Annotated in this window: 105 protein-coding genes and 2 tRNA genes (2 of these 107 running past the window's edge); 56 read left to right on the forward strand and 51 right to left on the reverse strand. The window is 72.2% G+C overall.

All coding sequences use genetic code 11. The features are described 5' to 3' along the window. The 7 genes from mctP to DFQ13_RS17945 form a co-directional block, all read right to left on the reverse strand. A protein-coding gene (gene mctP / locus DFQ13_RS17915) for a monocarboxylate uptake permease MctP (protein ID WP_110080640.1) crosses the window boundary here: on the reverse strand, positions 1-331 show its 5' portion. 1304 nt of this gene lie to the left of the window's left edge; the window shows 331 of its 1635 coding nt (coding positions 1-331); the start codon lies at positions 329-331; the stop codon falls past the left edge of the window. Then, complete coding sequence (locus DFQ13_RS17920) at positions 328-600, reverse strand: DUF3311 domain-containing protein (RefSeq protein ID WP_035289983.1); 273 nt, start codon at positions 598-600, stop codon at positions 328-330. Before DFQ13_RS17920 ends, mctP begins: the two co-directional genes overlap by 4 nt. Positions 601-1032: 432 nt before the next feature. After that, positions 1033-2856, reverse strand: coding sequence for a phosphoenolpyruvate carboxykinase (GTP) (locus DFQ13_RS17925; RefSeq protein WP_110080641.1), 1824 nt, complete (start codon positions 2854-2856; stop codon positions 1033-1035). A 365-nt stretch (positions 2857-3221) separates the two neighbouring features. Continuing rightward, entirely contained in the window at positions 3222-3992 is a 771-nt protein-coding gene (locus DFQ13_RS17930) for a putative sodium/potassium/calcium exchanger (RefSeq protein ID WP_110080642.1), read from the reverse strand. Positions 3993-4104: 112 nt separating this feature from the next. After that, positions 4105-5943 carry a dynamin family protein gene (locus DFQ13_RS17935; protein ID WP_110080643.1) on the reverse strand — a complete coding sequence of 613 codons (1839 nt, stop codon included), beginning with the start codon at positions 5941-5943 and terminating at the stop codon, positions 4105-4107. Then, entirely contained in the window at positions 5940-6521 is a 582-nt protein-coding gene (gene grpE / locus DFQ13_RS35080) for a nucleotide exchange factor GrpE (RefSeq protein WP_233438468.1), read from the reverse strand. The genes DFQ13_RS17935 and grpE overlap by 4 nt, the downstream gene beginning before the upstream one ends. A gap of 1 nt (position 6522) precedes the next feature. Then, positions 6523-8100, reverse strand: a complete 1578-nt coding sequence (locus DFQ13_RS17945; protein ID WP_035289974.1) for a dynamin family protein — start codon at positions 8098-8100, stop codon at positions 6523-6525. Positions 8101-8256: 156 nt separating this feature from the next. On the opposite strand from DFQ13_RS17945, the gene DFQ13_RS17950 reads away from it, so the two are divergent. Both DFQ13_RS17950 and DFQ13_RS17955 read left to right on the forward strand, forming a co-directional pair. Continuing rightward, the gene (locus tag DFQ13_RS17950; protein WP_233427910.1) at positions 8257-9450 is read left to right on the forward strand and encodes a sensor histidine kinase; all 1194 of its coding nucleotides are present in this window, start codon (positions 8257-8259) and stop codon (positions 9448-9450) included. 4 nt (positions 9451-9454) lie between these two features. After that, positions 9455-10111 carry a response regulator gene (locus DFQ13_RS17955; RefSeq protein ID WP_110080644.1) on the forward strand — a complete coding sequence of 219 codons (657 nt, stop codon included), beginning with the start codon at positions 9455-9457 and terminating at the stop codon, positions 10109-10111. A 36-nt stretch (positions 10112-10147) separates the two neighbouring features. Here the strand turns inward: DFQ13_RS17955 and DFQ13_RS17960 are convergent, their stop codons facing one another. Both DFQ13_RS17960 and DFQ13_RS17965 read right to left on the reverse strand, forming a co-directional pair. Beyond that, a complete protein-coding gene (locus DFQ13_RS17960) occupies positions 10148-11068 on the reverse strand; it encodes an SDR family oxidoreductase (protein WP_035289969.1) in 921 nt (306 codons plus the stop codon). A gap of 1 nt (position 11069) precedes the next feature. Then, entirely contained in the window at positions 11070-11663 is a 594-nt protein-coding gene (locus DFQ13_RS17965; RefSeq protein WP_035289966.1) for a TetR/AcrR family transcriptional regulator, read from the reverse strand. Between the two features lie 215 nt (positions 11664-11878). Between DFQ13_RS17965 and DFQ13_RS17970 the strand changes: the two genes are divergently transcribed. From DFQ13_RS17970 to DFQ13_RS18000, 7 genes are all read left to right on the forward strand, one after another. Then, complete coding sequence (locus DFQ13_RS17970; protein ID WP_035289964.1) at positions 11879-12826, forward strand: ATP-binding cassette domain-containing protein; 948 nt, start codon at positions 11879-11881, stop codon at positions 12824-12826. Next, entirely contained in the window at positions 12823-13587 is a 765-nt protein-coding gene (locus DFQ13_RS17975) for a hypothetical protein (RefSeq protein WP_110080645.1), read from the forward strand. Before DFQ13_RS17970 ends, DFQ13_RS17975 begins: the two co-directional genes overlap by 4 nt. Further along, entirely contained in the window at positions 13587-14312 is a 726-nt protein-coding gene (locus DFQ13_RS17980; protein WP_110080646.1) for a hypothetical protein, read from the forward strand. Before DFQ13_RS17975 ends, DFQ13_RS17980 begins: the two co-directional genes overlap by 1 nt. Positions 14313-14706: 394 nt before the next feature. Beyond that, positions 14707-15222 (forward strand): hypothetical protein, encoded by a 516-nt coding sequence (locus tag DFQ13_RS17985; RefSeq protein WP_110080821.1) that lies wholly within the window; start codon positions 14707-14709, stop codon positions 15220-15222. A gap of 93 nt (positions 15223-15315) precedes the next feature. After that, the gene (trmB, locus tag DFQ13_RS17990; protein WP_219994508.1) at positions 15316-15948 is read left to right on the forward strand and encodes a tRNA (guanosine(46)-N7)-methyltransferase TrmB; all 633 of its coding nucleotides are present in this window, start codon (positions 15316-15318) and stop codon (positions 15946-15948) included. A gap of 95 nt (positions 15949-16043) precedes the next feature. Continuing rightward, complete coding sequence (locus DFQ13_RS17995; RefSeq protein ID WP_052022052.1) at positions 16044-17066, forward strand: nitric oxide synthase oxygenase; 1023 nt, start codon at positions 16044-16046, stop codon at positions 17064-17066. Between the two features lie 19 nt (positions 17067-17085). Next, the gene (locus tag DFQ13_RS18000) at positions 17086-18396 is read left to right on the forward strand and encodes an amidohydrolase family protein (RefSeq protein ID WP_110080648.1); all 1311 of its coding nucleotides are present in this window, start codon (positions 17086-17088) and stop codon (positions 18394-18396) included. Between the two features lie 19 nt (positions 18397-18415). On the opposite strand, the gene DFQ13_RS18005 is transcribed toward DFQ13_RS18000, so the two are convergent. The 4 genes from DFQ13_RS18005 to DFQ13_RS18020 form a co-directional block, all read right to left on the reverse strand. Then, positions 18416-19099: an SDR family oxidoreductase gene (locus DFQ13_RS18005; protein ID WP_110080649.1), complete on the reverse strand. Its 684-nt coding sequence runs from the start codon at positions 19097-19099 to the stop codon at positions 18416-18418. Between the two features lie 158 nt (positions 19100-19257). Then, positions 19258-21321 carry a PhoX family protein gene (locus DFQ13_RS18010; RefSeq protein WP_110080650.1) on the reverse strand — a complete coding sequence of 688 codons (2064 nt, stop codon included), beginning with the start codon at positions 21319-21321 and terminating at the stop codon, positions 19258-19260. Between the two features lie 201 nt (positions 21322-21522). After that, positions 21523-22614: an inositol-3-phosphate synthase gene (locus tag DFQ13_RS18015; protein WP_035289947.1), complete on the reverse strand. Its 1092-nt coding sequence runs from the start codon at positions 22612-22614 to the stop codon at positions 21523-21525. Positions 22615-22688: 74 nt separating this feature from the next. Beyond that, entirely contained in the window at positions 22689-23240 is a 552-nt protein-coding gene (locus DFQ13_RS18020; protein WP_035290111.1) for a PadR family transcriptional regulator, read from the reverse strand. A gap of 257 nt (positions 23241-23497) precedes the next feature. Between DFQ13_RS18020 and DFQ13_RS18025 the strand changes: the two genes are divergently transcribed. The 4 genes from DFQ13_RS18025 (at position 23498) to rarD (ending at position 30056) form a co-directional block, all read left to right on the forward strand. Continuing rightward, the gene (locus DFQ13_RS18025) at positions 23498-23902 is read left to right on the forward strand and encodes a DUF5318 domain-containing protein (RefSeq protein ID WP_035289944.1); all 405 of its coding nucleotides are present in this window, start codon (positions 23498-23500) and stop codon (positions 23900-23902) included. An 889-nt stretch (positions 23903-24791) separates the two neighbouring features. Then, positions 24792-27416, forward strand: coding sequence for a transglycosylase domain-containing protein (locus tag DFQ13_RS18040; protein ID WP_146241267.1), 2625 nt, complete (start codon positions 24792-24794; stop codon positions 27414-27416). Between the two features lie 93 nt (positions 27417-27509). Further along, positions 27510-29063 (forward strand): glycosyltransferase family 87 protein, encoded by a 1554-nt coding sequence (locus DFQ13_RS18045; RefSeq protein WP_110080653.1) that lies wholly within the window; start codon positions 27510-27512, stop codon positions 29061-29063. Positions 29064-29138: 75 nt separating this feature from the next. Continuing rightward, positions 29139-30056 carry an EamA family transporter RarD gene (gene rarD / locus DFQ13_RS18050; protein WP_035289940.1) on the forward strand — a complete coding sequence of 306 codons (918 nt, stop codon included), beginning with the start codon at positions 29139-29141 and terminating at the stop codon, positions 30054-30056. Here the strand turns inward: rarD and DFQ13_RS18055 are convergent. After that, positions 29980-31488: a glycosyltransferase family 87 protein gene (locus tag DFQ13_RS18055; RefSeq protein WP_407643178.1), complete on the reverse strand. Its 1509-nt coding sequence runs from the start codon at positions 31486-31488 to the stop codon at positions 29980-29982. The two genes, rarD and DFQ13_RS18055, sit on opposite strands and share 77 nt — an antisense overlap. Then, positions 31485-32255 (reverse strand): deoxyribonuclease IV, encoded by a 771-nt coding sequence (locus DFQ13_RS18060; RefSeq protein WP_110080654.1) that lies wholly within the window; start codon positions 32253-32255, stop codon positions 31485-31487. Before DFQ13_RS18060 ends, DFQ13_RS18055 begins: the two co-directional genes overlap by 4 nt. A 193-nt stretch (positions 32256-32448) precedes the next feature. Between DFQ13_RS18060 and DFQ13_RS33915 the strand changes: the two genes are divergently transcribed. From DFQ13_RS33915 to dnaB, 7 genes are all read left to right on the forward strand, one after another. After that, the gene (locus tag DFQ13_RS33915) at positions 32449-33462 is read left to right on the forward strand and encodes a hypothetical protein (RefSeq protein ID WP_110080655.1); all 1014 of its coding nucleotides are present in this window, start codon (positions 32449-32451) and stop codon (positions 33460-33462) included. A gap of 75 nt (positions 33463-33537) precedes the next feature. Next, the gene (locus DFQ13_RS18070; RefSeq protein ID WP_110080656.1) at positions 33538-34419 is read left to right on the forward strand and encodes a hypothetical protein; all 882 of its coding nucleotides are present in this window, start codon (positions 33538-33540) and stop codon (positions 34417-34419) included. 87 nt (positions 34420-34506) lie between these two features. After that, the gene (gene rpsF, locus DFQ13_RS18075; protein WP_084176427.1) at positions 34507-34797 is read left to right on the forward strand and encodes a 30S ribosomal protein S6; all 291 of its coding nucleotides are present in this window, start codon (positions 34507-34509) and stop codon (positions 34795-34797) included. 19 nt (positions 34798-34816) lie between these two features. Further along, on the forward strand, positions 34817-35332 hold the full coding sequence (locus tag DFQ13_RS18080) for a single-stranded DNA-binding protein (protein WP_035289930.1): 516 nt from the start codon (positions 34817-34819) through the stop codon (positions 35330-35332). A 59-nt stretch (positions 35333-35391) separates the two neighbouring features. After that, the gene (gene rpsR, locus DFQ13_RS18085; protein WP_035289928.1) at positions 35392-35640 is read left to right on the forward strand and encodes a 30S ribosomal protein S18; all 249 of its coding nucleotides are present in this window, start codon (positions 35392-35394) and stop codon (positions 35638-35640) included. A gap of 15 nt (positions 35641-35655) precedes the next feature. Beyond that, positions 35656-36114: a 50S ribosomal protein L9 gene (gene rplI / locus DFQ13_RS18090; protein WP_035289926.1), complete on the forward strand. Its 459-nt coding sequence runs from the start codon at positions 35656-35658 to the stop codon at positions 36112-36114. A gap of 415 nt (positions 36115-36529) precedes the next feature. Next, positions 36530-37906, forward strand: a complete 1377-nt coding sequence (gene dnaB, locus DFQ13_RS18095) for a replicative DNA helicase (protein WP_110080657.1) — start codon at positions 36530-36532, stop codon at positions 37904-37906. A 12-nt stretch (positions 37907-37918) separates the two neighbouring features. On the opposite strand, the gene DFQ13_RS18100 is transcribed toward dnaB, so the two are convergent. Next, the gene (locus tag DFQ13_RS18100) at positions 37919-39028 is read right to left on the reverse strand and encodes an FAD-dependent oxidoreductase (protein WP_110080658.1); all 1110 of its coding nucleotides are present in this window, start codon (positions 39026-39028) and stop codon (positions 37919-37921) included. Between the two features lie 65 nt (positions 39029-39093). Here DFQ13_RS18100 and DFQ13_RS18105 point away from each other — a divergent pair, with 65 nt between their 5' ends. Beyond that, complete coding sequence (locus tag DFQ13_RS18105) at positions 39094-39774, forward strand: TetR/AcrR family transcriptional regulator (RefSeq protein WP_035289920.1); 681 nt, start codon at positions 39094-39096, stop codon at positions 39772-39774. A 54-nt stretch (positions 39775-39828) separates the two neighbouring features. Here DFQ13_RS18105 and map read toward each other — a convergent pair whose 3' ends face one another. Continuing rightward, positions 39829-40623, reverse strand: coding sequence for a type I methionyl aminopeptidase (gene map, locus DFQ13_RS18110; protein WP_110080659.1), 795 nt, complete (start codon positions 40621-40623; stop codon positions 39829-39831). 81 nt (positions 40624-40704) lie between these two features. Here map and DFQ13_RS18115 point away from each other — a divergent pair, with 81 nt between their 5' ends. Next, positions 40705-40971: a helix-turn-helix transcriptional regulator gene (locus DFQ13_RS18115; protein WP_035289914.1), complete on the forward strand. Its 267-nt coding sequence runs from the start codon at positions 40705-40707 to the stop codon at positions 40969-40971. Between the two features lie 22 nt (positions 40972-40993). Here the strand turns inward: DFQ13_RS18115 and DFQ13_RS18120 are convergent, their stop codons facing one another. After that, positions 40994-41737: an SDR family oxidoreductase gene (locus DFQ13_RS18120; RefSeq protein WP_110080660.1), complete on the reverse strand. Its 744-nt coding sequence runs from the start codon at positions 41735-41737 to the stop codon at positions 40994-40996. A gap of 92 nt (positions 41738-41829) precedes the next feature. Here DFQ13_RS18120 and DFQ13_RS18125 point away from each other — a divergent pair, with 92 nt between their 5' ends. Then, the gene (locus DFQ13_RS18125) at positions 41830-42438 is read left to right on the forward strand and encodes a TetR/AcrR family transcriptional regulator (RefSeq protein ID WP_233438469.1); all 609 of its coding nucleotides are present in this window, start codon (positions 41830-41832) and stop codon (positions 42436-42438) included. A 25-nt stretch (positions 42439-42463) separates the two neighbouring features. Here the strand turns inward: DFQ13_RS18125 and DFQ13_RS18130 are convergent, their stop codons facing one another. The 4 genes from DFQ13_RS18130 to DFQ13_RS18145 all read right to left on the reverse strand — a co-directional run bounded on the left by DFQ13_RS18130 (position 42464) and on the right by DFQ13_RS18145 (position 51582). After that, positions 42464-43930 carry an alpha/beta hydrolase gene (locus DFQ13_RS18130; RefSeq protein ID WP_110080661.1) on the reverse strand — a complete coding sequence of 489 codons (1467 nt, stop codon included), beginning with the start codon at positions 43928-43930 and terminating at the stop codon, positions 42464-42466. Between the two features lie 136 nt (positions 43931-44066). Then, positions 44067-48125 (reverse strand): beta strand repeat-containing protein, encoded by a 4059-nt coding sequence (locus DFQ13_RS18135; protein WP_110080662.1) that lies wholly within the window; start codon positions 48123-48125, stop codon positions 44067-44069. 234 nt (positions 48126-48359) lie between these two features. Next, positions 48360-49139 (reverse strand): hypothetical protein, encoded by a 780-nt coding sequence (locus DFQ13_RS18140; protein WP_146241268.1) that lies wholly within the window; start codon positions 49137-49139, stop codon positions 48360-48362. 229 nt (positions 49140-49368) lie between these two features. Then, entirely contained in the window at positions 49369-51582 is a 2214-nt protein-coding gene (locus DFQ13_RS18145) for a hypothetical protein (protein WP_233438470.1), read from the reverse strand. A 62-nt stretch (positions 51583-51644) separates the two neighbouring features. On the opposite strand from DFQ13_RS18145, the gene DFQ13_RS18150 reads away from it, so the two are divergent. The 4 genes from DFQ13_RS18150 (at position 51645) to DFQ13_RS18165 (ending at position 55289) form a co-directional block, all read left to right on the forward strand. Then, on the forward strand, positions 51645-52817 hold the full coding sequence (locus DFQ13_RS18150; protein WP_233438471.1) for an AI-2E family transporter: 1173 nt from the start codon (positions 51645-51647) through the stop codon (positions 52815-52817). After that, positions 52814-53935 (forward strand): MacS family sensor histidine kinase, encoded by a 1122-nt coding sequence (macS, locus tag DFQ13_RS18155; RefSeq protein ID WP_110080666.1) that lies wholly within the window; start codon positions 52814-52816, stop codon positions 53933-53935. Before DFQ13_RS18150 ends, macS begins: the two co-directional genes overlap by 4 nt. Positions 53936-54011: 76 nt before the next feature. Then, entirely contained in the window at positions 54012-54635 is a 624-nt protein-coding gene (locus tag DFQ13_RS18160) for a response regulator (protein ID WP_035289895.1), read from the forward strand. Positions 54636-54644: 9 nt separating this feature from the next. Then, positions 54645-55289, forward strand: coding sequence for a DUF1707 SHOCT-like domain-containing protein (locus DFQ13_RS18165; protein WP_110080667.1), 645 nt, complete (start codon positions 54645-54647; stop codon positions 55287-55289). A gap of 10 nt (positions 55290-55299) precedes the next feature. Here DFQ13_RS18165 and DFQ13_RS33920 read toward each other — a convergent pair whose 3' ends face one another. The 5 genes from DFQ13_RS33920 to DFQ13_RS18185 all read right to left on the reverse strand — a co-directional run bounded on the left by DFQ13_RS33920 (position 55300) and on the right by DFQ13_RS18185 (position 60260). Next, positions 55300-55452 (reverse strand): hypothetical protein, encoded by a 153-nt coding sequence (locus DFQ13_RS33920; RefSeq protein WP_161784546.1) that lies wholly within the window; start codon positions 55450-55452, stop codon positions 55300-55302. Positions 55453-55612: 160 nt separating this feature from the next. Beyond that, a complete protein-coding gene (locus DFQ13_RS18170) occupies positions 55613-56203 on the reverse strand; it encodes a TetR/AcrR family transcriptional regulator (protein ID WP_110080668.1) in 591 nt (196 codons plus the stop codon). A gap of 51 nt (positions 56204-56254) precedes the next feature. Beyond that, the gene (locus DFQ13_RS18175; protein ID WP_219994504.1) at positions 56255-56944 is read right to left on the reverse strand and encodes a methyltransferase domain-containing protein; all 690 of its coding nucleotides are present in this window, start codon (positions 56942-56944) and stop codon (positions 56255-56257) included. Between the two features lie 59 nt (positions 56945-57003). Next, positions 57004-57861: a ribokinase gene (locus tag DFQ13_RS18180; protein ID WP_035289887.1), complete on the reverse strand. Its 858-nt coding sequence runs from the start codon at positions 57859-57861 to the stop codon at positions 57004-57006. Positions 57862-58139: 278 nt separating this feature from the next. Next, on the reverse strand, positions 58140-60260 hold the full coding sequence (locus DFQ13_RS18185) for an MMPL family transporter (RefSeq protein WP_181400037.1): 2121 nt from the start codon (positions 60258-60260) through the stop codon (positions 58140-58142). A gap of 135 nt (positions 60261-60395) precedes the next feature. Between DFQ13_RS18185 and DFQ13_RS18190 the strand changes: the two genes are divergently transcribed. After that, positions 60396-61118, forward strand: a complete 723-nt coding sequence (locus DFQ13_RS18190; RefSeq protein WP_035289885.1) for a TetR/AcrR family transcriptional regulator — start codon at positions 60396-60398, stop codon at positions 61116-61118. Between the two features lie 6 nt (positions 61119-61124). On the opposite strand, the gene DFQ13_RS18195 is transcribed toward DFQ13_RS18190, so the two are convergent. From DFQ13_RS18195 to leuS, 8 genes are all read right to left on the reverse strand, one after another. Then, a complete protein-coding gene (locus DFQ13_RS18195; RefSeq protein WP_146241269.1) occupies positions 61125-61775 on the reverse strand; it encodes a hypothetical protein in 651 nt (216 codons plus the stop codon). Further along, positions 61772-62128, reverse strand: coding sequence for a PadR family transcriptional regulator (locus DFQ13_RS18200; protein WP_052022044.1), 357 nt, complete (start codon positions 62126-62128; stop codon positions 61772-61774). The genes DFQ13_RS18195 and DFQ13_RS18200 overlap by 4 nt, the downstream gene beginning before the upstream one ends. A 13-nt stretch (positions 62129-62141) precedes the next feature. Then, the gene (locus tag DFQ13_RS18205) at positions 62142-62333 is read right to left on the reverse strand and encodes a DUF397 domain-containing protein (protein WP_110080671.1); all 192 of its coding nucleotides are present in this window, start codon (positions 62331-62333) and stop codon (positions 62142-62144) included. After that, positions 62299-63192: a helix-turn-helix domain-containing protein gene (locus tag DFQ13_RS18210; RefSeq protein WP_035289881.1), complete on the reverse strand. Its 894-nt coding sequence runs from the start codon at positions 63190-63192 to the stop codon at positions 62299-62301. The genes DFQ13_RS18205 and DFQ13_RS18210 overlap by 35 nt, the downstream gene beginning before the upstream one ends. A 65-nt stretch (positions 63193-63257) precedes the next feature. Beyond that, entirely contained in the window at positions 63258-64442 is a 1185-nt protein-coding gene (locus tag DFQ13_RS18215) for a glycine C-acetyltransferase (protein WP_110080672.1), read from the reverse strand. Then, positions 64443-65471, reverse strand: coding sequence for an L-threonine 3-dehydrogenase (tdh, locus tag DFQ13_RS18220; protein WP_110080673.1), 1029 nt, complete (start codon positions 65469-65471; stop codon positions 64443-64445). It lies immediately after the preceding gene. A gap of 108 nt (positions 65472-65579) precedes the next feature. Next, complete coding sequence (locus tag DFQ13_RS18225; RefSeq protein WP_110080674.1) at positions 65580-66434, reverse strand: LysR family transcriptional regulator; 855 nt, start codon at positions 66432-66434, stop codon at positions 65580-65582. Positions 66435-66447: 13 nt separating this feature from the next. Beyond that, positions 66448-69273 carry a leucine--tRNA ligase gene (gene leuS / locus DFQ13_RS18230; protein WP_110080675.1) on the reverse strand — a complete coding sequence of 942 codons (2826 nt, stop codon included), beginning with the start codon at positions 69271-69273 and terminating at the stop codon, positions 66448-66450. Between the two features lie 239 nt (positions 69274-69512). Here leuS and DFQ13_RS18235 point away from each other — a divergent pair, with 239 nt between their 5' ends. Beyond that, the gene (locus DFQ13_RS18235) at positions 69513-69929 is read left to right on the forward strand and encodes an SdpI family protein (RefSeq protein ID WP_035289871.1); all 417 of its coding nucleotides are present in this window, start codon (positions 69513-69515) and stop codon (positions 69927-69929) included. Here DFQ13_RS18235 and DFQ13_RS18240 read toward each other — a convergent pair. Further along, on the reverse strand, positions 69926-70498 hold the full coding sequence (locus tag DFQ13_RS18240) for a YqgE/AlgH family protein (RefSeq protein ID WP_035289869.1): 573 nt from the start codon (positions 70496-70498) through the stop codon (positions 69926-69928). The genes DFQ13_RS18235 and DFQ13_RS18240 overlap by 4 nt on opposite strands. A gap of 251 nt (positions 70499-70749) precedes the next feature. On the opposite strand from DFQ13_RS18240, the gene DFQ13_RS18245 reads away from it, so the two are divergent. After that, a complete protein-coding gene (locus DFQ13_RS18245) occupies positions 70750-72003 on the forward strand; it encodes an MFS transporter (RefSeq protein WP_110080676.1) in 1254 nt (417 codons plus the stop codon). Positions 72004-72401: 398 nt separating this feature from the next. On the opposite strand, the gene DFQ13_RS18250 is transcribed toward DFQ13_RS18245, so the two are convergent. The 3 genes from DFQ13_RS18250 to DFQ13_RS18260 are packed head-to-tail and all read right to left on the reverse strand — an operon-like array spanning position 72402 to position 74337. Beyond that, complete coding sequence (locus DFQ13_RS18250) at positions 72402-72605, reverse strand: hypothetical protein (RefSeq protein ID WP_035289865.1); 204 nt, start codon at positions 72603-72605, stop codon at positions 72402-72404. A gap of 30 nt (positions 72606-72635) precedes the next feature. Further along, positions 72636-72878 (reverse strand): hypothetical protein, encoded by a 243-nt coding sequence (locus tag DFQ13_RS18255; RefSeq protein WP_035289863.1) that lies wholly within the window; start codon positions 72876-72878, stop codon positions 72636-72638. Positions 72879-72900: 22 nt separating this feature from the next. Continuing rightward, the gene (locus DFQ13_RS18260) at positions 72901-74337 is read right to left on the reverse strand and encodes a CCA tRNA nucleotidyltransferase (protein ID WP_110080677.1); all 1437 of its coding nucleotides are present in this window, start codon (positions 74335-74337) and stop codon (positions 72901-72903) included. An 80-nt stretch (positions 74338-74417) separates the two neighbouring features. Between DFQ13_RS18260 and DFQ13_RS18265 the strand changes: the two genes are divergently transcribed. The 9 genes from DFQ13_RS18265 (at position 74418) to DFQ13_RS18305 (ending at position 84900) form a co-directional block, all read left to right on the forward strand. Next, positions 74418-74966, forward strand: a complete 549-nt coding sequence (locus DFQ13_RS18265; RefSeq protein ID WP_035289861.1) for an NUDIX hydrolase — start codon at positions 74418-74420, stop codon at positions 74964-74966. Between the two features lie 22 nt (positions 74967-74988). Continuing rightward, complete coding sequence (locus DFQ13_RS18270; RefSeq protein WP_110080678.1) at positions 74989-77157, forward strand: DUF6049 family protein; 2169 nt, start codon at positions 74989-74991, stop codon at positions 77155-77157. 51 nt (positions 77158-77208) lie between these two features. Continuing rightward, positions 77209-78891, forward strand: a complete 1683-nt coding sequence (murJ, locus tag DFQ13_RS18275; protein WP_084176416.1) for a murein biosynthesis integral membrane protein MurJ — start codon at positions 77209-77211, stop codon at positions 78889-78891. A gap of 81 nt (positions 78892-78972) precedes the next feature. Beyond that, positions 78973-80529 carry a protein kinase family protein gene (locus DFQ13_RS18280; RefSeq protein ID WP_233438472.1) on the forward strand — a complete coding sequence of 519 codons (1557 nt, stop codon included), beginning with the start codon at positions 78973-78975 and terminating at the stop codon, positions 80527-80529. Positions 80530-80614: 85 nt separating this feature from the next. Continuing rightward, complete coding sequence (gene sigM, locus DFQ13_RS18285; RefSeq protein ID WP_110080680.1) at positions 80615-81241, forward strand: RNA polymerase sigma factor SigM; 627 nt, start codon at positions 80615-80617, stop codon at positions 81239-81241. Then, a complete protein-coding gene (locus tag DFQ13_RS18290; protein ID WP_110080681.1) occupies positions 81238-82026 on the forward strand; it encodes a hypothetical protein in 789 nt (262 codons plus the stop codon). The genes sigM and DFQ13_RS18290 overlap by 4 nt, the downstream gene beginning before the upstream one ends. 151 nt (positions 82027-82177) lie before the next feature. Then, positions 82178-83176 carry a thioredoxin-disulfide reductase gene (gene trxB / locus DFQ13_RS18295; protein ID WP_035289849.1) on the forward strand — a complete coding sequence of 333 codons (999 nt, stop codon included), beginning with the start codon at positions 82178-82180 and terminating at the stop codon, positions 83174-83176. A gap of 31 nt (positions 83177-83207) precedes the next feature. Continuing rightward, positions 83208-83537 carry a thioredoxin gene (gene trxA / locus DFQ13_RS18300; protein ID WP_035289847.1) on the forward strand — a complete coding sequence of 110 codons (330 nt, stop codon included), beginning with the start codon at positions 83208-83210 and terminating at the stop codon, positions 83535-83537. 217 nt (positions 83538-83754) lie between these two features. Then, positions 83755-84900, forward strand: a complete 1146-nt coding sequence (locus DFQ13_RS18305) for an N-acetylmuramoyl-L-alanine amidase (protein ID WP_035289844.1) — start codon at positions 83755-83757, stop codon at positions 84898-84900. A gap of 42 nt (positions 84901-84942) precedes the next feature. Here the strand turns inward: DFQ13_RS18305 and DFQ13_RS18310 are convergent, their stop codons facing one another. After that, the gene (locus DFQ13_RS18310; RefSeq protein WP_110080682.1) at positions 84943-85572 is read right to left on the reverse strand and encodes a GNAT family N-acetyltransferase; all 630 of its coding nucleotides are present in this window, start codon (positions 85570-85572) and stop codon (positions 84943-84945) included. A gap of 204 nt (positions 85573-85776) precedes the next feature. On the opposite strand from DFQ13_RS18310, the gene DFQ13_RS18315 reads away from it, so the two are divergent. Together DFQ13_RS18315 and DFQ13_RS18320 are read left to right on the forward strand one after the other, a co-directional pair. After that, a complete protein-coding gene (locus DFQ13_RS18315) occupies positions 85777-87096 on the forward strand; it encodes an aminotransferase-like domain-containing protein (protein ID WP_110080683.1) in 1320 nt (439 codons plus the stop codon). 125 nt (positions 87097-87221) lie between these two features. Then, positions 87222-88172, forward strand: a complete 951-nt coding sequence (locus tag DFQ13_RS18320; RefSeq protein ID WP_035289835.1) for a D-alanine--D-alanine ligase family protein — start codon at positions 87222-87224, stop codon at positions 88170-88172. A 70-nt stretch (positions 88173-88242) separates the two neighbouring features. Here the strand turns inward: DFQ13_RS18320 and DFQ13_RS18325 are convergent, their stop codons facing one another. The 8 genes from DFQ13_RS18325 to rpmH form a co-directional block, all read right to left on the reverse strand. Further along, a complete protein-coding gene (locus DFQ13_RS18325; RefSeq protein ID WP_110080684.1) occupies positions 88243-89241 on the reverse strand; it encodes a ParB/RepB/Spo0J family partition protein in 999 nt (332 codons plus the stop codon). Then, on the reverse strand, positions 89238-90134 hold the full coding sequence (locus tag DFQ13_RS18330; RefSeq protein WP_035289830.1) for a ParA family protein: 897 nt from the start codon (positions 90132-90134) through the stop codon (positions 89238-89240). The genes DFQ13_RS18325 and DFQ13_RS18330 overlap by 4 nt, the downstream gene beginning before the upstream one ends. A 67-nt stretch (positions 90135-90201) precedes the next feature. Continuing rightward, positions 90202-90906 (reverse strand): 16S rRNA (guanine(527)-N(7))-methyltransferase RsmG, encoded by a 705-nt coding sequence (gene rsmG / locus DFQ13_RS18335; RefSeq protein ID WP_110080685.1) that lies wholly within the window; start codon positions 90904-90906, stop codon positions 90202-90204. A gap of 238 nt (positions 90907-91144) precedes the next feature. Then, positions 91145-91657, reverse strand: a complete 513-nt coding sequence (locus DFQ13_RS18340; protein WP_233427916.1) for a Jag family protein — start codon at positions 91655-91657, stop codon at positions 91145-91147. A gap of 72 nt (positions 91658-91729) precedes the next feature. Then, positions 91730-92809 (reverse strand): membrane protein insertase YidC, encoded by a 1080-nt coding sequence (yidC, locus tag DFQ13_RS18345; RefSeq protein ID WP_035289822.1) that lies wholly within the window; start codon positions 92807-92809, stop codon positions 91730-91732. Between the two features lie 3 nt (positions 92810-92812). After that, positions 92813-93136 carry a membrane protein insertion efficiency factor YidD gene (yidD, locus tag DFQ13_RS18350; RefSeq protein WP_110080686.1) on the reverse strand — a complete coding sequence of 108 codons (324 nt, stop codon included), beginning with the start codon at positions 93134-93136 and terminating at the stop codon, positions 92813-92815. Further along, positions 93133-93573, reverse strand: coding sequence for a ribonuclease P protein component (rnpA, locus tag DFQ13_RS18355; RefSeq protein WP_035289817.1), 441 nt, complete (start codon positions 93571-93573; stop codon positions 93133-93135). The genes yidD and rnpA overlap by 4 nt, the downstream gene beginning before the upstream one ends. A gap of 15 nt (positions 93574-93588) precedes the next feature. Further along, positions 93589-93726 carry a 50S ribosomal protein L34 gene (rpmH, locus tag DFQ13_RS18360; protein WP_035289814.1) on the reverse strand — a complete coding sequence of 46 codons (138 nt, stop codon included), beginning with the start codon at positions 93724-93726 and terminating at the stop codon, positions 93589-93591. A 431-nt stretch (positions 93727-94157) separates the two neighbouring features. Here rpmH and dnaA point away from each other — a divergent pair, with 431 nt between their 5' ends. From dnaA to DFQ13_RS18425, 12 genes are all read left to right on the forward strand, one after another. Continuing rightward, entirely contained in the window at positions 94158-95771 is a 1614-nt protein-coding gene (gene dnaA / locus DFQ13_RS18365; protein WP_035289811.1) for a chromosomal replication initiator protein DnaA, read from the forward strand. A 2333-nt stretch (positions 95772-98104) separates the two neighbouring features. Next, positions 98105-99238, forward strand: a complete 1134-nt coding sequence (dnaN, locus tag DFQ13_RS18375; protein ID WP_035289807.1) for a DNA polymerase III subunit beta — start codon at positions 98105-98107, stop codon at positions 99236-99238. Positions 99239-99269: 31 nt separating this feature from the next. Beyond that, complete coding sequence (gnd, locus tag DFQ13_RS18380; protein ID WP_035289804.1) at positions 99270-100184, forward strand: phosphogluconate dehydrogenase (NAD(+)-dependent, decarboxylating); 915 nt, start codon at positions 99270-99272, stop codon at positions 100182-100184. Next, complete coding sequence (gene recF / locus DFQ13_RS18385; protein ID WP_110080687.1) at positions 100184-101341, forward strand: DNA replication/repair protein RecF; 1158 nt, start codon at positions 100184-100186, stop codon at positions 101339-101341. The genes gnd and recF overlap by 1 nt, the downstream gene beginning before the upstream one ends. A 265-nt stretch (positions 101342-101606) precedes the next feature. Next, entirely contained in the window at positions 101607-102110 is a 504-nt protein-coding gene (locus DFQ13_RS18390) for a DciA family protein (RefSeq protein ID WP_035289799.1), read from the forward strand. A gap of 208 nt (positions 102111-102318) precedes the next feature. Next, positions 102319-104295, forward strand: coding sequence for a DNA topoisomerase (ATP-hydrolyzing) subunit B (gyrB, locus tag DFQ13_RS18395; protein WP_110080688.1), 1977 nt, complete (start codon positions 102319-102321; stop codon positions 104293-104295). Positions 104296-104356: 61 nt separating this feature from the next. Then, on the forward strand, positions 104357-107887 hold the full coding sequence (gene gyrA / locus DFQ13_RS18400; RefSeq protein WP_110080689.1) for a DNA gyrase subunit A: 3531 nt from the start codon (positions 104357-104359) through the stop codon (positions 107885-107887). Positions 107888-108064: 177 nt separating this feature from the next. Next, a complete protein-coding gene (locus tag DFQ13_RS18405) occupies positions 108065-108856 on the forward strand; it encodes a DUF3566 domain-containing protein (protein ID WP_325050940.1) in 792 nt (263 codons plus the stop codon). 57 nt (positions 108857-108913) lie between these two features. Beyond that, a tRNA-Ile gene (locus DFQ13_RS18410) sits at positions 108914-108987 on the forward strand. A gap of 435 nt (positions 108988-109422) precedes the next feature. Further along, a complete protein-coding gene (locus DFQ13_RS18415) occupies positions 109423-109563 on the forward strand; it encodes a DLW-39 family protein (protein ID WP_110080690.1) in 141 nt (46 codons plus the stop codon). 39 nt (positions 109564-109602) lie between these two features. After that, positions 109603-109675: transfer RNA gene (locus tag DFQ13_RS18420), tRNA-Ala, on the forward strand. A 61-nt stretch (positions 109676-109736) separates the two neighbouring features. Beyond that, positions 109737-110903: a pyridoxal phosphate-dependent aminotransferase gene (locus DFQ13_RS18425; RefSeq protein WP_181400038.1), complete on the forward strand. Its 1167-nt coding sequence runs from the start codon at positions 109737-109739 to the stop codon at positions 110901-110903. A 95-nt stretch (positions 110904-110998) separates the two neighbouring features. On the opposite strand, the gene DFQ13_RS18430 is transcribed toward DFQ13_RS18425, so the two are convergent. Further along, positions 110999-111421, reverse strand: coding sequence for a DoxX family protein (locus DFQ13_RS18430; RefSeq protein ID WP_110080692.1), 423 nt, complete (start codon positions 111419-111421; stop codon positions 110999-111001). 151 nt (positions 111422-111572) lie between these two features. On the opposite strand from DFQ13_RS18430, the gene DFQ13_RS18435 reads away from it, so the two are divergent. Next, entirely contained in the window at positions 111573-112121 is a 549-nt protein-coding gene (locus tag DFQ13_RS18435) for a DUF2020 domain-containing protein (protein ID WP_110080693.1), read from the forward strand. A gap of 71 nt (positions 112122-112192) precedes the next feature. Here the strand turns inward: DFQ13_RS18435 and DFQ13_RS33175 are convergent, their stop codons facing one another. Beyond that, positions 112193-112972 carry a hypothetical protein gene (locus DFQ13_RS33175; RefSeq protein ID WP_146241270.1) on the reverse strand — a complete coding sequence of 260 codons (780 nt, stop codon included), beginning with the start codon at positions 112970-112972 and terminating at the stop codon, positions 112193-112195. 112 nt (positions 112973-113084) lie between these two features. Between DFQ13_RS33175 and DFQ13_RS18445 the strand changes: the two genes are divergently transcribed. Continuing rightward, on the forward strand, positions 113085-113639 hold the full coding sequence (locus DFQ13_RS18445; protein WP_035289784.1) for a peptidylprolyl isomerase: 555 nt from the start codon (positions 113085-113087) through the stop codon (positions 113637-113639). After that, entirely contained in the window at positions 113640-114569 is a 930-nt protein-coding gene (locus tag DFQ13_RS18450; protein ID WP_110080695.1) for a rhomboid family intramembrane serine protease, read from the forward strand. A gap of 7 nt (positions 114570-114576) precedes the next feature. On the opposite strand, the gene DFQ13_RS18455 is transcribed toward DFQ13_RS18450, so the two are convergent. Beyond that, positions 114577-114918, reverse strand: the 3' portion of a protein-coding gene (locus DFQ13_RS18455) for a PH domain-containing protein (protein ID WP_233438474.1). The gene runs 69 nt beyond the window's last position; the window shows 342 of its 411 coding nt (coding positions 70-411); the start codon falls outside the window, past its right edge; its stop codon occupies positions 114577-114579.

Raw genomic sequence — 114918 nt, forward strand, 5'->3', positions numbered from 1 at the left:
GGGTGACGTAGCCGTGCGCCCGCGACACCGACCACATGCGCAGCAGCGGCAGGAAGATGATCGGGTACAGCACCACCGTGTAGGGCAGCGCGTAGAAGCCCAGGGCGCCGGAGCTGAACATCAGCGCCGGGACGGCGACGAAGGTGTAGGCGGTGTAGATGTCGCCGCCGATGAGGAACCAGGTGACCCAGGAGCCGAACTTGCGGCCGCCGAGGCCCCACTCGTCCAGGTGGTCGAGGGTGCCGCCCGCCTTCCACTTCGCGGCGACGAAGCCCAGCACGGTGACCACGCCGAACAGCAGCACGAAGATGACCAGCTCGGTCCACTTCATCGGGTGGCCCCCTCATCCAGCTCGTCCACGTCGCGGCCGGGGCCGGGCGGGGTGGTCGGCTTGTCCTTGGTCATGGCGAACACGGTCGAGGTGGCGGCCACCCCGACCACGACGCCGAGCAGTTGGAACCAGTAGAAGAACGGCATCCCGATGAACTCGGGGCCGGACCGGTTGAAGAACGGTGTGATCAGCAGGAGGAGGGGAACCAGCAGCAGCAGGTTCCAGGGGCTCCAGCGGATGCCGGATGCCGACTTCTTCGGCGGTGCCATCGGCGGACCTCGATCGTGTCGCGAAGTGGTGCCGGGAAACAGTAGGACGTCCGACCCGTCCCGTCACTGGTCAACGCCGATTCGAGATGAACGGGCGATCACCGACGGCTGTCCGGCCGTTGTTTCCACAGGCTGTGCACAACCTTGTCCACAACCTGTGGACAACTTCGGAACACCTGGGGTCCGTGGGGCTGCGGAGGAGCGAGAGGAAGCCCTGGACCAGCCAAATGGCCTAGGGCGTCCGCGTGCCGCAGTTGTGCACAGGTGAACCCGCATCAATCCACAGGCAGGCGCAGATGCGCTCCGCGACCGGTCCCCGATGACCAACGGGCGGGTCGAGTACGAGTGCCGCCCGGCTCGACGTCCCGCAAACGGCGGAAGGCCACCACGCCGGAGCGTGGTGGCCTTCCGCTGGACCCAGGACCGCGTGGACTAGCCCAGGCGCTGCTTGAGCGCTTCCAGCTCGTCGCGCAGCGGCGTCGGCAGCTTGTCGCCGATCTTGTCGAACCACTCGTCGATCAGCGGCAGCTCGGCGCGCCACTCGTCGGCGTCGAACCGCAGCGCCGCCTCGATGGCCGCCCGGTCGTCGTCGAGGCCGGACAGGTCCAGCTCGTCGGCGCTCGGGATGAAGCCGATCGGGGTCTCGGTCGCGGCGGCCTTGCCCTCGATGCGCTCGATCGCCCACTTGAGGATGCGGGAGTTCTCGCCGAACCCGGGCCACAGGAAGGACTTGTCCTCGGCGCGGCGGAACCAGTTGACGTAGAAGATCTTCGGCAGCTTGGTCGCGTCGGCGCGCTTGCCGGTCTCGATCCAGTGGTTGAAGTAGTCACCGGCGTTGTAGCCGATGAACGGCAGCATCGCCATCGGGTCGCGGCGCACCACGCCGGTCTTGCCCACGGCCGCGGCGGTGGTCTCGCTGGACAGGGTGGCGCCCATGAAGGTGCCGTGCTGCCAGTCGCGGGACTCGGTCACCAGCGGGATGGTGGTGGCCCGGCGGCCGCCGAAGAAGATCGCCGAGATCGGCACGCCCTTCGGGTCGTTCCACTCCGCGGCCTTGGTGTCGCACTGGTCGATCGGGGTGCAGTAGCGCGAGTTCGGGTGCGCCGCCTTCTCCTCCGACCCCGGCGTCCAGTCCGCCTTCTTCCACGAGGTCAGGTGGGCGGGCGGCTCGCTCATGCCCTCCCACCAGATGTCGCCGTCGTCGGTCAGCGCGACGTTGGTGAACAGCGAGTTGCCCTTGGCGATGGTGCGCATCGCGTTCGGGTTGGTGTGGTAGTCGGTGCCCGGCGCCACGCCGAAGAAGCCGTTCTCCGGGTTGACCGCGTAGATGCGGCCGTCCTCGCCGAAGCGCATCCAGGCGATGTCGTCGCCGATGGTCTCGACCTTCCACCCGGGGATGGTCGGCTCCAGCATGGCCAGGTTGGTCTTGCCGCAGGCGCTGGGGAACGCGGCCGCGACGAAGTAGACCTTGTCCTCGGGGGAGGTCAGCTTGAGGATCAGCATGTGCTCGGCGAGCCAGCCCTCGTCGCGGCCGATCACCGAGGCGATGCGCAGCGAGTAGCACTTCTTGCCCAGCAGCGCGTTGCCGCCGTAGCCGGAGCCGAAGCTCCAGATGAGACGCTCCTCCGGGAAGTGCACGATGTACTTGGTGTCGCTGCACGGCCACGCGACGTCGGCCTGGCCCGGCTCGAGCGGGGCGCCGATGGAGTGCAGCGCCGGGACGAAGTCGCGCTCGGTGCCGTCGGCGTCGATGAAGCGGTCGAGGGCCTGCGCGCCCATCCGGGTCATGATCCGCATCGAGGCCACGACGTACTCGGAGTCGCTGATCTCCACGCCCAGCATCGGCGAGTCGGCGTCCAGCGGGCCCATGCAGAACGGGATCACGTACATCGTGCGACCGCGCATGCACCCCCGGTACAGCTCGGTCATGATGGCCTTCATCTCGGCCGGGTCCATCCAGTTGTTGGTGGGACCGGCGTCGGCCTCGTCGGCCGAGCAGATGTAGGTGCGCTCCTCGACGCGAGCCACGTCGTTGGGGTCGGAGGCGGCGTAGAACGAGTTCGGCTTCTTCTCCAGGCGGGTGAAGGTGCCCGCGGCCACCAGCTTGTCGGTGACCCTGGTCCACTCCTCCTCGGACCCGTCGACCCAGACCACGGCGTCCGGAGTAGTCAGCTCGGCCACCTCACGCACCCAGGCCAGGAGCCGTTTGTGCGTGGTCGGTGCCTGGTCAACGCCAGGGATAGTCACTGCCGTCATCTCGCCTCGTCTCCTGACTGAACGCCGAAATGCCGATCAGGACGCCCTTGTCCCGACCGGACGTCGGTGTCCTCATCGAATGGGCTCGGTACCCGCCCCAGGACGGAGCGGGTGCTGGCCGTGAAGGAATACATCGAGGTTAGCGAAGTGACGCGCAGGTAACCGATGTCTGTCCTGTCGGCTCCCTCACAAGACCGATCAGGGAATCGATTCAGAACTCGAACGCTGCGGTGATTGCGGCTGGTGGGTGTTCGTTTCCGGAACAACCATCACCGGCAGTGAAATCCCCCACGTCCACCGGGGGAGACGGACAGGACCCCCGGTGCGAGCGGCACCGGGGGTCCTGGGGTCCTGCCGTGCGGGGATCAGGCCTGCCAGGCGGCGTCGGAGCCGGTGCTGGCGCCCGCGCCCTGCTCGCCGCCCGCGGAGTCGCCGCCGGTGGAGCCGGTGCCGTCGGCCTCGTAGCCGCCGTCCGCGCCGAGGTGGCCGGTCTCCACCGTGGTCCACTCGTCGTCGCCGGTGTGCTGGGCCACGGTGACGTCGCCGTCGGCCTCGATCACCACGGCCTGGTCGGCGGAGCCGTCACCGTCGGTGTCGGTGAAGGCGTAGGTGCTGCCCGACTCGTCGGTCACCACGGCGGTGTCGTTGACGCCGTCGCCGTCGGAGTCGTACTCGGCGGTGCCCGCGGTCATGTCGCCCTCGGGGGTGTCGACGAGGATCTCGCCGCCGCCCGCGGAGGAGGTGCCGCTGTCGGTGGCGCTGTCGTCGTCGGTGGCGGTGGGGGCGGACGAGCCGGAGTCGTCGGCGCCGTCGCCGGAGGGGTTGGCCACCGAGCCGGGCTCGGCCTCGGTCCACTCGCCGGAGCTCTCGTCGTACTCGGCCGCGGCGGTCACGTTGCCCTCGCTGTCGAGCTCGACCACGGTGTCGGCGTTGCCGTCGCCGTCGGAGTCCGAGAAGGCCATGTAGCCGTCCTCGGTCTGCACGACCGCCGCGTCGTTGTCGCCGTCGCCGTCGTAGTCGTAGTTCTCGCTGACCTCGTACTCCTCGCCACCGACCTCGACGGTGAGGACGTCGTGGCCCTGCTCGTCGGCGGTGGTGTCGGTGGTGTCGTCCGCGCCGGTCTCGTCCACGTACATGACGTACCCCTTACTCGTCCCTCACGGGCTTCAGCTGCTTGTTGCGGGTATGACTGACGATTCGTCGGCCCGGTTCCCGCCGTTACGGGGGTTCTTGTGCCCGGCGTGCGGGTCATCTCTTGTCCCGGACCGCGCGGATGTCGGCGAGGAGCTTCTCCGCGCGTTCCCGCCCGGCCGTCACCTCGGCGAGGCGCTTGTTCACCGAGGTGGTCCGCTTCTGCCGTTCGGCCACGTCCAGCCGCAGCGCCTTGTCCACCTCGCGCAACTGCTCCTCGATCCCGGTGATGCGCTTGCCCAGCGCCTCGTCGAGGGCCAGCGACAACTGCGACTCCGCGTCGATGAGCTGCTCGGTGACCAGTTGGTCCAGGGTGGACCGGGAGTCGGCGATGGACTCGTTGAGCCAGGTCTTCATGTGCGCCTTGTCCGCGGTGTGCTTGCGGGTGCGCGCGATCCACCAGCCCGCGCCGAGGCCGATGATGATCGTGGGCACCAGCAGGATCGGCGCGGCGACCGCGCCCGCCAGCGGCAGCACCGCCATCTTCCCGGCGCCGATGCCGCTGACCCCGCCCATGAACACCAGCAGCTTGTCCTCGGCGGTGGGCGCGCGCTTCTCGGCGCCGCGCAGGATCACCTGCGAGTGCCCGGACCGCGCGAACTGGGAGCGGATCACCTCCAGTTCGTCCGCGGAGAACAACTCCGCGAGCACCGTGTCGGCCACCTGGTTGAGCCGGGCGCCGACGCGTTCGCTGACCCGGCCGGACACCATCTGCATGGCGGTGTCGACGTGGGCGGGCAGCAGCTTGAGCTGGTCGCGGTCGGCGTTGTCGATGGCCTGGCGGAACCAGGACTGCAGATCCCGCATCTCCCGGCTGACCTCGTGGGCGTTCTCCAGCCGGGCGCGCTGGACCTCGCTGCGCAGCTTCACCTGCCAGCCGCGGGTGGAGGAGCGGCGTTCGGCGGTCAGCTCGTCCTTGCGCGCGCGCAGCGCCTCCGCCTCCGCCTCTCCGGTGGTCAGCGCGCGGCGCTCGTTGTCCAGCAGCACCTTCAGCTCGCCCAGGGCCGACGACAGCGCGCGCAGGGTGTTGGCCTCGCCCAGCATGGCGGAGCGGCCGACCAGCAGCGACTCCAGCGCGGCCAGCAGCTCCGGCACGCCGGAGCGCTCCCGGAGCATGCCCGCGGCCTCGGGGGTGGGTGCCTTGGCGGCCATGTCGTGCACCCGCGAGGACACCGGGTGGAAGGTGGCGTCGGCGAACCGGGGCGCGTGCTCGGCCAGCAGCGCCCGGTTCGCCTCCAGCACCTGCCGCCACCCGCGGTAGGCATCCACCTTGGACAGTGCGAAGACGACGGTCTCGACCCGGTCGCCGATGCCCGCCAGGAAGTCCAGCTCGCCGGAGGTGAACGGCGCCGAGGCGTCGACCACGAACAGCAGCGCGGTGGCGGTGGCGGCGGCCTCCACGGCCAGTTCGCCGTGCACCGAGTCCAGCCCGCCGACGCCGGGGGTGTCGACGATGACCAGCTTCTCCAGCAGCGGCGCCGGGCCGTCGACCTCGACGTGGCGCGGCGGCAGCTCGCCGTCGGGCAGCTCGTGCGCGGCGGAGACCCAGTTGACCAGCCGGTCGAGCGGCACCGGCACCGGGTCGAGCTGCCCGGGGTAGCAGGCGCGCGCCTGCCACTGCTCGGCGTGCCCGAACACCAGGTAGGTCGCCGTGGCCACGTCGGCGTCCACAGGGGACAGGCCCGGCGCTTCGATCATCGCGTTGACCAGGGAGCTCTTGCCCCGGTTGGTCTCGCCGACGACCACCACCGAGGGCAGCTTGCGGCGCTTTCCGCGGAGCTCCTCCACCCACGCCGCCGACTCCGGGGCCGACTCGCGCAGCAGCTTGAGCAGCGCCTCGCGGGCCTGGGCGACCTGCTTGGGCAGCGACAGCGGCTGCGCCTTGGCCTGGGTCACGCGGTGCTCGCCCCCGCCCGGTAGACGGTGACGATCGGCGCCCGCAGCACCAGGCCGCGGTCGCTGAACCCGACCACCTCGGTCTCGGCGACCGTGCCGTCGAGCGCGGTGTCCCCGGTGTCCAGGGTGCCCCCGGCCTCGTGCACGGCCGGGTCGAAGGCGTCGCCGTCGGGGCGCAGCGCGGTGACCCCGACCTCGGCGAGCCCCGCCTCGATCCGCTCGGCCACCCCGGAGCTGCGCGCCCGGTCGTGCGCGTAGAGCGCCAGCGCCACCAGCGCCCGGCGCTCGTCGAGGACCTGGTCGTAGACCTCGGGGGCGATGCTGACCAGCGCGGGTTCGACGCGGAAGTCGTTCTCCAACTCGACCTCCTCCTGCGGGGGCGACTGCGGTGCCTGCTGCTGCGGGGGCTGCTGCTGCGGTGCCTCGGCGGCGGGCGGGTACTGCACCGGCAGCATCCCCGACGGGGCCTGCTCGACGTAGGAGCCCGCGTGCACGGCGTCGGCGATGACCCGGGCCCGGACCTCGACGGTGTTGTCCTCACCGGAGTCCTTGCGCTTGCCCTTGAACCAGGAAGCCATCTCACCCAGCCTGTTCGCGGAGTTGCTGCCAGATCAGGAAGTACGAGCGGTGCACCACGTGCGCGACCCGGCTCTGCGCGGGCGTGGCACCGAAGGACGCGAACGACCGCCACCAGCCCGCGCGCTCCAGCGCGTACGCCGACAGCTCCTTGTGCGGGCGCCCCTTCATGCCGAGCTGCTCGCCGACGACGGCGCTGCTGCCCACCCGCAGCACCTCCTCGGCCAGGTCGTCGGGCATCGACACCGCGCCGGAGGTGACCAGGGTCAGCGCCTCCAGCAGGCGGAGCTGGTGGGCCTCCGGCTTGGCCAGCAGCACCTCGATCGCGTCGTGCACCCGCTGCCGCTCGCCGGGGTCGCCGGAGGCGTGCGCGAGCGCGGTGACGCTGGCCAGCGCGGCGGCGGCCTTGATGCCGTCGGCGCGGGCGCGGAAGACCGCGTCCAGCCGGTTGCGCACGCCCGCGAGCCCGGAGGCGTCGAGCAGCCTGCGCCGCAGCGCGCCCGCGGTCAGCTCCGGCTCGGCGCGCAGCGCGTCGACGGCGGTGCGGATGCCGTACAGGTCGAGCGTTTCCAGCAGCCGCACCCGGGTTCCGGTGGGCACCTCGCAGTCCCAGGTGGTGAAGATGTCGGCGGAGATCAGCATCGTCTCCCAGGTGGCGTCGTCGAGGTCGGCCAGCCTGCGCAGGGCGTCGGCGTCGGCGGAGGTGAACCCGCCGGACTCGGCGGACTCGGCCAGCAGCCCGATGACCGGGATGACGTCGGCGACCCGGGGCTTGAGGGTGGCGGCCTGCTTCTCCGCCAGCATGGTCGCGGCCTTCCACACGTCGCCGTCGCTGCCCGCGACCGACTCCGGGGTGATCGTGTCGGCCTTGTTGAGCACGGCGATCGCGTTGACCGGTCCGGCCTCGCGGCTGGCGGTGGCGGCGGTGAACGCGGCGAGCGCCTGCTGGTCGTCGGCCCGCACGCCCTGGGTGACCACGTAGAGGACGGCCTCGGCGCCCGCCACGGCGTTGCGCGAGGTGTCGTCCAGCTCGTCGCCGCCCGCCCCGGCTTCGTCCTCGCTGTCGGGCTTGGCGTGCTTGGCCGCGCCCAGGAGCTGCTCGGTGCGCTTGACCGACGCCGCGTCGAGGGAACCGAGGCCGGGGGTGTCGATGACGGTCAGGTCGCGCAGCACGGCGTTGGTCAGGTACGCCTCCAGGTGCGAGACCTGGTCGAAGTCCACCTCCAGGTCGTTCGGGATCATCCCGCCGACGTCGAAGGGGAGCACCTGCTTGCGCCCGTCGAAGAACACCAGCTCCACCCGGTCGACCGTCCCGTACTGGAACCGGGTGACCAGCCGGGTGCACTCCCCGACGTCGGTCGGCGCCACCCGCCGCCCGATCAGCGCGTTGACCAGGGTGGACTTGCCCGACTTGATCCGCCCGGCCACCGCGACCTGCAACGGGGCGGAGAGCCTGCGCAGGACCTCCCGGAACCCGGCCGCGGTCCGCGCCGAGACCTGCGGCTGCAAGCGCTGGCACAGGTTCGCCACCGCCGCGGACAGCGGTCCGGCGAGGTGCTGCTGCTCGGTCGCGGTCGTCACGGCCGTCCCTCCCCTCGGTATGGGGGAATCGTGCCATGGTCGATTCCGCCGCGTCCCCCGCTTGCCGCTACGCGGCGGCCGGTCAGCCTCGGGGAGGACACGGGGTGCGACGGCGGGCTGACGCGCGGGAACGGCCGCGGAACCTACGCTGGGCGGGTGCGGCGGCTGAGCCTGTGGTTGAAAGCGCACCCGACGGCGGGTGACACCGTGCTGGCCCTGGCGCTGGCCGGGCTGGAGCTGCTGGTCACCAGCGGCCTGCCCGACGGCGCGCTGTCGGTCTGGTTCTGGGTGGTCGGGGTGGGGTTGCTCGCGCCCCTGCTGGTCCGCAGGCACCGGCCGGTGCTCGCCGCGTACCTCGTCCTCGCCGCCGGGTTCCTGCAACTGTTCACCCACGGCGCGGAGCCCGGCAGCGGCGACATGCGGGTCCGGATGGCGGACCTGGCGCTGGGCATCTGCCTCTACACGCTGGTGGCCTACGTCGGGCGCAGGCAGGCGACGCTGTACGCGGCCTGGCTGACCGTGGGGACGGTGGCCTGGGCGGTGTGGCGGATGGGGTTGCCGGAGGGGGTGGTCCCGGCCGCGGTGTTCTCGGTGGTGTTCGCGCTGTGCTGGACGCTGGGGGAGTTCTCCGGGGCCCGGCGGGCCTACCACGTGGAGGTCGAGCGGCGGCTGGACCTGTTGGAGACCGAGCGCGACCAGCAGGCCCGGATCGCCGTCGCCGACGAGCGGACCCGCATCGCCCGCGAGCTGCACGACGTGGTGGCGCACGCGGTGAGCGTGATCGTGGTGCAGGCCGACGGCGCCGCCTACGCGGTGCGCACCCAGCCGGAGGCGGCCGAGCAGGCGTTGGCGGTGATCTCCACGACCGGCCGCGAGGCGCTGACCGAGCTGCGCAGGCTGCTGGGCGTGCTGCGCAGCGACGGCACCGGGTCCGGGCGGGCACCGCAACCGGGCACCCGGTCCATCTCGGAGCTGGCCGAGCGGGTCCGGGCGACCGGTGTCCCGGTGCGGCTGGACCTGGCCGGGGAGCTGGACTCGCTGCCCGCGGGCGTCGGCCTGGGCGTCTACCGGATCGTGCAGGAGGCGCTGACCAACACGATCAAGCACGCCGGTCCGGGGGCGCGGGCGGACGTGCTGGTCTCCCGGGTCGGCGACCGGGTGGAGCTGGACATCACCGACCGCGGCCCCGGGCTGGGCACCGCGCCCGGCCTGACCACCGGCGGCGGCAACGGGTTGATCGGGATGCGGGAGCGGGCGAACGTCTTCGGCGGCACCCTCCAGGCCGGACCGCGCCCGGAGGGCGGCTGGCGGGTGCGGGCCGTGCTGCCGGTGGCGGAGAGGTTAGGTTGAGGCCGTGATCAGGATCGTGCTGGTGGACGACCAGGAGTTGATGCGGGTCGGCTTCCGCATGGTGCTCGGCGCGCAGGAGGACATGGAGGTCGTCGGCGAGGCGAGCGACGGGCGGGCGGCGATCGAGCTGGCCGCGTCGCTGCGGCCGGACGTGGTGCTGATGGACGTGCGGATGCCGGTCCTCGACGGCGTCGAGGCCACCAGGGCGATCACCGAGGCGGGCACGGCGAAGGTGCTGGTGATGACCACCTTCGACCTGGACGAGTACGCCCTGTCGGCGCTGCGCAACGGCGCCAGCGGGTTCCTGCTCAAGGACACCCCGCCGAGCCACCTGGTCTCCGCCCTGCGCTCGGTCGCCTCGGGCGACGCGGTGGTCTCCCCGAGCGTGACCCGGCGGCTGCTGGACCGGTTCCTCGGCCCCGGCGGCGGGGAACCCCGGGACCCGTCGGCGCTGGAGGTGCTGACCGAGCGGGAGCGGGAGGTGCTGGTGCTCATCGCCCAGGGCCTGTCGAACGCGGAGATCGCCCGCAAGCTGTTCCTGTCCGAGGCGACGGTGAAGACCCACGTCGGCCGGGTGCTGTCCAAGCTGGACCTGCGCGACCGGGTGCAGGCGGTGGTCCTGGCCTACGAGACCGGGCTGGTCCGCCCGGGCGACCTCTGAGGACCCCGCGGGCCGACCACCCGGCGGCGCAGGCTGTCAGCGGTACCGGGAGGCGTCGACCGCGGTGGGGTCGAGGCCCGGCTTGACCACCTCGTCGAACCAGCGGCCCCAGTCGGGGCGGGAGCCGTCGAGGTCGGTGAAGCCGTACTCGCGCATCAGGGTCCAGCTCGCCATGGTGCGCCCGGCGAACCGGGAGACCTCCGGGTCGGCGGCGAGGGCGGCGATGGCCCGGCCGATGTAGTGCGGGGACTCGGCCATGACGTAGTTCGGGTCCTTGGCCGTGCCGTCGCGCCAGTTGTCCTCGGTGACGCCGAAGTGCTCGAGCATCATCTCCGAGCGCAGGAAGCCGGGGGTGACCGTGAGGCCGGTGGCGCCGTGCGCGGCGAGTTCCTTGCCCAGCACCCGGCCGATGGCCCGCACACCCGACTTGACCAGGAAGTACGGGATGCCGACGCCGGGGTAGTGGTACTCGTCGTCGTCGCCGTCGGTGACCTCGATGACCAGGCCGCCGGGGCGGGCGACGACCAGCGGCAGCAACCGGTGCAGGGCGATCAGGTGGGTCTCCAGGCCGTTGCGCACCACGCCGAGCGCCTTGTCCAGGTCCGACGCCCAGAAGTCGGTGTCGAACTCCACGAACTGGTCGCCGCCCCAGACGTCGTCGACGAGCACGTCGACGCGGCCGTGGTCGGCGGCGATCCGGTCGCGCAGGGCGTCCACGTCGGACACCGAGGTGAAGTCGCAGCGGACGGCGACGCCGGTGCCGCCCGCCGCGTCGACCAGTTCGGCGGTCTCGTCGATGGTCTCGGTGCGCTTCATCGGTGAGGCGGTGTCGCGGGTGGTCCGGCCGGTGGCGTAGACGGTCGCCCCGGCCGCGCCCAGTTCGACCGCGATGCCGCGGCCGCAGCCCCGGGTCGCCCCGGTGACCACGGCGACCTTGCCCTGCAGTGGGCGTGCCATGTCAGTTCCCCCTCGTCGGTTCAGTGGTCCGGCGCCAGGCGTCGAGCACGGCGTCGGTGTCCTCGGTGAGCCGGTCGGCGAGCGGTCCGCTCGGGCGGATCGACCAGTCGATCGATGCGCCGTTGACCAGCGAGAGCAGCACCCGCGCGGCCACCGGTGGCGGTGGCGCGGCGGGCAGGTCGGCGGCTTCGACCGCGGCGCGCAGCTCGACCTCCAGGGCGGCGAAGTGCTCGCCGAGCAGGGCGGTCAGCCGCGCGTCGCCCAGGTCGACGCCGAGCAGGCGCAGGTGGTTGGCGGCGGATTCGGCGTCGCCGAGGCCGCCGTGGGTGCTCACCGCGGCGGCCCGGAGGGCGGCGACCGGGTCCGGTTCGGCCACCCGCGCCGCGCGCATGGCCGCGACCGCGTTCGCGGTGGTGTACCGGGTCAGCGCCGCGAGCAGGCCGAGCTTGGAGCCGAACCGCCCGGCGACGGTGCCGACCGACACCCCCGCCTCCCCGGCCACCTGGGCGAGGGTGAACGCTGGGCCGATCCGCCCGGTGACCACCGCGGCGGCGGCGAGCAGCCGGTCGTCGGTGATCGTCTTCGGGCGGGCCACACCGGTTATTGAACCATGGTTCAGAAACCCTGTCATCGACGGATCAGGGTCGACTCAGGGTGCTCACCGATGCCGCGGGGTATCCAGGGGGCGGGAAGCTACCTCCTGAAGATGACGGGCGCGCACGACCACAGGACGACGCGCCCACGACCGGCGGTGGGACACGCTGGTCGGGTCAGCCCGGGGGACACGCAGGACAACAAGGGGAGATCAGCATGATCGAGGCAGTGGGCCTCACCAAGCGGTACGGGAAGACGGTCGCGGTCGACAACCTGTCGTTCACCGTTCCGACCGGACGCGTCACCGGCTTCCTCGGCCCGAACGGCGCCGGGAAGTCGACCACGATGCGGATGATCCTGGGACTGGACACGCCGACCGGGGGGTCGGTGCACATCGGCGGCAAGAGCTACCGGGACCTCAAGAACCCGCTGCGCACGGTCGGCGCGCTGCTCGACGCGAAGTGGGTGCACCCGAACCGCTCGGCCCGCGCCCACCTGGCGTGGATGGCCAAGTCGAACCGGATCGCCGCCAAGCGGGTGGACGAGGTCCTCGACATCGTCGGCCTGACCGCGGTGGCGGGCAAGAACGCGGGCGGCTTCTCGCTGGGCATGTCGCAGCGGCTGGGCATCGCCGGGGCGCTGCTCGGCGACCCGCAGGTGCTGCTGTTCGACGAACCGGTCAATGGCCTGGACCCGGAGGGCATCCTCTGGATTCGCAAGTTCATGCACCGGCTGGCCGACGAGGGCCGCACGGTCTTCGTCTCCAGCCACCTGCTCTCGGAGATGGCGCTGACCGCCCAGGAGCTGGTGGTGATCGGCCGCGGGAAGCTGATCTCGCAGTCGAGCACCGAGGACTTCGTCGCCCAGGCCACCGAGAACACCGTGCTGGTGCGCAGCCCGCAGCTCGCCGACCTGCGCGCCGCGCTCGGCCGCGCGGGCGTGTCCATCCGGGACGAGGGCGACAGCCTGGTCGTGTCCGGGATGGACATCGCCGAGATCGGAGAGCTGGCCGCGCGCAGCGGGGCGGTGCTGCACGAGCTGAGCCCGCAGCGCGGTTCGCTGGAGGAGGCGTTCATGCGGCTGACCGGCGACTCGGTGGAGTACCACACCGACATCGCCGACGAGGCCGCCGCGCTGCTGAGCACCGAGGGCGTGAAGCGATGACGCTGCTCGCCGTCGAGCGGATGAAGCTGCTCACCACCCGCTCGCCGTGGTGGTGCGCCGCGCTGGCGCTGGCGCTGACCATCGGGTTCGCCGCGCTGATGGCGGCCACCGCCGACGCGCGGGTGCCGGTGACCGTGGGCGCCAGCCAGTTCGGCTACACGTTCGGGATGGTCGTGGTGATGGTGATGGCCGCGCTGGCCATCACCACCGAGTACCGGTTCGGCACGATGCGGGCCACGTTCCTCGCCGCGCCCAACCGGACCCCGGTGCTGTTCGCCAAGACCGCCGTGGTGGCCCTGGTCGCCGGGGTCATCGGCGAGGTGGCCGCGTTCGGCTCGTGGGGGATCACCAAGCTGCTCGCGCCGAACGCCGACCTGGCGCTGCAAACGCCCTACGAGTGGCGCGCGGTGGCCGGGGTGGGCCTGGTCTACGCGGTGGCCGCGGTGCTGGCGGTCGGGGTGGGGGCCCTGGTCCGGCAGTCGGCGGGCGCCATCTCGATCCTGCTGATCTGGAGCTTCCTGGTGGAGAGCCTGGTCCAGCTCATCCCGCGGGTCGGCGACGACATCCACCGGTGGCTGCCGTTCACCATGGCCGACAAGCTGATCACCGGGGACCCGGACCCGTCCGGGCGGGACGTGATCTACGGCCCGCCGCCGTCGGCCGCCGCCCTGGGCCCGTGGCCCGCGCTCCTGTACTTCGCCGGGGTGGCCGCGCTGGTCTTCGCCGCCGCGGTCGTCACGACCAACCGGAGGGACGCCTGATGACCCTGCTCGCGACCGAGCGGATGAAGCTGTTCAGCACCCGCTCGCCCTGGTTCTGCGCCGTGCTGGCGCTGGGGATGGTGATCGGTTTCGCCGGGCTGCTGGCGCTGGCCGAGGAGGACTCGTCGTCCCTGGGGCTGCGCGAGACGCTGTTCGGCTGGCAGTTCGGCCTGATGGTCGTGCTGGTGATGGGCGCGCTGGCGATCACCACCGAGTACCGGTTCGGCACGATCCGCACCGCGTTCCAGGCCGTGCCCAACCGCACCGCGGTGCTGCTGGCCAAGGCGGGCGTGGTGGCGGCGCTGGCGGGCGTGATCGGCGAGGTGGCCGCCTTCGGCGCCTGGGGGACCGCGAAGGTGCTCGCCCCGGGGGCGGACCTGGCGATCGCGGGCGAGGCCGGGTGGCGCTCGGTGGCCGGGGTCGGGCTGGTGTTCGCGGTGGCGGCCGTCATCGCGGTGGCGGTCGGCGCGCTGGTCCGGCAGTCGGCGGGGGCGATCTCGATCCTGCTGATCTGGACGATGCTGCTGGAGAACCTGGTCGGGATCATCCCGAGGGTCGGCGACGACATCCAGGACTGGCTGCCGTTCATGGCGGTCAACCGGTTCCTGGGCAGCTCCGGGCCGGACCCGGTGATGGGGCCGTGGCCGTCGCTGGCCTACTTCGCCGGGATCGCCGCGGTGCTGCTGACCGTCGCGGTGGTCGTGGTGAACAAGCGGGACGCGTAGGACCACGGGTCCGGCCGGTCTTCGGGGAACGGCCGGACCCCCTCGGGGAGCGGTGGGCCCTGGGCACCTTCGGGGGGTGCCCAGGGCCCTCGCGCGTCCGGCGCCGGGAGCGGTGCGGGCAGTCCGCTGTGGACGCCGCACTGAACCGATCCTGTTGCGGGAGGCCGATTTCCGCCCGGTCGCCGCTGCCGCGTTTCCCGGATCGACCATCCGGATTAAGACCGCGTTAAGAGCCTGTGAGGCGGCCCACAGCTTGCGGACGCCGCTCGCCGTCCCGGGGTCAGATGGATCTGAGAAACCCGTCTCGGAGCCCTGGAGGTGGACCTTGACGGTGGTTGATTCCGGCACACGCTCGACGCGGCAGCCGTCCGAGCAGCGCGGCCAGAACCGCGGCCTGCTCGTCGAGCCCCTGATCGAACTGGAGTGGTCGGAGGCGCTCGAGCAGCCCGACACCACTTCGGCCAACGTGCCCGCGGAGGCCCGCCGGGCCTGGGTGCACCGGGCACCGGAGGCGCAGGTCCTCGCGCTGTTCCGAGCCGCGGTCCGGGCCGCCCCGCACAGCGAGCTGCCCGCGCCGTGGTGGCTCCGCGCGGTCGCGGAGGGCGGCCTGTCCTCGCGGCGCGAGGGGTTCTCCGTCGAGGACCGCACGGCCAAGCTGCTCGACGCCCGCCCCGGCTGGGTGTTCGTGCCGTGGGGCGTGGACGGCGACACCGGCTACTGGGAGTACATGCCATCGGAGCGCAGGCTCAGCGAGCCGGGCATGCCCACGACGCTGGCCTACACCCACCGGCACCCCGGCTGGCTGGACGTCGTGCCGGTGCACGCCGGTCCGACGCCCGCGCCGATCGCCGTCGGCGGCCTGGTCGACCTGCGCAAGAACCTGGCCCGGCTGGAGTCCCTGGCACCCTGACCGGGGGCGGGTGGCAGGCTGTCCGCCGTGACACCGACGGACCAGGAGCCGCGCAAGCGCAGCGTCGTCAGTTTCGTGCACCGCGGCGGGCGGATGACCGTCGGCCAGGCGCGGGCCTGGGAGCGGCGCTGGGGCGAGTTGGGCAGGCAGGTCCCCGACCTGCCGCCGGGGCCGCTGGACGCCGACTCCTGGTTCGGCCGACCGGCGCCGCTGCTGCTGGAGATCGGCTCCGGCATGGGCGAGACCACCGCGCAGCTCGCCGCCGCCGCCCCGGAGCTGAACTACCTCGCGGTCGAGGTCTACCAGCCCGGCCTGGCCCAGCTCATGCTGCGCGCGGAGGCGATGGAGCTGCGGAACCTGCGGCTGCTGCGCGGGGACGCGGTGGTGCTGCTCGGCGAGCACATCGCCCCCGGCTCGCTGCACGGCGTGCGCATCTACTTCCCGGACCCGTGGCCGAAGAAGAAGCACCACAAGCGCCGCCTGGTGCAGGCCGGGTTCGTCGCCCTGGCCGCGTCCCGGCTGGCCCCCGGCGGGGTGCTGCACTGCGCCACGGACGTCGAGGACTACGCCGAGCAGATGCTGGAGGTGCTCTCCGCCGAGCCGCTGCTGCGCAACCGGTACGACGGGTGGGCGCCGCGGCCGGACTGGCGCCCGCTGACGAAGTTCGAGGCGCGGGCCGAGGTGGAGGGCCGGATCAGCCGTGATCTGCTGTTCGAGCGAGTGTGACCGTCCGGTAGTGCTGACTCTCCGTAGTAGAAGATTCGAAAAAACCACCCATACGAGTACTCCAGTACGGGCCCATTCGGGCCGATAGAGCCTAAGTGACCGCTCTGCGCGACGACCGAGGTCTGCTCCCGGCTGTGGGGCGGCCGGGGCTGTTCGACGTCGCCGAGCGGTTCCTGCGCCGGTTCCACGGCGCCCGGCCCCGCGCGGGCGAGCTGGAGACCCGGCTGGCCAAGGTCCGGGCCGAGATCGCCGCCACCGGCACCTACCGGCACACCCCCGCCGAACTGGCCTTCGGCGCCCGGATCGCGCTGCGCGAGAGCGGCTGGTGCCCGGACGGGGTCCCCTGGCGCGGGCTGCTGGTGCGCGACCTGCGGTCGGTGCGCGACGCCGAGGACGTGGCCGAGGAGTGCGTGCGGCACCTGCGGATGGCCACCGGCGGCGGCACGGTCCGCCCCATGGTCAGCGTGTTCGCCCCGGACACCCCGTGGCGGCCGGGCCCGCGCATCCGCAACGACCAGCTCGTGCGCTACGCCGGGTACCGCGACGGCGACCGGGTGCACGGCGACCGGCGGTTCGTCGACTTCACCACCGCCGTGTGCAGGCTCGGCTGGCTGTCCCCCGGCGACCAGGGCCCGTTCGACCTGCTGCCGCTGGTGGTCGAGACCGGCCACGAGGGCGTGCGGCTGCACCAGGTGCCCAGGGCGGCGGTGCTGGAGGTGCCGCTGGCGCACCCGGAGCTGCCCTGGTTCGCCGGGCTGGCGCTGCGCTGGCACGCGGTGCCGGTGGTCAGCAACATGCGGCTGCACATCGGCGGCATCGACTACCCGTCCGCCCCGTTCAACGGCGTCTACCTGGCCCGCGGCATCGGCGAGGAGTCCTTCGCCGACGACGCCGCGTACGGCCTGGGCCGGGGGGTGGCCGAGCGGCTCGGCCTGGACACCTCCAGCGACCGCACGCTGTGGCGCGAGCGGGTGGGCCTGGAGTTCAACCGCGCGGTGCTGCACTCGTTCGACCGGGCCGGGGTCAGCGTCGAGCACTCGGCGGACGCCTACCTGCCCGCCATCGAGCCCACCGGCGGCCCCGCCTTCCTGCGCCAGGCGCCGGTCCGCCAGCGGTGACGTGGCATCATCCGGGTGCATGAGTCTGCGTCTGCGCGCCCCCGTCGTCCTCCCGTGTGACCCAGCCTGCACCGTGCTGCGAGACGCCGTCGTCGACCTCGACGACGCGGGCCGGATCGTCCACTGCGGCCCGTTCCACGCCGCGCCCGAGTTCACCGGCCCGGTCCGCGAGCTGACCGGCATCCTGCTGCCGGGCCTGGTCAACGCGCACGCGCACAGCCCGATGACCGTGCTCCGCGGCATGGGCGGCGACCTGCCGCTGATGCGCTGGCTGACCGAGATCATCTGGCCCGCCGAGGGCCGCCTCACCCCGTCCGACGTCTACGACGGCATGGTGCTCGGCTCGGTGGAGATGCTCCGCGCCGGTGTCACCACCAGCGCGGAGATGTACTTCCACGCCGACGAGGTCGCCCGCGCGGTCCTCGACACCGGCGCCCGGGCGGTGCTGGCCCCGGCGGTGATGGACGTCCCCGGCTGGGACTGGCGCAAGATGCTCGCGGGCGTCAACGCCTGGATCGACGCCGACGGGCTGCGCTCGGGCCCGGGGGAGCGGATCGAGGTCGGCTACGGCCCGCACTCTGCGTACACCCTGCCCCCCGCCGCGCTGACCGAGGTGGCCGCCGAGGCCCGCGCCCGCGGCGCGCTGGTCCAGATCCACGTGGCCGAGTCACTGCCCGAGGACGTCAAGCAGCGCGAGGAGTTCGGCTCGGTCCCGGCGCTGCTCGAGCAGGCGGGCGTCTACGGCGGCCGCGTCCTGGCAGCGCACTCGGTGCACCTGTCCGACGCCGACATCGCCCTGTTCGCGGCGAACTCCGTGTCCGTGGCGCACTGCCCCGGCTCCAACATGAAGCTGGCCTCGGGCATCGCCCGCCTGCGCGACCTGCGGGCCGCGGGCGTCGCCACCGGCATCGGCACCGACGGCCCCGCCTCCAACGACGACCTCGACCTGTGGGAGGACGTGCGGCTCGCCGGGATGCTGGCCAGGGTCGCCACCCTGGACTCGACCGTGGTCAAGGCCGCCGACCTGCTGCTGCTGGCCACCCGCGGCGGCGCCGACGCGCTGCACCGCACCGACATCGGCGCCCTGGAAGCGGGCCGCTGGGCGGACGTGGTGCACGTCGGCGTCGACGACCCGGCCTTCGCGGCGGGCCTGGACGTGCCGGACGAACAGGTGCTCTCGACCCTGGTGTGGGCGGCCGGTTCGCGCAGCGTCACGGACGTGTGGGTGGCGGGCGCCCCGGTGGTCACCGAGGGGGAACCGGTCCTGGTGGACCGGCGGGCGGCCCAGGAGCGGGCGGGGAAGGTGACCGGTCGGCTGCTGTCGGCCTGATCCCGACCGGGCGGTGGCGTCACCGCGGCCGGATGATCACCTCGGTGAGGTGGGCGTCCGGGTCCGCGGTGACGGCCGCGCGGACCGCCTTGGCCACCGAGTCGGGGGTCAGGTAGTCCTCGGGGCGGTAGTCGCCGCCCTCGTCGCGGCGGACCGCCTTCTGCATGTCGGTGTCGGTGCGGCCGGGGTAGACGGTGGTGACGCGCAGGCCGGAGGTCTGCTCCTCGCCGCGCAGCACGTCGGCGTAGGCGCGCAGGGCGAACTTGCTCGCCGCGTACGGGCCCCACCCGGGGGAGGCGGCGCGCCCCTGCCCGGAGTTGATCAGCACCACGTGCCCCCGGGCCTGCCGCAGCGCGGGCAGCAGCAGCCGGGTCAGCTCGGCGACGGCGACCACGTTGAGCTCGAACGTGGCGCGCCAGCGCTCGGCGGTCGCCTCGGTGAGCGGGCCGACCTCGGCGGTGCCCGCGGAGTGCACCAGCACGTCGAGGGCGGGGATGCCGGAGGTGGCGGCGGCGAGCGCGGTCGGGTCGGTCAGCTCGACCGGCCACGCCCGCGCGTCGGGCAGCCGGTCGGCGGCGGCGTGCAGGGTGTCCACGTCACGGCCGCCGAGGAGCAGCGAGTGGTCGGGGGCGAGCGCGCGGGCGATGGCGGCACCGATCCCCCGGGAGGCGCCGGTGACGAGGGCGAGCGGTCGGGCGGTCATGGCACGAACCTATCGAGGCACCGGGGCGGGCGCGCCGGTGCCGGGGGCACACCTGGGTCGGGGCACCGGGGCGGGCGCGGCGGAACCGGGGACACGGCCGCGCCCCGGTGGCGGGGCCGGGGGCTGCCCGGGCCGGTGCGGCCCGGGCAGCCCGGTGCTCAGCAGCCGACGCGGCGGCCGGGCTTCCAGACCTGGGCCACCGACGGGCGGGGCTGGGAGGTGCCGCCGTCGGGCCAGTGGGTGAGCGGGTTGTCGGCGCTGGCGCCGTCGAGCTCGCCCGGGTGCTGGACCGAGACCAGGACGAAGTCGTCCTCGATGACCGGTCCGCAGGTCTCGGCGCCGAGCGGGACGGTCAGGAACTGCTTGACCTGACCGCGGTTGGCGCCGGTGGTCGGGACGGCGAAGAGGCCGTCGTTGGAGCCGAGGGCGTTGCCGTCGGTGGAGATCCAGAGGTTGCCGTAGCGGTCGAAGGCCAGGTTGTCGGGGCAGCTGATGGGGCTGACCTGGGTCTTGTCGTAACCGCCGAAGTAGGTGTCGGAGGTGGCGGGGTCACCGCAGACCAGCAGCAGGCGCCAGGCGAACGCGGTGGCCGTGTGGTCGCCCCGGTTCTCCTCCCACTCCAGCACGTGGCCGTGCCGGTTGCCGTTGCGGGGGTTGATCTCGGTGGGGCCCTCCTTGCCGGGCTTGCCGCGATCGGTGTTGTTGGTCAGCGCGGCGTAGACGCGGCCGGTGACCGGGTTGGGCTGCACGTCCTCGGGGCGGTCCATCTTGGTGGCGCCGACCTTGTCCGCGGCGAGGCGGGTGAAGACGTAGACCTCCTCCGCGGTGAAGCCCTCGACGTGGGACCGGTCGCCGGAGACCAGGGGAATCCACTGGCCGGAGCCGTCGAACTGGCCGTCGGCGGGGAGGGTGCCGGTGCCGATCTCGGCGGCGGGGCTGTCACCGGTGAACTTGGCGACGTAGAGGGTGCCCTCGTGCAGGAGGGTCTTGTTGTGCGCGCGGGCCCGCTTGCTCGAACCGGGGGCGAAGCGCTCCTTCGACACGAACTTGTAGACGTAGTCGAAGCGCTCGTCGTCGCCGAGGTAAGCGACCACGCGGCCGTCGCGGGCGACCTGGATGGTGGCGCCCTCGTGCTTGAAGCGGCCGAGCGCGGTGTGCTTGACCGGCTTGGCGTCGGGCTCCAGCGGGTCGATCTCCACGACCCAGCCGTGCCGGTTGAACTCGTTGGGGTCCTTCGACAGGTCGAAGCGCGGGTCGAGGCGCTCCCACTTGCGCAGGCTGGCGCCCTTCGGGGTGCCGTAGCGGGCGACGCGGGCCTGCGCCGCCGGGTCCGTGACGGCTTCACCGTTGGCGAAGTAGCCGTTGAAGTTCTCCTCGCCCGACAGGATCGTGCCCCACGGGGTGACGCCACCGGCGCAGTTGCCGAAGGTGCCGAACACCTTGCGGCCGGTCTTGTCGGCGTTGGTGCGCAGGAACGGGCTGCCCGCGGCGGGGCCTGCGAACTCGAACTCGGTCTGCACGGTGATGCGGCGGTTGTAGCGCCGGTCGAGCTTGGGCACGAGCTTGCCGGTGCGGTGCTCGCGCTCCACCACGACGACGGAGAAGCCGTGACCGGTCCAGCCGATCTTGATCTGCTCGTCGGTCGGGTCGGCGGCGTTGTAGCCGCGGAACATCGCCGACTCGGTGGTGTACTCGTGGTTCGAGCCCATCAGCCAGCGGTCGTGGCCGAACGGCACCAGGCCGCAGAAGTCGTTGTTGAAGCCGAACTGCTTGGCCTGCGCGGCGGCCGTCTGGTTGTCGAAGTCGAAGGTCGGCGCGCCGGGCAGCACCGGGTCGCCCCAGCGGATGACCACGTTCGACTGGTAGCCGGGCGGGACGACCAGCTCGTCCTCGCGGTTGGCGGCGACGGCCTGGAAGTCCAGGCCCTTCGGCGCCGGGGCGGGCTTGCCGGGCTTGTCGGGCCTGCCGCGGTCGGCGGCGGCGGTGCCCGCGAGCGCGGTGGCGCCCGCACCCGCGACGGCCAGGACGGCGCCCGCGCGGAGCATCCCGCGCCTGCTGACGATCGAGCGCACGACGTCGCCGAAGTACGCGTTCTCCGAGGAGTTCGGGGCCTCGTGCGAACAGGCGTTGGAGCAGCGGTACTGGCAGGTCAGCGCCGAGCGGCCCAGCGGGTGGTTCGGCGGGAGCAGCGGCAGGTCGATCCGGCCGTCGGTGGTGGACAAGGTGCCTCCTCGGTCTGCCCGGACACGGACAAGCCATGGGTCGCGGTGGGGAACGGCGTGACCGTAGGAGTCCAAGACCAGGGGGGACGGACATCGAGGTGAACGGCAGACGAACACCCGGGCGATCCGGGCGGGTGGTCGGGTCGCGGACGCGCCGGAGGCGGCGAGCGGGGTTCCCGCGCGCCGCCTCCCGGTCCGGTCCTAGCGCTCGATGACGCCCTTGATGAAGTCCTCCACCGCGCGGTGGGCCGCGTCGTCGGCGTACTGCTCCGGCGGGGACTTCATGAAGTAGCTCGACGCCGACAGGATCGGGCCGCCGACGCCCCGGTCCAGGGCGATCTTGGCCGCGCGCACCGCGTCGATGATCACGCCCGCCGAGTTCGGCGAGTCCCACACCTCGAGCTTGTACTCCAGGTTCAGCGGGGTGTCGCCGAACGAGCGGCCCTCCAGCCGGACGTAGGCCCACTTGCGGTCGTCGAGCCACGGCACGTGGTCCGACGGACCGATGTGCACGTCCGCCCTGGCCATCTCGTGCGGGATCTGCGAGGTGACCGACTGCGTCTTGGAGATCTTCTTCGACTGCAGGCGCTTGCGCTCCAGCATGTTCATGAAGTCCATGTTGCCGCCGAAGTTGAGCTGGTACGTGCGCTGCAGCTCGACCCCGCGGTCCTCGAACAGCTTCGCCATCACCCGGTGCGTGATGGTCGCGCCCACCTGGGACTTGATGTCGTCGCCGACGATCGGGACCCCGGCGTCGGTGAACTTCTGCGCCCACTCCGGGTCCGAGGCGATGAACACCGGCAGGGCGTTGACGAACGCCACCTTCGCGTCGATGGCGCACTGCGCGTAGAAGCGGTCCGCCTCCTCGGAGCCCACCGGCAGGTAGGACACCAGGACGTCGACCTCCGCCTCCCTGAGGGCGGCGACGACGTCGACCGGGGCGTCATCCGACTCGGTGATCATCTCGCGGTAGTACTCGCCGAGGCCGTCGTAGGTGTGGCCGCGCTGCACCGGCACGCCCAGCGGCGGCACGTCGCAGATCTTGATCGTGTTGTTCTCCGAGGCGCCGATCGCCTCGGACAGGTCGCTGCCGACCTTCTTCGCGTCCACGTCGAACGCGGCGACGAACTCCACGTCGCGCACGTGGTAGTCCCCGAACTGGACGTGCATCAGCCCGGGGACGCGGGTGGCCGGGTCGGCGTCGCGGTAGTAGTGCACGCCCTGCACCAGCGACGCGGCGCAGTTGCCGACGCCGACGATGGCCACCCGCACGCTCTGGCGGTTCTCGCCCATGCCGGTTCTCCTTCTCGATTCAAGCCGCGCAGTGCACGCGGGACTCGGTCACAGGCCGCTACGCCTGCCGGGGGTCACTCAGTCGGTCCGCGCTGCTCGCGCTGCTCGTGCGCGATCAGCTCGTTCAACCAGCGCACTTCGCGCTCGCTGGTCTCCAGTCCCAGCCGGTGCAGCTCCCGGGTGTAGCGGTCGATCTGCTCACCCGCCCTGGCCATCGAGCTGCGCAGGCCCTCCCTGCGCTCCTCGACGCGCCTGCGCCTGCCCTCCAGGATGCGCATCCGCACCTCGGCCGGGGTCCGCGAGAAGAACGCCATGTGGACGTTGAACCCCTCGTCGTCCCAGGTCTGCGGGCCCGCGTCGGCGAGGAGTTCGGCGAACCGCTCCTTGCCATCGGCGGACAGCTTGTACACGCGCTTGCCGCGCCTGCCCCACGACGACCTCGCCGGTTCGGCCTCCGGGGCCTCCTCGGCGATGAGCCCGGCCCGCAGCAGCCGCCGCAGGGTCGGGTACAGCGAGCCGTAGGAGTACGCGCGGAGGGTGCCGAGGAGGTCGTGCAAGCGCTTGCGCAGCTCGTACCCGTGCATCGATGCCTCGTGCAGGAGGCCGAGGATCGCGAACTCGAGCACGGACACCTCCCGTCGCACCGATCGCTGACCTACTGGATGACTATATCGTGCCGATACATCAGCTCGGTGGACAACTCGGAACCGTGTGTCCATGGACACGTGAACTGCGCAGGTGGGGCGGGTAGCCGGGAGACCGCGCGTCGTGGCCGGTCAGGAAGCGTTCCGGAACCGGTCGGATCACAAACGTGACGCACGGTGCACGTCGGCTGGCCCGATCGGCCCATCGCCGTGGTATCAGCGGCAAGTACGCTGTTCCCGTGCGAACGCAGCGGCAGGTGGTCGACTACGCGTTGCAGCGCAGGTCGCTGCTCGCCGAGGTCCACTCGGGTCGCGTCGGCACCAACGAGGTGTGCGACGCCAACCCGTACCTGCTGCGCGCCGCGAAGTTCCACGGCCAGGCCACCGACGTGACCTGCCCGGTCTGCCGCAAGGAGCAACTGACCCGGGTCAGCTGGGTCTACGGCGACGAGTTGAAGCACGTCTCCGGCTCGGCCCGCGCGGTCGAGGAGCTGGAGCGGATGGCGGGGCTGTTCGAGGAGTTCACCGTCCACGCGGTCGAGGTCTGCCGGACGTGTTCGTGGAACCACCTGGTCCAGTCATACGTCCTGGGGAAGGGGGGCGTTCGCACGCCCAAGCCCCGCAGGAGGACGGCGGCGGAGTGACCAGCGCTTTCTCCGCTCGACCGAGCACAGCAAGACCACCGAACGGCGCACCCCGGGGTGCGGCCGGTCTGGGAGGCCCTTTCTCGTGAACGACCACGGCGACAAGCGGCGATCCGGTGACCCCGGGTGGCCGTCCGGCGAACCCGCCGCACCCCCGCAGGAGGAGCAGACGGGCTTCCACAGCCCGCTGTGGGACGACGACGAGCCCGGGGGAGACCGACCCGCGCCGCGGGAGCGGGTGGGCGACCGGGGTGGCAACGGCAGTGGACGCGGCGGCCCGACCGGGCCTGGCTCGAATGGTGATGTGAACATGGGTGGCGGGATGGGTGGACGCGGACCTGGCGGTCCCGAGGGCAGACCGGGTGGCGGGCCGGGTGGCCCCGAGGGCAGGCCGGGCGGCCCCGGCGGCCCCGGCCCCAACAACGGTTTCCCCGCCGGTCAGGGTCGCGGCGGACCCGCCCGACCCGGCGGCCCCGGCCCAGGCAGCGCTCCCGGCCCGAACGGTGGCCCCGGTCCCAGCGGTGGACCTGGCGCGAATGGTGGCCCCGGTCCCAACGGCGGCCCCGGTCCCAACGGCGGCCCTGGTCTCAACGGCGGACCTGGTCCCCATGGCGGGCCAGGGCCGGCAGGCGGTCCCGGTGGCCCTGGCAGGGCGGGTGGGCCGCAGGCCGGACCCGCGTGGCCCGGTGCCGGTGACCCCGGCCAGGGGAGCCGCGCGGGCGGACCCGGCAGGCCCGGCCCTGCGGCAGGCGGCCCCGGTGGACCCGGTGGTCAGGCAGGCGGTCCCGGTGGCCCGGCGGGCGGACCCGGCGCGGGCGGCCGTGGACCGGGCGGACCCGGTGGCCCTGGTGGTCCCGGTGGCAGTGGTGACTTCGCCAACGGCGGGCCGGTGCGGCCAGGTGGGCCGGGTAGCGGTCCCGGTGGCGCCCCGGCGCCCGGTGGGCGCCCCGGTGGCACCGGCCCCAACGGCGGTCCGGTCCCGGCGGGCGGCCCGGGGCGCGGACCCGGTGGTCCCGGTGGTCCGGGTGGTCCCGGTGGGCGGCGGCCCGGCGGGCCGGGTGGCCCCGGTCCGGCAGGTCCGCCGCTCGGTGACGCTACGGTCGCCCTGAGCGCGGCGGGGATCACCGGCACGGCCATCACCGGCCGCAAGCCCGCCCCCGGCGAGGGCCCGACCGTCTTCCTGAAGAAGACCCCCGGCCAGGCCAAGGCCGAGCCGGAGCTGATCACGCACCGCGAGTTCGACGACGACTTCTCCGCCGAGCGGCAGTACGCGGACGACGACCACGGGCCGGACGAGGACGAGGACGGCCCGCTGACCGACGAGCAGCGGAAGATGCGCAAGAAGAAGACCTGGCGGCGGGTCCGGCGGACCCTGTACGTGCTGACCGCCCTGGGCATCGTGATCCCGGTCCTGGCGTTCTTCATCACCTACCAGATGGTCGACGTCGACAACCCCAACGACGTCGCGCTGGCCCAGGACAAGGTCGTCACGATGCTCTACGCCGACGGCACGCCGATGGCGCGGCTGGCCGAGTCCGGCGGCAACCGCATCATGCTCAAGTCCGGGGAGATCCCCGACACCCTGCTGCACGCCGTGTACGCCGCCGAGGACCAGACGTTCGAGACGAACTCCGGGTTCGACCTCATGGGCATCATGCGCGCGGTGTGGAACCAGGCGACCGGCGGCGGCGGTGGTGGTTCCACCATCAGCCAGCAGTACATCAAGAAGGCTTCCGGCAACGAGGACCCGACGCTGACCCGTAAGTGGGTCGAGGTCGTGAAGTCCTACAAGATGAACGAGACCTACAGCAAAGACGACATCATCGCGGCGTACCTGAACACGATCTACTTCGGTCGGGGCGCGTACGGGATCGCGGCGGCGGCGCAGGCCTACTACGGCATCACCGACGTCAACCAGGTCACCAAGTCGCAGGCCGCGGTGCTCGCGGGCATGATCCAGACGCCCGCCAAGGGCAAGGTGGTGGAGTACCAGAAGCAGCGCTGGGACTACGTCACCAACCGCATGATCAGCAACAACTGGATGACCACGGCGGAGAAGACCGCCCAGCCGTTCCCGGAGCCGATCCCGCCGAGCGAGGGCCAGCTCGCGGCGCTGCCCGGGCCGCGCCAGGGCTTCTCGGACCTGGTCACCGAGGAGCTGGACACCTACGGCATCACCGAGGAGCAGATCAAGCGCAACGGCTACGTCATCACGCTGACCATCGACCAGAACGCGCAGACCATGGCCGAGAAGGCCGTCGCGGACGTGATGGCGGGCCAGCCCGCGAACCTGCACCCCGCCCTGGTCGCGGTCGACCCCGCGTCCGGCGCGATCCGGGCCTACTACGGCCGCGCCAAGGGCCTCGACCTGGACTACGCGGGTGCGGCGAAGCAGGAGCCCGGCTCCGCGTTCAAGCCGTTCGACCTGGTCGGGTTGCTGGAGCAGGGCAAGGGCCTCGGCGAGGTGTACGACACCACCCCGCGCGCGTTCGGCTCGAACAAGAAGATCGTCCGCAACGCCTCCACGCCCAAGTGCGGCAAGTCCTGCACGGTGGCCGAGGCGATGAAGGAGTCGCTGAACGTGGTGTTCAGCGACATGGTCTACAACGACGTCAAGCCCGCGGGCGTGGCCGAGGCGGCCAAGCAGGCGGGCATCCAGTCCCCGCTGGAGGCCGCCGCAGGCGACATCAACATCGCCATCGGCGGTGGCTCCACCCTGGTCACCACCGTGGACATGGCCTCGGCGTACGCGACCTTCGCGGCCAACGGCACCTACCGCAAGCCGCACCTGGTGCAGAAGGTCACCTACCCGGACGGCGGCGTCGTCTTCGACGCGGCGGCCCGGCCGGAGCTGGCCGAGAAGCCCGCGTTCGACGCCGAGGACGCCACCCGCAACCAGCAGATCGCCCGCAACGTCACCGAGGCGCTGCTGCCGATCCCCGAGTACTCGAAGATCGGCTGCGCGGGCGGCAGGCAGTGCGCGGGCAAGACCGGGACGCACCAGTACGTCGACGCGTCCGGCGCGGACACACCGGACAACGCCAAGGCGTGGATGGTCGGGTACACCCCGCAGCTCTCGACCGCGGTGTCCATGAGCGGCGACGAGACGAACAAGCCGACCAGCCGCATCCTGCACGACGCGGAGGGCGGCAAGATCTACGGCAGCGGGTTGCCGGGCAAGATCTGGAAGGCGTTCATGGACTCCTACCACCAGAACCTGCCCAAGGCCACGTTCGGCAAGTACGTGCCCATCGGCAAGACGGAGTCCAGGCAGAGCGACAACGACAACAGGCCCGCCCAGACCAAGCCCCGCGAGGAACCGGCCGACAACACGCCGACGACCACCACCGCGCCGTCGGTCCCGGAGACGACCACGACGCCCCCGGAGGACACCGACGAGCCGACCACGACCAGGTCCACCCGGACCAGGCCGGGCGGCGGGGGCACCGACATCCCGCTGCCGGGCGGTGGCGGCGGCGGAGGTGGCGGGCCGGGTGACGGCCTGATCGGTTGACCACGGACGGCCCCCGGGGATTCCCCGGGGGCCGTCCGCGTGTTCACCGCGGGCTGACCCCGTTCGCACACCGCTGCCCGTAGCATCGCGCGCGTGTCTGAGTCACCGAGTGGGGACGGGCGGGTCGGCGACACCGCCACCCTCGGTCCCGAGGAGCGCGTCCGGCCGAGCTGGACGGAGTCCCTGGCCGCCTCGGCGAGCACGCCGGTCGGCGGGCCGCTCGGGGAGCACGCCGTGGTGGGCAGGCACTGGTTCTGGACCCCGCTGCGGGTCTCGCTGCTGCTGGCGGTGGTCGCGCTGTCGCTGGCCTGGTTCGGCAAGGCCGCGTGCGTGCAGCAGTACGACTCCGGCGACGGGCGGCTGGCGCTGGACTGGCGCTCGAACCGCCCGTACGTGGCGATGTGCTACTCCGACGTCGTCCCGCTGTACTCCGCCGAGCGGCTCGACCGCGGCGGCTTCCCGTACCTGACGAGCTGGGTCGAGCACGAGGGCAAGCCGAACGAGACCAAGCGGTACATGGAGTACCCGGTGCTCACCGGCCTGTTCCAGTGGGCGAACGCCAAGATGGCCCAGGGGTGGGTGCAGCTCGCGGCGCAGGGGTGGCTGCCGAGCGGGCTGCCGGTGGTCGTCTACTTCGACATCAGCGCGTTCTGGCTGGCCCTGGCCTGGCTGGTCACCATCTGGGCGACGCTGCGCACGGCCAAGCGCAGACCGTGGGACGCGGCGTTCATCGCCCTGTCGCCGCTGGTCCTGGTGCACGCGTTCACCAACTTCGACACCCTGGCCACCGCGTTCGCCGCCGCCGGGATGCTGGCCTGGGCGCGGAGGAAACCCGTGCTGGCGGGCGTGCTGCTCGGCCTGGGCGTGGCGGCGAAGCTCTACCCGCTGTTCCTGCTCGGCCCGCTGCTGGTCCTGTGCCTGCGGGCGGGGAAGATGCGCTCGTGGTGGCAGGCGACCGCCGCCGCGGCCCTGACCTGGGCGGCGGTGAACGCCCCGATCTTCCTGCCCGCGGCGACCCGCGAGGGCTGGTGGCAGTTCTTCACCCTCAACTCCACCCGCGACGCCGACCCGGACTCGATCTACAACGTGATCATGAAGTTCACCGGCTGGTCGGGCTTCGACCCGAACCTGCCCTTCGGCGAGTCGCCGTTCTGGCTGAACCTGGTCAGCGCCCTGCTGTTCCTGCTCGGCTGCGCGGGCATCGCGTTCATCGGCCTGCACGCGCGGACCCGGCCCCGGTTCGCCCAACTGGGGTTCCTGGTGGTCGCGGTGTTCCTGCTGACCAACAAGGTGTGGAGCCCGCAGTACTCGCTGTGGCTGATCCCGCTGGCGGTGCTGGCCGTACCGCGCTGGAAGCTGCTGCTCGCCTGGATGACCGTCGACGCCCTGGTCTGGGCCCCCCGGATGTTCTACTTCATGGGCGACTCGAAGAAGGGCCTGCCGGAGGAGTGGTTCCTGGGCACGGTGGTGGTGCGCGACCTGGCGGTGATCGCCCTGTGCGCCCTGGTCGTCTACGAGATCTACCACCCGACCCGCGACCTGGTCCGCGCTCTGGGCGACGACGACCCGGCTGGCGGTGTGCTCGACGGCGCCCCGGACAAGGTGGTCCTGCCCGCCCGGACCACCAGGGAACCCGAGCCGGTCTGAACAACCCGATCGCTGGATCGCCCGTTCGGGTGACACACTGCCCCCGGCTGGTGGTGGGATGATCGGAGGCTGTCGGTGGACAGAGCGCGGCGCGGGTTCTGGTTGGGGTTTCTGGCCTACCTGACCTGGGGTTTCTTCCCGCTGTACTGGCCACTGCTGGCGCCCGCCGGGGCGGTGGAGATCCTGGCTCACCGGATCGTGTGGTCGTTGGTGGCGGTGGGGGCGCTGATCGCCGTCACCCGGCGGTGGGGGCACCTGCGGGCGGTCCTCGCCGACCGGCGGCGGATGGGGTTCATCGCGGTGGGGGCGTTCACCATCGCCGTGAACTGGGGGATGTACATCTACGGGGTCAACTCCAACCAGGTGGTGGAGACCTCGCTCGGGTACTTCATCAACCCGCTGGTGACGATCCTGCTCGGTGTCCTGGTGATGGGGGAGCGGCTGCGGGCCGGGCAGTGGGCCGGGCTGGGGATCGCGCTGGCGGCGGTGGTCGAACTGACCTTCGACTACGGGCGGCTGCCGTGGATCGCGCTGACCCTGGCGTTCACGTTCGGCACCTACGGGCTGATGAAGAAGAAGGCCGACGTCGGTTCCTCGGAGGGGCTGGCGCTGGAGACGGTCATCCTGGCGCCGGTGGCGCTGGGGTTCCTGGTGGTGCTGAACCTGGGCGGTGGGGGCACGTTCGGGCACGCCGGTTGGGCGAACGCGCTGCTGCTCGCGGGTACGGGGGTGGTGACCGCCGTGCCGCTGCTGCTGTTCGGGGCGGCGGCGGTGCGGGTGCCGATGACCACGCTCGGCCTGCTGCAGTACTTCGTGCCGATCATCCAGTTCGCCATCGGGCTGCTGGTGTTCCACGAGTCGATGACGACCGCGCGGTGGGTCGGGTTCGGGCTGGTGTGGCTGGCGCTGGTCGTGATCACGACCGAGTCGCTGCTGCACCGCCGTCGGTCGGGGGCGCGGGTCGCGGACCGGCAGCCGCAACCGGTCGCCTGAGCCCGTCCGGCGGGCTGTCCCCGTCGTCTTGGCCGTCGAAGGTGTTGCGGGCGTTCAGGAAGGCGGTGAACAGGCCGACCAGCAGGGCGGCCCGGCCCCAGACGCCGATCATGACCGCCTGGGCGGCGAAGCCCTCGTAGACGCCCGCGGGCTCGTTCTCGGCGATCTCGGCGAACCACAGGAAGATGCCGATGCCCATCGCCAGGTCGGCGACGGCGTAGGCGGCGATCCAGCCCCAGCGGACCCGCAGCAGCACGAACATCGGCACCAGCCACAGCGTGTACTGCGGCGAGTGCACCTTGTGCAGCAGCAGGAACCCGCACAGCATCGCCGCCGACACCGCCACCCACGGGTAAGTGCCCTCGCGCCGGTGGCGGACCCAGCCGACGACGCAGGCGGCGGCGAAGGAGGCGATCACCAGCAGCGGCGAGGCGATGCCGATGACGTGGTGCACGGCCTCGTTCTGCGGGTCGGACTCCGGGCGCAGCCCCCAGTACCAGATCGAGTTGGCGGTGATGTCGGCCTTGCGCTGCCCCTGGAACACGAACGAGGCCAGCCAGCCGTCGAAACCGGCCACGGCGAACGGCACGTTGACCGCGACCGCGGTGCCCATCGCGATCAGTGCGACCTTGACCGCGCCCGCCACCTCGCGGGTCTTGCCCGCGGCCAGCTCGGCGCCGCCGCGCCCGCCGGTGAGGACGTAGAGCATCAGCGGGAGGACGAAGATCGCCGGGTACAGCTTGAAGGCGAACCCCAGCCCGAGCAGCAGCGCCGCGGCGTACGCGCGGTGCAGCAGGGGCCGCTCGACGCCCCGCCTGCCCCAGCCGCGGTACACCACGTAGACGGCCGCGGTCGCGCAGAGCACGACCGGCAGCTCCCAGTTGTGGAACGCGTAGAGGACGAGCGGCGGCGACAGCGCCCACAGCAGCGCCCGCCAGCGGGAGAGCCTGCCCAGCAACCAGGCCGTGAGCAGGCCGAACGGGGCCATCAGCAGCGCCGAGGCGAGCAGGAACCCGGCGTCGGTGTGCACGAACATCGCGCCGAGCCAGATCAGCAGGCCGGTGAGCACCGGGTACTCGACCGTGCCGCCGCTGAGCTCACCGCTGGAGTTGATGCCGCCGTCGACGTAGGGGAAGACGTGCCGGTCGACGTCGCGGCCGATCCACAGGAACTGGATGTCGGAGTAGCAGGCCTCGGCGTACTTGCGGTCGGCGAAGTCGGGTTGGCTGCGGCCCCACTGGTCGAACTCGGGGCCGGTGCAGCGGTTCTTGTTGGCGAAGCCGAGCACCAGGGTGACGCCGCAGAGCAGCACCAGCAGGGCCAGCGCGGAGCGGCCGAGCCGGGCGGCGCCGGTCCGGGTGCGCGGCACCGGTGCGCCGTCCGGGCGGTCGGGGGCCGTGTCCGCGGGCACGTCTGCGGGCACCGCCTTCACCGGCCGAGCGCCTCACGCAGGAAGGCGATGTCCGCGGCCTGGCCGTCGCCCGGGGTCTCCACCACCGCGGGGGCGTCGGCGGCGGCCAGCACGGCCACGAGCTGCTCGGCGTCGATGGTGCCGGTGGCGATGTTGTCGTGCCGGTCGCGGGCCGAGCCGAACTCGTCGCGGGAGCTGTTGAGGTGCACCAGGTCGATCCGGCCGGTGATGGCCCGCACCCGGTCGACGATGCCGACCAGGTCCTCCCCGGCGGCGAAGGCGTGGCAGGTGTCCAGGCAGAAGCCCGCGCCGAACTCGCCGACCTCGTCCCAGAGCCGGGCCAGCACGTCGAACCGGCGGGCCATGGCGTTGTCGCCGCCCGCGGTGTTCTCGATCAGGATCGGCACCGCGAAGCCGCCCTCGGCGTGCTGCCGCTCGAAGAACTTGCGCCAGTTGGTGATGCCCTCCTGCGGGTCCTCGCCCTTGGTGACGTGCCCGCCGTGCACGACCAGGCCCCGCGCGCCGACCTTGGCCGCCGCCTCGGCGTGCTGGGTGACCAGCTTGCGGGAGGGGATGCGGACGCGGTTGTTCGTGGACGCCAGGTTGACCACGTACGGTGAGTGCACGAACACGGTGAGGTCGGAGGCCAGCAGGGCGTCCGCCATCGGGTGCGGCGCGGGCGCCTTCCACCCCTGCGGGTCGGCGAGGAAGAACTGCACCACCTCGGCACCGCGCTCCCGCGCGGCAGCGAGCGGGTCGTCGTCGCGGACGTGGGCGCCGATGCTCATGGTCAGCGAGAGTAGTCGGCGAGGGTGACAACCAGCCCCCTCGCCCACCGTCGGAGCCGGGTGGGCGGGCACCGGTTGGGCCGGACGGGCGATCGTGAAGGAATTTCGGGGCAATGCCCGGCGTTGGCGTCACGGAGTCGGGTTACCGTCGTTCCTGCTAGTAGACAGCTCTCTCCGCACCTGGAGGACCTCGATGCAGCGCCGCGCCAAGACCCTCGCCACCGGACTGGTGTTGATGTTCGGCACCGCCACTGCCAGTCTCGTGCTCAGCCCGGGCACGGCGGTGGCCGCCGAACCGCTGGTGGCGGGCGACTGCGGGGCGTCCGTGCAGGGCACCCCCGGCCAGCCGGTCACGCTGAACGCGCAGGCCCTGGTGGGTCCGGTCAACGAGGTCATCAAGGGCGTGCCGCTGCTCGGGCGGACCCTCAGCGGCCTGGTCGGCGGCGTGGTCGGCACCCTCGGCCCGATCCCGATCGGCGCGCTGCCCGACGGCGCGGGCACGATCGGCGGTCCCGCCATCGGGTCGGCGGCGACCAAGGCGCTGGAGGGCACCCCGCTCGGCGCGATCGCGAAGGACGTCGGGAACCTGCTGGGCCGGACCTGCGCGGTGACCGTGCGGGGCGTCAACGCCGTCACGGCCCCGGTGCAGGACGGCGCGACCGACCTGGGCCGGAGCCTGCAAACGGGCACCGCCGCCATCCCGCAGTTGCCCGACCTGCTCCCCGGCGCCCCCACCGCGCCCGGTCCGGGCGCGCCCGGCGGCGGGAACCCCCCGGGCGGCGGCACGGGCAACGGCGGCACCACCCCGCCCCCCGGCGGCACCGCCCCGGGTGCGCCCACCCCCGGCACCACGACCGGCATCGGGCAGAGCCTCACCCCGAACGGCCTGGTCCCGCTCTACGGCGCGGGCAGCGGCACCGGCCGCTCACCGATGGCCGACTACGCCTCGCTGCCGTTCGCCAAGGCCGGGCTGTTCAGCCCGTCGCCCGGTGTCCGCTACGGCGGTTCGGTGCCCGGGTACTCGCCGCAGTTCGGCATCCTCGGCACCGAGGACACCGACGGCGTCGAGCAGGCGGGGCACGCCGAGGCGCTCGACGGCGTCGGCTCGAACCGGATCGCGGTGCCCGTTCTCCTGGCCGTCCTCGCGCTTTCGGGGGTCACCGCGACCCTCGTCCGGACCTGGGTGCTGCGCCGAACAGTCGCCTGACAACCAAACGCTCCCTTTTTCCGTCTATCGTTCACCCACACAGGTGAGTGAGGGAATGACGGAGGGTGTCAGCGCGTGCGCATCGGGGTTCGGCGGATCGCCAGTTCGTCCCTCCTCGGCCTGGTGGTCGGGTCCGCGTGCCTGGCGGGCGCGAGCCCGGCCGCGGCCGACCCGCTGAACCCGCTGCCGTTCCTCGCGCTGAGCTGTAGGCAGGACGTCGTCGCGTTCAAGGGCCAGCCGATCGTGCTGGCCCGGCTCGCGGTCAACGGCATGGTCACCGGGGCCGTCGCCGACACCCCCGGCCTCGGCGCGCTCACCGCGACCGCGGTCGGGCTGACCTTCCCGCTCGGCCCCGGCATCGAGGTCGGCGCGGTGCCCGACGGTACCGGCCGGATCACCCCGCGGGCGATCGCCGACGCGGTGGTCGCCCAGGTGCGGCCGATGCGGGAGCTCCGGGGCGCCGCCGACGCGGTGGCGGCCGAGGTGGCCGAGCAGGTCGTGGCCGGGTGCGGCATGACCGCGCGGGCGCTGAACCCGAGCACCCCCACCACGACCCCGCCCGCACCCCCGACCACCGCGAAGCCGCCGACGACCGCGCCCCCGGGCACACCGGTCGGCGAGGCGACCCCGCTGCCGCCGGTGCGGTTCACCCCGCCGCGGCCCGCCGCGAACACCGGCACCGCCCTGCCGCGCGACTACGGCGCCGTCCCCTACGCGGGCCCCGGCGGCGCGTACCGGCCGTCGGCGGCCACGGGCGTGCCCGGCTACGCGCCCCAGTTCGGCATCCTGGGCCAGGACGCGGGGGGCGTCGACGTGCGCACCGCGGCGGGCGGCGCGCAGGCGCTGCCCGCGTTCAGCCGGACCGGCGGGGTGGGCGTGCCGATCGTGCTCGCGGCCCTGTTCCTGTCCGTCGTCACCGGCGCCCTGGTCCGCACCTGGGTACTGCGCAAGAGCTGACCTGCGCCGACTGTTAGCCTGGTCGGCGCAGACCCTCCTGCCGCGGAACCTCCGCGGCCGTGAGCCCACAGGAGGTGAGTGGTCTTCATGCGTCATTACGAAGTTATGGTCATCCTCGACCCCACGCTCGACGAGCGCACCGTCGCTCCGTCGCTCGACACGTTCCTCAACGTGATCCGCACTTCGGGCGGGAACGTCGAGAAGGTCGACATCTGGGGCAAGCGCCGCCTCTCGTTCGAGATCAAGAAGCACGCCGAGGGCATCTACGCCGTGCTCGACATCAACTCCGAGCCGGACGCGGTGAAGGAGCTGGACCGCCAGCTCTCCCTGCAGGAGTCCGTGCTGCGGACCAAGGTCATGCGCCGCGAGACCGCCTGACAGCCGGGGAGGCACCACGATGGCTGGCGACACGACGATCACGGTGGTCGGGAACCTGACCGCCGATCCGGAACTGCGCTTCACCCCGTCGGGCGCCGCCGTGGCGAGCTTCACCGTCGCGTCGACCCCCCGGACGTTCGACCGCGCGAGCGGCGAGTGGAAGGACGGCGAGGCGCTGTTCCTGCGGTGCAACATCTGGCGGCAGGCCGCGGAGAACGTGGCCGAGTCGCTGACCCGCGGCGCGCGCGTGATCGTGAGCGGGCGGCTCAAGCAGCGGTCCTTCGACACCCGCGAGGGTGAGAAGCGCACCGTCATCGAGCTGGAGGTCGACGAGGTCGGCCCGTCCCTGCGCTACGCGACCGCCAAGGTGAACAAGGTGAGCCGCGGCTCCGGTGGCGGAGGCGGCGGTGGTGGCGGTTACGGCGGTGGCGGTGGCGGCAACTCCGCTCCGCCCGCCGACGACCCGTGGGGCTCCGCTCCGCCCGCCGGTGGCGGCGGTGGCGGCGGCGGCTTCAACGACGAGCCCCCGTTCTGACCAGGGCACCGCGCACCGATCCCCCAGACTCTTTCTCGACATAAGACCAGGAGTACCCAGTGGCAAAGCCACCGATTCGCAAGCCGAAGAAGAAGGTCTGCGTGTTCTGCAAGGACGAGAAGAAAGATCGTCCGGTGAACATCGACTACAAGGACACCACCCTGCTGCGGAAGTACATCTCCGACCGCGGGAAGATCCGGGCCCGCCGGGTCACCGGCAACTGCAGCCAGCACCAGCGCGACGTGGCCATCGCGGTCAAGAACGCGCGCGAGGTCGCCCTGCTCCCGTACACCTCGACCGCCCGCTGACCAGGAGAGGACGAAATCATGAAGCTCATCCTCACCACTGACGTCGACGGCCTGGGTGGTCCGGGCGACGCCGTCGAGGTCAAGGACGGTTACGGCCGCAACTTCCTGTTGCCCCGCGGCTTCGCCATCCTGGCGACCAAGGGCGCGGAGAAGCAGGTCCAGGTCATCCGCCGGGCCCAGGAGGCCAGCCGGATTCGCGACCTCGACCACGCCAAGGAGGTCAAGAACCAGCTCGCCAACCTCGGCAGCGTTCCGCTGGCCGCCAAGGCCGCGGCGGGCTCGGGCAAGCTGTTCGGTTCGATCACCACCGGTGACGTCGTCGCCGCGGTGAAGGCCGCCGGTGGTCCGGTCCTGGACAAGCGCGCCGTGGAGCTGGCCGGTCACATCAAGACCGTGGGCAAGCACCCGGTCTCGGTGCGGCTGCACCCGGATGTCACCGCCGCGTTCACCGTCGAGGTGAACGCCGCGAGCTGACGCTCGTACCCGCAACAGCCCCGCTCGGGCATCCCGGGCGGGGCTGTTGCGTTGTCCACAGGGTTGTCCACAGGGATGGGTCACCCACCGGAGCCACGGGCGTCACGACACGCCGACAACCGTGTCTCCCACGACACGCCGGGGCAAATTTTCCACAGCTTGTACACAGGGTCTGACCTGCGCTTCTTTTGAGGTGTTCGCAAGTTGTCCCCAGGTTGTCCACAGGTGGAACGGGACCTGTGCTCAGGTGGGCAGAACCATCCCCAAGTTATCCACAGGTGTGTCCCCAGCGTCGTTTGCATACGACCGTTCGGGGGTCATAGCGTCTCGTTCGTCGTACCGGACCCGTATCGTTCCCTTCGAACAGGTGTTCGAACACGTGGTCGGGAAGACGTGATCAGGGAGGGGGCCGCCCATGGCGTTGACAGACGACCGTTCCTTGCCGCCGATGCCGTCGGAGCAGGGGGGCGCCGACCGGCAGCCGCCCCAGGACCTCGCCGCGGAGCAGAGCGTCCTCGGCGGCATGATGCTGTCCAAGGACGCCATCGCCGACGTCATCGAGGCGCTGAGCCCCGGTGACTTCTACCGGCCCAAGCACCAGAACATCTACGACTGCATCCTCGACCTGTACGGCCGCGGCGAACCCGCCGACCCGATCACCGTCTCCGCCGAGCTGGAGCGCCGCGGCGAGCTGCTGCGCGTGGGCGGCGCCCCGTACCTGCACACCCTGATCGCCACGGTGCCCACGGCGGCCAACGCCGGGTACTACGCGGAGATCGTCGCGGAGAAGGCGATCCTGCGCAGGCTGGTCGAGGCCGGGACCAGGATCGTGCAGCTCGGCTACCAGGGCGCCGAGGGCGCGGACGTCACCGAGATCGTCGACCGCGCCCAAGCCGCGATCTACGACGTGACCGAGCGCAGCATGAGCGAGGACTACGTCGCCCTGGAAGACCTGCTGCAACCGACGATGGACGAGATCGACGCCATCGCCTCCCGCGGCGGCAACTCCCTGGGCATCCCCACCGGCTTCGCCGACCTGGACGAGATCACCAACGGCCTGCACCCCGGCCAGATGGTGATCGTCGCGGCCCGCCCCGGTGTCGGCAAGTCGACCCTCGGCCTGGACTTCGCCCGCTCCTGCTCGATCGCCCACAACATGACCAGCGCCGTGTTCTCCCTGGAGATGAGCCGCACCGAGATCGTCATGCGCCTGCTGTCCGCGGAGGCCAAGATCCGCCTCGGCGACATGCGCGGCGGCCGGATGAGCGACGACGACTGGACCCGCCTGGCCCGCAAGATGAGCGAGATCAGCGAGGCCCCCCTCTTCGTCGACGACTCCCCGAACCTGACGATGATGGAGATCCGGGCCAAGGCGCGGCGGCTCAAGCAGCGCCACGACCTGAAGCTGGTCGTGGTGGACTACCTCCAGCTCATGACCTCGGGCAAGCGCGTCGAGTCCCGCCAGCAGGAGGTCTCGGAGTTCTCCCGGCAGCTCAAGCTCCTGGCCAAGGAGATCGAGGTCCCGGTCATCGCGATCAGCCAGCTCAACCGCGGGCCCGAGCAGCGCACCGACAAGCGCCCCATGCTCTCTGACCTGCGCGAGTCCGGCTCCCTGGAGCAGGACGCCGACATGGTGCTGCTCATCAACCGCCCCGACGCCTGGGAGCGCGACGACCCCCGGGCGGGCGAGGCGGACCTGATCCTGGCCAAGCACCGAGCGGGCCCGACGGCCACCGTGGTGGTCGCCCACCAGCTCCACTACAGCCGCTTCGCCGACCTGGCCCAGGGCTGACCCCGTCCCGGCCTAGCCGGGTCGGAAGAAGGCGAGCAACCTCCGGGCGGCGTCCGGCGACATCAGCAGCTCCTGCATGTCCGCGGACATGCGGGCGGCAGCACTGGTGCGTTCGAACATCTCGCGCTCGTACTCCGCGACGGCGGTGGGGGAGTCGTCCGGGTGCGCGGCCAGCGCGAGGCCGAGCAGGGCGCCGTCGAGCAGCGCCATGTTGGCGCCCTCACCCACCGGTGGCATCAGGTGCGCGGCGTCGCCGAGCAGCGTGGCGCCCGGGGTCGACGGCCAGGTCAGGCCGACCGGGAGGGCGGCGATCGACCGGGGCACGACCACGTCGTCGCAGGCGGCGATCAGCGCGGTGAACCGCGGGTCCCAGCCCGCGAGCAGGTCGATCAGCCGCGCCCGGGCGGCGGGCGGGTCGTCGAACGGGATGCCGCTGGTGGCGAACCAGTCCTCGCCGGTGTTGTGGAAGCTGAGGCCGATGCGCACGCGGCCGTCGCCGTTGCGCTGCGCCGCCAGCGACTTCCCGTCGCCGAGCACCCAGTGGTTGCCGCGCCCGACCATCGCCGCGAGGTCGGGGTGGGTGCGGTCGATGTCGGGGATGCCGACCTCGACGACGTTCTGGCCGAGGTGCGCGGGCCGGGCGTCGGTGAGCAGCGCGCGGACCCGCGACTGCGCACCGTCCGCGCCGACCAGCAGGTCGTACGCCGCGCGGCTGCCGTCGGCGAAGCGCAGCACGCCGTTGTCGGCGGAGTCGAACGCGTGCCCCCAGCGGACCGCGCCCTCGGGGAGGGAGTCCAGCAGCAGGTCGCGCAGGTCGGCGCGGTCGACCTCGGGTCGGTCGAGCGGGGCGTCGTCGGGTGTGTCCTCCTGGAGCAGCAGGGTGCCGTCCGGCTCGAAGAGGCGCATGTCCTGGCCCTCACCACGGGCGATCGCGAGGAACCCGTCGAACAGACCGGCCTCGCGCAGCGCCCGCTGCCCCGAGTGGATGTCGAGCATCCCGCCCTGACCGCGCGCGCCGCGTGACGACTCGCGCTCGTACACGACGGCGTCGACGCCGTGCACGTGCAGCACCCGGGCGAGGGTCAGGCCGCCCAAGCCCGCTCCGACGATGGCGATGGTCATGGCTGCCTCGATTCACTGTATCTGTCGATACACTGTATCAAGAGCGGCGCTGTACCGTCCCCGTCATGCTGGTGTGGGAGCGGCCGGAGCCGCCGGACCGCCCGACGCCCGCCCCGCTGAGCCGGGAGCGGATCGTCCGGGCGGCGGTCCGACTCGCCGACGCGGACGGCCTGGACGCGGTGTCGCTGCGCAAGGTCGCCGGGGCGCTGGACGTCGGACCGATGCGGCTGTACGGCTACATCGCCACCAAGGAGGAACTGCTCGACCTGATGGTCGACGCGGTCCACGCGGAGATCCGGCCGACCGGCGACGGCTGGCGGGAGGTGCTGCGCTCCCTCGCCGAGACCACCCGGCGAGCCGCCCACCGGCACGAGTGGCTCGCCGACCTGATCGGCGGGCGGCCCCAGCTCGGGCCGAACACCCTGGCCAGCGGGGAGGCGGTGGCGGCCGGGATGGGCGGTGTCGACCTGGGCACCGTCGTGCCCGCGATCGCCGCGGTCAACGCGTACGTGATCGGGGCGGTGCGCCGGGAGATCACCGAGCGGCGTGCCGAGCGGGCCTCCGGGATGGACCAGCGGCAGTGGCAGGCCACCTTCGGGCCCTACCTGCGGCGGACCTTCGCCACCGGCCGGTTCCCCGCGCTGGCCGCCGTCGTCCACGACGGCCCCCACCTCGACGCCGACCGGACCTTCCGGGCCGGCCTCGACTTCCTCCTCGACGGCATCGGGGCCCGCATCGCGGGCTGACGCGCGACCGAGGACCGGAGCGGTGCAGGCATCAGTCCCCCTGCCCGGGTTGCCTCACGCCGAGGTCGGGGCCGCGGGGTGCGACAGGCGCTCGGTGAGCACCAGGGGGCCGTCGTCGGTGATCGCGATGGTGTGCTCGGAGTGGGCGGTGCGCGAGCCGTCGGCCGAGCGGATGGTCCAGCCGTCCGGGTCGAAGACGATCTTGTCGGTGGTGCGGGCGAGCCAGGGTTCCAGGGCCAGGGTCATGCCCGCGCGGAGCTTGAGGCCGCGGCCCGCGCGACCCCGGTTGGAGACGTGCGGGTCCTCGTGCATCGTCCGCCCGAGCCCGTGGCCGCCGAACTCGGTGTTGATCGGGTAGCCGTACCCGGTGGCGACCGCCTCGATCGCCGCCGAGATGTCGCCCAGCCGGTTGCCCGTCCGCGCGGCCTCGATGCCCGCGGCCAGCGCTTCCTCGGTCGCGCGGACGAGTCGCAGGTCCTCATCGGCGGGTGTGCCCACGATGACGGTGCGGGCGGAGTCCGCGACCCAGCCGTCGATGCCGACCGCGAAGTCCAGGGTGAGGACGTCCCCGTCGAGCAGCGCGTAGTCGTGCGGCAGCCCGTGCAGCACCGCGTCGTTGACCGCCAGGCAGATGACGTTGCGGAACGGGCCGTTGCCGAAGGACGGGGCGTAGTCCCAGTAGCAGGACCGCGCCCCGCGCTGCTCGACCATCTTGCGGGCGTGGTGTTCCAGGTCGAGCAGGTTGACCCCCACGTCGGCCAGGTCACCGAGCTCGGTCAGGACCTGGGCGACGAACCGCCCGGTGGTGTGCATCCGCTCGATCTCCGCGGGCGACTTCAACTCGATCATGGGTACCCCCGTGCCGTTCGTTGGTATAATAATACCAACGTAGCACTTGCGGTATTAAAATACCAGCCGTACCCTGGTGCCGTGGTCCGCAACCCGCTCACCCCCGAACAGGTCGAGGCAGGCAGGCGCCTCGGGCGGCTGCTGCGCGAAGCGCGGGCAGACCGCGACCCCGCCGACGTGGCGCGCGCGGCGGGCATGTCGCCGGAGACGCTGCGCAAGATCGAGACCGGCAGGCTCCCGTCCCCCTCCTTCGGCACGATCGCCTGCCTCAGCGAGGTGCTCGACCTGCCGATCCAGGACCTGGCCGCCGCGTGGCGCGACGGCCCGCGGCTCGAAGCGGCCTCGTAGCAGCCGCCGCGGGCGAGTCCCCCTAGAGCTGGTTCTCACCGCCGTCGACGTAGAGGTTGGCGCCGAGGACGAAGCTGCTCTGGTCCGAGGCGAGGAAGGCCACGGCGGCGGCCACCTCCGCCGCGGTTCCCACCCGGCCCAGCGGGACCGCCGCCACGAAGCCCGCCCTGACCGCCTCGGCGTCCTCCTCGCCGACCATGCCGACGATCGCGGGGGTGTCGATCGCGCCCGGCGAGATCGCGTTGACCCGGACGCCCCGCCCCTTGAGCTCGTTGGCCCAGGTCCGGGTGTAGGAGCGCAGCGCCGCCTTGGTGGCCGCGTACGTGCCGAACGCCTCGACGCCGTCGTCGGCGCGGACGGACAGGTTCAGGATCACCGAGGCACCCGCGTTGAGCAGCGGCAGCGCCTTCTGCACGGTGAACAGGGTGCCCCGGACGTTGACGCCGAAGATCCGGTCGAAGTGCTCCTCGGTGGTCTGCTCCAGGGTCGCGAAGGCCGCCGTGCCCGCGTTGGCGAACAGCACGTCCAGCCCCGCGCCCCGGGCGCGGACCGCGTCGTAGAGCCGGTCCAGGTCGGCCGGGTCCGAGATGTCCCCCGGCACCGCGGTAGCCGAGCCGATGGCCTCCACCGCCGCGTCCAGTTCGCCCTCGCGCCTGCCGGTGACGAAGACGTGCGCGCCCTCGGCCGCGAGGCGCACGGCGGCGGCCAGGCCGATCCCGCTGCTGCCGCCGGTCACCACTGCCGTCTTGCCTTCGAGCTGCCCCATGTCCCAACCTCCTGAAAATTCAGCACCGATCGGTACTGAAAGCGACCGTAGCACTTCCAGACCGTTCGGTACCAAAGGCGTATGCTCCGGGGGTGACCGATCACCGGAAGGCCCCCATCGGCAGGCCCAGGGGGTTCGACGTCGAGCAGGCGCTCAAGCGCGCCATGCTGGTCTTCTGGGAGCGGGGCTACGAGGGGGCCAGCCTCACCGACCTGACCGGCGCCATGGGCATCACCAGGACCAGCATGTACGCGGCCTTCGGCAACAAGGAGCAACTGTTCCGCAGAGCCGTGGAGCTCTACACCGGGGGACCCGCCTCATACGGGTTGCGGGCTCTGGAGGAACCGACCGCCAAGGCGGTGGCCACGGCCTTCCTCAACGGCACGGTCCAGGCCACCACCCGCCCCGACTGCCCCTCCGGGTGCCTGGGCGTACAGGGATCACTGGCGTCCGGCGACCTGGGCAGGCCCGCCCGCGACGTGCTGACCGCGTGGCGCAACGACGCGCGCCTGCACCTCGAACGGCGCTTCCGGCGGGCCATCGACGAGGGTGACCTGCCACGGGACGCCGACGCCGGTCGGCTCGCCCGGTACGTCATGGCCGTCTCGTTCGGCATGGCCGTCCAAGCCGCCAGCGGCACCAGCCGCGACGACCTCCAGGCGGTCGCCGACACCGCACTGCGCAACTGGCCACCGGCCTGAGCGCTGCCGGTGGCGACGCCCCCGGTCAGGCGGGTTCGGCCGCGCAGGCGAGGTCGTGCGCCGGGCGCTGCCCGGTGGTCAGGAACGCCGTCACCGCGTTGTCCGCGCACGTGTTCCCGCCGGTCCGGTAGGCGCCGTGGCCGCCCTGGTCGGCGGTGACCATCCGGGCCCGGTCGCCGAAGGCCCACCGCAGCTCGCGGGCGCCGACCAGGGGCGTTCCCGGGTCGCGGAGGTTCTGCACCATGAGCACGTTCGACGGGCCCCGGTCGCCGATGCGCACCTTCGGCTCGACCGGGTCGAACGGCCAGAACGCGCACGGCCGGACGTTGGCCGTGGCCGCGCCGAGCATCGGGTGGCGAACCCGGTCGAGCGCGACGTCCCACTGGTACGCCGGTACCGACCTGGACCAGCGGGAGTCGCCGCAGATCACGGCGAAGTGGCTGGAGAACATGTTGTCGTCGTCCTGCGCGGCGGCCCGCGCGGCGGTGTCGCGGGTCGGCCCGGTCAGCGGGGTGCTCGTGTCGAACGCCTGCCAGATCTCGGCCAGCGCGGGCAGTCGGCTGTTCAGGTAGAGGAGGCCGAAGGTGAGCTTGCGGAACTGCGACCCGTCGAACCCCTGCTCCGGCGTCCGGTCCAGCCGCGCGGCCAGGTCGAAGTACTTCGCGGTCACCTGCTCCGGGGTGATGCCCAGCCCGTACTGGGGGCGGGCGGCGGCGAACGCGGCGAAGTCCGGGAACCGGTCCTGCATGCCCCGGCCGTACCGGCGGACGGCGGTGCTGTCCAGGCCGCCGGGGCCCACGTTGCTGTCGAGCACGACGCGGTCGCTGCGCTCGGGGAACAGGGTCGTGTAGACCGCGCCGAGGTAGCTGCCGTAGGAGCCGCCGTAGTACGAGGTCTTCGGTTCGCCCAGCGCCGCCCGGATGCGGTCCATGTCGCGCGCGGTGTTCGCGGTGGTGATGTGCGGCAGCAGCGGTGCCGTCGGCGCGGCGGCGCACTGCCGGGCGACGGCCCGCGCGGCCCCGGCCTGCTCGCGGACGTCGGCCGCGTCGTGCGCGTACGGCGGGGTCAGGCCCGCGACCTGCTGCTCGGCTGTGAGGTCGCACGTCACCGGCGCGCTGTGGCCGGTGCCGCGCGGGTCGAACCCGATCACGTCGTAGGTGTCCAGCACGCTCTGCGGCAGCAGGGGCGCGAGGTCGACCGGGAAGTGCAGCCCGGCCAGTCCGGGGCCACCGGGGTTCACCAGCAGCACGCCGCGCCGCTGCGCCGGGTTCTTGCTGAGCAGGCGGGAGATCGCCACCTCGATCGTCTGGCCGCCCGGGTTCCGGTGGTCCAGCGGGACCGGGAGCGTCGAGCACTCCAGCCCCGGTTCGGCGACCCCCGCCGGGCACGGACCCCAGTCCAGGCTGCTCGGTGGGGCCGCTGCCGACACCCCCGGGAGCACGGCCGTCGCCACCGCGGCGGCGGCGAGGGCCACGGACAGGTTCCTGCGCATCTTGTTCCTCCTGGTCGGCGTACCGGTTGTCGACCAGTGGAAACCATGCCGCTGCGGCACGGTCAAGCGCGGCCGCGGACAGCGGAGGACCCCGGGAGCGGGTGCTCCCGGGGTCCTCCGTCCGTTCGAGCGGCGGTCAGCCGATCTTGGGGAAGGTGCCGAACAGGTCGGCGAGCTTGGACTGCGTGTCGGTCAGGGAGGTCAGACCGGACGCGCCGGTCGCGGGCAGGGTGTGCACCTCCGGCACCTCGAAGAGGTCACCGGCGAACATGCCCGACGCGGCGTCCAGGCCGGGCATGGTGAAGACGTCGGTGCGGAAGTCCCGGGGGTCCATCGTGTGGAAGCGGCCGGGGAGGTTGTCGCCCAGGCCCGCCGGGAGGACACCCACGACGGTGTCCAGCAGGGCGTCGGTCGGGAGGTGACCGAGGGCGTTGCCCGCAGGCCGGGTCACCCCGGCGACCGGCTCGGCACCGCCGGTGGCGGGCAGGTCCCGGCCGGAAAGCTGGGGCACGGCACCGAGCGGCAGCAGGCCGTTGGACGGGAGCTGGGCGAGGGCGTTGGTGGCAAGCTGGGTCACCCCCGCGATCGGGAGCTGCGGCAGGTCCCGGCCCGGCAACTGGGGCGCACCACCGACCGGGAGCGGGGGCACGCCGATGTTCTGCGGCACCAGACCACCGGACTGGAGCTGCGCCACACCGCCCGTGGGCAGCGGGGTCGACCCGCCGTTGGGCAGGTGCGGCAGGCCACCCACCGGCTTCGGGGGCAGGTCGCGACCCGTCAAGCGGGTGAGGTCCTGGGCCAGCAGACCACTGTTGTTGAGGTGCGCCACGCCACCGGCGGGCAGCGCGCCGCCGTTGGGGAGCTGCGGCAGGCCGCCGATCGGCGGCTGGGGCAGGCCACGACCCGCCGACCGGGCCGGGTCGCCGGGCAGCAACTGGGGCACCAGGCCACCGGACTGGAGCTGCGCCACACCGCCCGTGGGCAGCGGGACCGCCCCACCGTTGGGCGGCTGCGGCACACCACCCGTCAGCGGCTGGGGCAGCCCACCGGTCGGGAGTTGCGGCACACCCGCCGGGAGCTGGGGCACGCCGGTCGGGAGCTGGGGCACACCCGCCGGGAGCTGCGGCAGGTCGCGGGATGCCAACGGGGCCATGCTGTTCGTGACCGCCCTGCTCACGCCACGGCCCGCGATCTGGGTGAGCTTGCCCACCGGGAGGCCGATCGCGCCGTCGATCGGGATGTTCCCCACCGATCCCACGGGCTGCTGCCTGCCCGCGGTGCCCGCGGGCACGTTGGGCACGCCGTCCGTGGGCATGGTGGGCACGCCGCGCACCGGCACCCCGGCCGGGGCACCCGTGGGCCAGGCGGGCTGGCCGTACGGCGCGTGGGCCGGGTTGCCGTACGAGGTGGGCATGGCGGGCCTCGGCATCGCGGGCATCGGCATGGTGGGGTGGTCGGCGCGACCCGCGGCACGGCCCGCGGGCCTGCTGCCGATGAGTCCGCCGTCGCTCGCGCGGGTCAGGCCGCCGAGCAGGCCGCCGCCCAGCAGGCCGCCACCGCCGTTGCCGCCGCTGAGGAGGCCGCCGACGAGCGGCAGGCCACCGGGGTTGGACAGGCCACCGAGCGGGCGGCCCAGCGTGCCCAGCGGGTTGCTGCGGGCGTGGTTGAGGACCGTGGGGGGCTTGGTGAGCGGCAGCGCGCCCACGGGCGGGAGCTCCAGCGGCTTCTCCTCGCCGACCGCCACGTCGTTGGTGTGCTTGGCGTCGGTGACGGCGTCGGCCAAGACCTTGATCGGGACGTTGTAGATCGGGGCGTTGACGCCGATCGGGCGGACGCCGTGCAGGCCGGACAGGTTCTTGTTCTCCCCGCTGGTCTCGGAGTGGCCGCCGGCGGAGCCGGTGGTGGTGTGGTCCGAGGTGCCACCCGCCTGGGCGGCGCCCGCGCTGACGGCGTCACCGTGCACCTGGGCCAGCGAGGCGGCCGGGACGTCGAACAGGTTCCCCGACACGTGGCCGCCGCGGCCGTCGGTGGTCGCGTTGCCACCGGAGGTGCCGGTGGTCTGGCTGGTGGAGCTGGACGCGCTGTCGGCACCCGCCACCGCGACGGGGGTGCCCGCGGGCTGCACGACCGGCAGCAGGGCCGGGCTCACCACGTTGCCGGACGCGTTGCCCGACTGCCCGCTGGTGGCGGTGGTGCCGCCCGCGGTGGTGGCGGTGGTGTTGGCGGCCAGGGCGGTGCCGCGGCCGAACACGGCGACCGAGTCGCCCGCGCCCTGGGCGGCACCCGCGGTCGGGGTGGAGATGATGTTGCCCGAGCCGGAGCCGTTCGAGCCGTCGGTGCCCGCGGCGTTGCCGGACACGGCGCTGGTGGTGTTGGTGGCGTCGGCCGAGCCGATGCCCGCGACCACGCCGTTGGCGCCGAAGCCCTGGGCGGGCAGCGCGCTCGGGGTCTGGGCGATGTTGCCGGAGAGGACGCCGCCGACGCCGGAGGCGGTGGACGTGCCGCCCGCCCGGGTGGTGTCGTGCAGCGCGGCGGTGCTGCCGGTCCTGGCGCCGGTGCCGAGGGCGTTGCCGAAGAACTGCACCGGGGTGGCCAGCGGGACCTGCACCAGGTTCGCGCCCGCCACCGCGCCGTCGTCGGCGGTGTTGGCGCTGCCGCCCGCGACGGTGTCCTTGCGCTGCGAGCCGGAGAAGTCGACGGTGCCGAGGGCGCCGCCGCCGTTGCCGATGCTCTCGACCGGGGTGGCGACCGGGACGACCACGCCGTTGCCGCCGCCGACGGAGTTGTCGCCGGTGCTGCCCGCGTCGCCGCCCGCCTGGGTGCTGACGGCGTGGTCGCAGGTGGCGGACGTGTCGCCCGCACCGGCCAGGCCGCTGCCGCACAGGTCGACCGGGCCCGCCACGGGGGCGCTCACCAGGGCGCCGCCGAGGGTGCTGTCGCGGCCGTGGGTGTGGGTGTGGCCGCCCGCGTCGGCGGTGGAGCTGTGGGTGTCGGCGGCGGTGGAGTTGCCCACGACGCCCGCGGCGGTGCCGATGACCTCGACCGGGGTGGCGGCGGGGGCGGTGGCGGTGCTGCCGGAGAGGACGCCGTCGGCGCCGTCGGTGCGGGTGCCGCCGCCCGCGCCCGCGGTGGCGGTGGCCGCGCAGGTGGCGTCGGAGTTGCCGACGACCCCGGCGGTGGCGCAGTCGAGGGTGGTCGGGGTGGCGGCGGCGGGTTGCAGGACGTTGCCCGAGACCACCGAGTCCGGCGCGTAGGTGGTGACGTAGGTGGGGTAGCCCGCGAAGTCGGGGGTTTCCGCACCCGCCTGGGCGCCCGCGGTGTTGTGCGAGGTGGACTCGGCGATGCCGAACACGCTGAGCGCCTGGCCGCTGGCGTGCACCGGGGTGGCCACCGGGACGGCGCCCGCGTTGCCCGCGGCGACGGCGCCCGTGCCGTCGGTGGTGAGCACCCCGCCGGAGGCGGCGGTGGCCGACGTCGCGGAGTCGGTGGTGGCGTTGCCCGCACCCGCGACCGCGTTGCCGTTGAGCTGCAGCGGGGTGGCGCCGTGCAGGGCGCCGGTGTTGCCCGCGAGCACCCGACCGCGGCCGGAGGTGGTGGAGCCGCCGCCCGCGGTGGCGGACTGGTCGGCGGTGTTGACCACGTCGGCGTCGTCGACGGCGCCCACCGCGTTGCCGGTGACCTGGACCGGGGCGGCCCAGTCGAGGGCGACGACGTTGCCCGCCAGGGCGCGGGTGGAGCCGTCGGTGGTGATCGGCCCGGTGGTGCCCGCCGCGGTCTGGCCGGAGGTGTTCTCCGCCTTGGCGCCGCCGCCGAGGGCGACGGCGTTGCCGGAGACGTCGACCGGGACGGCGAGTTCGCCGCCCGCCCGGTTGCCGCGCAGCGTGGTGCCGCCGAGGGCGGTGGCCTTGGCGGTGGCGGCGTTCGCGGCGGGGGTCGCCGTGTGCGGCAGCCGCTTGGTCAGCGCGCCGGGGGCGACCGGGACCTCGGCGTCGACCGCGGGCAGCGCCCGCTGGCCCACCGGGGTGCCGATGACGTTGTTGTCCAGGTGGATCGGGACGGCGATCGCCGCGTCCAGCGGGGAGGCGGGCCGGTCGGGGTTGACGTCCTCGTCTGCGGAAGCGATGCCGGTACCGAGCATCAGCAAACCACCGGTGACCAGCGCGGTGTGGATTCCGCGCTTCGCCCAGGTCTGCATTCTGGTGTTCTCCTTCAGTGTTTTTCCCATACGGGGGTTTCCCTGGCGGGAGGTGCACGGGCCACCGGACGCGCTGGGCGTCGGGACAACGGGTCGGCCCGTCGGGGATCGCAGGGCGAGAACCGCCCTGACTTGCGGTAGGGCGGAGCCCTGGGGGTGTGGCTGGACGCGGGCCGTGCCGACCGCGGGCATGACCGGCCGGGAGCGCGAGGGCTCCCGGGTCACGCCGTGGGATCAGTCGGGGATGACGCCCGGCTGCGTCTGGGCGACCACCGGGAGCCGGGTGCCGTCGGTGCGCAGCGCGCCGACGGGGAGCAGCTCGGTGTCGGCCGGGACCGCGGAGAGCAGGCCCAGGGTCGGGGCGTCGGTGCCGCCGGACCCGGTGGTGTGCCCCGGGTTCACCGGCGCGGGCGCGGTGAACGGGTTCTTCGGGGCCTGGGGGTGGGGGAGGAGCGGGGTGGACGTCGCGGCGCGCGGGGAACCGCGGCGGGTGGTGCCGTCGGCGGGCGCGCGCTCCTCGGCGGCGGGGGCCGCCGCGGTCTCGACCACCGGGGTCGGGGTCGCCGCGGGGGCGACCGCCTCGGGGGCGACCTCGACCGCGGGCGGTGCCGTCGTCGCCGGGGGCGCGGGCTGCTGCTCGACCGGCGCCGTGATCTCGCCGACGACCGCGTCGTCGACCTGCGCGGGGGCGGTCGGCGGCGGGGTCAGGTGCTGGGTGACATCACGACCGAGGTCCTCGACCGCGGTCTTGGCCCGGTCCGGGTCGAGCAACCTGCCGACCCCGTCGGCGAGCTGTTCGACCAGTTCGGGGGCCCCGACCACGCTGGGGACCTGGAGTTGGGTGATCCCCACCGAGGGGAGGGTCGGGGGGACGAGCGGGGCGTCCGCGCTGGCGGTGGCGGTGGAGACGGCCCACGCCGCGGCGGTCGTGGCGACGGCGCCACCGAGGACGAGGAGGGTGCGCGAGAGCGCGCGCCGCAGTGCGGCGGACGGCTCCCTCTGCTCCTGGTCCACGGTTCGGTTCCGCATCGCCTTCGGATCAGCCTTCCGATCGGGTGCGCACGGTCGGGTCCGTGCCCGGCAGACACTGTCACCAGAGGGGTCCGTGATGCGAGCGTGACCACCGAGCCTCATCACATCGTGTGATCAACACAGAGTGTTTCCACAGGTAACCCTCGGTCATGATCCCGAGGTTGGACCGCCAATCCGGGAAAGCTGTCCACAAGCCGCGCGGCGGGTCGGCTCAGCCGCGCTTCAGCACCCGGGTCGCGCCCGCGGCCACCGTGGTGGCGAGAATCCAGCCGACGGCGATGAGCGTTCCCGCGATCCACTGGGAGACCCCGGCCATCCGCCACATGTTGTCCTGGCCCAGGTCGATGATCGGCAGCAGCAGGTCGGTGGCCAGCAGCGGCGGGTTCCACACCGGGTCGGTGTCGGAGTTGAGCCGCACCATCCGGTGCGTGGCGAACCACACCAGCCCGACCAGCCAGAACAGCGCCAGCCACACGATCGCCAGCCACGGCCGGTAGCCGAAGCCGACGGTCCACTCCTGCAACTTCCCCCAGATCCGGCCCGCCACGTGCAGCTCGGAGTAGCGGCGGCGCTGCCGCTCGAGCTGCACCACCTGCGCCATCTCCTCCTCGCCGCCCTCGGCGTACACCGCGGCCAGCCGCTCGTAGGGGCCGGGCGCGAAGTCGGGCTGCACCTGCCGCAGCCAGCGCAACCGGGTGCGGACCGTCACCTCCGGGTCGGCGCGGATCGCCGAGTAGGTGAAGTCCTCCAGTTCGACCCCGCCGCGCGCGGCCCACAGCCCGGGGCCGTCGGTGACCGACGCGGCGGTGGCCCTGGTCAGCGCGACCGACCCGGCGGGCGGGTGGCGCTCGTCGAACAGCAGCACCAGTTCCTGCGCGATCAGCCCGTAGGCCTGCAACACCCTGGTCGGCACCGGGTGGCCGGGTTTGGTGCGACCGCCGAGGCGGGCGCCCTGGAAGGTGACCCGCTTGCCGACCTCGGCCAGCCGGATGCGGACGCCGCCGAGGGCGCGGAAGCCGCGGCTGCACAGCAGGTCCTTGCCGATGGTGGCGACCCTGGCGTCCAGCGAGGGCTTGACGGTGCCGTCCGGGCGCAGCCGCGGTTTGACCAGGTGCGCGCCGGAGCAGTCGAGGCTGGAGCCGATGTGCGCGTTCTGCAACCGCACCGAGCCGCTGACCCGGATGTGGCGCAGGAACAGGGTGCCCGCCACGCGCAGCCGGTCGGCGAACAGGGCGTCGAGGCCGGGGGCGCGCAGCCGGGCCCGGGAGAAGCTGGCGCTGCCGTGCACCACGCCGTCGACGAAGCGGACCTGGCCGTGGGCGCGCAGCGCGTCCCCGGCCCGCCCGCGCACCCGGTCGCGGGCCTCCACGTCGCCGCCGACCTCGATGCCGTCGGCGACCAGGGCGAACGGGACGGTGGTCACCGGGGTGCCCGAGGCGAAGGCCGCCTCCAGCCCGGGGAGCACGCCCCGGGAGCCGAGGACCGCGCCGGAGAGCAGCAGGTGGCCGCCGATGCGGGCGCCGCGCAGGCCCACTGTGCCCGCGGCGGTGAACCCGGCGTCGAGGCGCAGGTCGCCGTCGACGCGCAGCCGGTCGGCGTCGAGCACGTACCCGTCGGCGTCCGCGTCGCCGGTGAGCACCAGCACGTGCTTGTCGCGGCTGGGCGCCTCGGACAGCAGCGCGCCGGAGAACACCGCGTCGCCGCCGATGCGGGCCCCGGCGAAGCGGACCGAGCCGGTGGCGTCGAAGCCGTTGTCGCAGAACAGGCTGTCGGTGACGACGAGCCCGGAGGCCTCCAGCGCGACCCGGCCGGGGTTGCGCAGCTCGGCGTCGGAGAAGTGCGCGCCGCCGCCGATGTCGGCGCCGGTGAACAGCAGCTCGCCCGCCACCTGCAGCGCGATCGCCTGCACCGACCCGGTCACCCGGAGCCGTTCGGCGCGCAGCGCGACGCCCTCGGGGTGGGTGAGGGTGGCCCCCGACAGGCGCAGCGTGCCCTCGACGGTGGCGTCGGTGAGGTCGAGCACACCGGTGCAGTGGAAACCGAGTTCCAGCCGCAGGTCGCTGCCGACCCGCAGGTTCCGCGCGCGCAGCCCGGGCAGCGCGCAGCCGCGCAGGCTGAGGGTGACCAGCCGCGCCATCCGCAGGTCCGGCGGCCGCTCGAAGGCGCAGCCGTGCAGGCTCAGCACGTGCCCGACCTCGCGGCCCTCCAGCTCCCACTCGCCCGTGACGTGGGCGTTGTCCAGGCGCAGGGCGGGCATGGCGCCGTCGTCGAGCGGGTAGGCGCCGAGCAGCAGCCCGGTCAGCACCTCGCCGCGGACGCGGCGGTCGTCGTGCGCCGAGAGGTCCAGCACTGTCCCGCTCGCGAACGCGGCCCACACCTCGCGCTCGGTTTCCGTGAGCTGAGCAGGCGGTATCCGGGCGGTCACGGCTCCCATGAGATCAGATGAAGAGATCGCCGCAGGCGGTTTCGCCCGATACCGTGATCGCGGTGAGCAGAAACCGCGTCGCAGGTCTGAAGCACCGGTCGGTACCGCTGACCGAGGACGTGACCCCGTACGTGCCCCGGGGACTGCGGGTCAGCGCGGCGCTGTCGTGGCGCTTCCTGGTGATCATCGGCGCGCTGTACGTGATCATCTGGCTGCTCGGCTACTTCGCCGCGGTGGTGGTGCCGATCGCGATCGCGCTGCTGCTCGCGGCGCTGATGGCCCCCGGGGTGAGCAAGCTGGTGGAGTGGCGGGTGCCCAGGGCGCTGGCCACGCTGATCGTGATGGTCGGCGGCATCGCCGTGCTCGGCGGCGTGCTGACCTTCGTGATCACCGAGTTCGTCAACGGCCTGCCGGAGTTGCAGACCCAGGTCAGCTCCAGCCTGGACACCATCCGCGGCTGGCTGGCCAACGGGCCGCTGCACCTGCGGCAGGACCAGATCCAGAGCTTCCTGACCAACGCGATCGACTCGCTCAAGGCGAACCAGGCGGAGATCACCTCCGGGGCGATCACCACCGCGGCGACCATCGGCGAGGTCCTCACCGGGCTGCTGCTGACGATCTTCGTGCTGATCTTCTTCCTGCACGACGGCGGCGCCATCTGGGCGTTCGTCGTGCGCGGCGTCCCCTCGCCGGTGCGCGACCGGGTCGACGTGGCGGGCAAGCGCGGGTTCTCCTCGCTGGTCAGCTACGTGCGGGCGACGGCGGCGGTGGCCGTGGTGGACGCGGTCGGCGTCGGCATCGGCCTCTACTTCGTCGGGGTGCCGCTGGTGATCCCGCTGGCCGCCCTGGTCTTCCTCACCGCGTTCATCCCGATCATCGGCGCGCTGATCGCGGGCAGCGTGGCGATCCTGGTGGCGCTGGTGGCCAACGGGCCGCTGGCGGCGCTGGTCGTGCTGATCATCCTGGTCGGGGTGATGCAACTGGAGAGCCACGTGCTGCAACCGTGGCTGCTCGGCCGGGCGGTCCGGCTGCACCCGCTGGCCGTGGTGCTGGCGATCGCCGCGGGCCTGCTCGCCGCCGGGATCTCCGGCGCGCTGCTGTCGGTGCCGCTGCTGGCGGTGCTCAACGCGGGCATCCGGTCGCTGCTGCACGAGTCGGCCCCGGACCCGGAGCAGGTCGAACCGCTGGAGGACGAGGCGTCGCAGCCCAACGACGGGGTGGAGCGGGTGGAGTGACCGCCCGGGTCCCCCGCGACCCGGCCGCGCCGCTGTGGCGGGCCGGGGTGCTGCTGCGGGTGATCACGCTGTGCTTCGCCGGGGTGGTCGTGGCCGCGCACCACGGCGAGTACGCGCGGACCTGGCTGGCGTGGGCGGTCGTCGGCGGCATGGCGGTGTGGACGCTCGCCACCGGGCTGTACTACCCGCGGCGCGGCGCCGGGCTGTGGTTCACCCTCGTCGACCTCGCGGTCTGCTGCGGTCTGATGGCGCTGTCGCGGTGGGCGCTGACGCCCGCCCAGCTCGCCGGTGAGGTGCCGCTGGTGCCGACGGTGTGGGTGACGGCCGTGGTGGCGTTCGGCGCGATCCGGGCCGGGATGCTCGGCGGCACCGCGTTCGGACTGGTGGTGTCGCTGTGCAACTTCGCGGTGCGCGGGTTCGTCGACATCGACCTGCTGCGGGACATGGTGCTGCTGGTCGGCATCGGGTTCGTGCTGGGCCTGGCGGCGACGACGTCGCGGCAGTCGGCGCTGCGGCTGGCGGCGGCGGAGCGGATCGAGGCGGCGACCGCGGAGCGGGAGCGGCTGGCCCGCGGCATCCACGACAGCGTGCTGCAGGTGCTGGCCCGGGTCCGCAAGCGCGGGCTGGAGGTCGGCGGGGAGGCCGCGGAGCTGGGCGAGCTGGCCGGTCGGCAGGAGGTGGCGCTGCGCGCGCTGGTGTCGGCGGCGCCGCTGGAGTCGTCCTCCGGGGAGGTGGACCTGCGCGGTCTGCTCCAGGTGTTGGCGACCGAGCGGGTGCACGTGTCGGCGCCGGGGACGCCGGTGCCGCTGCCGGGGTCGGTGGCCTCGGAGCTGTCGTTCCTGGTGCGGGAGGCGCTGGAGAACGTGGCGCGGCACGCCGGTCCGTCGGCGAAGGCGTGGGTGCTGCTGGAGGACCTGGGGTCGTCGGTGGTGCTCAGCGTCCGCGACGACGGGGTGGGGATTCCCGAGGGCCGGTTGGCGGAGGCGTCGGCGCAGGGGCGGATGGGGGTGGCCCGGTCGATCCGCGGCCGGGTGGCCGACCTGGGTGGCACCATCACCCTGGAAACCGCGCCGGGGCAGGGTGTGGAGTGGGAGCTGCGGGTGCCCAGGACGTGGTGACGGGCGGGTTGACGCGGGACTTGGTGTGCGACGAGCGGGACGCGGTGGGGAGCCGGACGTGGGAACGATCTCGGTCATGGTGGTCGACGACCACCCGATGTGGCGCGACGGCGTGGCCAGGGACCTGGCCGAGCGCGGTTTCGACGTGCGGGCCACCGCGGGCGACGCCGCCGCCGCGGTTCGCATCGCCGCGGCGGTGCGCCCGGACGTGGTGCTGATGGACCTCAACCTGGGCAGCGAGTCCGGCGCGGACGCCACCCGGGAGATCACCGCGTCGCTGCCCACCACCCGCGTCCTGGTCCTGTCCGCCAGCGGCGAGCACGACGACGTGCTCCAGGCGGTCAAGGCGGGCGCCTCGGGCTACCTGGTCAAGTCGGCCTCCGCCGCGGAGCTGGTGGACGCGGTCGAGCGCACCGCCGCGGGCGACGCGGTGTTCACCCCGGGCCTGGCCGGGCTGGTCCTCGGCGAGTACCGCCGGATGGCCGCCGAACCGTCCCCGCCGAGGCTGACCGACCGGGAGACGGAGGTGCTGCGGCTGGTGGCCAAGGGCCTCACCGCCCGGCAGATCGCCGACCGGCTCGTGCTGTCGCACCGCACGGTGGAGAACCACGTGCAGTCGACGCTGCGCAAGCTCCAGCTCCACAACCGGGTGGAACTGGCCAGGTACGCGATCGAACACGGCCTCGACGGATCACCGTAAAGTGGACGTGTGACCACGCCCATCGACCCCCGTGAACTCCGAGTCTCCGACGCCGAGCGCACGCACGTGGTGGGCGTGTTGCAGAAGGCGATCGGGACAGGCCTGCTGTCCCTGGACGACTTCACCGCCCGCGCCGACACCGCGCTGGCCGCCCGCACCCGCGGTGAGCTGAACGCCGTCCTGGTGGACCTCCCCGGCCTGGTCAGCGCCGAGGCCCCGGCCGCGCCCGAGCCGAAACCGGTGGAGATCCGGGCCTCCATGTCGACCGTCCGCCGCCGCGGCGCGTGGGACGTCCCGCGCGCCCTGTCGGTGCGCAACCGCGCGGGCACGGTCGAGCTCGACTTCACCGAGGCCCGGATCACCGACCCGGTCGTCACCGTGGACGTGGACGTCTCCATGGGCACGGTCGAGCTGGTGGTCCCCGATGAGGCGGCGTGCGACCTGCACGTCGACACCGTCGTCGGCGGCACCGTCAGCGACCGCGGCGCCCGCCGGGCCACCGGCGGCGGCACCCGGTTCGTGGTGACGGGCCTGGTCAAGGCGGGCAACCTGAACATCCGCCGCCCGACCGTGGCCCGCATCGGCCCGCTGGTCATCGGCAGGCACTGGAAGCTCACCTGGACCGACCGCCCGGACCGCCGCCGCCTCGGGTAGCCCCTGGGCGCTAGACGACGTGCAGCCGGGTCGGCGTGATCACCACCGGGGTGGAGAACAGCTCGGCGAACCGCTCCGGGGTGCCGAACATGGCCCCGATGCGCTCGGTGTACTTGGCCAGGTAGCCGGGTTGCCCGTGCGCGGGCGCCTCGCCGGGCGCCACCGCGGCCGCAGCCGGTTCTCGCCGCGCTCGCGGTCGGCGGGCTGGAGGTGCGCGGTGAGCGCCCCGAGTGCTGTGTTCGGTGCGGTGCTCATGTCGTTCCCCCTGGTGGACGTCGATCGGGGACGCTAGCCGGGGGGTACGACAGTTCTCAGCATGCGGATCAAGGGCGGACAGCGCGGGTGAACAGGTCGGCCAGTTCACGCCCGTACGCGGTGAGGTCGAGGTCCGGTTCCGCGGCGGCGCGCTGGGCGGCGCCGTCGAGGGCACTCGCGACGGCCTCGGCCACCACGGCGGTGTCGAACCGGCCGAAGACGCCCTCGCGCTGCCCCTGGTGCAACTGGCGCTGCAACCGCCCGACGCGGAAGTCCCGCAGCACCACCGCGTACATCGGCTCGCGCGCGCCGGTCCCGATCTCGACGACGGCCCGCAGGTGCTTGGGGTGGGTGCGCAGGTACTCCACCCGCGCCTCGATGTGCGCGCGCAGCAACTCCACCCGGTCGACGACCCCGGCGATGCGGGCGTCGAGCACCTCGTCCCCGGCGGCGATGGCGCTGACCAGCACGGCCATCACCAGGTCGGACTTGTCGGCGAAGTGGTAGGAGATCATCCGGGTGCTGCTCAGGCCCGCGTGCTCGACGATCCGGGCGAAGGACGCCTTGCCGTAGCCGAGGTCGGCGATGACCTCGATGGCCGCGTCGGTGATCTGCTTGCGCCGGGCCAGCTCGGTCGCCGTCTGCTCATTTACCTGCATGAGTAAATATTAACACGGTTGAGTAAGACTGTGCCGCGGAATTCGGCGGGATCAGCGGTGGGGCTTGGTGGTGACCAGGTGGAAGAGGCGGGCGGTGTGCTTGTACGGGTGCCGGTCGGCGAGGGCCAGTTCCAGGCGTTCGAGGGCCGCGAAGAAGGTGGGGTCGGACTTCTTGGCGTTGTCGGTGATGTAGTCGTTGGTGGTGCGGATGCCGTAGTGGGACGGAGGCGGGCAGCCGAGGTCGGCGAGGGTGTCGGTGATCTCTTCGGCGGTGTGCAGGGTGATGTGCCGGTCGAAGAGTTCGGTGCGCGCGCGGGGGTTGTCGAGGGCGGCCAGGGCTGCCTCGGGGTCCAGGTCGCGGATCGCGGCGACCAGGGGGGCGGAGTGCCGGTTGACGGCCATGACCGAGAGCACGCCCCCGGGGCGGAGGTGGGTCAGGGCCGCGGCGAGGGTGGCGCCGGGGTCGTCCACGTAGGGCAGGACGTTGTGGCAGAGGACGGCGTCGTGCTCGCTCGGTGGCAGGGCGTGGATGTCGGACTCGACGCAGGTGATGCGGGTGGTGAGGGCCGCCCCGTGGGCTCGGGCGCGGGCGGCGGTGAGCATGTCCGGGGAGTGGTCGACGATCGTGACGTGGTGGCCCCGGGCGGCCAGGCGGATCGCGTCGGCGCCGTCGCCGCCCGCCAGGTCCAGGATGCGCAGCGGGGTCGGGAGGAGGTGGCGGGCGAGGTTCGCCTCCGCCACCGCGTACCGCAGGCGGCCCCACGGGCTGTCCTGCCACTCGCGTCAGGTGGACACGGCCGCTACCCCCGGCCCAGTTCGTCGGCCGTGGGGTAGGAGGGTTGGGCGCCGGGGCGGGTGACGGAGATGGCGGCGACCAGGACCGCCGTGCGCGCCGCCTCTTCGAGGGTGGTCCCGGTGGCGAGGGAGGCGGCCAGCGCGCCCGCGAAGGCGTCCCCGGCGCCGGTGGTGTCCACGGCGGCGACCGCGGGGGCGGGGATGTCGGTCGTGCCCTCCGGGGTGAGGACCCGGGCACCCCGGGCGCCGCGCGTGATGATCGCGGTGCGCGGGCCCAGCGCCAGGAGGTCGCCGGTGCCGCCGGTGAGGGCGTGGGCCTCGTGCTCGTTGACGACCAGCGGGTCCAGGGCGGCGAGGGTCCGCGGGCTCAGGTCCGCCACGGGGGACAGGTTGAGGACGGGCCGGACACCCCCGGCCGCCGCCAGCGCCACCGCGTGCTCCACCACCGGCAGCGGGACCTCCAGGGACGCCACGAGGACCGCCGCGCCGGTGAGGTCGACGTCCTCGGGGGTGAGTGCGGCGTTCGCGCCGGGGGAGACGACGATGGAGTTCTCCCCGTCCGGGGTCACCGTGATGAACGCGGTCCCGGTGGGACGGTCCACCCGGCGGACCCGGGTGGTGTCGACGTGGGCCGAGCGCAGGGAATCCAGCAGCAGGTCGCCGTGGGCGTCGGTGCCGAGGGCTCCGACGAAGGCTACCGGGGCGCCGAGCCTGCCCGCGGCGACGGCGGTGTTGGCGCCCTTGCCGCCGGGGATGGTCTCCACGTCGGAGCCGAGGGCGGTCTCACCACCGGCGGGTCTGGCGGGGACCGCCACGACCAGGTCCGCGTTCGCCGAGCCGAGAACCACCACGGTGTCGTCCACGGATCGAGCCTAGTCAGCGGCCGTTGCCAATTGCGAACGTACGCAAGTGTGAACGATATCGGGGTACCGGGGAGCCGCGGTGCCACAATGTGCGTCACTGTTTTGTGCGCCCGGGGAACCGGTCGCACGTGAGTCCCGATGGCGGGCCCCCGTGGCCCGCCCCGGGTGCCGGTCCGGGTGTTCGCACCCGGGTCGGTTTCCGTGTCCACCGGCGTCGATCGCGTAGCCCCCCGAGCGATCGGCGCCGGTGGCGCGGTCCGTGCGCGGACCCGTCCTCCTCAGACCCGTTCCAGCTCGCGGTCCGGGGTCTCCACTTCCGACAGCCCCGCCCGCTCCTGGAGCCTGCGCAGCGGGGCGGGTGCCCACCACGCCCGGTCGCCGAAGAGGCGGATGACGGCGGGCACCAGCAGCAGCCGCACGACCGTGGCGTCCAGCAGCAGGGCGACGATCATGCCGACGCCGATGAGCCGCATGCTCTGCAGGCTCGACAGGCCGAACGCGCCCGTCACGACCGCCAGCAGCAGGGCGGCGGCGGTGATCATCGGTCCGGTGCGGACCAGTCCGGTGCGGACGGCGTCGCGGGTGGACAGGCCGGTGTGGCGGGCCTCGACCACCCGCGACAGCAGGAACGTCTCGTAGTCGGTGGACAGCCCGAACACCACCGCGCCGACGAGCACGAGCATCCCCGCCTGCATGGGTTGCGGGGTGACGTCGAGCAGCCCGGCGCCGTGCCCGTCCTCGAACACGAACGTCAGCACGCCGTAGGTGGCCGACAGGCTCAGCGCGCTCATCACCACGGCCTTGACCGGCAGCAGCACCGACCCGAACGCCAGGAACATCAGCACCAGCGTGGCCAGGACGAGGGTGCCGACCATCCACGGCACGCCGTCGCTGATCGAGGTGAACTGGTCGGCGGTGCGCGCGGGGAACCCGCCGACGAGCACCTCACCGCCGGACGGCAGCTCGCGCAGGGCCACCACGGCGTCGTGGCTCTGCGGCGATGCGGCGTCCCCCTGCAACGGCACGGTGAGGGCCACGACGCCGTCCTTGGCGCCCTTGGGCGCCACGCCGAGGACACCGGGGATCTTGCTCGCCTCGGCGGTGAACGCCTGCACGCCCGCCTCGTCGACCCCGCGCAGCAGGACGGTGGCGGTGTTGTTGGAGGCGGCGGGGAAGTTCGTGGCGATGGTCTCGGCGGTGGCGCGGTGCGGGTCGCCCGGGGGGAGCTGCTTCTCGTCGGCGGTGCCGAAGGTGGCGCCGGTGAACGGGGCGGCCAGCACGAGCAGCACGGCGACGATCGCCCCGGCGAACCAGACCGGCCTGCGCATCACCGCGTCCGCCAGCCTGCCGACGATCCCGTTCTCCGCGGGCCCGCTGTTCTTGCGCCACGGCACGGCGCCCTTCTCGACGCGGTGCCCGAGGATCGACAGCAGCGCGGGCAGCAGCGTCAGCGACAGCAGGGCGGCGATGGCGACGGCGGACATGCCGCCGTAGGCCATCGAGCGCAGGAAGTCCATCGGGAAGACCAGCAGTCCCGCCAGGGCGATGACCAGCAGCGTCGCCGAGAACGCGACCGTGCGCCCCGCCGTGGCGATGGCCCGCGCGACGGCCTGCTGCGGGGTGGCGCCCGCCGCCAGCTCCTCGCGGTAGCGGCCCACGGTGAACAGCCCGTAGTCGATCGCCATGCCCAGCCCGAGCAGGGTCGCCACGTTGACGGCGAAGGTGTTGATCTCCAGCCCCAGGCTCAGCAACCGCAGCACGGCCAGCGACCCGAAGATCGACAACCCGCCGACGAGCACCGGCAGCGAGGCGGCCACCACCGTGCCGAAGATGACCACCAGCAGGATCAGCGTGATCGGCAGCGAGATGGCCTCGGCGACCACCAGGTCCGACGTGGACTGCTCGGTCATCGCGACCTCGGTCGGCACCTGCCCGCCCACCTCGGTCCGCACGCCGTCGACCTCCAGCCGGTCGGCGATCTTCTCGTAGGCCTTCTGCCGCGCGTCGGTGCTGTCGCCCGCGAGGGAGATGGTGGCGAGCGCCCTGGTCTTGTCCGGCGTGGCCAGCGCGGCCTGCTGGGTGGACCAGTAGTCGACCCGCTGCGCGACCGCCGACGCGGGCAGCGCGTCCAGGCTCGCGGTCACCTTCCGCGCCACGTCCGGGTCGTCCACGTTCGCGGCGGTGTAGAGGATGACGACCTCGGCGGGCTTCTGCCCCAACTCCTGCTCGACGACCTGGTCCACGCGGTAGGACTCGCTGGCCGGGTCGTCGTAACCACCCTGCGTGAGCTTGTCGAAGACGCCCAGCCCCCACAGACCACCGCCCACGGTCAGCACCAACGCGATCGTCAGCACCAACCAGCGGTGGACGTGCACGGCCGAACCCCACGCACGGAACACGGCGTTCCCCCTGATGGCTCTTGTCGGTGGTGATCCCCACGAAGGGCCGCTACCGTCTGGATAACAACGCTCTTAGTTAACACTGTTCACGGTAACTATTGATTAACACCGTTCACAAGATTCCGGAGACCAGAGATGACGCAGGCCACAAGACGTGACCGTGGCCGAGCCGACACCGACCGGGACATCCGCTCCCAGGCCCGAGCACTCCTGGTGAGCGACGGCCCCCAAGCGGTCACCCTGCGTGCGATCGCCCGGGAGCTGGGCATCACCGCCCCCGCGCTGTACCGCTACTACGCCTCCCGAGAAGACCTGATCGACCACCTGCGCCGAGACGTGTGCACCGACCTGGCGGCGGACCTGGAGTCGGCGCTGACCGACGTGCCCCAGGAAGACCACCTCGGCCGGGTGCTGACGCTGTGCCGGGGGTTCCGGGCGTGGGCGCTGGCCCACCCGCAGGAGTTCGCCCTGGTCTTCGCCTCCCCCTCGGGCAGCCCGGCCGAGCAGCACAGCGTCGAGAAGGACAGCTTCGGCCGCGTCTTCCTGGCGGTGGCGGGCCGCGTCCTGGCCACCGGCCTGCTGCTGGGCAGGCCGGACGAGTCGGTGCCCGACCCGCTGCGCGCGGACCTGACCGGCTTCCGCGACGACCTGCTCGCGACGATCAACGGCAGCGGGGTGGACCTGCCCGCCGACCTGCTGGGCACGGGCATGGCCTACGCGCTGTTGCAGTTCTGGGTGCGGCTCTACGGTCAGGTGGCGCTGGAGGTCTTCGGCCAGGTCCCGTTCCCGCTGACGAACGCCGAGCCCCTGTTCGAGTCGATGCTGGCCGACCTCACCCGCGAGGTCGGCCTGCACTGAGGCGGGTCAGAGCCCGATGACCGGCGGGGCGGCCTTGCCCGGCTTGCCGTAGAGGAGCTCGTTGTAGAAGTCGTCCTGGAAGCCGTACCCGGCGGGTGGACTCCCGAACCGCTGGTCGCTGCCCGGTGAACCAGGACCGCCTGCCCGGGGTGGGAGCGGCTGCGGCCGGACGACCGGTTCCGGCGCCTGCTCGCCCAGGACGGGGATGCAGGCCCGCCGCCCCTCGGAGCAGAAGAAGTCGCAGCGCGCGGTGCACCTGTGCGCGGGCGGCGGGGAGGGTCGGGGCACCCGGGGCGCGGGCACCGCGAACGGGCGGTGCCGAACCTGCGGGGTTCCCCGGCCGAAGAGGGAGTCGGTGGCGAACGGGGTGGTCGGTTCGCGCGGTGTCCAGTCCAGGCCGGGGCGGGCCTCGCGCAGGCGCACCACACCGAGGAAGACGACGCCGAAGGCCCAGAGCAGCTTGGTCAGCTTGCCGGGCACCTGGTCGAGGTCGGCCAGCCACTCCTCGGTGTAGCGCTCGGTCTTCCGCGCCGAGCGCAGCCGCCGAGCACCCCACCTGAGCAGGGCCTTGGCCAGCGCCGGGGACACCTCCCCGCACTCGGCCACGACGATCGGCACCAGCAGACCGCCCAGCATGAAGGCGATGACCGGGTTCACCGCCACCCCCTCCACTCCGGCGCGGGCCGGGGCGCGAACCCCCGGGACGGGGTGGAGGTCCGCTGCCGGACCGCCCCCCGGCGCTCGACCAGCAACGCCCGGGCGCCGCCGAGGCCGTCCGGGCTGAGGCGGTAGAAGCGGCGGCGAGGGCCGCGCGCGCTCGGCTCGTCCAGCTCCCACTCGCTGACCACCCAGCCGGCCTCTTCGAGCCGGGCCAGGATCGGGTAGACGCTGCCGGTCTTGCGGCCCGCGTTCTGGGCGATCTTGAGGCCGTAGAGCTGGTCATCAGGACCGAGCAGGGCCTCCAGGACGTCCAGCGTCGCCGCGGTGATGCGGAACGGTGGACCGGCCATGGGCCAACTCTAGCTATGTAGAGATAGCCGGGGCAAGGGTTTTCGCGAGCAGCCCTCGCCATGCGGGGGCGGGCAGGGCCAGACGGGGACCGGAAGGGTTCTTGGAGTCACGGATCAGGGTGTCAGCGCCGGTCAGCGCGACCTCGACGCAGTCGCTGTTGGCACCGCCGCTATAGCTGCTCTTGCGCCAGGTGGTGTCGGCCATGCCTGTCTCCCGGGTGGTCGTACCTGCTCGCCAGCTTGGCGAGCACGTCCCGGGATTGTCCTGGATCGAGTGCGACCGCGTCGAGCCGAGGGAAGAGCTTCCAGTACCGCTGGACTTGGGCGAGGTCTTCGATGAAGAGGCCGGTGATGTAGCCGTCGAGGTAGGCCAGGGGCCTGCTCTCGGCGAAGCTGAACACGCGGAAGGCACCACCGAAAACCGAGCGCTCTCCCGCCGAGGCGGGGATCACCCGCACCACCACGCGCTGGGAAGCGGTGGCGAAGACCAGGCTGAGCAATTGCTCGTGCATGACCGCCGCATCGCCGATCATCAGGTGGAGGGCGTGTTCGTGGATGAAGAACACGAACTGCGCGTCTCCCCGGTGCAGCGCCCGCTGGCGCTGTATCCGAGCGCCGACGTGGAAGTTCACTTCCTCCGGGGTGTGTCCCCCTTCGGCGCCGATCATGGCGTGCGCGTATCGCTCGGTCTGGAGCAGGCCCGGGATCATCTGCGGCTCGTAGCTGTGCGAGGCGGTGGCAGAAGCCTCGTGGAAGACCAGGGAGCGCACAGCTTCATCCAGCATGGGGGCGTGCGGGGCAAGCCAGTGGCCATTGGCGAAGTTGGCAGCCCTGACCAAGGGGACCAGCTCGGTGATGCCCTCGTAGGAAACCCCGCAGCGGGCGAGGTGGTGGACCATGTCCACCTCGGAGATGGTCCGATCGCCGGTTTCCAGGCGCGACAGCACGCCCGGGTCCCAGCCGAGGACCCGGGCCAGCTCGTTCAGACCGAGGCCCGCCCGTTCGCGGTGTGCGCGCAGCGCCGCGCCCAGTTCCCGGCCGCAGGCCTTGGACTTGGAAGTCATGCCGTGAATCTAAGGGCGCCCGTGGCCGATTCCGGCGGGCACGGCGGGGGTTTCACCCCAAGGGATCAGGTGTTGTCAGCGTGCATCAGCGCGCGGGCCGCGATGAACGCCTCGACGGCGCGGTCGATGTCGTCCGCTGTGTGGGCGGCTGACATCTGGGTGCGGATGCGGGCCTTGCCGTGCGGCACCACCGGGTAGGAGAAGCCGATCACGTAGATGCCTTGGGCCAGCAGGAGGTCTGCCATGCGGCCCGCCTCGGCCGCGTCGCCGATCATGACCGGGATGATGGGGTGTTCGCCCGCCAGGAGGTCGAAGCCCGCTTCGGTCATGCGGGTGCGGAAGTGGGTCGCGTTGGCGCGGAGGCGGTCCAGGAGGTCCGGGGTGATCAGGTCCAGGGCGGTGAGGGCGGCGGCGGTGATGCTGGGGGCCAGGGAGTTGGAGAACAGGTAGGGGCGGGAGCGCTGGCGCAGGACGTCCACGATTTCCTGGTGGGCGGCCACGTAACCGCCGCTGGCGCCGCCGAGGGCCTTGCCGAGGGTTCCGGTGTATATGTCGACTTTGTCGCCGACGCCGAAGTGTTCCGGGGTGCCCGCACCGGTTGCGCCCATGAAGCCGACGGCGTGGGAGTCGTCGACCATGACCAGGGCGTTGTACTTCTCCGCCAGGGCCGTGATCTCGTCGAGGGGGGCGAGGTAGCCGTCCATGGAGAAGACGCCGTCGGTGGCGATGAGGCGGTAGCGGGCGTCTTGGGCGGACTGGAGTTGGGCTTCCAGGTCGGCCATGTCGCGGTTGCGGTAGCGGAGGCGGCGGGCCTTGGACAACCGGATGCCGTCGATGATGCTGGCGTGGTTCAGCTCGTCGGAGATGATCGTGTCCTGATCGGACAGCAGGGTCTCGAACAGGCCGCCGTTGGCGTCGAAGCAGGAGCTGTAGAGGATCGTGTCGTCGGTGCCGAGGAACTGCGACAGCCTGCGCTCCAGCTCCTTGTGCGGCTCCTGGGTCCCGCAGATGAAGCGGACCGACGCCATGCCGAAGCCCCAGTCGGTGAGCGCCCGCTGGGCGGACTCCACCAGCGCCGGGTGGTCGGCGAGGCCCAGGTAGTTGTTGGCGCAGAAGTTCAGGACGTTCCCCGAGGCGACCTGGATCGCGGCGCGCTGCGGGGACTTGAGAACGCGCTCGTCCTTGAACAGGCCCGCCTCGCGGATCTCGCCGAGGGTGGTCCGCAGGTCTTCGCGTAGCCGGCCGAACATTCAGCTCTCCCAATCCAGGACGACTTTGCCGCAGTTGCCCGCGCGGGCGGTGGCGAACGCCCGCTCGTGCTCGGTGTGGTGGAAGCGGTGGGTGATCACGGGGGCCAGGTCCAGCCCGCCCTGCAACAGCACCGACATGGCGTACCAGGTCTCGAACATCTCGCGGCCGTAGATGCCCTTGAGGGTGATCATCTTCTGCACCACGGCGGCGAAGTCCACCGGGATCTCGGTGGCGGGCAGGCCCAGCATGGCGATCTTGCCGCCGTTGGTCATGTTGGCGATCATCTCGCGCAGCGCCGAAGGCTGCCCGGACATCTCCATGCCGACGTCGAACCCCTCGGTCATCGCCAGCACCGGGTACACGTCGGCGACCTTGGCAGCACTGACGTCGAGGGCCACGTCCACGCCGAGCTTGCGGGCCAGGTCGAGCCGGTGCTCGCTGACGTCGGTGATGACGACGTGCCGGGCACCCGCGTGCTTGGCGATCGCGGCGGCCATCAACCCGATCGGCCCGGCGCCGGTGACCAGCACGTCCTCGCCGAGGACGGGGAAGGACAGCGCGGTGTGCACGGCGTTGCCGAACGGGTCGAAGATCGCGGCGATGTCCAGGTCGAGCGGGTGGCTGTGCACCCAGGCGTTCTGCTCGGGGATCACCGCGTACTCGGCGAACGCGCCGTCGGTGTGCACGCCCAGGCCGATCGTGCGCGCACACAGGTGCCGCCGACCCGCCCGGCAGTTGCGGCAGGTGCCGCACACCAGGTGCCCCTCACCGCTGACAAGGTCGCCCTCCCGCACCTTGGTCACGGCCGCCCCGACCTCCACCACCCGGCCGACGAACTCGTGCCCGAGGACCAGCGGCGCCTTGATCGTCCTGGCCGACCACCCGTCCCAGGCATCGATGTGCAGGTCGGTGCCGCAGATACCGGTGCGCAGCACGCGCAGCTTGACCTCCCCGGGACCCACGGCGGGCTCGGGCACGTCGACCAGGGACAACCCGGGGCCGGGTGCGGTCTTGACCAGTGCCTTCACGGTGCCTCCGTCGCATGGGGACGCTCACCCGTGAGTCTGCTGCCGGTGGGCCCTGCGGTCCATCCGGACTTTCTGCACTGCGTTGTCAGGTCTCCTGCACAGCGGCCGTCAGGCCTCTTGGACGAGCGCCCGGATGACAGTGGCGATCAACGGGTGCTCCTGGCGGCCGGTCCGGGTCAACGCGAACACGTGCCGGGCGGCCGGGATCGCGAGTTCCACCCCCCGGCCCTCGGGCAGGGCGGTGCGCGGGATCAGCGCGACGGCCCCGGCGGCGATGAGGGCCAGTTGGGCGGTGAAGTCGTCGGAGGTGTGGTGGATGCGGGGCCGGAACCCCGCGCCCTGGCACGCCTGGAGGACCACGTCCTGGCAGGGGTTGCCCGCCGAGGGGACCACCCAGGGGTCGCGGGCCAACTCGCGGAGATCGATCTCGGCGTGCCCCTCGAGCGGGTGGTCCGGCGACAGGACCGCGTCGAACGGCTCGGAGTAGAGCGGCGTGCTGGCGACCCGGGGGTTCTCCTCGGGACGCATGGTGACCGCGATGTCGATCTCGCCGTCGAGCAGCATCGGCAGGCTGTGGTGCCCCTCGGCGTCATTGACGTGCACCTCGATCCCCACCCGCCGTAGGTTCGCCACAGCAGGCGCCACCACCCGCGTGATGGCCGTGGCGAACGCGGCCACCCGAACCCGCCCAGCCCGCCCCGCCGCCAACTCCGCGAGCCGCGCCTCCGCGCGGTCCAACTCCGCGAGGACGGCATCGGCGTGCTCGGCGAGCAGTTCCCCGGCAGCCGTCAACCACACCCGCCGCCCCTTGCGGCGCAGGAGTTCCTGCCCCGCCTCGGACTCCAGCACGGCCAACTGCTGCGACACCGCCGACGGCGTCAGGTGCAACGCGCGCCCCGCCGCCGTCACGGTCCCGTGGTCGGCGAGCGCCCGCAGCACCCGCAGCCGCCGTGGGTCGATCACCGGACCCCCACGGCTACAGGACGATGTTGACCAGGCGGCCGGGGACGACGATGACCTTGCGGGGGGTGCCGCCGTCGACCAGGGCGGCGACCTTGTCGTCGGCCAGGGCGGTTGCCTTGACCTCGTCCTGGGTGGCCGCCGCCGGGACGGTGATGCGGCTGCGGACCTTGCCGTTGACCTGGATGGGGTATTCCACGGTGTCCTCGACCAGGTACTTCTCGTCCGCGGTCGGGAAGGGGCCGTGGGCCAGGGACTCGGCGTGGCCCAGCTTCGACCACAGTTCCTCGGCCAGGTGCGGGCACAGCGGGGCCAGCATCGGGACGATCGCCTCCGCGACGACGCGGGGGGCGCCACCGGGGAAGTTCTTCGTCAGGTGGTTGTTCAGCTCGATCAGCTTGGCGCCCGCGGTGTTGTAGCGCAGGTTGGCGTAGTCCTCGTGCACACCGGCGATCGACTTGTGCAGCAGGCGCAGCGTGGCCTCGTCCGGGGCGTCGGCGACCACGCGGGTTTCGCCGGTCTCCTCGTCGACCAGGTTGCGCCACAGGCGTTGCAGGAAGCGCTGGGCGCCGATGACGTCCTTGGTGGCCCAGGGGCGGGAGACGTCCATGGGGCCCATCGACATCTCGTACATGCGGAAGGTGTCGGCGCCGTAGGTCTCGCACATCTCGTCCGGCGTGACCACGTTGCGCAGGCTCTTGCCCATCTTGCCGTACTCCTGGCGGACCTCCTGGTCGCCGTGGAAGTACTTGCCGCCGCGCTCGACGACCTCGCCGGCGTTGACGTACACGCCGCGCGGGTCGACGTAGGCGTACGCCTGGATGTAGCCCTGGTTGAACAGCCTGCGGTAGGGCTCCTCGCCGGTGACGTGGCCCAGGTCGAACAGGACCTTCTGCCAGAAGCGGGAGTACAGCAGGTGCAGGACCGCGTGCTCGACGCCGCCGACGTACAGGTCGACGCCGCCGGGGTCGTTCGCGCCGTGCTCGGGGCGCGGGCCCAGCCAGTACTGCTCGTTCTCCGGTTCGCAGAAGCGGTCGGGGTCGGTGGGGTCGACGTAGCGCAGTTGGTACCAGCACGAACCGGCCCAGTTGGGCATGGTGTTGGCGTCGCGGCGGTAGGTCTTGACGCCGTCGCCCAGGTCCAGGTCGACGGTGATCCAGTCGGCGGCCCGGGACAGCGGGGGGGAGGGCTCGGAGTCGGCGTCCTCGGGGTCGAAGGTGCGCGGGGAGTAGTCGTCGACCTCGGGCAGCTCGATCGGCAGCATGGATTCCGGGACCGCGATGGGGGTTCCGGCCTCGTCGTAGACGATCGGGAAGGGCTCGCCCCAGTAGCGCTGGCGGGAGAACAGCCAGTCGCGCAGCTTGAACTGGATGGTGCCCTCGCCGTGGCCGTGCTCCTCCAGCCAGCCGATCGCGGCCTTCTTGGCCTCATCGATGGGCAGGCCGTCCAGGAAGCCGGAGTTGACCGCCGGGCCGTCGCCGGTGAACGCCTCGCCGTCGAAGCCCTCGGGGGGCTGCACGGTGCGGCGGACGGGCAGGCCGAAGGCGGTGGCGAAGTCCCAGTCGCGCTGGTCCTGGCCGGGCACGGCCATGATCGCGCCGGTGCCGTAGCCGGCCAGCACGTAGTCGGCGATGAACACCGGGATGCTCTCGCCGTTGATCGGGTTGACCGCGTGCGCGCCGGTGAAGACGCCGGTCTTCTCCCGGTTCTCCTGCCGCTCCAGCTCCGACTTGGTCGACGCGGCGCGGCGGTAGGCGGCGACGGCGTCGGCCGGGGTGGCCGCGCCCCCGGTCCAGCGCTCGTCGGTACCCTCGGGCCACTGCGCGGTGGTGATCGTGTCGACCAGGGCGTGCTCTGGGGCCAGGACCATGTAGGTGGCGCCGAACAGGGTGTCGGGGCGGGTGGTGAAGACGACGATGGTCTCCGCGCCCGAGGCGAACTTCACGCGGGCGCCGTTGGAGCGGCCGATCCAGTTGCGCTGCATCGACTTGACCTTCTCCGGCCAGTCCAGCCGGTCCAGGTCGTCGATCAGGCGGTCGCCGTAGGCGGTGATCCGCATCATCCACTGGCGCAGGTTGCGGCGGAACACCGGGAAGTTGCCGCGCTCGGTGCGGCCGTCGGCGGTGACTTCCTCGTTGGAGACCACCGTGCCCAGGCCCGGCGCCCAGTTGACGGGGGCCTCGGACAGGTAGACCAGGCGGTGCTCGTTCAGCACCTTGGCGCGCTCGGCCGCGGACAGCTCGCCCCACGGCTTGCCGTCGAAGGTCTCCCCGGACGCGGCGAACTTCGCCTCCAGCTCGGCGATCGGGCGGGCGCGGCCCTGCTCGGCGTCGTAGTAGGAGTTGAAGATCTGCAGGAAGATCCACTGCGTCCAGCGGTAGTACTCCGGGTCGATCGTGGAGATCCGGCGCCGCTCGTCGTGGCCCAGGCCCAGCCTGCGGATCTGGCGCAGGTAGGTCTGGATGTTGTCCTCGGTGGTCTTGCGCGGGTGCTGGCCGGTCTGCACCGCGTACTGCTCGGCGGGCAGGCCGAACGCGTCGAAGCCCATGGTGTGCAGCACGTTGCGACCGGTCATCCGGTGGTAGCGGGCGTACACGTCGGTGCCGATGAACCCCAGGGGGTGGCCGACGTGCAGGCCCGCGCCCGACGGGTACGGGAACATGTCCTGCACGAACAGCTTGTCGGCCGGGACCTCCGCGCCGTCCGACAGCGGGCCGACCGGGTTCGGCGCGTGGTAGGTGCCGTTGGCCTCCCAGTACTCCTGCCAGCGCTGCTCGATCCGGCCTGCCAGCTCGGCGGTGTACCGGTGCCCCGGGACCGTGTCCGGTGTGGTGTCGCTCATCCGAGGGTTCCTTCCACTGCGTCTCCTGCTTGCCCTGACAACAAGAAACCCCTCAGCCAACGAATGGCATGAGGGGTTGCCGCGCTCACCAGTGGCTGGTCAGCGCGGCCCAGCAAGGAGCAGGCGAGCCGTACTCATGTGGAACAGGGTACCGCACCCGTGCAGCGCTTTTCGGTAGCGCTCCCCGGTTGCGGCGAACCCCGTCCAAGCGATCCCGGCGCGCCGCTTACCATCGAGCCGTGAACCTCGTGCCGCTCGCCCCGCTGGTCGCGGGCCTCCCGCTGCTCGCCGTCGGATTCCTCGGCCTGACCGAGCGGTTGCCGCGCAACCGCTTCGGCGGCGTGCGGACCCCGGCGACGCTGCGCAGCGACGAGGCGTTCCGGGTGGGCAACAAGGTCGCCGGGCTGCCGACGCTGGTCGCGGGCGCGGTCGGGGTGCTGGGCGCGGTGGCGGCGTGGGCCATGCCGGGGACCGGCGGGCTGCTGGTGGTGGCGCTGATCGCGTTCGTCGGGTTGGTCGCCATCACCCTGGCGGGCGGTGTGCTGGGCAACCGGGCGGCGGACGCGGTGCCGGAGCCCGCGCCGGAACTGCCCGCGGGTTGCGCCGGGTGCCAGTGCGGCGCGGGCGGCTGCGGGACGTTCACCAAGACCGCCTAGTTGTCCTTCACGTCACCCGGGTGGGTGGCCAGCAGCGCCAGCGGCATCCCCTGCCTGCGCAGGACGCGGCCCCACAGGTCCTCCTCCGCGGGGGCCAGCACGTCGTTGGGCAGCGCCGGGACCACGATCCAGTCGCCGCGGTCGATCTCTCCCGCGAGCTGGCCGACGTCCCACCCGGCGTAACCGGCGAAGACCCGCATCCCCCGGAACTTGGGGACCAGGACCTCCGGGTCGGCGTCGAGGTCGACCAGGGCCACCGGGCCGCGCACGCTGATCAGGCCGGTGACGCCGTCGAGGTTCTCCCCGGTGCGCATGGCGGCCAGGCACAGCGCCGTCTTCTGCTCGACCGGGCCGCCGACGAACACGGAGCCGGGGCGGGTCACGTGCGGGCCCCAGTTCGGCAGCACGTCGTCCACCGGGACGTCGCTGGGGCGGTTGAGCACGACCCCGAGCGTGCCCTCGCCCCGGTGGTCGATGACGTAGACCACCGTGCGGCGGAAGTTGGAGTCGAGCAGGCTCGGCGCCGCGACGAGCAGCGTTCCCGGCTCGACCTCGGGATCGGAGGTCACCCCGCCATGATCCCACCTCGGCGGCGGGAGGCGGCAGCCAACACGGCGCAGACGGGAACAACACCGGCGAGTCGCGCGTTGAAGGGGGTGGTCGGCACCACCGTGTCCCCCGGGCTCAACCTGAACCGCCTTCGTGGAATACCGCTCGGCTGGAGCCACGTTGCGCGACCCGCCGTGAGGCGACCGGGTGTCGACCCCGGATTGGGCGGTCCCTCGGGGCCGCCCAATCCGGTTTTCTAGGCTGTCCCGTCGTGAGCACCGTCGGGCACGACCGGGTCGGAGCGCGGGCGCTCCTCGCTGGGGCCGGGTTCCGCCGACTCCTCTACAGCCGCTTCGCCGCCCAGTGGGGCGACGGCCTGTTCCAGGCCGGTCTGGCCGGGGCGGTCCTGTTCAACCCGGAGCGCGAGGCCGACCCGCTGGCCATCGCCGCCGGTTTCACCGCGCTGCTGCTGCCGTACTCGGTCGTCGGCCCGTTCGCGGGCGCCCTCCTCGACCGCTGGGACCGGCGGCGGGTGCTGGTCGTGGCGAACCTGCTGCGCGGGGTCCTGGTGCTGGTGTCGGCGCTGGCCGTGGCACTGGGGTCGACCGGCCTGTTCGGGCTGGCGCTGGTGGTCGTGGGGATCAGCCGCTTCGTGGGGTCCGGGCTGTCGGCGTCGCTGCCGCACGTGGTGCCGGTGCCGACGCTGGTGGAGGCGAACGCCCTGGCCACCACCCTGGGCTCGGTGGTGACGGTGTTCGGCGCGGTCTGCGCGGTCGGCCTGCGCGCGGTGTTCGGCGACGGGGACGTCGGGTCGGGGGCGACCACGGCGTTCGCGGTGCTCGGCTCGGTGGCGGCGGCCTGGTTCGCAGGCCGGTTCGCGGCGGGTGCGCTGGGACCGGACGAGGTCAACGAGCCCAGGGAAACCGTGCGGGCCATCGCGCGCGGCCTGTTCGACGGCGGTCGGGCGGCGGTGCGGACACCGTCGGTGCTGGCCGGGTTCGTGGCGCTGCTGGCGCACCGGGCGGCGTTCGGGGTGGCGCTGCTGCTGGTGGTCCTGCTGATGCGGTTCCGGTTCGACTCCGGCCTGGGCGGTCTGGGCCTGGTCGCCGGGCTGTTCGGGGTGGGCATCCTGGTCGCCGGGCTGACCACCGCGCGGATAGTCGCCCGGTTCGGGCGGCGGCGGACCGTGCAGGGGGTGCTGGTGCTGGGGGCGGTGGCCATCGTGGGCCTCGGGCTGCCGCTGGCCATGCCGACCGTGCTGGCGGCGGCACTGCTGATCTCGTTCGCCGGGCAGATCGTGAAGCTGTGCGTGGACGCGGCCGTGCAGCGCGACATCGGGGACGACACGCGCGGGCGGGTGTTCGCGCTCTACGACACGCTGTTCAACGTCACGCAGGTGGCGGCCGTGGCGCTGGCCGCGCTGGTGGTGGCCCCGGACGGGGCGTCGCCGGGGCTGATCCTGGCGGCGGGCGGGTGCTACCTGGTGGGCCTGGTCGGCTTCACGGCGGTCACCCGCCACGGGTGACGCGGGTTGTCCACAGGCGAGGGTTTTTCCGCCGCGTCACTCCATGGTTGTCCACAGGTTTTCGGCAGGTCTGTTCCCGCAGGTCAGGAGCGATAGACTGGCTTCGGGGACGCCCCCCAGGGAGTGGCGGGGGCTGCTTTGCGGGCGGGTGGCCGCGGACCTGCCTTGATAGCCGCATCCGGGCAGGGTGGAATGACGCGGTTTCCTCGCACCTCAGGTACGGGGTTTGTGGTGCTGTGCAGGTGCCGAAGCCGTTCCGGGCCGTGTGCTACCTCGCCGTCTGGCCGCTGCTCGCGGACGTGGCGCCGGTCGAGCCCTGGTGCATCGCACGCGTGTCACCCGGGTGCGTCGCTGCGCGCTGTGAGTGCACAGGGGGCATGCCACCACCTGCTAACGCGCTACCTCCCCGGTGCCGTCTCGCGCTTGCTCACGATCCGCTCGTCTTCCTGGTAGTTGTCGCCCCCGGGTGGAGCCATGTTGGTGACCAGGAGGTCGGTGACGACCCCGTCGGCGCAGGTGACTCGCAGCACCTGGCCCCGGTTGCCTAGGTCCACCGGTTCGACCGAGGAGACTCCGGGGTGCTCCGTGAGCAGATCACTCACCAGAGCCCGAAAACGGCTGTTGCGCACGGCTCACCACCCCTGCTTCGGCGGCTGGTAGTCCCTGTGGTCCGGGATGCCCGGGCCGCTGGTCTGCATCACCTGGACGGCACCTGTGCCACCATTGGCGAAGTTCGCCTTGATCAGCACGTGGTTGTAGGCCACGTCCGGGGACAATTCCACTCCCCGCCGCATGTCCACGAACTCGGTGATCTCATCGTGGTCAAGTGCGCGCAGGCGCTCGTCCAGCCAATCCGTGAGTTCGTTCAGCTTCACCGGCCCATCCTCGCACCTGGGGTCAGGCGGGGGCGATGCCCTGCTCTTCCGCCCACTCGCGCAGGGCGGCGATGGCCTCTTCGTGGTCCATCGGGCCCCGGTCGAGGCGGAGTTCCTTGAGGTGGCGCCACGCCTGGCCCACCAGGGGACCTGGGGGCAGGCCGAGCAGGCGCATGATCTCGTTGCCGTCGAGGTCGGGGCGGACCCTGGCGAGGTCTTCCTCCTCCGCGATGCGGGCGATGCGCTCCTCCAGGCCGTCGTAGGTGCGCTGGAGGGCGTTGGCCTTGCGGCGGTTGCGGGTGGTGCAGTCGGCGCGGACGAGTTTGTGGAGGCGGGGGAGGAGGTCGCCCGCGTCGGTGACGTAGCGGCGGACCGCGGAGTCGGTCCACTCGCCCTTGCCGTAGCCGTGGAAGCGCAGGTGCAGGAACACCAGCTTGGCCACGTCCTCGGTGAGGTCCTTGCTGTAGCGCAGGGCCCGCAAGCGCTTTCGGACCATCTTGGCGCCGACCACCTCGTGGTGGTGGAAGCTGACGCCGCCCCCTTCGACGTGGCGGCGGGTGTCGGGCTTGCCGATGTCGTGCAGGAGGGCGGCCAGGCGCAGGACCAGGTCCGGTTCGGCGCCCTCTTCCTCCAGGTCGATGGCCTGGTCGAGGACGACGAGGGAGTGCTCGTAGACGTCCTTGTGCTGGTGGTGCTCGTCGATCTCCAGGCGCATCGCGGGCAGCTCGGGGAGGACGTGGGCGGCGAGGCCGGTGTCGACCAGCAGCTCGACGCCGCGGCGGGGGAACTTGCCGCAGAGGAGCTTGGACAGCTCGGCCTGGACGCGTTCGGGGGTGATGCGGGCGATCTCGGCGCACATCGACGTCATGGCCTCCAGCACCCGGGGGGCCGGGGTGAGGCCGAGTTGGCTGGCGAAGCGGGCCGCGCGCAGCATCCGCAGCGGGTCGTCGGCGAAGGACTCCTGCGGGGTCGCCGGGGTGTCCAGGACGCGGTCTCGCAGGGCGGACGTGCCGTCGTGGGGGTCGATGAACTCGCGTGAGGCCAGGTCGATGGCCATGGCGTTGACGGTGAAGTCGCGGCGGACCAGGTCGGCCTCGACCGTGTCGCCGAAGCGGACCTCGGGGTTGCGGGTGACCCGGTCGTAGGCGTCGGAGCGGAAGGTGGTGATCTCGCAGACGATGCCGCCCTTGCTGGCGCCGACGGTGCCGAAGGCGATGCCGGTGTCCCAGACCGCGTCGCCCCAGGGGGAGACCAGGGCGAGGATCTGCTCCGGGCGGGCGTCGGTGGTGAAGTCGAGGTCGTTGCCGTGCAACCGGCCGAGCATGGCGTCGCGGACGCTGCCGCCGACCAGGTAGAGGCTGTGGCCTGCACGCGCGAAGCGGGCCGCCAGGTCGTCGGCGACGGGGGAGACGCGCAGCAGCTCCACCACCGCGTTCTGGGCTGCCGAGGTTCGGGACACGGTTGACGAGGTTATCCGCAACGGCCCGCGCGCCGTCCGCCCGCCGCCCCCACTGCGCCGATCGCACTACCATCGCCTCCATGCCCCCGTCTTCCGGCAGGTCCCGAGGCGCGCGGTCCGGCCGCCGGTTGCGCCGCCGCGGCCGGAAGCTGACCACGGTCGACGAGACCTCCGCGGGTGGTCTCGTCATCGACCGCTCCACCTTCCGGGTGGCGTTGATCGGCAGGTTGGACCGGCGGGGGCGGTTGCTGTGGTCGCTGCCGAAGGGGCACATCGAGGCCGGGGAGACCCCCGAGCAGACCGCGGTGCGCGAGGTCGCCGAGGAGACCGGCATCGACGGCGAGGTGGTGCGCCCGCTCGGCACGATCGACTACTGGTTCGTGGCCGACGGCACCCGGCGCATCCACAAGACCGTGCACCACTTCCTGCTGGTGGCGCACTCCTTCGAGCTGTCCGACGAGGACGTCGAGGTGACCGAGGTGGCCTGGGTGGACTTCGACGAGCTCGACGCCCGGCTGGCCTACGCCGACGAGCGCCGTCTGGTGCGCAAAGCCCGCCAACTACTCTCCGAGCATCCACTGTCACCCGATCCGGTGGAGTCGGACCTGCCCGAGGTCGGACGGGCCTGAACGCGATGCCTGGAGCGAACCCGTGACTGATCGACTGCGCCGCACCGGCCTGGTGGTGCTCACCGCGGTCCTGGCGGCGCTGGTGGTGCCGCTGCCCTCGGCGGCGGCGCAGCAGTCGGGGCGGCTGCGCGTCGACCTCGACCAACTGCTGCCCCGGGTGGTGGACGCGGCGGCGCAGGCCATCACCGTGACCGGGCGGATCACCAACACCGGTGACCGCAACGTCGAGCAGATCGAGGCCCGGTTGCAGCGCGGCGCGGTGCTCGACACCGAGTCGGCGCTGCGCGGCGCGCTCAACGACCCGCAGAAGACCGACGCGGTGAACCGCCCGCAGGTCAGCTCCACCTTCCAGCCGATCTCCGACCGCCTGGACCCCGGTGAGTCGGCGGAGTTCTCGATCTCCGTGCCGCTGGGCGCGGACAGGGGCGCGTTGAAGCTGGACCGGCCCGGGGTGTACCCGGTGGCCCTCAACTTCAACGGTGACCCGGAGTTCGGCCGCACCGAGCGGGTCGGCGCGCTGAGCACGCTGCTGCCGGTGCTGTCGGTCCCCGGTGGCGGCGCGGTTCCCCCGCCCGCCGCGCCGAGCAGGCTGACCGTGCTGTGGCCGCTGGTCGACGACCGGCCGCGCCGGGTGCAGACCCCGCTCGACGGGACCCCGCCGGTGTTCTCCGACGACGGCCTGTCCTCCTCGGTGTCCGGCGGCCGGTTGTTCAACCTGGTCGACGCGGTGCAGCGGGCGGCGCGGTCGAACGCGGCGGTGCTGCGCTCGCTGTGCTTCGCCGTGGACCCGGACCTGCTGGAGTCCGTGCAGGTGATGACCACCGGCTACCGGGTGCGCACCGCCGACGGGCGGCTGGTCGACGGCAGCGGCGGCCGGGCCGCGCAGTTGTGGCTGGACCGGGTGAAGGAGCTGACCCGCGGCCAGTGCGTGGTGGCGCTGCCCTACGCCGACGCGGACCTGGCGGCGCTGTCGCGGGCCGGGGCGACGACCCTGCAGGCCGACGCGCTCGACGTGGCCGCGTTGGTGGAGACCGCGCTGGGCACGAAACCGCTGGCCGGGGTGGTGTGGCCGGAGACCGGCACCCTCGACGCGCGCACCCTGGGCGACCTGGCGAAGCTGCGCCGCACCACGGTGCTGGTCGACTCCGGCAAGCTGCGCGACACCTCCGGCGCGGCGCCGTACCGGCTGGGCGACAACCTCAACGCCGTCCCCCACGACCAGTTGATCGCCAACTCGCTGTCCCCGCGGACCACCGGCGACGACTCCGGGGTGAAGACGTCCTCGGTGCAGAACGGGCTGGCGACCCTGGTGTTCCGCGCCGCCTTCCAGGCCGTTCCCGGGCAGGTCGAGCTGGTCGCCCCGCCGCGCAGGTGGAACGCCTCCGGTGCGGAGCTGACCGTGTTCCTGCAGGCCATCGAGTCGCTGGAGGCCCAGGGCTACCTCGACACGCTGGGGTTGCAGTCGCTGGTCGACGGCGCCGAGCAGGGGCAGGCGGGCGGGGTGGACTACTCCGCCGCCGACACCGCCGCCGAGCTGCCGTCGTCGGCGGTCGCGGCCGTGGCCCAGGTCGACGCGATGCAGCGCGAGCTGACCAGCACCGTGCTGTTCGAGGACGACACCCAGCTCGTGCAGCCGGACGCGCTGGTGCAGCCGCTGCGCGCCGGGTTGATCCGGGCGTCGTCGGCCGCTTGGCGGTCCACCCCGGAGCGGGCGGGGGCGGCCACCAACGAGGTGTCGAACCAGATGTCGGCGCTGCTGTCGCAGGTGACGGTGACCGACCCGGGCAGGCCGCTGTCGCTGGCCTCGGCGGACAGCCCGATCCCGGTCTACATCACCAACTGGCTGCCGGTGAAGGTGCAGGCCCGGATCAACCTCGGGTCCACCCCCGGGCTCAAGCCGGAGCAGCAGATCGTGGTGCAGATCCCGGCGAAGGCGTCGCTGCCGCGCTACCTGCCCGCCGAGGTCACCCGGTCCGGCCGGTTCAGCGTCGACATCTGGCTGACCACCGAGCAGGGCACCCGGCTCGGCGGGACCTCCCGGGTCGAACTGAACTCGACCTCGTACGGCAGCATCACCCTGGCGGTAACCTTCCTGGCCGCCGGTGTTCTCGTGCTGTTGGTCGGCCTGCGGTTGTTCCGCAGGATTCGCGCGCGGCGCACGGCGGGCACCGCGGTGACCGACCAGCTCTGACGGTGCCCCGGCGGTGGCTCGGGGCAGGACCAGCTCTCAGGCGGGGTACAAGTGAGCACACCGAGGACGGACAGCGTGCAGCAGGACGCGCCCGGGGAGGGCACCGCGCAGGTGCCCCCGGCCCAGCGGGCGGCCGCGCCGACGCCGTCGCTGGCGAAGGCCAGCGGGTCGATGGCGATCGCCACCCTGGTCAGCCGGATCACCGGGTTCTTCTGGAAGATCATGCTGGCCTGGGTGGTCGGCACGGACGTGGTGTCCGACTCGTTCACCATCGCCAACACGCTGCCCAACATCATCTTCGAGCTGCTGCTCGGCGGGGTGCTGGCGAGCATCGTGGTGCCGCTGCTGGTGCGCTCGCAGGACGACCCGGACGGCGGCGCCGAGTACACGAACCGGCTGCTCACCGTGGGGCTCACCGGGTTGGCGGTCGGCACCGTGGTCGCGGTGGCCGCCGCGCCGCTGTTCACCTGGCTCTACGTGGACGGCTCGACCGGCCGGGCCAACCCGGACCTGGTGACGGTGTTCGCCTACCTGCTGCTGCCGGAGATCCTGTTCTACGGGCTGTTCGCGCTGCTCTCGGCGATCCTGCAGGCCCGGCAGGTGTTCGGGCCGACCGCGTGGGCGCCGGTGGTCAACAACCTGGTCATCATCGCCACCCTCGGCGCCTACGCGCTGCTGCCCGGCGAGATCACCATCGACCCGGTGCGGATGACCGACGCGCACGTGCTGACCCTCGGTGTCGGGGTGACGCTGGGCATCGTGGTGCAGTCGGCGATGCTGCTGCCCGCGCTGCGCCGGATCGGGTTCCGGTTCCGCTGGACCTGGGGCATCGACGCCCGGCTCAAGGAGTTCGGCGGGCTGGCGCTGTGGATTCTGGGGTACGTGGCGATCAGCCAGGCGGGCATGGTGATCACCCAGCGGGTGCTGACCGCGGCGGCCGACGGCGGCGCGACGATCTACGCCAACGCCTGGCTGCTGTTCCAGCTCCCCTACGGCGTCATCGGCGTCTCGCTGCTGACCGCGATCCTGCCGAGGATGAGCAGGGCCGCGGCCGCGGGCGACACGAAGAAGCTGGTCGACGACCTGTCGGTGGGGGCGCGGCTGTCGACGGTGATGCTGGTGCCGATCAGCGCGGTGCTGACCGTGACCGGGTCGGCGATCGGCGTGGCGCTGTTCAACGCCGGTGAGACGACCTTCGTCGCGGCGCAGCGGCTGGGCCTGGCGCTGGCGTTCTCCGCGTTCGGCCTGCTGCCCTACGCGCTGGTGATGTTGCAGCTCCGGGTGTTCTACGCGATGAAGGACGCGCGCACGCCGACGCTGATCATGGTCGTGATGACCGTGGTGAAGGTCCCGCTGCTGTACATGACCGCCGCCGTGGTGCGCCCCGACCAGGTGGTCATCGGCGTGATGCTGGTCAACTCGCTGACCTTCGTCGTCGGCGCGGTCCTGGGCCAGATGTGGCTGTGGGTGCGGCTGGGCAACCTGCACAGCAAGAAGGTCGTCAAGGTCATCGCGATGAGCGTGGTGGCCGGGGTCGCCGGGGTGGCCGCCGGGTGGCTGGTCACCGGGCTGGTGCTGCCCGCCGGGGTCGAGGGGCGGGTCAGCGCGTGGGTGGCGCTGGTGGTGCAGGGGCTGGTGGCGAGCGTGGTCGCGTTCGGCGTGCTCGCGCTGTTCCGGGTGCCCGAGCTCAAGCCCGCGACCGACCGGATCACCCGACTGGTGCGCCGCGGTTGATCCGCTCGTCGCCGGTGGGCGGCGGATTTCCCGTACCCTCGTGAGCAACGTCGGCAGGGGCGTCGGCAGGCGGAGAGAACGGTGACGACAAGACGGACCGAGTACCCAGGGGGCGAGGGATCGGCTGGTCTGCGGGCCAAGGACGGTCTCCTCGTGCCCGGTGCCGTCGTCGGCGACGGCCGCTACCGGCTGCTGGCCCGGTTCGGCGTCGACGAGCGCGCCCGCGCCGAGCTGTGGCGCGCCCAGGACGGGCAACTGCGCCGCGACGTGGCGCTGACGCTGCTGATCGCCGACCCGGGGGACGGTGCCGCCGCCGCGGCGGCCCGGCGCACCCTGGAGCGGGTCACCTACTCCGCCCCGATCACCCACCCCGGCCAGGCCAGGGTGCTCGACGTGCTCAGCCCCGGCAACGGCATCGGCCACGGTGAGGGCCTGCTGGGCATGATCGTGGCCGACTGGACCCAGGGCACCGACCTGCTCGACGTCATCGCCGAGCACCCGCTGCCGCCCGCGACCGCCGCCCGGCTGCTGGAACCGCTGGCCGCCGCGGTCGAACTGGCCCACCACAGCGGCCTGGTCCTCGGCGTCGACCACCCGCAGCGGGTCCTGGTCAGCCCCGAGGGCACGCTCAAGCTCGCCTTCCCCGGCCCGCTGCCCGACACCGACCTGCAGGACGACGTGCGCGGTCTCGGCGCGCTGCTGTACCTGCTGCTGACCGGCCGCTGGCCGCTGCCCGACGGCCCGGCCGGGGTGCCCGCCGCGCCGACCGGGCCGGACGGCCGGGTCGTGTCGCCGCGGGCGATGTTCGGCTACATCCCGCACGACCTCTCCGCCGCCGCGGTCCGCAGCCTGTCCGACGACGAGACCGGCGGCATCCGCACCAGCGCCGGGCTGATCCGGGTGCTGGAGCGGGCGAAGGCGGCCCCGGACGTCACCGAGACCATCGCGGCGGTCGACGAGGAAGAGGAGTACGAGGACGACGGCGCGGTCTGGACGACCCGGCGGCCCAGCAACGACCGCACCAAGCGGCGCAAGCTCGCCATCGGCGTGACCGCGCTGGCGGTGGCCACCGTCGGCGTGCTGGCCTGGCTCGGCACCCAGCTCATCGGCTTCTTCGGCGACGACGGCCCCAGCGCGGGCGGGCCGGTCGCGGTGGCCACGGCCCCGGGCGGCGTGCCGGAGAACGCGCCCGCCCCGCCGCAGCCCGCCCAGCCGATCGACGCCGCCAGCGTGAAGGTGTTCAACGTCAAGGGCACCGCCGACAACCCCAACCGGGCCAGCCGCGCGGTCGACGGCGACGCGCAGACCGCGTGGAAGACCGACAGGTACCAGCGGCAGTTCCCGGCGCTCAAGCCCGGTGTGGGGATCATGGCGTCGTTCGCCGAGCCGGTCCGCTTCGCCGAGGTCACCATCGACTCGCCGAGCGCGGGCACCGTGGTGGAGATCCGCACGGCCCCGTCGGAGAAGCCGTCGCTGGAGGAGACCAGGGTGATCGGGCGGGCCACCCTGTCGGCGGGGCAGAACAAGCTCCAGCTCGACAGCGCCGAGCCGTCCCAGCACCTGCTGGTCTGGATCACCGCCCTGGGCGAGGGGAACGTGTCCGAACTCACCGAGGTCGGGTTCGTGCGTTCCCGGTGACGGCGGGTCCGCCGGTCGGGCACAGCCCGTCACTGCTGGTCGGAGCCGGTCACACCGCCCGGGAAGTGCCCTATACCCTGTTCGCGTGACCGCCGCTGCCAGTTCGGACGCCGACCTCATCGCGGCGCACGCCGCGGGGGACGCACGCGCCTTCGCCGAGCTCGTGCGCCGCCACCGGGACCGGATGTGGGCCGTCGCGCTGCGCACCCTCCGCGACCCGGAGGAGGCGTCGGACGCGCTGCAGGAGGCGTTCATCTCCGCGTTCCGCGCGGCGGGGTCGTTCCGGGCCGAGTCCCAGGTCACCACGTGGTTGCACCGCATCGTGGTGAACGCCTGCCTGGACCGGGTCCGGCGCAGGCAGGCCCGCCCGACGGTGCCGCTGCCGGAGACCGGGCCGGGCGAGCCGGTCACCCCGCGCGACGCGATGGCGGAACGGGAGACGCGGCTGGTGGTGCAGACGGCGTTGCAGGAGCTGTCCGAGGACCAGCGGGTGCCGATCCTGCTGGTGGACGTCGAGGGCTACTCGGTGGCCGAGACGGCGAAGATGCTGGGCATCGCCGAGGGCACCGTGAAGAGCCGTTGTGCGCGCGGTCGGGCGAAGCTGGCGAAAGTTCTCGGACATCTGTGGAACCCCGATGCAGATGCGAACGTCCCAGGTGGCGGTATGGACGGGCGAGATGTGCCGAGCAGGCGCCAGCGGGAGGGACGATGACGGACGAGGTTCGGGGCGGTCGAGGCCCCTCAGGCCCGCCGTGGTCTGTCGACCTCCTCGCCGACCTGCACGCGGGGGTGCTGGACCGGGAGCAGAGCGCCCGGTTGTGGCCGCGGGTGGAGGCGGACCCGGCGGCGCGGGCGATCCTGGACGCGCTGGAATCGGTGCGCACCGACCTCGGTGACCTCGGCGCGGCCCCGGTCGCGCCGATGCCCGCCCACTTCGCCGCGCGCCTGGACGCCGCACTGGACGCCGAGGCCCGACGGGCTCCCGGCGGTGGGGTGGCGGTCGCGCCGCTGCCGCCGCAGCCGGGGCTGGCCCCGGTGGTCGACCTGGACGCCGCGCGGCGCAAGCGCAACCGGATGGCCGCGTGGGCCGGTGGGCTGCTGACCGCGGCCGCCGCCGCGGTGGCGATCTCGATCGCGGTCGTGCCCACGTCGACGACGGGGGTGCCGAAGGCGGCGATGCCGCCCAGCGGGCAGACCCAGGTCCCGGGGGCGCAGCCGCCGCTGGCGGCCTCCAGCTCCGACCTGGGTGGCGCGATCGGCAAGGTCGGCACCACCAAGGACTACGGCGACCTCGGCGACCAGGCCGGGCTGGACCGGTGCCTGGCGGCCAACGACGTCGACCCGGCCAAGGCGCAGACGATCGGCGTGCGCCCGGTGACCCTCGACGGGAAGCCGGGGACGATGGCGATCCTGCTGGTGCCCGGCGAACTGGGGAAGTTCCGGGTGCTGGTGGTCGAGCCGGACTGCTCCGCGCTGGCCGACACCGTCATCGGCTGACGCGGTCGCGGCGGTCCTCCCGCTGCGGTTTTCCTCCGAGTCCCGCCGGTGCGACCCGTCACGGCGGGCGCGGAACAACCGGCGCATACGATCGCGTTGACACCAGAGCGCCAGGGAAACGGCCCGGGCGACTTGTCGACGGAGGAGCAGCATGGCTGCGCAAGCGGACCAGATCCGTGACCTGATCATCGTCGGTTCCGGTCCGGCCGGGTACACGGCCGCCGTGTACGCCGCCCGCGCCCAGCTCGAACCGCTGGTGTTCGAGGGATCGCAGTTCGGTGGGGCGCTGATGACGACCACCGAGGTGGAGAACTTCCCCGGCTTCCGCGACGGCATCATGGGCCCCGAGCTGATGGAGCAGATGCGCGCGCAGGCCGAGCGGTTCGGCGCCGAGCTGCGCGCCGAGGACGTCGACGAGGTCGAGCTGACCGGCGAGGTCAAGTACGTCACCGCCAACGGCGTCCGCTACGCCGCGCGCGCGGTCATCCTGGCGATGGGCGCCGCCGCGCGCTACCTGAACGTGCCCGGTGAGCAGGAGCTGCTCGGCCGCGGCGTGTCGGCGTGCGCCACCTGCGACGGCTTCTTCTTCCGCGACCAGGACATCGCCGTGCTCGGCGGCGGCGACTCGGCGATGGAGGAGGCCACCTTCCTCACCCGGTTCGCCAGGTCGGTCACCGTCATCCACCGGCGCGAGGACTTCCGCGCCTCCCGGATCATGCTGGAACGGGCCAGGGCCAACGAGAAGATCCGCTGGCAGCTCAACTCCGAGGTCACCGAGGTCACCGGCGACGGCACCGTCAAGGGCCTGAAGCTGCGCGACACCGCGACCGGCGCGGAGTCGGTGCTCGACGTCACCGGCTTCTTCCTGGCCATCGGCCACGACCCGCGCAGCGCGCTGGTCACCGGCCAGGTCGACGTCGACGCCGAGGGCTACGTGGTGACCAGGGGCAAGAGCAGCTACACCAACCTCGACGGCGTGTTCGCCGCGGGCGACCTGGTCGACCACGAGTACCGCCAGGCCATCACCGCCGCGGGGTCGGGCTGCGCGGCCGCGATCGACGCCGAGCGCTGGCTCGCCGAGCACGGTTCGGCGCAGGCCGAGTCGGCCCCCGAGCTGGTCGGCGGCGGCTACGGCCCCGGCACCAACTGACATCCCGCAACCTGTCTGAGGAGAAGAAGAGATGGCTGGCAACACCGTCGACGTGACCGACAAGACCTTCGTGGACGAGGTCCTGACCAGCGACAAGCCGGTGATCGTGGACTTCTGGGCAACCTGGTGCGGGCCGTGCCGGATGGTCTCGCCGGTGCTGGACGAGATCGCGGGCGAGAACAAGGACAAGATCACCGTGGCGAAGGTCGACATCGACAAGAACCCGGGCACCGCGCGCGACTACCAGATCATGTCGGTGCCGACGATGATCGTGTTCCAGGGCGGCAAGGCGGTGAAGACCATCGTGGGCGCCAAGCCGAAGGCCGTGCTGCTCAAGGACCTCGCCGACTACCTGGGCTGAGATCCCGGGCTGATCCCGGGCCGAGCCGGGCTGATCAGCCCAAACCGAGGCAACCCCGACCCGGGGCCCGTGCGTCCTGTGTGCGACGCACGGGCCCCGTTCGCACGTCGCACGCCCCTCCGGGTGCAAGCCAGGTGGACAAGGCACAATGGTCAGTCGTCACCGATTCCGCGCCCGTCCCTTCCCGCGGGTGCCCGTCCGGAGAGCGAGAGCGTGAATGCGGGTACTGCGCCGCGGCGATGGGGGACCGGCCGTGGCCGAGGTTCGGTCCACGCTCGCAGCGTTGGGCCTGTTGCCCCCGGTCACCGGCCCGGCCGAGCAAGTCCTGTTCGACCCGCTGATGGAGGGCGCGATCCGCGCGTTCCAGCAGCAGCGCGGGCTGATCACCGACGGGCTGGTCGGCCCGGCCACCTACCGGGCGCTGCGCGACGCCACCCACCAGCTCGGCGGTCGCCCGCTGGCGTACATGGTGTCCGCGCCGATCACCGGTGACGACGTCCTGACGCTGCAGGAGCGGCTGCTGGAGCTGGGCTACGACGCGGGCCGCCCGAACGGCGTGTTCGTCGGGCAGACCGAGTCGGCGCTGCGCAACTTCCAGCGCGACTACGGCCTGACCGTGGACGGCATCTGCGGCCCGGAGACGGTGCGCGCGCTGCGCCAGCTCTCCCCGCGCGCCCGCGGCGGTCGCCCGGTGCTGCTGCGCGAGCAGGAGCGGGTCCGCCGCTCGGGGCCGCGGCTGCGCGGCAAGCGGATCGTGATCGACCCCGGCCACGGCGGTGCCGACACCGGGATCGTCGCCGGGGACGTCACCGAGGCCGCGCTGATGTGGGACCTGGCCAGCAGGCTGGAGGGCCGGATGGTGGCCACCGGCATGGAGGCGCTGCTCTCCCGCGGCCCCGACCAGTGCCCGGACGAGTCCGAGCGCGCCCGGTTCGCCAACGACGCCGGGGCCGACCTGGTGCTGTCCCTGCACACCGACGCCAACAGCTCCCCGCACGCGCAGGGGGTGGCGAGCTTCCACTTCGGCACCGGCAACGGCGCCACGTCCACCCTGGGCGAGGCGATGGCCGGGCTGATCCAGCGCGAACTGGCCATGCGCACCGGGTTGCGCGACTGCGGCACCCACCCGAAGACGTGGGACGTGCTGCGGCTGACCCGCTGCCCGGCGGTGCGGATCGAGATCGGCTACCTGTCCAACGCCGAGGACCGGGCCCGGCTGGTCGACCCGGCGTTCCGGGACGTGGTCGCCGAGGGCATCGTCGTGGCGGTGAAGCGGCTGTACCTGCTGGGGGAGAACGACCAGCCGACCGGCACGTTCAGCTTCGCCGACGTGATGGCCCACGAGCTGCTGGCCCGGGGCTGACCGACCGCCCCCGCAAGCCTTTGCGGGGGCGTCTGCCAGCGCTCACCCGCGTTGCAGCACCGGGTTCGCGGTGGACACCGAGACGGTGTTCAGCAGGCGCTCCAGGGCCGCCTCGACGTCTTCCTTCCAGGTGATCCCGGTGCGCAGCTCCAACCGCAGCCGGGGCCAGCGGGGGTGCGGGCGCACGGTCTTGAAGCCGACGCTGGTCAGGAAGTCGGCCGGGACCACGCAGGAGCGCTCCTCGTCCGGCTGCGCGTCGCCGAAGGCTTCGATCGCCTTCACGCCGCGGCGGGTGAGGTCCTTGGCCACCGCCTGCACCAGCATCCGACCCAGGCCGCCGCCGCGGAACTCCGGGACGATGTGGAAGCCGGTGAGCACGACCGCGTCGGCGCTGATCGGCGACGTCGGGAAGGCCGACGCGCGGGGCACGGCGTTCGGCGGGGCGTAGAGCACGAACCCGACCGGGAGCTTGTCGCTGTAGACGACCCGACCGCAGGAGCCCCACTCCAGCAGCACGCTGGAGACCCAGGCCTCCTTCTCCAGCTCGGTCGTGCCGAACTCCTCGGCCTGCTCCTTCAGGTGCGGCGCCAATTCCCAGTACACGCAGCCGCGGCAGTGCTTCGGCAGGTGCTCCAGGTTGTCCAGGGTGACGCCCACGACACGTCGGGACACCCAACCTCCTGATGCCTCGCGGACCTGTCGCAACGCCCGCACGGATCGCCGACGGCGAGTTGCATGGGTGACAACGGCCAACACAATATGACCCGTCCAACAATAGGGCGATGTGAGCTGCGCCGGAACCGCAGGGACCGATTATCGGAGGTAAGTCACCCCTCCGGTTACACTCGATCGGACTTGACAGCGACGGAGCGAGCCATGACCACGCCTGGACAGCAGCCCGAGAGAACCGGCTCCCGCAGCCTCGACCCGCACCTGCGGCGCTACGCGGCACGGGCGGGCGGGATGACCGCGTCCGAGGTCCGGGCGCTGTTCGCGGTGGCGAGCAGGCCCGAGGTGGTCTCGCTGGCCGGTGGGATGCCGAACCTGGCGGCGCTGCCGCTGGAGTCGCTGTCGGAGCAGGTCGGGCGGATCATCGCGGAGGAGGGGCTCACCGCCCTGCAGTACGGCTCCGCGCACGGCGTCCCGCTGCTGCGCGAGCAGATCTGCGAGGTCATGGCGCTGGAGGGCATCTCCGGGCACCCGGACGACCTGGTCGTCACGGTCGGCTCGCAGATGGCCTTGGACCTGGTCACCCGCATCTTCTGCGACCCGGGCGACATCGTGCTCGCCGAGGGGCCGTCCTACGTCGGCGCGCTGGGCACCTTCGCCTCCTACCAGGCCGAGGTCCGGCACGTGGTGATGGACGCCGACGGCCTGGTCCCGGAGGCGCTGCGCGCGGCCCTGGACGCCGCCAAGCAGGCCGGGCGGCGGGTCAAGTTCCTCTACACGATCCCGAACTTCAACAACCCCGCCGGGGTGACCATGGCGGTCGCCCGGCGGGCCGAGGTCCTCGACATCTGCGCCGCGCACGACGTGCTGGTCGTCGAGGACAACCCGTACGGCCTGCTCGGCTTCGACGGGCAGGTCTACCCTGCGCTGCGCTCGATGGACCGCGACAACGTCATCTACCTGGGCTCGTTCTCCAAGACCTTCGCCTCCGGCCTGCGCGTCGGCTGGGCGCTGGCCCCGCACGCGGTCCGGGAGAAGCTGGTCCTGGCCGCCGAGTCGGCCGCGCTGTGCGCCCCCACGCTCAACCAGATGGTCGTCTCCCGCTACCTGGCCACGCACGACTGGAAGGGCCAGATCAAGTCCTTCCAGACCATGTACCGCGAGCGGCGCGACGCGCTGATCTCCGGGCTGGAGCAGCACATGCCCGCCGGGTGCAGCTGGACCAACCCCGACGGCGGCTTCTTCGTGTGGATGACCGTGCCCGAGGGCGTGGACACCAAGGCGATGCAGCCGCGCGCGGTCACCGCCAGGGTGGCGTACGTGCCGGGCACCGGGTTCTACGCGGACGGGTTCGGCAGCAGGCAGATGCGCCTGTCGTTCTGCTACCCGCCGCCGGAGCGGATCTCCGAGGGCGTGCGGCGGCTCGCGGGCGTGCTGGCGCAGGAGATCGACCTGCTCAACACGTTCGGCCCGACCACCAGCCGCTCGCTGACCGGTCCGCAGACGCCTTCCCCCGACACGGCCTGACGTCCGGCACCCGGTACCGTCCGGTGCCCGTGCGGCGGGGCCCGTCGCTGTTGCGGTGCCCGCCGCCGGTCCTGTCCTGATGCCCGCAGCCCGGTTCGACAACCGGTCACACCGAGGAGTTCGCCGTGTCCGACCGCTGGGTCGCTGTGCTCGCCGGAGGTCTGTCCCACGAGCGCGACGTGTCGCTGCGCTCCGGTCGCCGGGTGTCGGCCGCGCTGCGCTCCGCCGGGGTCGTGGTGGAGGAGTGGGACGCCGACGCGTCGCTGCTGCCGCGGCTGCGGGAGTCCCGGCCGGACGCGGTGGTGATCGCCCTGCACGGCGGCGAGGGGGAGAACGGGTCGATCCAGACGGTGCTGGAGCTGCTCGGCATCCCGTACGTGGGCGCCGACGTCAACGCCTGCCGCCGCGGGTGGGACAAGCCGAGCGCCAAGGCGGAGCTGGCCCGCGCCGGGCTGCTGACGCCGGACTGGGTGGTGCTGCCGCACAGCACGTTCCGCGAGCTGGGCGCGCAGCCGGTGCTCGACGCCATGGTGGAGCGGCTCGGGCTGCCGATGATGCTCAAGCCCCACCAGGGCGGCTCGGCGCTGGGTGCGCAGGTCGTGCGGGAGGCGGGTGAGCTGCCCACGGCGATGGTCGGTTGCCTGGCCTACAGCGACGCCGTGCTGGCGGAGAAGTACGTCGACGGGGTCGAGGTGGCCGTGACCGTCATCGACGGGCCCGACGGGCCGACAGCGCTGCCCGCGGTGGAGATCGCCCCGGAGTCCGGGGTGTACGACTACACCGCCCGCTACACCGCCGGGCTCACGACCTTCCACACCCCGGCCCGGTTGGGCGCGGAGACCGCGGCGGCGGTGGCCGACCTCGCCGTGTCGGCGCACCGGCTGCTCGGGTTGCGGGACGTGTCGCGCACCGACGCCGTCGTGGACGCCGACGGCGCGGTGCACTTCCTCGAGGTGAACCTCTCACCCGGACTGACCGAGACCTCGCTGGTGCCGATGGCGATCGAGGCGGCCGGTCTGTCCTTCGGGGAGATCTACGCGGGGCTCGTCGAACGGGCCGTGGCCCGCGCACGCTGAGTCAGTTCCGCCGCACGCGGAGCAATCGTCACCGTGACATAAGGCGCCGGGGTGATCCCCTGCGCCTTTCTCATGTCCGATTTGCCCCTTTGTCGGACATCATCTCGACGATGCGTTCCAGGTCGTCCACCGAGCCGAATTCGACCACGATCCGGCCCTTCCGACGCCCCAGCTCGACCTTGACCCGGGTGTCGAACTTGTCCGACAGCCGCTCCGCGACCGCCTGGAGCCCCGGCGCCTGCATCGGCTTGCGCGGGGCCGCCTTCGGCTTCGCCGCGGGCTCGCCCTTCGCCAGGGTCACCGCTTCCTCGGTCGCGCGGACCGACAACCCCTCCGCGACGATCCGGGTCGCCAGCTCCTCCTGCGCCCCCGCGTCGTCCAGGCCGAGCAGCGCGCGGGCGTGCCCGGCCGACAGCACCCCGGCCGCGACGCGGCGCTGCACGGGGAGGGGGAGCTTGAGCAGCCGGATGGTGTTGGTGATGACCGGCCTGCTGCGCCCGATCCGACCCGCCAGCTCCTCGTGCGTCACCGCGAACTCGTCCAGCAGTTGCTGGTAGGCCGCCGCCTCTTCGAGCGGGTTCAACTGCGCCCGGTGGATGTTCTCCAGCAGGGCGTCGCGCAGCATCGCGTCGTCCGCGGTCTGCCGCACGATCGCCGGGATGCGGTCCATGTCGGCCCGCTGCGACGCCCGCAGCCGCCGCTCGCCCATGACCAGTTCGTAGGTGTCGTCGCCCAGCTCCCGCACCACGATCGGCTGCATGAGGCCGAACTCGCGGATCGAGTGCTCCAGCTCGCTGAGCGCGTCCTCGTCGAAGACCTGCCGGGGCTGCTTCGGGTTCGCCTTGATCGCCGACGTCGGGATCTCCCGGTACACCGCCCCCGCCACCGCGCCGGTGTGTTCGGCCGGGGGAGCGGCGGCGGCGTCCACCGGTGCCTCGGCGGTCCGGGTGGGCAGCTTGAGGCTGCCCGAACCGGGCAGCGAGTTCCCCGTGGGCGGTCCCTGGGGGATGAGCGCGGCCAGGCCGCGACCCAATCCGCCCTTGCGTCCGGCTGGTCCTGAACCGCTCATTGCGGCTTCTCCGCTCCTCGTTCGGCTACCTCACGTGCGGCGTCCAAGTAGCTCAGGGAGCCGCGGGAGCCGGGGTCGTACGCGAGCACGGTCTGGCCGTAGCCGGGGGCCTCGGACACCTTGACGCTGCGCGGGATGACGGTCTTGAGCACGGTCTCGCCGAAGTGGTGGCGGACCTCGTTGGTCACCTGGTCGGCCAGCTTGGTGCGGCCGTCGTACATGGTGAGCAGGATGGTGGAGACCACCAGGGAGCGGTTCAGGTGCGCCTGCACCAGCTCGATGTTGCGGAGTAGCTGGCTCAACCCCTCCAGCGCGTAGTACTCGCACTGGATCGGGATCAGCACCTCTTGGGCGGCGACCATCGCGTTGACGGTCAGCAGCCCGAGGGACGGCGGGCAGTCGATGAAGACGTAGTCCGGGTTCAGCTCGTCGAGCGCCTCGTCGGACAGCGCCTCCTTGAGCCGGGACTCCCGGGCGGCCATCGAAACCAGCTCGATCTCGGCACCGGCGAGGTCGATGGTGGCGGGCACGCAGAACAGGCTGTCGGACTGGTCGCTCACCTGGGCGGCGTCCGCCACGGTCACCTCGCCCAGCAGCACCTCGTAGACCGACGGCGTGCCGGAGCGGTGCTCGACGCCGAGGGCGGTGCTGGCGTTGCCCTGCGGGTCGAGGTCGATGACGAGCACCCGGAGCCCGTGCATGGCGAGCGCGGCGGCGAGGTTGACCGTGCTGGTCGTCTTGCCGACGCCGCCCTTCTGGTTGGCGACGGTGATGACCCGGCGGTGCGCGGGCGGTGGGAACATCCGGTCCGGGTGCTTGAGGCGGGTGGCCCGGGCGGCTTCCTCGGCGATCGGCGTCCAGCCTGCGACGGACGAGGGGGAGGGCTGGTCCATCGGTCAGCACCCTCCCCGCGGCGCGGTTTCCGACGCCGGTTTCACGTGGAACATCATGGCTCCGATCTCAAGCTCGATGTGCACCCTGATCCTTCCTCGCCCGCCGGGGCCGGTCACGCCCGGCGACGGGCCTCACGCGTTCGACGACGACCACCGTCGTCGGTTCGTCCAACACGGCCCCGCAGGTCACCACGCGGGGTTCGGCGCCACCGGCCTTCACCACGGCACGCCGGTCCCGCTCGATCTCCTCGGCCGCACTCGCCCCCTTCAACGCCACGACCGCGCCGCCCTGGCGAACCAGTGGGAGGCACCAACCGCAGAGCTTGGCGAGCGGGGCGACGGCCCGGGCGGTGACCACGTCGGCGCCTGCCGCCTGGGCGACGATGGCGGGCTCTTCCGCCCGCCCCCGCAGCACGGTGACCGTCGACAAGCCCAGAGTCTCCACGACCTCGTCCAGCCACGCCACCCGCCGGGCCATCGGTTCGACGAGTGTCACCCGGAGGTCCGGCCGAGCGATGGCCAGCGGCACCCCGGGCAGTCCCGCACCCGAACCCACGTCGACCACGTGCGCGTCCCGGGGGACCTGCTCGCCGATGACGGCGGAGTTCAGCACGTGCCGCGACCACAGCCGATCGACCTCGCGCGGCCCGATCAACCCCCGCTCCACCCCGTGCACGGCGAGCAGTTCGACGAACCGCTCAGCCCGGGGGAGTTGGTCCCCGAACACCTCCGCAGCGACCGAAGGCACCTCCAACCGGTCGACCTCGGTCATGCAGCACACCATCCATGTTCCACGTGAAACGTCCGTCCCCATTCTCACCCATGACGCAGCGTGGACGACGTCGGCTCACGGGTAGGCGCTCGATCGGGTGCCGCGATCGCACACCGCCACCACCGCGCCGGAATTGCCGCCTCCGCGTGCCCACGTTTCACGTGAAACGTGGGCACGCAAAAAGGCGCGGCCCCCTCCGACCGGGAGGGGGCCGCGCCTCGGCCTTCGTGCTGGCGGACTACTGGGGGAAGACCACCACGCGGCGGCGGGGGTCCTCACCCTCGCTCTCGCTGTGCACACCCGCGACCGCCGCGACGGCGTCGTGGACGACCTTGCGCTCGAACGGGGTCATCGGCTGGAGCCGGACGCGCTCGCCGCTGGAGAGGACCTTCTGCGCCGTGGCGGTGCCGAGGTCCTTCAGCTCCTCGCGGCGGTCCGCGCGCCAGCCCGCGATGTCGAGCATCAGCCTGCTGCGGGTGCCGGTCTCCTGCTGGACCGCCAAGCGGGTCAACTCCTGGAGGGACTCCAGGACGTTGCCCCGGGGGCCCACCAGCTTCTCCAAGTCCTCACCGCCGTCGATGCTCACCACCGCGCGGCTGGCCTCGACGTCGAGGTCGATGTCGCCGTCGTAGTCGAGGATGTCGAGCAGGCGCTCCAGGTAGTCACCGGCGATGTCGCCCTCCTGGACCAGCAGCTCCTCGGTCGAGCCGGGGGAGCGCTCGGCGTTCCCCTCGGACCCGTCCCCGGCCACCTCGGTGGTGGCCGGCTCGGACGCTTCCTGCACCGTCTCCGGCACGGTCTCTCCTCTCCAGGTCGAACTGCGTCAGCGGTTCTTGCGACCTGACTTCTTGCGGGAACGGTCTGAGATCAGACCGGGAATCTCGGTGCCGCCCGCGGAGGAGCCGGTGGACCCCGTCGACGCGGTCGAGCCGGTGCCGGTCGGCTTCTCGGCGGACGTCGCCTTCGTCGGGTCCGACTCGGGGGCCTCGGCGGTGGTGGCGTCCGCGGGCTGGGCGGTGGGCTTCTTCGCCTGCGGCTTCTGCCCCGGGCGGGGAGCGGTCGGCCGCTGCCCCGGCTTGGGGGCGGTCGCGGAGCGCTTGGCGATCGCCGCCTCCTTGGCGGCGGCCTCCTCGGCGTCGATCCGCTTGTAGACGAAGCGCTGCTGCCAGAGGGTCCAGCTGTTGTTGCTCAGCCAGTACAGGATCAGGCCGATGGGGAAGGGGAAGAAGAAGCCACCGACGAGGACGCCCAGCGGGAACATGTAGAGCGTCAGCTTGTTCATGATCGCGGTCTGCGGGGTGGCCGACTCGGGGTTCTGCCTGCTGACCGAGTGCCGCGCGGTGAGGTGGGTCAGCGCGCTGGCGGTGAGCAGCAGCGGGATGGCCACCAGGATGATCGAGCTGCGGGAGACCTCGAAGTTCGCCAGCTCGGCGGCGGGCTGGGTGATCCAGTTGCCGAGGCGGGCGCCGAAGAGGTCGGCCTGGATGTAGGAGGCCACCCCCTGCTCGTCGAAGTAGTAGTTCTCGGTCTTGCCCGGCTTGAACTCGTGGAGCACGTGGAACAGGCCGATGAACACCGGGATCTGCAGCAGCATCGGCAGGCAGCCGCCGAGCGGGTTGACCCCGTGCTGCGACTGGAGCTTCTGCATCTCCTGGGCGAGCTTCTGCTTGTCGTTCGCGTACTTCTTCTGGAGCTTCTTGATCTCCGGCGCGAACTCCTGCATCTTCTTCATCGAGCGCACCTGGTTGACCATGGGTTTGAACATGATCGCGCGCAGGGTGAAGACCAGGAAGACGATGCCCAGTACCCAGGCGACCGCGCTGGACTCACCGAAGATGTGGCCGAAGACCCAGTGCCAACACCAGAGGATGAAGGACACCGGGTAGTAGATGAAATCGAGCACGGACTACTCCTCGGCTGCTGTCTGATCGGCCGGGTCGGTCTTCCCGGGGTCGTGTGTCCTGGGTGGCACGGGGTCGAGCCCACCAGGGTGCCAGGGGCCGCACCGCAGCAGTCTGCGCAGGGCGAGCCAAGAGCCGCGGACCGCGCCGTGCGCGGTGAGCGCCTCGACCGCGTAGGCGCTGCAACTCGGGTGGAACCGGCACGCGGGAGGCAGGAACGGCGAGATCCACCGCCGGTAGGCGCGCACCGGCAGCAGCAGGACCGCGGCCACCGGGCTGGGCCGGGCGGCATCGGCCGCCCGGTCGTCGACCGTCGTCCCGTCGTTCACCCGCCACCGCCAGTGCCGCGATCGTCAGTTGCGCGATCATCACCGCCGCGACCACCACCGAGCAGGCCGAGCCTGCGGATCGCCGCGTCGAAGTCCCGACCGAGTTCGGCGCTGCTCGCCTCGGCCGCCATGGGGAGAGCCCGCACGACCAACGCGCTGCCCGGGGGAAGAGTTCCGAGCCGGTCGGCCGCCACGTGCCGGAGCCTGCGGGCGACCCGGTGGCGGACCACCGAGTTGCCCACTGCCTTGCTCACGACGAAACCGACCCTCGGCGTCGCGGGGGTCCGCGACGCGCGGGGGTCGGCTTCGGGTTGGGCGTCACGCGTCCCCGCCGTCACGGCGTGCACCACGAGTCGGGGACGGCCCGCTCGACGACCGCGCTTGGTCACCGAGCGGAAGTCCGCGCTGTCGGTCAGCCGCGAGGCCGCGGGGAGCACGGCGACGGGCTGGGATCAGGCCGACAGCTTGTCGCGGCCCCGGCGGCGGCGGGCGGCGACGATGGCCCGGCCCGCACGGGTGCGCATGCGCAGGCGGAAGCCGTGCGTCTTGGCGCGACGGCGGTTGTTCGGCTGGAAGGTGCGCTTGCTCACGACTCAATCTCCCGGTCTGGCTGGTCTATCAGGTCTCCACGGCCCCCCTGCCGGTCCACGACCCGGTGGGTCGCGGCCGAATGGCACGCGGAACCCACCCGCCGCAAGCGGGAGACCTGTTGAGGGTACGCACCCGGTCGCCGGGGCTCAAATCCGGGTCGCCGGACGGGGGCGCCTTGTGGCGGCGGGCGGCCGTTGTTACCGTGCTGTCCCTTGCCCGACTGCCGGGGATGGGAGCCCCTGCCGGGTCGGTGCCGCAGAACCACTGAGTACCTTGAAGCCCCACGCCGGGTGCCTCCTGAGGTTCGCCGTACCTTCGTACACAGTTGTGGACAACCCTGTGGATGCTCGTTTGACGACACCCACGGTCCTGACCCAACATCCGGCACGAGCCTTGGATCGAGCATGCCCGCGAGGGGAGGGGAGCGGCGTTGTCCGAGCACCAGATGAATCTCGGTGTGGTCTGGGAACAGGTCGTGCGCGAGCTGTCCGCCGGGACCCTGTCCCCATCGCAGCGCGCGTGGATGCGGATGACCAGGCCGATCGGCCTGCTCGACGGGACCGCGCTGCTGTCCGCGCCGAGCGACTTCGCCAAGGAGGCGATCGAGCGCGCGCTGCGCGAGCCGATCACCGCGGCCCTGTCGCGGCGGCTGGGCCGGGTGGTGTCGCTGGCGGTCAAGGTCGACGCCGCTCCCACCGCCCCGAGCCGGACCGCGGTGCCGCCGCCGGTCCTCCCGCCGGTCGCCCCCCCGCTGAACCTCGACGGCGACACCATCACCATCCCGGCCGCGGACGTCGCCGCCGCCGCGGGGACCCCGGTCGCCGAGGCCCCCGGCCAGTACACGGGCGACGCGGCCCACCCGGTGCTCTCCCTCGACGACGACGACTCCGAGGAAGTGGACGAGACCGCCGACGCGCTCGCCACCGTCCACGAGATCTGGCCGACGTTCACCGGCCAACCCCCGGTCAGCGGGCAGCCCTACACCGCGCCCGCCCAGCCGCAGACCTCCAAGACCCGGCTGAACGAGAAGTACACGTTCGACACCTTCGTCATCGGCGCCTCCAACCGGTTCGCGCACGCGGCGTCGGTCGCGGTGGCCGAGGCACCCGCCCGCGCCTACAACCCGCTGTTCATCTGGGGCGAGTCCGGCCTGGGCAAGACCCACCTGCTGCACGCGGTCGGCCACTACGCCCAGCGCCTGTTCCCCGGCATGCGGGTGCGGTACGTGTCGACCGAGGAGTTCACCAACGACTTCATCAACTCGCTGCGCGACGACCGCAAGGTGGCCTTCCAGCGCCGCTACCGCGACATCGACGTGCTGCTGGTCGACGACATCCAGTTCCTGGAGGGCAAGGAAGGCACCCAGGAGGAGTTCTTCCACACCTTCAACACCCTGCACAACGCGAACAAGCAGATCGTCGTCTCCTCCGACCGCCCCCCCAAGCGCCTGGAGACGCTGGAGGACCGCCTGCGCACCCGGTTCGAGTGGGGCCTGATCACCGACATCCAGCCCCCCGAGCTGGAAACCCGCATCGCCATCCTCCGCAAGAAGGCCGCCCAGGACCGCCTGGCCGCCCCCGCCGAGGTCCTGGAGTTCATCGCCGCCCGGGTCGAGGCCAACATCCGCGAACTGGAGGGCGCCCTCATCCGGGTGACCGCGTTCGCCTCCCTCAACCGCCAACCCGTTGACGTCACCCTGGCCGAAATCGTCCTGCGCGACCTGATCCCCGACTCCCAGGCCCCCGAGATCAGCGCCGCCACGATCATGGCCGTCACCGCCGAGTACTTCGGCGTAGCCATCGACGACCTGTGCGGCCCCGGCAAGACGAAAGCGCTTGCCCAAGCCCGCCAGATCTCGATGTACCTGTGCCGCGAACTCACCGACCTCTCCCTCCCCAAGATCGGCCAAACCTTCGGCGGCCGCGACCACACCACGGTCATGCACGCGGACAAGAAGATCCGCAAGGAGATGGCCGAGCGCAGGCGCGTGTACGACCAGGTCCAGGAACTGACCTCCCGCATCAAGCAGCGCGCCCGCGGCTGACCCAGCCCGCACCGCCTGCCCTGCCCTGCCCCGCTCCGCCCCCCTGCCCTGCCCCGCCTTGTCCGCCCGCCCTGACCTGCCGGTCTTCCCGGGCCCGCCCAACAAACCCACCCGCCCCACCGCGAACCACTGCGCCCCGCCCCTGCCGACCCCGCACCCGATCCCGGGCGCGGGGTCTTCTTATTGCACCGGTGGACAACCCTCCACGACACCAATAAAAGTCATGCGCGCTTGCGCCCGGCCGGCGCCGGAAGCCGGCACCCTTCTTCCTGACCCCTGCGGTGCCCACACCCCCGAGCACCCACGGGTCGGCGCACTTTTTATTGCGGTCGTGGAGCAGCCTCCCCAGGCAGGCAAAAACCCGCGAACCCCCGCCCCGGCACCCGCCGACGGCACCCGCCGACGGCACCCACCCGACAACCGACCAACCCGGCCGAGTTGGACCAGGCCGCCACGCCGCACCGCCGCGCAAGACCAAGGTCAGCCGAACCAGACCCCGCTTGACCTGGCCAAATCAGTCGAGCCGAACTGAGCGAAGCCGCTCTGGCCAGACCAGACCGAACCAGGCCTAGCTGGGCCAGGCCGAGCCACGCCAGGCCGAGCCGAGCCGGGTTCAGCCGGACCAGGCCGGACCAGGCCGGGCCGGGCCGAGCCGGGCCAGGGCGGAGAGCGGCGGTCGAGAGCGGAGCCGTCCCTCGCACTCCGGCAACTCCGGTGTTGGCGCGATTTTTTTGCTCCTGGGGAGGGGCCTCCACCGATTGAAAAAAGTCGCGACCGCTTGAGCTGTACTTGCTCAGCACCACGGGGGTCGGGTTGGCGCGGGCATCGCGGCCGGCAGACTCCAGTGCGTCACCGATCGGTCGCATTCGGCTGCGGTCAGCCGCGTTCGGCTGCGCATCCCACCGTTGTGCCCGCCACTGCGACCACCGCTGGGCGCGCGATCTTTTTGCTGTTGGGGACGGGCCTCCACCACCCGAAAAAAGTCGCGGCCGCTTGGGTCGCGGTCGCGGGCTCGTGCGGGCGTTCGGTTCCCGGCGACGCAGAATGCCGGCCGCGATCGGGGGCGGCCGCAGGGGCCGGCAGACTTCGCCCGGTGATCGTCCGCGTGCGGTGAGCCGCGCTCGGTCTCGCAGCACCAACCCGCAACGCCGGCCTGCGGCCTCCCAGCACGGCGGTTCTGCGGGGCGCCCGCCGTCCGCGCGTTCTTATTGCCGCTGTGCGTAGGCCTCCCCGGAACCAAAAAAGGTCGCGGCCGCTGCGTGGCCGTCGGGTGCCGGGGTCAGACACCCAGCCCGGCCAAGCGCCGGGCACCCGGGCCGGACAACCGAACTCTGCACTGAACCGGCGCCGAGTCACGCACTCGAGGTCCGGCACCTGGCCTGCCTGCCAGGTGTCGGGCGGACTTGTCGCAGGTCCAGCTCGACCTGGCTGGACTTGGCCGAATCGGGCCGAGCCGACGGGCCAAGTTGAGCCGGGCCAGGCCCGGCCGAGCTGAGCTCAGCCGAACCGGGCCGGGCCGGGCCGGGCCAGCCCGAACCGGGGCGGGCCGGGGCGGGGCGGGCTGAGCCAGGCCGGGTCGCCTGGGCGGGCCAGGCAGCGCGCGGTGGGCGGATGGCCGCTGCCTGGGTCACGGTTGGATCGCGTGTGCGGGGGTTTTATTGCCGCCGTGGAGGCCGGTGCACAGCGGCAGAAAAGTCTGCGCTTCGGCGCGATCGGTCGGTGTGGACTCCCGACCTCGGGCCCGGTGGGCCTCCCGACCCCTCGAAGCAGGCTGGCGCGCGGGTTTTTCCCGGTTGGGGAGACCGCTCCACACCCACAAAAACCCAGCACCAGGGCTGGTTTTGGGTGGTCTGCGTCACCGGTATGGGGGACTTTGCCTGTGGACAAGCCTGTGGGTGGCCGACGCGCAACCTGTTGGCAACTTGGCACACATCTGGGGACAGTTTTGTGGACAACTCGGCTTGCCTGTGGATGGATCTGGCCTGTGGATAACTCATCCACGGGGGGCCCGAGTTGTCCACGGGTTCCACACACGGGTTCTCCACAGGGTTGGTGGTGGTCCGACCTGCTGATACAGGGGTTGTCCACACAATCCACAGGACCTACTGGTACTGCTGTCTTTTTCTCTTCTCCAGAAGAAGAAAAGAAAAGAAATAGGGGAGCTGTGGATCTGGGGACAAGCGGCCCTCGGAGCGGTGCGGGCACCGACCGCCCGGGATGACGGCGGGGCGGGCCACGCTCTACGGTTGGGCCCTACAGCGTGGACAGCTCGACGGACCCGGCTCGCACGACACGGTGCGCGGTGCGGGTCGTCGGGCCTGGAAAGGACTCCCATGAAGATCCGCGTCGAGCGCGACGGCCTCGCCGACGCCGTCGCCTGGGTCGCCCGCAGCCTCCCCTCCCGGCCTCCGGTTCCGGTGCTGGGTGGGGTGCTGCTGGACGCCGGTGCCACCGACGGCTCCGAGGGGCTCACCGTCTCCGGGTTCGACTACGAGGTCTCGGCGACGGTCGGCGTGCCTGCCACGGTCGCCGACGGCGGTCGGACCCTGGTTTCCGGCAGGCTGCTCGCCGACATCACCAAGTCGCTGCCCGCGCAACCGGTGGAGATCTCCGTCGACGGTTCCCGGGTGGCGATCGCGTGCGGCAGCGCCAAGTTCAGCCTGCCGACCATGCCGGTCGAGGACTACCCACAGCTACCCGCGATGCCGCAGCACGCCGGGGAGCTGGCCGGTGAGGTCTTCGGCCAGGCCGTCAGCCAGGTCGCGGTGGCGGCGGGCAAGGACGACACGCTGCCGATGCTGACCGGGGTCCGGGTGGAGATGACCGGGGAGAAGCTGACCCTGGTCGCCACCGACCGGTTCCGGCTGGCCATGCGCGAGTTCGAGTGGAAGCCCTCCGGTGACGTCGAGGACGCCGCGGTGCTGGTGCCCGCCCGCACGCTCGCCGACGCGGCCAAGGCGCTGGGCAGCGCCGGGCGCTCGGTGGAGTTGGCGCTGTCGCCGACCGACGGCCTGCTCGGCCTGTCCGGCTCCGGCCGCCGCACCACCAGCCGCCTGCTCGACGCGGAGTTCCCGCGCTACCGGCAGCTACTGCCGTCGGAGCAGACCTCCAGCGCGATCATCGGGGTCGCGCCGCTGGTCGAGGCGATCAAGCGCGTGTCGCTGGTGGCCGACCGTGGTACCCAGGTGCGGCTGGAGTTCGCCGACGGCGTGCTCCGGTTGTCCGCGGGTGGCGACGACGAGGGGAGCGCCGAGGAGGAACTGCCGGTGGAGTTCACCGGCGAGCCGGTGATGATCGCGTTCAACCCCGGCTACCTCCAGGACGGGTTGGCCGCACTGCACGCCGACCGCGCCGAGCTGTCGTTCACCACTCCGAACCGACCCGCGCTGATCAAGCCCGTCAACGCCGACGGCGAGGTCACCCCCGGCTATCTCTACCTGTTGATGCCGGTGCGCTTGCCGGGCTGATCCCCGGCACCCCCTGACGGAGAGGAACTTCATCGTGCAGCTCGGACTCGTCGGCCTGGGCAAGATGGGCTTCAACATGCGCGAGCGGTTGCGCGCGGCGGGCCACGACGTGGTCGGCTACGACCGCAACCCCGACGTGAGCGACTCGGAGTCGCTGGCCGACCTGGTCGGCAAGCTCGAGGCGCCGCGGGTCGTGTGGGTCATGGTGCCCTCGGGTGAGCCGACTAGGGCGACCGTCGCCGACCTCGGCGACGTGCTCAGCGAGGGTGACCTGGTCATCGACGGCGGCAACTCCCGCTACACCGACGACCGGGGCAACGCCGACCTGCTGGCCACCAAGGGCGTCGGCTACCTCGACTGCGGTGTGTCCGGCGGGGTGTGGGGCAGGGAGAACGGCTACGGCCTGATGGTCGGCGGTGACGCCGAGCTGGTCGAGCGGGCGATGCCGATCTTCGACGCGCTGCGCCCTGAGGGTCCGCGCGACGAGGGCTTCGCGCACGCGGGCAAGGTCGGCGCCGGGCACTACGCGAAGATGGTGCACAACGGCATCGAGTACGGCCTGATGCAGGCCTACGCCGAGGGCTACGAACTGCTCGACGCCGCGGGCGAGGTCACCGACGTCCCGGCCGTGCTCAAGGCGTGGACCCGCGGCACCGTGGTCCGGTCGTGGCTGCTCGACCTGCTGGTCAAGGCGCTCGACGAGGACCCGGGCCTGGCGGAGCTGTCCGGGTACGTCGAGGACTCCGGCGAGGGCAGGTGGACCGTCGAGGAGGCGATCAACCACTCGGTGCCCGCGCCGGTCATCTCCGCGGCGCTGTTCGCCCGGTTCGCCTCGCGGCAGGCCGACTCGCCCGCGATGAAGGCCGTGTCGGCGCTGCGCAACCAGTTCGGCGGGCACGCGGTGCACAAGGCGGGTCCGACCTCCGGGTCCGGCGAAACCAAGTAGTGCACGTCCGGCACTTGCAGGTCGCCGACTTCCGCTCCTGGGAGCAGGCCGACCTGGAGCTGGAGCCGGGGCCGTCGGTGCTGGTCGGGCGCAACGGGCAGGGCAAGACGAACCTGGTGGAGGCGATCGGGTACGTCGCCACGCTCGGCTCGCACCGGGTCGCCTCGGACGCGCCGCTGGTCCGCCTCGGCGCGTCCCGGGCGATCATCCGGACCGCGGTGGTCAACGACGGCCGGGAGCTGACCGTCGAGCTGGAGATCACCCCGGGCAAGGCGAACCGGGCCAGGGTCAACCGCGGCCCGGTCCCGCGCCCGCGCGACGTGCTGGGAATCCTGCGCACGGTGCTGTTCGCGCCGGAGGACCTGGCGCTCGTCCGGGGTGACCCCGGGGAGCGCCGCCGGTTCCTGGACGACCTGCTGGTGCTGCGGGCGCCCCGGTACGCGGGGGTGCGCTCGGACTACGACCGGGTGCTGCGCCAGCGCAACGCGCTGCTCAAGAGCGCCGCCGCGAACCGGCGGGCCCGGCGCAGCGACCCGGACGCGCTGGTCACCCTGGACGTGTGGAGCGGGCACCTGGCCGCGCACGGGGCCGCGCTGCTCTCGGCCCGGCTGGACCTGGTGGCGGACCTGGGGCCGAGGGTGGCTGCCGCGTACGCGGGGGTGGCCCCGGAGTCGCGCCCGGCGCAGATCGGCTACCGCTCGAAGATCGAGGACGCGCTGCCCGCCGGGTACGGCAAGCCCGACGGGGAGCGCGCGGACCCCGAGGTGGTCGCCGAGGTCCTGCTGGCGGAGATGGTGCGGCGGCGGGACAACGAGCTGGAGCGCGGGGTGAGCCTGGTGGGGCCGCACCGCGACGAGCTGGACCTGGTGCTGGGGGAGGCGCCCGCGAAGGGCTACGCCAGCCACGGCGAGTCGTGGTCGTTCGCGCTGGCGCTGCGGTTGGCGTCCTACGAGCTGCTGCGCGCCGACGGCAGCGAACCGGTGCTGGTGCTCGACGACGTGTTCGCCGAGCTGGACCGGCGCAGGCGGCAGCGGCTCGCCGAGGTGGCCGTGGCGGCCGAGCAGGTCCTGGTGACCGCCGCGGTGGCGGAGGACGTGCCCGGTGAGCTGACCGGGGCGCGGTACACGGTGGCGGACGGGGTGGTGGAGCGTGACTGAGGACGACCTCTTCGGGGGTGCGCTGACCCCGTCACAGTCGGTGACGGACCGTGACGTCCCCCGACGCACATCTGGGGATAAACCTGTGGATAGTGTGGACAACTCGGTCCGCCGCCCACCATCTGGAGTATCAGACCGACCGCTGGGCGCAGATCAATCCACAGCCCCCGGTGGAAAACTCGGCAATCCATCCACAGGCGCGCCCGTGGGCGACGGGAATCCGACTGCGGAGAGTGGTGGCTCCGAGGCCGCGGAGGGCGGCGCCGTGCTCAGGGGACCAGATCTTGCCAGAGCCGCCCTGGAGGCCGCGCGGCAGGTCGCCCGGGCCAAGCCCAAGCGGCGGACTGTTCCACGTGGAACAGCGGGCGGGGGCTCGCGAGCCCGGCGCCGGTGGTCCGGTGCGGGGTCCGACGACCGCGACCCGCAGCCGCTGGGCAGGCTCGCGTCCCGGGTCGCGGCCGAGCGGAACTGGCACGAGAATCTTGCCGGTGGTCAGGTCTTCGGCCGGTGGACGCAACTGGTCGGTTCCGAGGTCGCCGAGCACGCCAAGCCGATCGCGCTCCGGGACGGCGAGCTGACCGTGCAGGCCGAGTCGACCGCCTGGGCCACCCAGTTGCGGCTGTTGCAGCGCCAGTTGCTGGTCAAGATCGCCGCCGGGGTCGGTCCGGACGTCGTGCGCAGGCTCAAGGTGCAGGGCCCCTCGGCGCCGAGTTGGCGGTTCGGCACCCGGCACGTCTCCGGCCGCGGACCCCGGGACACCTACGGCTGAACCTCGCGCCCCGAACCTGCCCTGCCGACGGCCGGACACGTGCCCGTTCCGTCCGATCGCTCTGTGAGCAAACCAGGGGTGTCCTTGACCCCGTTCTGCGGGACCGCACCGGTACTATGTCGGGAGAGGTGTGACGAGCCCCGGCCGGACAGGCGGGAGCACGCACCGCCGTCGCAGTCGATCCGACGCACGAGGAGACACCGGGCACGTGGCAGCAGACAAGCAGGAGAACTCGTACGGCGCCGGTTCCATTGGCGTGCTCAAGGGGCTTGAGGCGGTCCGGCTGCGCCCCGGCATGTACATCGGTTCCACCGGCGAGCGCGGACTGCACCACCTGATCTGGGAAATCGTGGACAACTCCGTCGACGAGGCGATGGCCGGGCACGCCACCAGGGTCGAGGTCACCCTGCTCGCCGACGGCGGTGTCCGGGTGGTCGACGACGGCCGGGGCATCCCGGTCGACGAGCACCCGGAGGAGAAGCGGTCCGCGCTGGAGGTCGTGATGACCGTCCTGCACGCGGGCGGCAAGTTCGACTCGGACAGCTACGCGGTCTCCGGCGGCCTGCACGGCGTCGGCATCTCCGTGGTCAACGCGCTGTCCACCAAGCTGGAGGCGGTGGTCAAGCGCGACGGGTACGTCTGGACGCAGACCTACCGCGACTCCAAGCCGGTCGACCCGGTCGCCAGGGGCGAGGAGACCGCCGAGACCGGAACCACGATCACCTTCTGGGCCGACGACACCATCTTCGAGACCACCGAGTACAACGCCGAGACCGTCGCGCGCAGGCTCCAGGAGATGGCCTTCCTCAACAAGGGCCTGACCATCGTGCTGCGCGACGAGCGGGTCGCCGACGCCGAGGCCGAGGCGGACGCCGACGGGGTGGCCGCCAGGATCAAGGAGCGCACCTACCACTACCCCGGTGGCCTCGAGGACTTCGTCAAGCACATCAACCACAGCCGCGAGGCCGTGCACAAGTCCGTCATCGCGTTCGAGGCCGAGGGCAAGGGCGTCCAGGTCGAGGTCGCGATGCAGTGGAACACCGGCTACAGCGAGTCGGTCTACACCTTCGCCAACACGATCAACACCCCCGAGGGCGGCACCCACGAGGAGGGCTTCCGCGCCGCGCTGACCCGGGTGGTCAACGTGTACGCGCGGGAGAAGAAGCTGCTCAAGGAGAAGGACACCAACCTCGGCGGCGACGACGTGCGCGAGGGCCTGGCCGCGATCGTGTCGATCAAGCTGGCCGAGCCGCAGTTCGAGGGCCAGACCAAGCAGAAGCTGGGCAACACCGAGGCCAAGACGTTCGTGCAGCAGACCTGCAACGAGTGGCTGGCCGACTGGTTCGAGCGCAACCCGGCGGACGCGAAGACGATCGTCACCAAGGCGGTGTCGTCGGCGCAGGCGCGGCTCGCCGCGCGCAAGGCCCGCGAGCTGGTGCGCCGCAAGGGCGCGCTGGACATCGGCGGCCTGCCGGGCAAGCTCAAGGACTGCCGCTCCACCAACCCGGAGGAGTGCGAGCTCTACATCGTCGAGGGCGACTCGGCGGGCGGCTCGGCCAAGGAGGGCCGGGACTCGCTGTACCAGGCGATCCTGCCGATCCGGGGCAAGATCATCAACGTGGAGAAGGCCCGGCTGGACCGGGTGCTCAAGAACACCGAGGTGCAGAGCCTCATCACCGCCCTGGGCACCGGTATCCAGGAGGACTTCGACGTCACCAAGCTGCGCTACCACAAGATCGTGCTGATGGCCGACGCCGACGTCGACGGCAAGCACATCACCACGCTGCTGCTGACGCTGCTGTTCCGGTTCATGCGCGGGCTCATCGAGCACGGGCACGTGTACCTGGCCCAGCCGCCGCTCTACAAGATCAAGTGGCAGCGGACCGACCCGGAGTACGCCTACTCCGACCGCGAGCGCGACGGGATGCTCCAGACCGGGCTGTCCGCGGGCAAGAAGATCAACAAAGAAGACGGCATCCAGCGCTACAAGGGCCTCGGCGAGATGAACGCCGAGGAGCTGTGGGAGACCACCATGGACCCGGCCAACCGGCTGCTGCGCCAGGTCACCCTCGACGACGCCGCCCAGGCCGACGAGCTGTTCAGCGTGCTCATGGGCGAGGACGTCGAAGCCCGCCGGTCGTTCATCACGCGCAACGCCAAGGACGTGCGGTTCCTCGACGTCTGAGCACCCGGCAGCCGAGAACCCCGCACCGCCCTAGCCGAAATCCCGAAGGGAAAACCCGGTCGTGACCGAAACCCTGCCGCCGCCTGGCGATCGCATCGAGCCAGTCGACATCCAGCAGGAGATGCAGAGCTCCTACATCGACTACGCCATGAGCGTCATCGTGAGCCGGGCGCTGCCCGACGTGCGCGACGGCCTCAAGCCGGTGCACCGGCGGGTGCTGTACTCGATGTTCGACACCGGTCTGCGCCCCGACCGCAGCTACGTGAAGTGCTCCCGCGTCGTCGGCGACGTGATGGGCAACTACCACCCGCACGGTGACACCTCGATCTACGACACCCTGGTCCGCCTGGCCCAGCCGTGGTCGATGCGCTACCCGCTGGTGGACGGCCAGGGCAACTTCGGCTCCCCGGGCAACGACCCCGCCGCCGCCATGCGCTACTGCGTCGTGGCCGACACGCGGGTCAAGCTGGCCGACGGGTCCACCCCGCGCATCGGCGACCTGGTGCCCGACGCGGCGCCGAACTCCGACAACGAGGTCGACCTCAAGGTCCTCGACCGCAACGGCGACCCCGTGCGCGCCGACGCGCTGTTCCACTCCGGCGAGCACCCCACGCTGACCCTGCGCACCGCCGAGGGCTTCGAGCTGACCGGCACCCGCAACCACCCGGTGCTGGCGCTGGTGTCGGTCGAGGGCGTGCCGACGCTGCTGTGGAAGCTGCTGGAGGAGGTCGAGCCGGGTGACCGGGTCGCCGTCCAGCGGGTGCCGATCGACGACGTCGACCAGCCGACCGCGCGCGAGCAGGCCAACGCCCTCGGTGCCGCGGCCCGGTTCATCAAGCACCCCACCGACGCCGACCGCGCCCCCGAGCACGTCTGGCGCGGCGGCCCGGTGCTCAAGCGGGTGTTCCTCCGCCTGCTGCTCACCGCGGGCGGGACCGTCTTCACCGACGACGGCACCATCCGGCTCACCTACACCGCCCCGAGCGCGGGCCTGGTGTCGGACGTGCAGCGGATGCTGCTGGAGTTCGGCGTGCTGTCGCGGCTGAGCACCAGCGAGGGCGTGCCCGCGCTGGTCGTCGTCGGCCACCACGACGTGAGCCTGCTCGCCGCCCGGGTCGGGCTGCGCTCGGTCGCGCACGACGAGCTGGTGCACGCGCTGGCCGAGGCCCCGGTGGAGGCGGTCGACCCGCTGGCGGGCATCGACGACCCGGAGCTGCGGGCCGCCGCGGAACCGCTGGTCGACGGCCGGTTCCACTACGCCGAGGTGACCGCCGTCGCCGACGCCGGGGTCCAGCCGGTGTTCAGCCTGCGGGTCGACACCGAGGACCACGCGTTCGTCACCGACGGGTTCATCAGCCACAACACCGAGGCCCGGCTGATGCCGCTGGCCATGGAGATGCTGCGCGACATCGGCGAGGACACCGTCGACTTCGCGCCGAACTACGACGGCAAGACCGAGGAACCGCTGGTCCTGCCGTCGCGCATCCCGAACCTGCTGGTCAACGGCGGTTCCGGGATCGCGGTCGGGATGGCGACGAACCTGCCGCCGCACAACCTGCGCGAGGTCGCCGACGGCGTGGTCTGGGCGCTGGACAACCCCGACGCCGACGACGACCAGTTGCTGGCCGCGCTGCTCACCCGGATCAAGGGCCCGGACTTCCCGACCAGGGGCCTGATCCTGGGCACCGGCGGCATCGAGGACGCCTACCGGACCGGGCGCGGCTCGGTGCGGATGCGCTCGGTGGTCGAGGTCGAGGAGGACGCCAAGGGGCGCACCATCCTCGTCGTCACCGAGCTGCCCTACCAGGTCAACCCGGACAACCTGATCGAGAACATCGCGCAGCTCGTGCGCGACGGCAAGATCACCGGCATCTCCGACGTGGCCGACGAGTCCAACCGGCGCATCGGCATGCGCATCGTGATCGGGCTCAAGCGCGACGCGGTGGCCAAGGTCGTGCTGAACAACCTGTTCAAGCACACCCAGCTCCAGCACAACTTCGGCGTCAACATGCTGGCCCTGGTCGATCAGATCCCGCGCACGCTGCGGCTCGACCAGATCATCCGGCACTACGTGAAGCACCAGCTCGAGGTCATCGTCCGGCGCACCCGCTACCGGCTGCGCAAGGCCGAGGAGCGCGCGCACATCCTGCGCGGCTACGCCAGGGCCCTCGACGCCCTCGACGAGGTCATCGCGCTCATCCGCCGCTCGCCCTCGGCCGACGAGGCGCGCAGCGGCCTGATGGCGCTGCTCGAGGTCGACGAGGTCCAGGCGACCGCGATCCTGGAACTCCAGCTACGCCGCCTGGCCGCCCTGGAGCGCCAGCGCATCATCGACGAGCTGGGCGAGATCGAGCGCTACATCGGCGAGCTGAACGAGATCCTGGCCAGCGAGCAGCGGCAGCGCGAGATCGTCCGCGACGAGCTCAAGGAGATCGCCGAGAAGTACGGCGACGACCGGCGCACCAAGATCATCCCGTTCGACGGCGAGGTCTCCATCGAGGACCTGATCGCCGTCGAGGACGTGGTCGTCACCATCACCCGCACCGGCTACGCCAAGCGCACCAAGACCGACCTGTACCGGGCGCAGAAGCGCGGCGGCAAGGGCGTGCAGGGCGCGGCGCTCAAGCAGGACGACATCGTGGCGCACTTCTTCGTGTGCTCCACCCACGACTGGATTCTGTTCTTCACCAACAAGGGCCGCGTCTACCGGGCCAAGGCCTACGAGCTGCCCGAGGCCAACCGGGCCGCGCGCGGGCAGCACGTGGCCAACCTGCTCGCCTTCCAGCCCGACGAGCAGATCGCCCAGGTCATCCAGATCAAGGACTACACCGTCTCGCCGTACCTGGTGCTCGCCACCCGCGACGGCCTGGTCAAGAAGTCCAAGCTGTCGGACTTCGACAGCAACCGCGCGGGCGGCCTGATCGGCATCAACCTGCGCGAGGACGACGAACTGGTCGGCGCCGTGCTGTGCTCGGCCGACGACGACCTGCTGCTGGTCTCCGCCGGTGGGCAGTCCATCCGCTTCCACGCCAGCGACGAGGCGCTGCGCCCGATGGGCCGGGCCACCTCCGGCGTGCAGGGCATGCGCTTCAACGCCGGTGACGAGCTGCTCGCCCTCGGCGTGGTCAAGGACGGCACGTTCGTCCTGGTCGCCACCGACGGCGGGTACGCCAAGCGCACCCCGATGGAGGACTACTCCGTGCAGGGCCGCGGCGGCAAGGGCGTGCTCACCATCCAGCACGACAGCAGGCGCGGCAGGCTGGTCGGCGCGGTCATCGTCGAGCTGGAGGACGAGCTGTACGCCATCACCTCCTCCGGCGGGGTGATCCGGACGACCGCGGCGGAAGTGCGCAAGGCGGGCAGGCAGACCAAGGGCGTCCGGTTGATGAACCTGGGCGAAGGGACCACCCTGGTGGCCATCGCCCGCAGCGCCGAGGAGACCGCGGCGGCCGTCGAGACGGTGGAGGCCGTCGCCGACGCCATCGAGTCCGGGGACCCCACCCCGGCCACCGGGACGCCCGCCGAGGTCGTCGCGGCCGAGCACGCGTCGACAGAAGAGACCGGCTCCACCGACGAACCGACCGCCGAGTAAGACCCGCAGACGAAGGCAGTAGGGAACCCGCTCGTGACACCAGCCGAGAAGCCGGACAGCACCGCAGCCGAATCGGAGCGGACGTCGATCATCACCGACGGCACCGCGGCGGGCGCCACCGCGCCCGCCGCGGCCGCCCCGGCGGGTGACCCCCAGCCCGCGGACGCGGACACCACCGTGCAGACACCGAAACCCGCGGGCGAACCCGGCGGCGACAACCACACCCCGCCGCCGTGGGCCAGGGTCACCGCCGACGCCCAAGCCGAAGCCGGGGGCGACGCCACCCAGGCCCTGCCCCCGGTCGGCAACGGCCACACCCCCGCCTCCCACACCCCAGCCGCCCACGCCCCCGGCTCCTACGGCACCGATCCCCACGGCGCCGATCCCTACAGCGCCGACTCCTACAGTGCTGATTCCTACAACGCCGACTCCGAACCCACGATCAACGTCCCGCGCCCCGTCGTCACCGGCACCGCGGCGGGCAGGCTCTTCGGCACCAGCACCGACGACGACCGCTCCGCGGCCCCCCCGGGCATCGGCGGCACCCCCACCGCCACGGGCGCCTCCAGCACACCCCCCAGCGCCCTGCGCAGGCCCGGCCGCGGCCCCCGCCGGGCCAACCTCCAGGTCAAGCGCTTCGACCCGTGGTCGGTGCTCAAGCTCTCCCTGGTCCTGGGCGTCTCCCTGTTCTTCGTCTGGCTCGTCGCCGTCGGCGTCCTCTACGCCGTCCTCGACGGCATGGGCGTCTGGGACAAGGTCAACGGCATCTCCAGCGAACTCCTCAACGCCTCCGAGGGCTCCAGCGGCGACCCGCTGATCAGCGCCGGGCGCGTCTTCGGCATCGCCGCGATCATCGGCGCCATCAACATCGTGCTGTTCAGCGCCCTGGCGACGGTCGGCGCGTTCGTCTACAACGTGTCCGCCGACCTGGCCGGAGGGCTTGAGGTCACCCTCGCCGAACGCGAGTAGGGGATACCGATTTGGGGTCGCGCAGGAGGATGCGGTAATCTTCCTGCGTTCCCACAGGGGCCTATAGCTCAGGCGGTTAGAGCGCTTCGCTGATAACGAAGAGGTCGGAGGTTCAAGTCCTCCTAGGCCCACGGACTCGGGCGACCCATGCTCGCGGAAAGCGCGAGCCGGGTCGTCCGTCCTCGTTCTGGGGGGCGACCCCCCAGACCCCCACGGTGCGGTTGGTTGCTGAACCAGCGTGGTTGGCGGCTTTGCCGCCGTTTGGGGCTTGAGGGAGCTTCGCTCGCCTCGCCTCGGTTCCCTTCTTCCTCTCCTCTGCCTTCTGTTCCTCTCTTGCTGCGTGCCCTTCCTTGCTCGCTCCCGCTTGCTTGCTCGCGCTCGCTCTTTCCCCCGCCCCTTCCGCTCCCTTCTCCTCCGGCTCCTCCTCTGGGTGGCTGTTGGCTTCTGGGCTCTCCCTCGTTGTGGGGGGTGGGGGGTGTGGCAGGATGTGGGGTGCGTCTCGGGGGTGTGTCTGGGGCGTTGATGTTGGTGTTGGTGTGTTGTAGTGCCTTAAGGAGGCATCGGACGTGAAGAAGCTCCTCGCGCTTGCTGCGGTTGCGGGTGGTGTGCTCTTTGTCGTTCGTCGCAAGAGCGCGGCGAAGGCTGAGGCCGACCTGTGGCGCGAGGCCACTGCTCCGGCCGCGAACAACGGCACGAAGAAGGCCTGAACGTACTTCCGGTCGGCACGGGGTACCGTGTCGGCCTGAGGGGATGTAGCTCAATTGGCAGAGCACTGCCTTTGCAAGGCAGGGGTTAGGGGTTCGATTCCCCTCATCTCCACGTGAACGAGGTCGGCCCATCCTGTGGGTCGGCCTCGCTGGCGTTTTGGGAGGTTGCTGTGGTGCGCGGGGTGTCGGGGCGGGTTGCTGGGGTGGGGCGGTCGGCGACGGTGTCGCTGTTCGACCTGGTGGGGGAGTTGCGGGCGGCGGGGCGGTCCGTTGTGGATGTGAGTGGGGGGCAGCCGGACTTCGCCACCGGGGAGCACGTGGTGGCGGCGGCGGTGGCGGCGCTGCACGAGGGGTTCACGCACTACACGGCCAGCCGCGGGCTGCCCGAGCTGCGCGAGTTGGTGTCGGCGAAGCTGTTGGCGGACAACGGGATCGCGGTCCCGCCCGCCGACGTCGTGATCACGCCGTCGGCCAAGCACGGGTTGTACGCGGCGCTGCTGACCCTGTTGGACCCGGGGGACGAGGTGGTGGTGCCCACGCCGAGCTGGGTCAGCTACCAGGCGATGGCGCGGCTGGTGGGTGGTGTTCCCGTCGAGGCGGAACTGAGTGGTGCCAACGGGTTCCGGTTGACCCGGGAGGTGTTGGAAGGCGCTGTGTCGGGGCGGACCAAGGCGGTTCTGGTCAACACGCCCAACAACCCGACCGGGCGGGCGCTGGACGCGGAGGAGGCGCGGGTGCTCGCCGAGTTCGCGGTGGCGCACGACCTCTACGTGGTGGCGGACGAGATCTACGAGGCGGTGCTGTTCGACGGGCGGCGGCACCTCAGCGTGGCCGCGCTGCCGGGGTGCGCCGAGCGGACGCTGACCGTGAACGGGTTCTCCAAGAGCCACGCGATGACCGGGTGGCGGCTGGGGTGGGTGGCCGGGCCGGGTGCGGTCATGGCGGAGCTGGTGAAGGTGCAGGAGCACACCGTGAGCTGCGCGGGGTCGTTCGTGCAGCGCGGCGGGATCGCGGCGCTGAGCGGGCCCGAGGAGTACGTCGCGGGGATGGTGGAGTCCTACGACCGGCGGCGGCGGGTGGTGGTCGACGGGCTCAACGCGCTGCCCGGGGTGTCCTGCGCCCTGCCGGAGGGGACCTTCTACGCGTTCGCCGACATCTCCGGCGCCGGGAAGGGCGGCTCGGTCGGGTTCGCGGAGTGGGCGCTGCGGGACGCGGGCGTCGCCGTCACCCCGGGGGTGGCGTTCGGGGCGGGCGGCGAGGGGTACGTGCGGCTGTCGTTCGCGGCGCCGGTGGACGTGGTGCACGAGGCGTTGGCGCGGTTGGCGCGGGCGCTGGGCTGAGGTTCCACGTGGAACCACACGGCGCGTGATCTGGTCCGGGCCAAAACCACCCGCCCGGGTGAGGGACTGTCCGGGCGGGTGGTGGCCGTGGTCGGTCACGCGGTGACGGTCTCCCGGCGGCTCGACGAGGAGCGGGAGAAGAACTGGTCGACGGCCCAGGCGCCCGGGCCGAGGAAGGCGATCAGCAGGAACGCCCAGCAGAACATGGCCGAGGGCTCACCGCCGTTCTCCATCGGCCACAGGCCCTCCGGGGCGTGCACGACGAAGTACGCGTACGCCATGGAGCCCGAGGCGATCAGCGCCGCCCACCTGGTGAACAGCCCCAGCAGGACCAGCGCGCCCGCCACCAACTGGATGGCCGCGGCCCACCAGCCCGGCCAGGCGGCGAACTCGGGCGTGCGACCCGCCCGGCCCAGGACGCCGAACAGCGTGGCGACGCCGTGGGCGGCGAACAGCAGACCGACGACGATCCGGAACAGGGCGAGCACATGGGGCTTGGTCCGGTCGAACAAGTCCATCTTCGCTCTCTCTCACTCGAATCAGCAGGGAGGTGTTCGGCTTCCATTGGTGGCGGGGGACCACCGACGGTGTGTATGCCTCTGCGGTGAGTGAGGTTCAAAGAGTGCTGTGGCCCACAGGGGGTCTCGATCTGGTTGACTTGCTCTCGCTATGAGACGAGCCGTGATACTTGCCGCGCCCCTGCTCGCCCTCGCGGCGTGCACCACCGACTCCGCGCCGCCGCCCGCGTCGGACGCCCCGACGACCTCGGCGACCCGGGCCGCGGCGCCGACCACGCGGGCGGAGGCGGCGCCGCCCGCCGAGCCGGAACCGGTCGCCGACGGGCCGTGCCCCTACCTGACCAGCGCCGTCGTGGCCGACGCGAACGGGCAGCACGTCACCAAGGTGCGCACCTCGGCGGACAAGCCGACCCCGGCGTGCTTCTTCTACCGCCCCGACGGCAGCGTTCAGCTCACCATCCGGGTGTACCAGGGGGAGCCCGCGGTGGCGAAGGCGCTGGTCGACCAAGCGGCGCCGATCGACACCTCCAACCCGGCGAGTTCGCCCGCGGGCTGGGAGGGCGGCTCCATCTCGGGTGAGGAGAACGCCGTCTACGCCGTCGCCAAGGGCGGTTCGGCGGTGGTGGTCGATTCCAACCAGAAGCAGACGATCAAGGCCAGGCGGATCGCCGAGGCCGCCATCGAGAACCTGGGCCTGTAGGCAGACCACTGGCCCGCAACCCCGGATCGCGGGGGTGCGGGCCAGTGGGATCTACGCCGGTCCTCGTCGGACTAGTTCTTGTCGGACCCGATCGGCTTGGTGGGCTTGCCCTGGCCGTTGGTCTCGGGCGCGCCGACCGGCTTCTCCGCCGCCTTGGGGGGCACGGGAGCCGCCGGGGCCGCTGCCGCCGCCGGAGTGGGCTTCGCCACAGGGGCGGCAGCCGTCGGGGCGGGCTTGGCGGGCGCGGGCTTGGCGGGCGTCGGCTTGGCGGGCACGACCGGCTGCTGGGCCGGGGCCTGCTGCTTGCCCTTGAGCGCCGCGGCGGCACCGGCGCCGAGCGCGGCCAGCAGGATCAGCCACGGCCAGCGGCGGCTCTTCTTGTTGGCCGGGTCCTTGGCGGCGGCGCGCGCCGCGACCTTGGCCGCCTTGATCTGCGCCTGCAACTCGCCGCGGTACTGCTTGACCTGCGGCTTGAGGTCCTTCTTGAGCTGCTTGACCTGCTTCTTCACCGGCGCGGTCGCGGCGACTGCGCTCTTGACCGTCTTGTTCTTCGCCGCGTCCTTCTGGGCCTGCTTCGCGGCCTTCGCCAGGTCCTTGCGGGTCTGCTCGGCGGTCTTGGCCAGGCGCTTGCGCGCCCTGCGGGTCGAGGCCATCGCTTCCTCCCTGGCCACCTGCGCGCTCTCCGCGAGCGCACCGGCGACCTGCTGCGGGGCGAGGCCCTTCGCGGCCAGCTTCTGCTCGGCGACGTGTGCCGCCTCGGCACCCGCCTGACCGGCGCGAACGGCGCCCTCTCGCACCGCGCGCCAGCCGGTGCCGACGGCCTTGCCGACCGTCTCTCCGGCCCGGGTCATGGCTTCACCTCGTCCATCTCGTCGATCTCGTGCTCGAACACAGTTGTCTTCCACGACGTACCCAATCCTGCCCGTTCCAGACGGATTTCGCCGAAGATGGCACGATGGCGTCGTGGCTGACAGCAACGCATCCCTCGTTGGGACGAAGGTAACCGTCACCCTGCACACCAGTGAGGGCGACATCCGGATCAACATGTTCCCGGACCAGGCTCCGAAGACCGTGTCCAACTTCGTTGGGCTGGCCGAGGGCACCAAGGACTACAGCACGGAGAACGCGAGCGGCACCAAGTCCGGTCCGTTCTACGACGGCGCGGTGTTCCACCGGGTCATCGACGGCTTCATGCTCCAGGGCGGCGACCCGACCGGCACCGGCCGCGGCGGTCCCGGCTACCAGTTCGCCGACGAGTTCCACCCGGAGCTCCAGTTCAACAAGCCCTACCTGCTGGCCATGGCCAACTCGGGCGCGAACACCAACGGCTCGCAGTTCTTCATCACCGTCGGCCCGGCGACCTGGCTGAACTTCAAGCACACCATCTTCGGCGAGGTGGCCGACCAGGGCTCGCGCACCGTGGTGGACAAGATCGGGCACGCGCCGACCGGCCCGGGCGACCGCCCGCTGACCGACGTCGTGATCAAGAACATCACCGTCGAGCGCGCCGAGGGCTGAGTGGGAAACCCGCCGCACCAACCGCAGCCCGGGGCGCAGGCGGGCCTGCCCGCCTGCGCCCGGCACCCCGACCGGCAGACCGCGCTGAGCTGCACCCGGTGCGGTCGCCCGGCCTGCCCGGAATGCCTGGTCGAGGCCTCGGTCGGCTTCCAGTGCGTCGACTGCGTGCGGGAGGGCAACCGGGGCGTCCGGCGGCCCACCACCGTCGCCGGGGCGGCGCTCGCGTCGAAGCCGGTGCTGGTGCCCGTGCTCGTCGGGCTCAACGCGGTGATGTACGCCATCACCGCGCTGCTGGCCCGCGACCCGATGTCGAACGAGAACTCCGACCTGTTCCACGCGCTGTCGGCCTACGCGCCGTCCATCGCGGCGGGGCAGTGGTGGCGGGTGGTGACGGCGGGCTTCCTGCACTTCGGCCTGCTGCACCTGGTGGTCAACATGGTGGCGCTGTGGTTCCTGCGCGATCTGGAGCTGCTGCTGGGCAAGGTGCGGTTCGGCGTCGTCTACCTGGTTTCGGTGGTCGGCGGGTCGGTGGGGACGTACCTGTTCAGCGCCCTGGGCACCGAGGGCGCGGGTGCCTCCGGGGCGATCTACGGCCTGCTCGGCGGGCTGCTGGTCGCGGTGATCCGGCTCAAGCAGGACCGGCACGCGCTGATGCAGGTCGTCGGGGTCATCGCGCTGAACCTGGCGTTCAGCGTGGCCATCCCGCAGATCTCGCTGCTGGCCCACCTCGGCGGCCTGGTCATCGGCGCGGTGCTGACCGCTGGGATGCTCTACGCGCCCGCGGCGCGGCGCACCCTGTGGCAGTCGCTCGTCGTCGCGGGGGTGCTGGTGGTGCTGGCGGTGGCCTTCGCCGTCCGCACGCCGCAGATCAACGAGCGGGTGTTCTGCCCGGAGCCCACCACCGGGGTGTGCTACCAGGTCCTGGGCTAGTCCTGGGCTAGGTCCGCAGCCGGAGCAGGGAGTCGACCACCTCGTGCGGTTCGACGCCCAGGTCGAGCTGCCCGAGCAGCACCAGGCCGGGCACCTCGGCGTTGTCCGCGTCGATCTCGACGACGCTGGACTCGCGGCCGAGCCTGCGGGTCCGCACCAGGCGGACGTTGACCTCGCGCCAGCGCCAGTGCCTGCTGCCGGTCAGCCCGCGGACGGTCACCCCTTCGTGGTCGGCGGCCAGCCGCGGGCGCGCGAGCGTGCCGAACAGCGCGGGCACGCCCAGCGCCACGGCGGCCACGGCGAGCAGCAGCGTGCCCCTCGGGTCGTCGATCAGCACCGCCAGCAGGGC

This window comes from Actinokineospora spheciospongiae, assembly GCF_003182415.1.
GTDB classification, from domain to species: domain Bacteria; phylum Actinomycetota; class Actinomycetes; order Mycobacteriales; family Pseudonocardiaceae; genus Actinokineospora; species Actinokineospora spheciospongiae.

What these genes read in the sequence shown, in the direction of transcription:
- DFQ13_RS17920 (WP_035289983.1), bottom strand. Translation starts at nt 600, where the DNA reads ATGGCACCGCCGAAGAAGTCGGCATCCGGCATCCGCTGGAGCCCCTGG.
- DFQ13_RS17925 (WP_110080641.1), bottom strand. Translation starts at nt 2,856, where the DNA reads ATGACGGCAGTGACTATCCCTGGCGTTGACCAGGCACCGACCACGCAC.
- DFQ13_RS17930 (WP_110080642.1), bottom strand. Translation starts at nt 3,992, where the DNA reads ATGTACGTGGACGAGACCGGCGCGGACGACACCACCGACACCACCGCC.
- grpE (WP_233438468.1), bottom strand. Translation starts at nt 6,521, where the DNA reads ATGGCTTCCTGGTTCAAGGGCAAGCGCAAGGACTCCGGTGAGGACAAC.
- DFQ13_RS17960 (WP_035289969.1), bottom strand. Translation starts at nt 11,068, where the DNA reads ATGGCACGCCCACTGCAGGGCAAGGTCGCCGTGGTCACCGGGGCGACC.
- DFQ13_RS17970 (WP_035289964.1), top strand. Translation starts at nt 11,879, where the DNA reads ATGATCGAGGCAGTGGGCCTCACCAAGCGGTACGGGAAGACGGTCGCG.
- DFQ13_RS17975 (WP_110080645.1), top strand. Translation starts at nt 12,823, where the DNA reads ATGACGCTGCTCGCCGTCGAGCGGATGAAGCTGCTCACCACCCGCTCG.
- DFQ13_RS17980 (WP_110080646.1), top strand. Translation starts at nt 13,587, where the DNA reads ATGACCCTGCTCGCGACCGAGCGGATGAAGCTGTTCAGCACCCGCTCG.
- trmB (WP_219994508.1), top strand. Translation starts at nt 15,316, where the DNA reads ATGACCGTCGGCCAGGCGCGGGCCTGGGAGCGGCGCTGGGGCGAGTTG.
- DFQ13_RS18000 (WP_110080648.1), top strand. Translation starts at nt 17,086, where the DNA reads ATGAGTCTGCGTCTGCGCGCCCCCGTCGTCCTCCCGTGTGACCCAGCC.
- DFQ13_RS18005 (WP_110080649.1), bottom strand. Translation starts at nt 19,099, where the DNA reads ATGACCGCCCGACCGCTCGCCCTCGTCACCGGCGCCTCCCGGGGGATC.
- DFQ13_RS18015 (WP_035289947.1), bottom strand. Translation starts at nt 22,614, where the DNA reads ATGGGCGAGAACCGCCAGAGCGTGCGGGTGGCCATCGTCGGCGTCGGC.
- DFQ13_RS18060 (WP_110080654.1), bottom strand. Translation starts at nt 32,255, where the DNA reads ATGAGCATCGGCGCCCACGTCCGCGACGACGACCCGCTCGCTGCCGCG.
- DFQ13_RS33915 (WP_110080655.1), top strand. Translation starts at nt 32,449, where the DNA reads ATGCAGCGCCGCGCCAAGACCCTCGCCACCGGACTGGTGTTGATGTTC.
- rpsF (WP_084176427.1), top strand. Translation starts at nt 34,507, where the DNA reads ATGCGTCATTACGAAGTTATGGTCATCCTCGACCCCACGCTCGACGAG.
- DFQ13_RS18080 (WP_035289930.1), top strand. Translation starts at nt 34,817, where the DNA reads ATGGCTGGCGACACGACGATCACGGTGGTCGGGAACCTGACCGCCGAT.
- dnaB (WP_110080657.1), top strand. Translation starts at nt 36,530, where the DNA reads ATGGCGTTGACAGACGACCGTTCCTTGCCGCCGATGCCGTCGGAGCAG.
- DFQ13_RS18100 (WP_110080658.1), bottom strand. Translation starts at nt 39,028, where the DNA reads ATGACCATCGCCATCGTCGGAGCGGGCTTGGGCGGCCTGACCCTCGCC.
- DFQ13_RS18105 (WP_035289920.1), top strand. Translation starts at nt 39,094, where the DNA reads ATGCTGGTGTGGGAGCGGCCGGAGCCGCCGGACCGCCCGACGCCCGCC.
- map (WP_110080659.1), bottom strand. Translation starts at nt 40,623, where the DNA reads ATGATCGAGTTGAAGTCGCCCGCGGAGATCGAGCGGATGCACACCACC.
- DFQ13_RS18120 (WP_110080660.1), bottom strand. Translation starts at nt 41,737, where the DNA reads ATGGGGCAGCTCGAAGGCAAGACGGCAGTGGTGACCGGCGGCAGCAGC.
- DFQ13_RS18130 (WP_110080661.1), bottom strand. Translation starts at nt 43,930, where the DNA reads ATGCGCAGGAACCTGTCCGTGGCCCTCGCCGCCGCCGCGGTGGCGACG.
- DFQ13_RS18135 (WP_110080662.1), bottom strand. Translation starts at nt 48,125, where the DNA reads ATGCAGACCTGGGCGAAGCGCGGAATCCACACCGCGCTGGTCACCGGT.
- DFQ13_RS18160 (WP_035289895.1), top strand. Translation starts at nt 54,012, where the DNA reads ATGGTGGTCGACGACCACCCGATGTGGCGCGACGGCGTGGCCAGGGAC.
- DFQ13_RS18170 (WP_110080668.1), bottom strand. Translation starts at nt 56,203, where the DNA reads ATGCAGGTAAATGAGCAGACGGCGACCGAGCTGGCCCGGCGCAAGCAG.
- DFQ13_RS18190 (WP_035289885.1), top strand. Translation starts at nt 60,396, where the DNA reads ATGACGCAGGCCACAAGACGTGACCGTGGCCGAGCCGACACCGACCGG.
- DFQ13_RS18200 (WP_052022044.1), bottom strand. Translation starts at nt 62,128, where the DNA reads ATGGCCGGTCCACCGTTCCGCATCACCGCGGCGACGCTGGACGTCCTG.
- DFQ13_RS18205 (WP_110080671.1), bottom strand. Translation starts at nt 62,333, where the DNA reads ATGGCCGACACCACCTGGCGCAAGAGCAGCTATAGCGGCGGTGCCAAC.
- DFQ13_RS18210 (WP_035289881.1), bottom strand. Translation starts at nt 63,192, where the DNA reads ATGACTTCCAAGTCCAAGGCCTGCGGCCGGGAACTGGGCGCGGCGCTG.
- DFQ13_RS18215 (WP_110080672.1), bottom strand. Translation starts at nt 64,442, where the DNA reads ATGTTCGGCCGGCTACGCGAAGACCTGCGGACCACCCTCGGCGAGATC.
- leuS (WP_110080675.1), bottom strand. Translation starts at nt 69,273, where the DNA reads ATGAGCGACACCACACCGGACACGGTCCCGGGGCACCGGTACACCGCC.
- DFQ13_RS18265 (WP_035289861.1), top strand. Translation starts at nt 74,418, where the DNA reads ATGCCCCCGTCTTCCGGCAGGTCCCGAGGCGCGCGGTCCGGCCGCCGG.
- DFQ13_RS18290 (WP_110080681.1), top strand. Translation starts at nt 81,238, where the DNA reads ATGACGGACGAGGTTCGGGGCGGTCGAGGCCCCTCAGGCCCGCCGTGG.
- trxB (WP_035289849.1), top strand. Translation starts at nt 82,178, where the DNA reads ATGGCTGCGCAAGCGGACCAGATCCGTGACCTGATCATCGTCGGTTCC.
- trxA (WP_035289847.1), top strand. Translation starts at nt 83,208, where the DNA reads ATGGCTGGCAACACCGTCGACGTGACCGACAAGACCTTCGTGGACGAG.
- DFQ13_RS18305 (WP_035289844.1), top strand. Translation starts at nt 83,755, where the DNA reads ATGCGGGTACTGCGCCGCGGCGATGGGGGACCGGCCGTGGCCGAGGTT.
- DFQ13_RS18315 (WP_110080683.1), top strand. Translation starts at nt 85,777, where the DNA reads ATGACCACGCCTGGACAGCAGCCCGAGAGAACCGGCTCCCGCAGCCTC.
- DFQ13_RS18325 (WP_110080684.1), bottom strand. Translation starts at nt 89,241, where the DNA reads ATGAGCGGTTCAGGACCAGCCGGACGCAAGGGCGGATTGGGTCGCGGC.
- DFQ13_RS18330 (WP_035289830.1), bottom strand. Translation starts at nt 90,134, where the DNA reads ATGGACCAGCCCTCCCCCTCGTCCGTCGCAGGCTGGACGCCGATCGCC.
- rsmG (WP_110080685.1), bottom strand. Translation starts at nt 90,906, where the DNA reads ATGACCGAGGTCGACCGGTTGGAGGTGCCTTCGGTCGCTGCGGAGGTG.
- dnaN (WP_035289807.1), top strand. Translation starts at nt 98,105, where the DNA reads ATGAAGATCCGCGTCGAGCGCGACGGCCTCGCCGACGCCGTCGCCTGG.
- DFQ13_RS18430 (WP_110080692.1), bottom strand. Translation starts at nt 111,421, where the DNA reads ATGGACTTGTTCGACCGGACCAAGCCCCATGTGCTCGCCCTGTTCCGG.
- DFQ13_RS18435 (WP_110080693.1), top strand. Translation starts at nt 111,573, where the DNA reads ATGAGACGAGCCGTGATACTTGCCGCGCCCCTGCTCGCCCTCGCGGCG.
- DFQ13_RS33175 (WP_146241270.1), bottom strand. Translation starts at nt 112,972, where the DNA reads ATGACCCGGGCCGGAGAGACGGTCGGCAAGGCCGTCGGCACCGGCTGG.